The following is a 115,343-nucleotide window of genomic DNA, read 5'->3' as shown; positions in this document are numbered from 1 at the left end:
GTGTTGGTCGTCAAGTCGACCGCCGTATTGGCGCCAGTGGTCAGCGTCTTCGTGCCACCGCTGAGAGTGATGGTCCCGCCGGAGTTGCCGTGGACATAGATACCATTGTCGAAACCGCCGGTGGCGCTGAGCGCGCCGGACAGTGTGACCGAACCGCCGGTGACGCCGGAGATGTCGACGATCTTGCCGGCGGTGGTCTTGGTGACGGAGCCGCCATAGCTGACGGTCGCAGCGCCGCCATTGACCAGGAATGCGACGCCCGAAGCGCCGCTCAATGCGCCGGATCCGAGGCTGACTGTTCCGGTGACATTGGCCAGGCCAACATTGTTGGTGCCGCCGCCCGACGAGGTCGAGTCAAGCGCAATGGTGGCGGCGACGTTGGTGAGGCTGATCGACTGACCGCTGGTCGAATTTACCGTCTGGGCTGCAGCGGAAGCGGTGATGCCCATCGTGCCGCCGGTGCCCACGATGGCCGTGCCGGTCGTGGTGTCGATGGTCACACCGCCGGTGAAGCTTGTCGTGCCGCCGCTCTGCGACAGGCCGACGCCGCTCGTCGTATCGATGTTGGCGAGGCCGGTGACGTTGACCGTGCCTGATACCACATGGATGCCGTCGCCGGCCGTGGCGGTGTTGTTGACCGTCACCGCGCCGAAGGTGAACGTACCGGTGTTGGCGCCGGTGACGTCTATGCCGAAGCTGCTGGTGCCGGTGATGGTGGTGGCGCCGCTGACCGTGACGGTGGCGTCAACGCCATTGAAGGCGATGCCGTTGACGCCACCGTAGGCGGTGATGCTGTCGAACTGGATATCGCCGGATACACCGGATAGCGTCAGGCCATAACCGCCGACGCCATTGGTGCTTGTGCCGGCGACGAAGGCGCCGCCGTCGACCTGGTCGATGCCGACAGTCGCTGGAACGGCATCGAAGGTTACACCGCTCACCCCAAAGCCGCCGGTTTCGCCATTGTTGCCCAGAAGCGTGATGTCGGAGAAGGCGCTGACCTTCATCAGCCCGGCGCCGACCGTGCCGTCAACCTTGGCAATGTCGCCGCCGGTTGCCGACAGGATCAGGTTCGACAGTGCGATCTGGCTGGCAGCGGCGCCGTCGGTAAGCGACAGGGCGCCACCGGTGCCGCCGGCGATCGTGGCGCGGCGCAGGATAAGATCGGTGATGTTGGTGCCGGAGATGCCAAGGCCCGCACCGGTGTTCTGCACGATGACATTTTCGATGCCGGCCTTGCCGGAGAAATCGATGGTGTTGCCGTTCGCGGTCGTCAGCGTCGCCAGCACGCTGTCAACATTGGACGCTGCCGTGATGACGGTCGAGGCATTGATGCCGCTGAAGCTGAAGTTGCCGCCGAGGCCGCCGCCGACGGCGCCCAGCGGCGCGGTATCGATGGAATCGCCGGCCTTGAGACCGATCAGGATCTGGCCATCGGCAAGGTTGAGCGTGTTGTTGCCGCCGCCATTCTGCTGAGCCTGCATCATGTCGATGAGGTTGCTGGTGCCGTTCTGCGACGTGTCGACAAGGATGACAACCGAGGCGCCCGACGCTTCCGCGCCGGCAATCGAGCCCGGATTGGCGGCGGTGCCGTCGCCGTCGCCTTCCTGATCGACATAATAGGTGGTCGGTCCCTGGGCCTCGGAGAGGTCGCCGATGAAGCCGCCATTTGCGCCGTCGACATCCTGGAAATTATAGGTGCCGCCGACCGGGAAAACGCCGGTGGAATTGAGGATGTCGATTGCCTTGACCGTCGACAGCTTGTCGACCGCGCTTTCGCCGTCGCCATAGATCAAGTTGATCGCCGTCGTCGGGGTGAACTGGAAGCCGATGCCGGGTCCGGCGCCGGCGCCGCCGATGGTGGAGGATGCGCCGGCCGTGTTCGGATCGCCGAGCTGGATGGTGCCGGTGCCGGTGGTGTTGGACAGGTTGACGGCGGTGGTGCCGGTCGAGGAAGCACTGGTGAGCGTGAAACCGCCAGTCGTGAAGATGCTGTTGACGACGGCATCGGCGAAGGTGATGCCGGTCGAATTGTCGCCGGGCATGGCGATGGTCAGGCTGGCGAAGTTTACCGTCGAGCCGAGCGTGCCGGAAATGTCGACGCCGGTCGAGGTGATGCCTTGCAGGTTCACCGTGCCGAGATTGAGCGTGCCGCCGCTGACATTGTTGAGCGAAACGCCAGTCGCCGCTCCATTGACCGAGATGGAGCTGAAATTGATGCCGCCGGCGCCGACCGTTGCGTTGTCGAGGTTGAGCGCGGTGCCTGTCGTCGTGGTTATCGAGTTGCCCGTGCCGCTGACGCTGACCGTGCCGGCGCCGAAAGTGCTGGCGGTGAAGCCGGCGCCGCTCGAGGTGGTGATGACCAGGCCGCCATTGGTGAAGTTGAGCGTGCCCATGCCCTGGGTCGGGCTGATGCTGGGCAACTTGACGATCGCGTCGTTGGTGCCGCTGCTGGTGTTGAAGATCTTCGACGCACCGGAGAAGGTGGCCGTCCCGTTAGACGATCCGTCAAACCGCACGCCGATGCCCGTGCCGGTATGATCGATCATGCTTGAAATATTGTAGACGCCGTTGGCGTTGCCGGTGAAGACGAAGGCCGCCGTACCAATGCCAGTTGCTGCCGTAGTCGAAACGACCGAACCGCTCATGTTGAGCTCGCTCCAGTCGGCCACGGCCTGCACGACCATGCCGGTGTCGACCTTGATCGAGCCGTTGTAGTTCAGCGTGGCGTGAATGAGGTCGTTACCGCCGCTGACGGCGATAGCCGCACCGGTGGTGCTTGTCGTCGCGCCGATGCTGGCGACGCCGCCATTGCCGCCAACGTTGATGATTCCTGCCTGCAGGCCGTTCGTGACAATGCCGGCTTCCCCACCGTCGATGGTCAGGGTGGAGCCGGCGACGTTGGCGATGTTTATGGTGCCCACTTGCGGGCCGCCGATATCGAACCCTCGGTAGCTGACGTCGAGATCGGTCGTGCCGGTGAAATTCACCGCACCGGCGCCGAGCAGGGCGTTCAGCGAGGCGCCCATGTAGCCGGTATCTTTCAGGCCGCCAATGTTGACGTCGCCCGCCAGATTGGACCCTGTCAGCAAGACGCCGGCAGCGTCCGATGTCGATACGGCCGAGACGCTGTCGAAGGTGACGCCGGCGGCGCCGACGTCGGCGAGGACAATGAACAGACCATTGCCGCCGGAGGCGATCTTGTTGCCGGTGCCGGAGACGCTGACGGTGCCGCCGAAGGCGGCGCCGAAGCCTTCTCCGGTCGTTGTCGTTATATCCAGGCCGCCATTGGTGAAGTTGATCGTGCCGTCCGTGTTGTCATACGGGACGATGGCGGAGAGGGGGCCCGTGTAGCCGATCTGTACAGCTGTCGTCGCGCCAGAGCTTATCTTCTTGCTGCTTCCCGAGAAGGTGACGGTCGCCGCCGTGCCGTTGGCGATGCCACCGATGAAGATCTGGCCGCCATCGGCTGCGTTGCCGTCGGTCAGATTGCCCGACAGCGTCACCGAGCCGCCGGTCAGTTCCTGGATCGAGACGGCGGCCCCGGTGCCGTTGCTGGCGATGGTGCCAGCATAGGAGATGATTGCATTGCCGCCGCTCTGATCGGCCGCCGAGCCGACATTGAAGGCTGTACCCGAACCGGTGTTGGTCAGCGTGCCGGTGCCGAGCGCGACCGTACCGGTCAGATGCTGCAGGTCGACACCGCTGCCGGAATTGAAGCTGGCGCTTGTCGAGGCGAAATTGATGTTGGCCGCAATGCCGTCGAGCGCCACCGCTCCCGCATTGGTGGCATTGATCGTTCCGGTCGTGACGTTGACCGAGCCGCCTCCGGTTGCAGTGAACGCCGTTGCGGCGTCCGTGGTGATGTCGACATCGGCGAAGGTGATTGTGGCGCCGGTGTTGTTGGTCAGCGATACGCCGCTGCCGCCGATCGTCGCCTTGTCCGTGAAGTTGACCAAGCCGCCGGTGCGGTTGGCGATTGCGATGCCGCCACCGGTCAGCGTGCCGGGCGTCGCGCTGTTGGGCAAGTTGCCGCGGGTGACCGTAATGTTGCCGTTGCCGCCGTCGACATCGAGCAGCGTGCCGGCAACGTTGATATTGTTGTTGATAATCGACAGGTTGCCGGTGAGGCCGTCGACGTTGAACGCCGTCTGGCCGGCAGCGACATTGCTGACGGTGACGCCTTCGACAACGGTGCCGCCGGAATTGTTGAAGCCACCCACGCTCTGGTCGATGACGAACACCGAGCCGCTGCCGCCGCTGTAGTCGAAGGCGGTGTTGCGCACCTGATTGCTGCCGAGCAGATGAAGGGTGTCGCCCGTGCTCTTGACCACGCCCTCATCGCCGGTGACATTGCCGCCGGTGGCGCCGAGATTGCCCTGCACATTGACCGGCTGGAACGTACCGGAGGTGAGGATGGAATTGCCGTTGCCGAAACCGGTGATCGACTGTCCCGAATCGAGCGTGAACGGCGTCGCGCTGAGATCGACGGTGCCGACAAAGGCGTAGGTCTGCGTGCCGACCATGGCATCGGCCTGCGCGGCCGTCACGGTGGTGACATCGGCGCTCAGCCCGTTCGTGCCCGCGTGAACAGTGCCGCCTGTCTGCGAGATCATGACGACCCCGCCGACAGTTACCGCCAGTTGGGCATCGCCGGTGAAGAAGACATCGTCGAAGTCGTAGTTGCCGAGCGCCGGATCCAGCCCGATCGTATTGACAGTGTAGCCGCCGGTTGCCGCGGTGATGAAGGATTCCAGCCCATCGGCGGAATTGCCGTCGCCGAAGGTGAAGTTGGCGTTGGCCGACGTGGCCGTGGTGCCGCCTGACGACAATTCGACACCGACGCCGACATTGTCGATCCTGGAGCCCTGCAGGAAGGTGATCGTCTTGTTGCCGGTCGTCGACGACAGGTCGATGCCGCGCGAGGTCAGGTCGCCGGTGCCGGTAATGCTGGTCAGCCCGAAATCGGCTGTCGTTGACGAGCCGCTGAAGTCAATGCCCGTCTGGTTCAGCCCTTCGCCGAGCAACACCGTCGTCGTACCGAAACTGACGTCGTTGTTTGTGCCGCTGAAGTTGATGCCCGCGCTGCCATCGGCAGAACCGATGACAACGATGGTGGGGCCAGAGAATGTGACTGACCCGGTATTCCCCCCAATATCGATGCCGTTGAGGCCCGGCGCACCGATTTCCGCATAGCCGAAGCTGACGGCGCCGGTGTTGCCGTTGAGCGCGATGCCATTGCCAAGCACCTGGCTGATGAGCACGTCGCCGCTGAAGCCGACCGTTGCCGTGCTGCCGCTGATCGAGATGCCGTCGCCGGTGGTGCTGCCGATCGTCGTCGGGCCGGTAACGCTGACGCTGCCGCTGACGCCCGAAAGGCTGACGCCGGTTGTGCCGCCGACGTGGCCGATGTTGGAGAGCGTGACACCGAGCCCGATATTCGACGCTGTAAAGGCGGATGTGGTGTTGTTGTTGACGGTACCGCCGTCGATCGAAAGCGAGCCGGTGCCAGTTGACGTGGCCTGGACGCCGCTGCCGCCATTGCTGGTCGCGTTGAGCGTCTGGAAGCTGGTGATGGCATTGCTGTTGATCAGCAAGCCGTCGCCGGCATTATCCGACACCGTCGTCGTGCCGGTGAAATTGTAGGTGCCGTCGCCCTGGATCGACAGCCCAGCGCCGCCATTACCGGTCGAGCTCAGATTGCTGCCGGAAACGTCGTTGGCGCCATCGAACAGCACGCCATTGAGGGCGGCCCCCGACACGGTCATGCCGGTCAGCACGACGCCGGTAACGCCGCTGCCATGGATGCCGTTGGCAGTACCGCCGGAGATGTTGAAGTCCTGGAGCGAGGTATTGTTGGCCAGCGTGACGACGTCGCCGCTGCCCGAAGCGGTCAGCGTTGCGGCACCGGCCGCATCCGAGATGGTGCTGCCGGGATCGACGTTGTCGCCGGTCACATTGATCGGCAGGCCGCCGAGCGAGAAGGTGCGGCCGTTGCCGAAAGAGGCCAGGGTCTGCCCCGCTTCGAGCGTAAAGCCGTCGGTGTCGTCGATGACACCGCGATTGACCAGCACGAAAATCGCGGTGCCGTCGGTATTGTTGTCGGCGTCGGTGATCGAAGCCAGGTCCGAAAGCGAGGTACCGTCGCCTGTGCCGCCTGCGGCGACAAAGATCAGCTGCGTCTGGTCGAACAGTTGCGGCCCGTTGAACGTCGTCGTGCCGAATGCGTATTGGCCCGAACCGGAATTGAGGCCGCGTGCGTCGAGCGAGGCGAGGTTGCCGCCGATCGAGCCGCCACCGAAGGTGAATTGGGCGTTGGCGGTGTCGGCTGGCGAGCCGGCAATGCCGAGCCGCACGCCGGTGCCGACATTGGCGATGGTGCCGCCATTGGTGATGATGATCGTGCCGCCGTTGGTCTGGACAAGGTCGATCCCGATGGACGTCGTGCCGCCGGTGCCGTTTATGTTCAGCGACTGCGCCGTGAAATTAGTCTGGCTGCCGGAGAAGTCGAGGCCGATGCCGGAGCCGAGCCCGGAGATGATGATGTTGCCGGCGATGACGGACGCATTGACGCCGGTAAACACCATGCCGTCGGTGCCGGGATCGGTGATGTTGATGTCGCCGAAGCGGATCGCGGCCGGCGAATCCGTGATCGCGATGGCCGGTCCGGTCGTGTTCGAGATCGTCGTCGCGCCGTTGACGGTGAAGCTGCCCGAAAGATTCTCGAGCACGACGCCCGATGCGCCGCCGGTCTGGGTGATCGAATCCAGCACGATATGGGCGGTGATCGGATCGATGAAGACACCGACGCCGTCGTCGCCGAGTGCCTTGTTGCCCGACACCTGGCCACCGGTGATGGTGATCGAGCCGGCGACCCCGGTGCCCTTCACGGTAATGCCGGCATCGTTGTTGTCGAGCGAGTTGAGGGTGGCGAAAGTGTAGGTGCCGTGGCCGGTTATATCCAGGCCGTCGTCGCCATTGCCCTGCAGCAGCGTCGTGCCGGTGAAGTTATAGGTGCCGTCGCCTTCGATGTGCAGTCCGTCGAGGCCGTTGCCGGTCGCGGTGAAGTTCGAGCCATTGACGCCGGTCGATGTACCGGTGAAGTCGGCGCCGTGGCCGCCGGTGCCGGTGACCGTGACGTTGGTCAACGTGGCGCCGGTGATGTTGTTGCCGAAGATGCCGTCCTTGCCGCCTGTGATGATGATGCCGCTCAGCGTGTTGCCGTTGGCGAGCGTCAGGACGTTGTTGGCGGGGTTGGTGCCCTGGAGGGTGCCGTTGGATCCGCCGAAATTGTAGGTGCCGATGCTGCCGTCGACGAGCCGCGCCTGGACGCCCCCGCCACCGCCGATGACGGTCTGGCCGTTGGCGAGCGTCACACCGGCTGTCGTAATGTTGCCCTTGCCGCCGAGCGCGACGACGACGCCGTTCGCGCCGGCGCCGGCGACCGCATTGTCGAGCGTGGTCGGGTCGCCGATCGTGCCGAGGCCGAGCGCGTCGTTGTCACCATCGGCAAAGAAGAACTGGCCGAATGCCGTGTTGGTGGCGGCATTGATCGCCACCCGCGTCGACGTGCCGGTAACTTTGTCCTGGCTCTCGATGCGAACGCCGATGTCGCCACGCACGCGCTCGTTGACGCGTTTGCGCAGGCCGGGGCTGACCGGATAGACCGGCTCGGCGCCGTCATCGGACGAAGACGAGCCCTTGTCGAAAGCGTTGAGCGGCACCGTCAGCCGGATGCTGCCGGCGAACTGGGTGTCATCGCGGTTGTCGTTGCGCACCTCGCCGGTGAAGGTCAGCGACGTGCCTTTGCCGATGACGTCGCCGATCGAATATTCCAGGCCGGCCTTGGCGCCGGTGATGCTGCCGTCGTCGCCGTCGGGATCGCCGAAATGGTAGGCGCCGACATCGAAACGCAGTGAATGGTTCTCGGGCAGGTTGAGCGGCACCTGAACGCCGACCTCGCCCTCGATGCCCCAGGCCGCGTAATCGCGGTGGGCGATGGCCGATATCTGCTCGATCAGTTGATGCCCGACCAGCGACAGGCTCGACTCTTGCCCGGCCGTGCTGCGGTCGCCGCTGATCGGCAGATAGACGTTTACGTGCGCATCGTATTTTGAGGTGATGGCCTCGAGGCCGAGCGTCGAGGCGACGAACTGGTGACTGTCCTGGTTCTGGATGTTGAGATAGGCGTAGCCGCCGATCATCAGATCCGGATTGACGATGCGGCGAACGCCGAGGCCGACGTCCTGGCCGAAGCCGTCGTCGAAATCGTATTTCGAGCGCACATCGAGAAAGAGAACGGATTCGAGGTTCTGCTTCAGCGGCAGGAAACCCTCGATCGCCGTGTTGCCGCCATTGTTGTTGGCGCCGATGATGGCGCGGACCTGCGGCTGCCACAGTCCGGTGTCGCCGGCATGGGCGGCTATGCCGGAAAGGGCAAGTGCCAGAGTGGACAGCGCAGTCGTCTTCCAGAGATGCCTGGAAAAACCTGACCGGCGATACTTGCTATTCGCCCGGAAGCTTCTTCCGTGCGTCGCCATGTCATTGATCTGCCGAGTTTTCTCGGTCGTCTCCATCCCTTGCGAACCCCGACGAGTACACGCTCCGTCGCTAATACTATCCGAATCCCAGTGTATAGCGAGCATGATTGTTTGCTTTACACGTACAAGATTTCAAAGTTGTTTATTGTGACAATTCAGCAACAGTAATTTAGCCCGAGCTCATGTACCGTATTGGCTTCCCCGCCAGGCTCGGCTGTTGTATCAACGCGCTCGGCGAAACCCTGACACGACGAGGATCGGGTGGCTTCATTGCTGAGAACCGTTTGTGGCCGGGCCGCCTGGGTCGGCGCGCTATGGCTGGTCGTGACGGCAGGGTCGGCGCTTGCCGAAGAGCCGAAGTCAACCACATCTGCCGAGACCAAGCCTGCAGAAGGCAATCCGTGGGCGCTAAACTGCGCCAGCGGATCGGCCGGCATCGAGCTTCAATGCCAGGTCTCCCAAAACCTTACCGAGGCCAAGACGGGGCAGCGCGTTCTTACCGTTACGGTTCGCCGCGACAACGGCAATGGCAACCTCGCCATGCTGCTGGCCTTGCCGCACGGGCTGTTCCTGCCTTCCGGCGCCTCGTACCAGATCGACCAGGGGCAGAAGACGACCATCGCCATCCAGACCAGCGACCAGAACGGCGCCTATGCCGCGACCCCTTTGTCGGCGGACCTCGTCAAGGCGATGAAATCGGGAACCAACCTGAACATCGGCATGGAGTCGGTGACGCGCAAGCCGGTGACCATTCCGGTCTCGCTTGCCGGATTCACTGCCGCGATCGACAAGCTTCAAGCGTTGAAATAGCCGGCCTATCTCGGCAGATGCGTAAGCATCAGCTTACGTTATGGACTGGCCGGGCTCACACGTGCTTGCGGCCGCCTGTCTCGCGGAACCAGCTGTCGGGGTAAGGATACCACCAGTCCTGGATCGCCGGTCTGTGGTCGATGATGACCATCTTGGAGCGTCGGAAGGCGTCGAGTCCCTGGCGTCCCAGCTCGCGGCCAAGGCCTGATGCCTTCCAGCCGCCGAAGGGCAAGGCGTCATTGTCGATCAGCGGGTTGTTGACCCAGACCATGCCGGCCTCGAGCCGCTCGGCCGCCTCATGCGCCTCGGCGAGGTCGGTGGTGAACACCGAGGCGCCGAGGCCGAACGGGCTGTCATTGGCAAGCCGGATCGCCTCGTCGAAATCCTTGACGCGGCAGATCGCGGCGACCGGTCCGAAACACTCTTCGCGCACGATCGCCATATCGGGGGTGACGCCGGTCAGGATCGTTGGCTCGTAGAACCAGCCAGTGTTGTGCGCCGGCGGAATGCGCCCGCCGGCAACGGCTATAGCGCCGTTGCTGATAGCATCATCGACCAGCCGCATCACTTTCGCCCGGGCGGCTTCGCTGACCAGCGGGCCGATCTCGGTCTTGTCCATGCCATTGCCGATGCGCAGCGCCCGCGTCTTCTCGGCGAACAGCTCGACGAAGCGATCGTGAACCGAGTCGACGACAAAGAAGCGTTCGGCCGAGGTGCAGACCTGGCCGGTCAGGTGGAAGGCGGCGGTGACGCTGCCGGCTGCCGCCACGTCGAGCGGCGCGTGCTCGCTGATGATCAGCGGATCGCTGCCGCCGGCTTCGATGACGCAAGGCTTCATGCGCTCGGCGCAGGCGACTGCCACGGCTTTGCCGGCGGCGACCGAGCCGGTGAAGGCGACAGCGTGGGTGCGCTCGGAGGCGATCAGCGCCTGCGCGGTGGCGGCCGTGCCAGGCAGGCAGGCGACCAGCCCTTCCGGCAGTGAACGGAACACCGTCATGTAGTCCAGCGTCGACAGCGTCGTCGCTTCGGCCGGCTTGATGACGCAGCCGTTGCCGGCGGCAAGCGAGGCCGCGACGGTCCAGCACATCAGCAGGATCGGGAAGTTGTAAGGCATGATGTGCACGGAGACGCCATACGGCTCGTAGCGCGCATACTGGAACGACCCGGCCTGCGTCGTACCGGCGATCTTGCCGGCGTCGTCGCGCGCCATCTCGGCATAGTAGCGGAAGATCGGCGCGCAATTGGCGATCTCGCCGATCGCTTCGGGATAGGGCTTGCCCATCTCGCGCACCATCAGCTCGGCGCAGCGCGTGAAGTCCGCCGCCTCGATGGCGTTGGCGACCGCATGCAGATGCTTTGCCCGGCTCTTGGCATCGAGCTGCTTCCAGGCGGCTTGTGCCGTGGTTGCGGCACACAGCACCGCATCGACCTCACCGTCCGTTGCGGCGGTGATCGAGCCGACGGTCTCCAGCGTCGCCGGATCGATCACCGGTTTTGCCGTGCCGGTCATCGGCCGGTAGTGCGGATTGACGAAGAAAGCCGGCCGTTCAGCGGAGAATTGCATGGTCGTCCTTTCAGGTCCGCTCAGCGGATCATGTAGACCTTCTTGATGGTCTCATGGACGGTGCAGACGCCTTTCCAATTCTGAGGAAAGAACGCCGCCGTGTCCGGCTCGATCTGGATGACCTCGCCCGATTCGTGCACATAGGTGCAGCGGCCCTCGAGGAAGTGGCAGAACTCGTCGCGGGTGACATGGCAGTGCCATTTGCCGGGGGTGCAGACCCACAGGCCGCATTCCGAACGGCCCTCCGGCCCCTTGTAGAGCAGCTTGCCCGAGGTGTGGGACACGCCCTCGATCATGGTCGGGATGACGCCCCAGTCGACGAGGTCGGTGATGGCAAGCGGGGATTCCATGATGGGCGTGGTCATGGCGATTTCCTTTAAAAAAGTGCTCAGCGGCACATGAAGGCCTTGGTCAGTGTTTGCGTGATGGTGGAGGTGCCGGCCCAGCCGGCGGGAAGAACACCAGCATGCCGGCCTCGACCGGGATCTCTTCGCCATTCTCGCGGACATAGGTCCCGCGGCCCGACAGGAAATGGCAGAACTCGTCGGCGGCAAAGGTAACCTTGCGGCTGCCTGGCGTGCACGACCACAGGCCGCATTCGCTTGAGCCGTCCGGGTTCTGCGAGAGGATCCTGCCCGAGGCGCGCGGCGAGCCGGCAAGCGTGTTGCTGCCCCCGCCCCAGTCCTCCAGTTTCACGGTCGAGGCCTTTGGCCAGTGCGGTGTCGGCATATTGCGAAGCTCCGTTGCTGTTCAGGCCAGCATGTAGACGTTGCGCATGGTCTCATGCACGGTGCATTCGCCTGTCCAGCCGGCAGGGAACATGACCACGGTCCCGGCTGCGACTTCTACCACCTCCCCGGCATCCGACCGGTAGCTCGCGCGGCCGGCGACGAAATGGCACAATTCGTCGCGCGGAATCGAGAGCCGCCAGCGGCCGGGCGTGCAGACCCAGATGCCGGATTCCGGCTGGTTGTTGGGTCCTTTGTGGACAAGCCTGCCGGTCGAGTGCGACGCGCCGTCCAGCGCGTCGGACTGGGCGCCCCAGTCGACGAGGTCGGTGCGGGTGGAGGCTTGGTAGAGATGCGGGGCGGAGGAGTTCACAGCAGCGCCTCCAGCAGCCCGGCTGCCTTCTCAGGCCCGTTCTGGGCCTGCATCTGCGCCGAGGTCTTCGCCAGCCTGATCTTCATCTTGGGGTCAGTCAGGCAGGCTTCGATCCTGCTGATCAGCTGGGCGTCGCTCCAGTCGTAGCGCGGCATGCCGAAGCCATGGCCGGTTTCCTGGACGCGGGTGGCGTTGTCGTGGCCGTCCCAGACATAGGGCATGATGATGGCCGGCTTGCCGAAATAGAGGCACTCTGTGAACGAGTTGTTGCCGCCATGGTGGATTGCGGCATCGGCCTGCGGGATAACTGAAGGCTGCGGAAACCAGCTCTCGACGATGACGTTGTCCGGCACATCCGTGTACTGGTCCTTGTAGCCGCCGACATTGACCAGCGCGCGGTAACGGGTCTTGCCCAGTGTTGCGATTATGCGCTTCAACAAATCGACATCGCCGGCGCCGAGGCTGCCGAAGGAGACATAGAGCAGCGGCCCGTCATTGTTCTCGGGGAAGGTCGGCACGGTATAGGGCTTTTCCTGCCGCACGCAGCCTTCCAGATACTGGAACTTTGCCGGGTCGAGCGGATGGCGGCGCTTGAACTTTGCCGCTTCGGGATAGAGCAGCAGATTGAGATAGGGCGAGGCCTCGAAGAATTGGCCGACGGGGTAGGGCGCTTCATTGTTTGCGGTGAGGAAGGCGTTGAAGTCGTCGTGGATGGGCTTGATCACCGCATTGAAATGATCGCGATAGCGCTGGTGGCCGACATGGTCGTTCTCGCCGCAACCGGAGAGATGCGGCGGGATGTCCTCATCCTCGATCTCGTTTTCCGAGCAGGAGATGACGCGCACCCAAGGCTTGCCGAACTGTTTGATGGCCGGAAACAGGATGACATTGTCGACGCAAATGACATCAGGCTTGATGCCGGCCAGGACTCGCGGCAAATCCTTCTGCGCCCATTTGGCGCTGTCGACGATCGCGGTCCAGCAATCCTTCACGTAATTGTCGACCTGATCGTAGGGCGATTTGCGGAAGTTCGGGATGTGGCTGTTGATGAAGTCTTCCCAGAATTTCGCCATCTGCTCGGGCGGCATCGGCTCCGACAGGTTCACCGGATGCGCTTCGAAGCCGTAACCCTTGTAGACATCGACAAAGCCGGGGTCGGACAGGAACACTGCCTTATGGCCGAGCGCCTCGACGGCTTGCGCGATGCCGACCGAATTGAGCGCCGGGCCGTAGGCCGCTTCGGGAAAAAACGCGATCGTCTTCTGCGCCATAAGGCTTCTCCTATTCCTGAAAAATTCTGACATCGGCGGCGTCCCAGCCGAGTTCGACCTGATCGCCCGACGAGACCGGCCGGCGGTCGGCGGCATCGGCGGTGACGCGCACCAGAAATGGTTTTGGCGACAGAGGCGTGCGGATATGCAGTTGCAGGTCCAGCCCGTGATAGGCCAGCGCCTCGACCATGCCGGCGGTGCGGTTGGCGGTCTCGGGTGACGGGAACAGCCGGATGCGTTCGGGTCGCACCGAGGCCACGGCGGAAGCGCCGGGTGAAAGCGCGGCGGGAACCTTGCCGGCAATGCGCGCGCCGTTCGCGGCGATCACGCCATCCGCAGACACCTTGCCCGGTACGAAATTCATCACGCCGATGAAGTCGGCGACGAAACGGTCGGCGGGATGCTCGTAGATCGCATGCGGCGCGTCGCATTGCAGCAACTGGCCGTCCTTGAGCACCGCCATGCGGTCGGCCATGACGAGTGACTCTTCCTGGTCGTGGGTGACGATGACGAAGGTGATGCCGACTTCGTGCTGCAGGCGCTTCAGCTCCAGCTGCATGGCGCCGCGCAGTTTCTTGTCGAGCGCGCCGAGCGGTTCGTCGAGCAGCAGCAACCGAGGCCGTTTGACCAGCGCGCGGGCGAGCGCGACGCGCTGCTTCTGGCCACCCGACAATTGCTCAGGCTTACGGTCGGCGAAGGGGACAAGCTCGGTGGTGGCCAGAATGGCGTCGACGCGGGAACGGATTTCAGCTTTCGGCAAGCGCTCCATCTCCAGCCCGTAGGAGACATTGGCGCGCACGCTCATATGCGGGAACAGCGCGTAGGACTGGAACATCAGATTGACCGGCCGCTTGTTGGGCGGGGTCCAGGCGATGTCCTTGCCATCGAGCAGTATGCGGCCGTCGGTTGGCGTCTCGAAGCCGGCCAGCATGCGCAGCAGCGTGGTCTTGCCGCAGCCGGAGGGTCCAAGCAGCGCGAAGAACTCGTTTTCGCGGATGTCGAGCGAGATGCCGTCGACCGCGGTGACCCGGCCGAACTTCTTCGACACGTTATCAATAGCCAGCAGCGTGCGCGGTTGGCTCATTGGCCGATGATCCCACGGTTGAGCCGCTGCGACAGGGTCAGCGCGGTAATGGAGACCGCCATGACGATGGTCGCCAGCGCGTTGATCTCCGGCGTGATGCCGAAGCGGATCATGGCGTAGATCTGCATCGGCAGCGTCGTCGAGGCGCGGCCGGCACCGGCGGTGAAGAAGGCGATGATGAACTCGTCGACCGAGAGCGTGAAGGCAAGCAGAGCGCCGGCAATCACTGCCGGCGCGATGACCGGCAATGTCACACGCCGGAAGGTGGTCAGAGCCGAGGCGCCGAGGTCGGCGGAGGCCTCGACGATCGACCAGTCGAAGCTCTTCAGCCTTGCGCGCACCACCGAGCAGACGAAGGCGAGGTTGAAGACGACATGGGCGAGGATGATGGTGTGCAGGCCCATGGTCAGGTTTAGCATGGAGAAGAACGACAGCAGAGCGATCGCCAGGACGATGTCGGGGATGATCATCGGTGCGAAGATCAGCGCCTCGAGACCTTTGCCGTATTGCCGGCGCATCTCGATGCCGATGGCCAGCAGCGTGCCGAGCAGCGTGGCGATGGCCGTGGAGACCAACGCCACGATCAGCGTGTTGAGCGCAGCGGAAAGGATGGCGGAATTGCCGGCCAGCGAGGCATACCATTTCAGCGAAAAGCCCAACCATGCCGTCGGCAATCCGCCTTCGTTGAAGGACAGCGCCACCAGCACGGCGATCGGGATGTAGAGGAAGGCGAAGACGAGGGTGAGGATCGTCCGCATGCCGAGCGTACGGGTGAATGAATGGGTCATCGCCGGCCTCCGACAATTGGAAGGCAAGCGAACGACCAGAGTCCTTCTCCCTGTTCACGGGTAGAAGATACCGGCAGGCAGATGAGGGGCAGCGCTGAGCGTCGCAAAGGTTGACGCCGCCCCTCATCCGCCCCTTCGGGGCACCTTCTCCCGGTGAACGGGGAGAAGGCAAGAATTGCGCGGCGCTCAGCCATCGGCGTCACCCTTTGCCTCAGCCGCACGCCCCGCGGCGCGGTCGGCGGCGAGCGCCTGCGCCATCAGCACCAGAAGCATGATGGCGATCAGCGCCATCGCCAATGCCGCGCCAAACGGCCAGTCATTGGCGGTCAGGAACTGGTCGTAGACGAGGTTGCCGATCATCTGGAAGCGGCCGCCGCCAAGCAGCGCCGGGGTGACGAAATTGCCAATCGACAGCACGAAGACGAAGACGGCGCCCGCAGCGATGCCGGGCACGGTCAGCGGCAGGATGACACGTCGGAAGGTGGTGGCGGCCGAAGCGCCGAGATCGCGCGATGCTTCGGCCAGTTCCGGGTTGAGGCGCGACAGCGGCGCGTAGCAGGCGAGGATGACGAAGGGCAGATAGTTGTAGACGAGGCCTGCGATGACCGAGCCTTCGGTATAGAGCATCGAGGGCGGTTCGCCGGTGTAGCCGAACCAGCGCAAGAGCTGGGTGATCAGCCCTTCGCGGTTCAGCAGCACGATCCAGGCATAGGTGCGGATCAGGTAGTTGGACCAGAACGGCAGCACGGCGAAAAACAGGAACACCGGCTGCCACCGGCGTGGTGCGGCGGCAATTGCATAGGCCGCGGCATAGCCGATCACGACTGCGATGAGCGTCGCGGTACCGGCGATACGTGCTGAGTTGAGGAAGATGCCGGCATAGAGTGGGTCGAAGACCAGCCCGAAATTCCCCAGCGTGAAGGTGTAGTCGATGCCGCCATAGACGCCGCGCCGGAAGAAGGCGAGCGCCAGCACCAGCGCGCATGGCACCACCATCAGCGCGGTCAGCCAGACCAGCGCCGGGGCCATCAGCAGAAAGGAACGGGAGGTCCGCGTCACGCCGCACCCCCCTCTGCCCTGCCGGGCATCTCCCCCTCAAGGGGGGAGATTAGCAGTTCCAACCTCTCGCTTGCTTTCAAACGTCGAAGATCGGCGAAAGCGACGCCACAGCCGATCTCCCCCCTTGAGGGGGAGATGACCGGCAGGCCAGAGGGGGGCGTGAAGGAACGCAAGCTTGCTTCCAGCAATCGAAGTGGCAGGCCGCTTACTGCGCGGCCTTGATCTCGCTGACGATCTTGGAATAGTCGCGCTGGGCTTCGCCGACGTCACGCAACTGCTCGAACTTGACGAGATCGGCCACCGGCATCGCCATGTTGGGGAATTTGGCCAGGAAGTCGGCCGGCAGGCTTTGCATCGCCGGCTTGTTCGGCACCTTGTAGTCGATGTTCTGCGCCGCCCAGGCGTGGTTCTTGGCGTCGAGCATGAAGTTGATGAACTTGAAGGCGTCGTCCTTGTGCTCGGACGCCTTCATCACCACCATCGTGTCGACCCAGAGATCCGAGCCCTCTTTTGGGATGACGTATTTGATCTCGGGCTTGTCGGCGATGCCGTAATTGCACCAGCCGTCCCATGCCTGCACCATCAGGGCCTCGCCGGACACCAGCTTGGAATAGAAGGTGGTGTCGTCATAGGCGAGCAGGGTCTTCTTGGCCGAGATCAGCAGGTCCTTGACCTCGGCCATCTTGGCCGGATCGGTCTCGTTGACCGAATAGCCCTTGTCGAGCTGCCCGGCGGCCAGCAGCCAGCGGTCGGTCGCCAGCATGGTGGTCTTGCCCTTCATCTCGTCGGAAGGGGCGAGCAGGTCGCTCCAGCTCGTGGGCGCCGTCTTGACCAGGTCAGAGCGGTAGCAGAGGCCCGTCGTGCCCCAGGTGTAAGGCACGGAGAAAGCGTTGCCGACATCGTGCGGCAGCTTGGTCGCTTCGGGATAGAGGTTGGCGAGGTTGGGGATATTGGCATGATCGATCGGCTCGGTCAGGCCAAGCTTGTTTAATACTTCGGCGAAGGGCGAGGAGACGAAGACCACGTCATAGCCCTTGCCGCCGGCGGCAATCAGCTTGCCCATGATCTCTTCATTGGTGGCGTGCACCACCACTTCGCCGGCAACGCCGGTGGCGGTCTTGAAAGCGGCCATGGCGTCGGGTGCCATGTACCCATCCCAGTTCGAAATAACGAGGTCGGCTGCGGCGGCCGGCACCGAGAGCGTCAGGGCGAGACCGAGAGCGATTGAGGATGTATTGAGCGCACGGCGCCGCAGGCTGGTAGCGGTCATGGCAGTCTCCCATTCGGTTTGATCGTCGAAATCATTTGCCGGACCAGGGCCGGCGACGCGCGCGCCTGCCTCGATCCTGTTCCCTCGGTCTTTTCTCGCCGATTGTGCCGACAGTACTATTGCAGAAAAAAGTACGTCAATCCATAATCTGTCAACCGACGGACGAATTTGGCCGATTGTCCCTGTTCCGGCGATCAGCCAGACCAATGCGCCACATTCGCATTCGAGAAAAGTCATGCAAGCCGTAGCCAGACGACCTCGCACCAACCATCTCGATCTGGCGCAACGCATCCTGGATGTGGCGCGGCAGCGTGGCTTCGAGCCTGGCGCCCGCCTGCCCGAACAGCAGATCGCCTCGCTGTGCAATGTCTCGCGCACGCCCGTACGCGCGGCACTCGGCCTGCTCGCGGAACGGGGCGTGGTGCGCTGGGAGGCCGACAGCGGTTATCATCTGACGGTCGACCTCGCCGCCCAGCCCGCCATTGCCGCCGAACTACCCAGTGCGGAGGAAGACGAGCTCGCCGAAGCCATCCTGCGCGACCGCTCGGCGCGACGGTTGGACCAGACGGTGACCATCGCGGGGCTGATGCGACGCTACGACGCTGATCGCAAGACGGTACTAAAAGCACTTAACAAACTGACCGACGAGAATCTTCTGGATCGTGCGCCTGGGCAATCCTGGTTGTTTCGCCGCGCGCCGGACGATCCGGAGGCGCAAGGCGAAAGCTACGAGTTCCGCCTGGTGCTGGAGCCGGCGGCCATCCTGACGCCAGGCTTTCGGCTGGACGGGGCGCGGGCAGCAATGTTGCGGCAAGGCATGGAAGCGCTTGCAGCGCTGCCGGACGAGACATTCGACACGCGCGAGTTCCAGCGGCTGGACATGGATTTTCATGGCATGATGGCCGAGGGCTGCGCCAACCGTTTTGTGTCGGATGCATTGGCCGATCATCTCCGCCTGCGCCGGCTGCCGGGCATCTATTCCGGCGTCAACGTGTTTCGGCTGCGGCAATCGTTGCGCGAACACTCGGGCATACTCGACTATCTTGAAAGCCGGCAGTATGAGGTGGCTGCCGATCTGCTTCGCATCCACCTGCGGCTCTCCCGCAGCCAGCGACCGCAAGCAGCCAGCCGCGGAGCTCCCGCACTGTTCGGCATGATCAGCCGGCCGGATTGAAGAGGAATAATTGACGCGTAAAGCCAGCCCGACCATCGCGCTGTTTCCCGAAGCCAGTTTCGGCGCCGCGTTGAATTGCGTCGGTATCGCACAGGCATTGCGCGCACGGGGCGCTCGCCCCGTCTTCATCTGCCATGCCGGCTTCTCCGGCGTCTTTACCGACTATGGCTTCCAGGAATACCATCTGCCGACAGATGAGCCGCTGAGCGACAGCGACCGCCAGAGCTATTGGCAGGCCTTCGTGCGCCGGCACCTGCCGCATTTCCGGCTGAGCCCGATCGACCAGCTCGAGACCTATGTCGCGCCGACCTGGCAAGCGATCGTCGACACCGCCGTCAACGCCGAGGCGCCGCTGCGCCAATTGCTGGCGCGGCTGAAGCCGGACGCGGTGGTGCTCGACAACGTCATCATGTTCCCGGCGATCGCCGCCGCCGGCTGCCCGTGGGTGCGCGTCGTCTCCTGTGCCGAGACGGAACTGCCGGATGCCGAGGTGCCGCCCTATCTCTCGGGGATGGGTGCCGACGACCCGCAACGTGCGGCGTTCGAAGCGCGCTATCTCGCGGCCTCCGCACCCGCGCATGAGCGCTTCAACCGTTTTCGTGCGGATGCCGGCTTGGCGCCGTTGCCCAAGGGCCTGTTCCTCGAGACATCACCCGACCTCAATCTGCTGCTGACGCCAGCGATCGTACGGCGTGAGCGGGCCGAGCCGCTCGACCCCAAACGCTTTGTCTATCTCGAAGGCTGCGTGCGTTCGGAAGGGCCATTCGAGGTGCCGGTGTTTCCGCGCAATGGCGGCCCGCTGGTCTATGTCAGCTTCGGCAGTCTCGGCGCGATGGATGTCGGGCTGATCGAACGCATGCTCGCCGTCTTCGACCGGCTGCCGGCGCGCTTCATCGTCAATGCCGGCGGCCTGCGCGACGCCTACCGCGCGGTGCCGGACAATGTCTATCTCGACGCCTGGTTTCCGCAGCCTTCGGTGGTGGCGAAGTCGGACCTGTTTATTCATCACGGAGGAAACAACAGTTTTTGCGAGGCGCTGCGCTTCGGCGTGCCGTCGCTGATCATGCCCTATTGCTGGGACGGACATGACAATGCGCAACGCGCGGGAGAGACGGGTGTCGGCGACCATATCGGCCGCGACGCCTGGACCGAAGGGGGATTGGAGAGAGCCATTCTCGGCCTGCTGGCCGACGATGCGATGCGCGCCCGCCTCAGGGACAATGCTGCCAAGATGGCGCTGACCCCTGGAACGGATGTGGCCGCGCAAGCCATACTCTCTCTCATAGGTACGTGAACCAAAATGCAGGACAAAGATACCAACACCGCTCTCTTCACCGGCAACGATCCCAAGGTCTGGCTCGCCCAGCATGGCATCACGGAGGTCGAGTGCCTGGTGCCCGACATGAATGGCGTGCTGCGCGGCAAGGCGCTGCCGACAGCAAAATTCCTCAAGGCGCTGGAAGACCGCGCACTCTACCTGCCGAGCAGCGCTTTCCTGGTCAGCATCGATGGTCGCTACTCCGGTTCGATCGACGAAGGCTTTGCCTATCAAGACCCGGATATGCGCATGGTGCCTGATATGTCGACGCTGTGCCTGGCGCCGGGCGGTGGCGCTGGCAAAGCCTATGTCTTCGCCGACGCCTTCCACATGGAAGGCAAGCCCTGGATGGCCTCGCCACGACATGTGCTGCGCGCCGTGCTCGATCTCTACCGGAAGCGCGGTTGGCGCGCGGTGGTGGCGCCGGAAGTCGAATTCTACCTGACCGCGCCCAATCCGAATCCCGACCAGCCGCTGACGGCACCGGTTGGCGCCAATGGCCGCGCCGAGGGCTCGCAGCATCCCTACGACATGGTGGCGCTGGAAGAATTCGAGCCGGTGATAAGGCGCGTCTATGATTATGCCGCAGCCGCCGGCCTGCCGCTCGACACGCTGATCCATGAATCGGGCACCGCGCAGCTGGAGATCAATCTGCTGCACGGCGACGCGGTGCCACTCGCCGATCAGGTGCTGCTGTTCAAGCGGCTGACTCGCCAAGCGGCGCAGCAGAGCGGCATGCACGCCACCTTCATGGCCAAGCCGATCGCCGCGCAGGCCGGCAGTTCGATGCATCTGCACATGTCTGTCGTCGATGAAACGACAGGCGCCGCGCTGTTTGCCGACAGAGATGATGCAGACACCGAAATGTTCGGCCATTTCATCGGCGGCCTGCAGAGATATGTGCCCGAGATCATGCCGCTGTTCGCACCCAACGTGAACTCGTTCCGCCGCATCCGGCCGAACCACAGCGCACCGGCCAACATCGAATGGTCGCATGACAACCGCTCTTGTGGCCTGCGCGTGCCGGCAGGTGGCCGCGCCGCCCGGCGGGTAGAGAACCGCTTGCCGGGAGCGGATTGCAATCCCTATCTGGCGATCGCCGGTTCGCTGCTTGCCGGCTATCTCGGCGTCGAGCAGAAACTCGCGCGCTCGGCCGAGGCCTCAGGCAATGCCTACAAGATCAAAAGCACGCTGCCGAAAACCATGGAGGAGGCGCTTGATCGTTTCACCGCTTGCGAGCCGGTGCGGGCATTGCTCGGCGAGGATTTCTTCCAGACCTATCTGCGCGTCAAGAGCGTCGAGCTCGACCTGTTCCAGAGCGTGGTGACGAGCTGGGAACGCGATCACCTGCTGCTGAAGGTGTGATCATGGCCGCCAGTTCAACGGGTTTCAATTCCGGTCTCGATATCGGCAAATCCTATTATGTCGTCACCGCCAATCCGGCGCCGGACCATCCGGCGCTGGTGGGCGATGTGGACGCCGACCTGGTGGTGGTCGGTGGCGGCTGCACCGGCCTGTCGGCCGCCCTTCATGCCGCCGAGCGCGGCCTGAAGGTGGTGCTGCTCGAAGGCGGCAAGATCGGCTGGGGCGCGTCGGGCCGCAATGGCGGCCAGATGATCCCCGGCCTACGCAAAGGCGCCAAGGGGCTGGTCAAGCTCTACGGCCCCGAGCGGGCGAAGGCGCTGTTCGACCTAGCCTTCGAGGCGCGGGGCCTGGTGCTCGACATCATCGAGCGCCACGCCATCGACTGCGATCTGCGGCTGACCGGCCATCTCGTCGGTGCCGTTAATGGCTCCGACCTCAGGGATCTCGAAGACGAGGCCAAATGCCTCGAGAGCGTGATGAAGTTCCGCGACGTCGAGATCCTGTCTGCGGCGCGGGCACGCGGCAAGGTGGACACGCCCTATCATGGCGCGATGTATGAGCCGCTTGGCGGCCATATGCATCCGCTGAACTACACGCTCGGCCTTGCCCGTGCCGCCGTGGCGGCCGGTGTCGTCATCCATGAAACTTCCGTCGCGGTAAAGCTGGAGCGCGAGCCTTCGATCCGGGTCTCGACGGCGAAGGGGTCGGTAAGGGCCAAACATGTCGTGCTGGCCGGCGACGCGCTGCTGCATGGGCTGGAGCCGCGCGTCAACAGCCGCATCATGCCGGTCGGCAACTATATCGTCGCCACCGAGCCGCTGGAGGGCAAGCGCAATGTGATCCCGGCCAATGTGGCGGTGTCCGATACACGCTTCGTCGTCAACTACTACCGCATGTCGGCGGACGGTCGGCTGCTGTTCGGCGGCGGCGAGCGCTACACGCCATCGCCGCCGGCCGACATTGCCGGCTTCGTGCGGCCGCATATGGAGGCCACCTTCCCGCAACTGAAGGGCTGCCGCATCGATCATGCCTGGGGCGGCCTGGTGTCGGTGACCACGTCGCGGCTGCCGCATGTCGGGCACTATGGCGAGGTCTATTTCGCGCATGGCTATTCCGGCAAGGGCGTCATCCTGTCAACGCTGTCGGGCAAGCTCTTGGCCGAAGCGATTACGGGCGACGCCTCGCGGCTGGACCTGTTCTCGACGCTGACGCCGATGCCGTTCCCGGGCGGTACGGCGCTGCGGGGCCCGCTCTATGTGCTGGGGATGTTGTGGTACGCGATGCGCGACCGTATCAAGCATTGAGGTTAGTACCGGCGGGTGGATCATCGGAGGATTGCATGCGTGATTTTCAGTTCCCCGGCCGCTCGCCGGTTCGCGCGACAGAAGCTATGGCGGCGACATCGCATCCGTTGGCGACGCTGGCGGCTATCGACACGCTGCGCTCTGGCGGCAACGCCATGGATGCCGCCGTCTGTGCGGCGGCAGTGCAAGGGGTGGTCGAGCCGCAATCGACCGGCATCGGCGGCGACTGTTTTGTGCTCTACAGTCCCAAAGGCGAGGGCGAGGTGCTGGCCTTCAACGGCTCGGGGCGGTCGCCTGCTGCTGCAAATGCCGATTGGTATCTGGAGCGGGGCCATAGCGAACTGCCTGCGGCCGGACCGCATGCCGTCACCATACCAGGCGCCATCGATGCATGGTGCCGGCTACTCGAGGACCACGGAAAAAAGGGCATCGACGCCGCGCTGGCGCCAGCCATTCGCTATGCCGAACAAGGCTATGTCGTTCATGATCGCGTCGCCTTCGACTGGGCCGACGAGGTCGCCCTGCTCTCAGCCGATGAACATGCCGCGCGCATATTCCTGCCCGAGGGAAGGGCGCCGCAAACCGGCGATGTGCATCGGCAGCCGCACTTGGCGGACACCTTGCGCATCATCGCCAACCGAGGCCGTGCAGGGTTTTATGAAGGTGAAGTCGCGGACGATCTGGTGGAACGTCTTCGCGCGCTGGGCGGGCTGCATGCATTGGAGGATTTCGCCGAGACCCAAGGCGACTACGTCACGTCGGTGAATACGTCCTATCGCGGCTACGATATCCATCAGATGCCACCGAACAATCAGGGCGTGACGGCGCTGATCATGCTGAATGTGCTTTCGGGCTTCAGCCTTGGTTCGTTGGAGCCGAACAGTGCCCCGCGGCTGCATCTCGAGATCGAAGCCGGCCGGCTTGCCTACCAGGACCGCGATACTTTCATCGGCGACCAGGATTTCGTCCAGGTCCCCGTCGAACAACTGCTGTCGGCAGCCTATGCGGAGCGGCTGCGCGCCGCCATCGATCCGGCCCTCGCCATGACGCATCTGCCGCGGCTTGAGCTGCCGCGCAGCGACACCGTCTATATCTCCGTGGTCGACCGCGACCGCAATGCAGTCAGCTTCATCAACTCGACCTTCGGTTCCTTCGGCAGCGGCGTCGTCGGTCCCAAGACAGGCGTCGTGCTGCAGAATCGCGGCAGCAGTTTTCGCCTCACGGAAGGCCATCCAAATCGTATCGCGCCGCGAAAGCGACCGATGCACACCATCATGCCTGGCATGGCGACGCGAGGGGGTAAGGTGGTGATGCCGTTCGGGGTGATGGGCGGCGGCTACCAGCCGTTCGGCCATGTCCATCTGCTGACCAACATGATCGATTTCGGGATGGACCCGCAGCAGGCACTGGATGCGCCACGGGTGTTCTACAAGGACAATGCCGTGCTGGCCGAGCGCGGGATTCCGGCTGAGGCGATCGCCGGCCTGCGTCAGCGCGGCCATCAGGTTTCGATCGCCGAGGAGCCGCATGGCGGCGGCCAGCTGGTGCTGATCGATTGGGAAAAGGGCACGCTCACCGGTGCCTCCGATCCGCGCAAGGACGGTTGTGCGCTGGGCTACTGATCTGCGTTGCTGGAATGCGCATTCAGAACCAGATCAGCCAGACAAGCTGCAGGATTACCAGTGCAATGGCGTCCCAGAAGATGAGTTCGCCCATCGAGAACCAGCGCCGCGACCGGTTGAAGCTGTAGAACAGCCGCCAGACCAGAGCAGCGGCGGCCAGCGGCACCAAAGCGAGCAGCGTGCTCACGGCAGCCGCGCTCCCGAAACCGCATCGAACGTGTGCAGCGCCGCCGGCGGAAAGCGTAGATAAAGCGGCTGGCCGGGATCGAAAGCGCGATCGTCATTCACGGTCCTGACGATCAGCGCGTTGGCCTCGCTCTTGGCGAAGATCAGGACGTCCGGCTCGACCGGTTCGACGACGTCGACGGCAAACTGGATGGCATCGCTTGCGGAGGCGTCGACCAGCTGGATCTGTTCCGGGCGAATGCCGAGCACGATGGGACCATCAGGCTTTCCCGGCAGCGGGCAAGTGAAACCGCTGGCGTGGAAGACGCCGGCGCGGACATCGCCATCGAACGTGTTCATCGCTGGACGGCCGATGAATTCGGCGATGAAGCGATTGGCAGGCCGCCGATAGATCTCGCGCGGGTCGTCGTACTGGATCAGTGCGCCTTCGCGCAACACCGCGACCCTGGTCGCCAGCGTCATCGCCTCTTCCTGGTCGTGGGTGACGAAGACGAAGGTCTTTTTCAGCTCGCGATGCAGACGCTTCAGCTCGGTGCGCATGTGGAGCCGCAACAAGGCGTCGAGATTGGACAGCGGCTCGTCCATCAGACAGAGGCTCGGCTGCCAGACGAGTGCGCGGGCCACAGCCACGCGCTGCGCTTGGCCGCCCGACAATTGCGAAGGGCGGCGGTCGAGGTAACGGGTGATTTCGAGCAGCTCGGCAATGGCGCGGACGCAGCGGTCAAGCTCGGCGGCCGGCATCTTTCGGATGCGCAAGGGATAGGCGATGTTCTCGTAGACGCTCTTATGGCTGTAGAGCGCATAGTTCTGGAACACCATGCCCATGCCGCGCAGGCGCGGCGGCAGGTCGGTGACATCGAGGCCCTCGACCATGATGCGCCCGGCGGTCGGCCGCTCCAGCCCGGCGAGCAGCCGGCAGGCTGTCGTCTTGCCGGAACCGGACGGGCCGAGCAGAACCAGGAATTCGCCGGGCTCGAAAGCAAGATCGAGCGCCTGCAGCGCCACCGTCCCGTCCGGGAAGGCCTTGGTGACGCCGTCGAAAACAATTGCCATACAAGATCCCTTCAACCCTTGACCGCGCCGAAGGTGAGGCCGCGGACGAGCTGTTTCTGGACAAGGAACGTGAAAAGCACGATCGGCAGCGTTGCCACGATCGCGACTGCCGCGACCTGTCCCCAGAGCGTGCCATGCGGCGTCACCAGCCCCGGTATGCCGACGGTCAGCGGCCGCCCGTCGAAAGCGACGAGGATGAAGGCATAGAGGAACTCGTTCCACGACAGGATGAAGCAGAGCACCGCTGTGGCGCCGATGCCGGGTGCGGCCAGCGGCGCGACGACGAAGAAGAATGCGCCGAGCCGCGAGCGGCCGTCCATCATCGCGGCCTCGTCGATCTCCCTGGGGATTTCGGCGAAGAAGCCGCGCATCATCCAGACGACGAGCGACAGGTTGAAGGAGGTGTGGGCGATCACAACGGCGTAGATGGTGTCGATCAGGCCCAGCGAGGTGAAGAACAGGAACAGCGGCACGGCGATTGAGATCGGCGGCGCCATGCGCGTGGTCAGGAAGAAGAAGAACAGGTCTTCCTTGCCGGGAAAATCCGAGCGGGCAAAGCCATAGGCCGCTGGCGCGCCGATGACGATGCAGAGTATGGTCGACGACACCGAGATCAGCACCGAATTGATCGCCAGCGGCCAGTATCCCTTGTCGATGAAGACGGCGGGATAGTTGGCAAGCGTCGGCGAAAAAATCCATTTCGGCACAGAAGACAGAAGATCGACGCGGTTCTTGAACGACGCCAGCACCATCCAGACATAAGGCGTCAGCGACACCACGACGGCGACGAGCAACACCGCCCAGGCAAAGCTTTTCCAGGCGCGGTTGGTGGATTGATCGATCATCGCCGCGCCCTCAAAACGCCGCCGCCTGCTTGCGGCTCGACCAGTAGACGGCCTTGTAGAAGACCGAGCACAGGATCAGCACGACGAGATAGATCATGAAGGCGACCGCGGCGCCGTAGCCGAGGTCCCAGTTACGGAAATTGACGCGGTAGGCGTAGATCGAGACCAGCTCGGTCAGCGTTCCCGGACCGCCGCCGGTCATCAGGAAAACCTTGTCGAACTCCTTGAAGGCGTCGATGCCGCGCAGCAGCAGCACGAGCGCGATGACCGGCCGCAGCAGCGGCAGCATGACGTCTCGGAAAATCTGGAACGGTTTGGCGCCATCCATCATTGCCGCCTCGAACGGCGCGCGCGGCAGGCTCATCATGCCGGCGAGCATGATCAGGGTGACGAAAGGCGTCCACTGCCAGACATCGATGGCGACGATGGTCGGAAACACCAGGTCGGGTGCCGAAAGCACCGCCGAATTCTGCGCCAGCAGACCGACCTTGCGCATGTAGAAGGTGAGCATGCCGAAATCGCCCTGCAACAGCAGCCGCCAGATCAGCCCGACGGCGACCGGCGCGATCATCATCGGGATGAGCAGCAGTGTGGTGAGAAGCCGCTGGCTGGCGACGAAGCGGAAGATCAGGAAGGCCAGCGCAAAGCCGAGCAGGAACTCAAGGCCGACGGCGATGACGACGAATTTCAGCGTCAACAGGAACGATGCCCAGAAGAATGGGTCGTTGCGCATCAGCTTGCGGAAATTGTCGAAACCGACGAAGGCGCCGGCATGGCTGGCGTCGGCGAAGCTGAGGTCGGTCAGCGCGGTGTAGACCATGTAGTAGAACGGGCCGACCAGGAAGACGACGACGAGCAGGGTCGCCGGCAGCATCAAGAGCGGCCCCACCCCACGGTCGAGAAGCGGCATTCCGCGCGGCGATGGAGTGCGGTTCGTCACGGGCGTTTCCTGCGGACAAGAACGGCTACCCGCTTGTGCGGGTAGCCTCTGCGCGACATCTCAAGGCCTATCGTGCCGGATAGGTCATGGGTGCGCAAGAACCGAGCAGTGTCGAGATGTCAGTGGCGGCGGTGTCAAGGGCGGCCTGCGCCTCCTTTTCGCCGGCGAGGTAGGATGACAGTTCGCGCACTAGTATGTCGGTCATCTCGGCCGATTGCGGCAGCGTCGCCTTCGGCACCGCATGCTCGTTGGCCTCCATCGAAGCCTTGGCATAGGGCAGCTTCTGCACCTCCGCCGAGGCATAGACATCCGGCCGACCTGAAGCGCCGCCATTGAGATGCTGTTCGAGCTGGCGGTCATAGCCCATCATCCACTGGACGAAGAGGAAGGCGGCCTGTGGGTTCTTCGAATAGACCGGGATCAGATAGGTCCAGCCCTCGACCTGGCCGATCTTCCCGCCGTCGCCTTGCGGCACGAGATCGAAGCCAACCTTGCCGACGACGGTGGAGGCCGTGGTGTCGACCGACACGGCATAGGTTGCGTCGTTCCACATGATCAGCTCGGCGACCTTGGCTTGCTGCATCAGCGCCATGACATCATCCCAGAAATAGTTGAGGCTGTCCGGCGGCGAGAATTGCAGCAGGCTCTTGTAATATTCGAGCGAGGCGACGGCCTTGGGGCTGTTGACGATGACCGGGCCGCAGGCCGAGCCGCTCTTCACGTCGAGCACGTCGCCGCCGAAGGAATAAAGGAAATTGAGCCACTCATACCACAGTGCCTCATGGCGCTTGCCCTGCAGGGCGGTGCCGTAAAAACCCTGGTCGGGGCGATAGAACCATTCGGCGATATCGCGGTATTGCTTCCAGTCCTTGGCGGGAGCGAGGTCGTAGCCATACTTGGCCTTGAAGCCTGCCTGCTCCTTGGGATCGGCGAGCAGGTCCGAGCGATACCACATGAACATGTTGAGCACTGTGAAGGGGAAGCCGTACTCCTTGCCGTCATACCAGGAGATTTCGTGCCAGGCGGTCTGGTAGAGCTGCTTCTCCGGCTCGAAGCTCGGATCGCGCAAAGCCGGGTCGGCCATCATCTTGGCGATTTCGACCAGATGGTTGTTGGTGGCGAACTTGCCGAGTTCGCGATGCGGCTGGATGATGACGTCGTAGCGGCCGCGGTGCGAGTTGAGATCGAGCTGCACCTTGTTGACGGCTTCCGAGTGCTCGTACATCTCGACTTCGACATGGATGCCGGTCTGTTTTTCAAACTCCGGCGCCATCTTCTTCAGCGCTTCGAGCGGCGGCAGCGCCTCGCCGACCATGCGGATGGTCTGGCCGCTATAGGGTTTCGACGCCTCTTTCAGATCCCACGCGGCCGCTTGTGTCACTTGCCACGTCAGGGGCCACACAAATACGACTGCGACGAGCAGTCTGGACGCGGTACGTCTCAGCGGCTTGAGCATTCTTCCCTCTCCCTAGAAGTCGTGCCTGGCGGGCCGGCGCCCGTTTTGTCATAAAATGTGTGGTACTGCAAATCAAAATGTGGCACCTTGCAACAAATGGTTGGGAGGTGTTAACAGACCGGCAGCAAACCGGCTTTCCCGACCAGGCGAGGGACCTTTCGGATGGACTTCATCTTCATGCTGACGCGCAACGATCGCACGGTCGAGGACTGTCTCGACCTGGTCGATTTGATTGAGCCGGTCGGCCTGAAGCATGTCGGCTTCAAGGATATTGGCGTCGCGCCGGATGTGCTGCGCAAGCTCGCTGTCGCCATTGGCCGGACAGGCGCCACCACTTACATGGAAGTTGTCTCGACGACGGCTGAGGCCTGCCTTAATTCCGCGCGCATCGCCAGGGATCTCGGCATCCAGCGCCTGCTCGGTGGTACCCAGGTCGACGAGATCATGGCGTTGCTGGAGGGGAGCGGCACCGAATACTACCCTTTTCCCGGGCGGCCGGTCGGCCATCCGACCAAGCTCGGCGGTTCGGCCGAGGATGTCGAGGCCGACTGCCGCGCCTTCGCCGAGAAGGGTTGTGCGGGATGCGACATCCTCGCCTATCGCGCCACCGAGGCCGACCCGGCCGAACTGGTGCGCGCAGCCCGGCGCGGGCTTGGTCCGTCGCGGCATCTGATCGTCGCCGGCGCTGTGGCATCAGCCGATCGCATCAAGGCAATCAAGCTGGCCGGCGCCAACGCTTTTACCATTGGCACAGCGGTTTTCGATGGCTCCTATTCGCCGACGAAAGGTTCTATCCTCTCGCAACTGCGGGATGTCCTCGCGGATTGCGAGCGTGTCTAATGCCAGTCATCGGCATCGATCTCGGCACACAAAGCCTAAAGGCGATCGTTGTCGATGACGAATTGCGGCTGCGTGGCGAGGCCGCTGTGTTGTACCAGCCGGCCTTCCCGGCGCCCGGCTGGGCCGAACAGAACCCGGCGCTGTGGCTGGCGGCGCTCAAGCCGGCCATTGCCGGCGCGCTCGACAAGGCTGGGCTTGCGCCGTCCGACATCAAGGGTATTGCCATTGCCGGCCAGCTCGACGGCTGCGTCGCGGTCGATCGCAATGGTGAGGCGCTGGCTCCGTGCATCATCTGGATGGACCGGCGGGCGGCAGGAGAGATCGCCGGCATCGACCCGGACTTCATCCGTGAGCGCACCGGTCTCGTTCTGGACGCCACCCATATGGCGGCGAAAATCCGCTGGGCCGCGCGCAACCTGCCCGAAGCGCGCCGAGTGGCGCTCTGGCATCAACCGGTATCATTCGTGGTCGCAGCGTTGTGCGGTCGTGCCGTCATCGATCACGCGCTGGCCTCGACGACCATGCTCTATGGGCTGAAGGAGCACAATTATGCCGGCGATCTGCTGGCGGCCTTCGACATCGATGCAGATAAATTGCCTGGCATCGACGATGCATCTGAGATCGCCGGCGCCTTGACCCACGCCGGCGCCGAGCTCACCGGTCTTCCTGTGGGCACGCCGCTGGCGGTCGGCACCGGCGATGATTTTTCGGCCGCCCTAGGCGCCGGGGTTGTCGTGCCCGGTGTCGTCGCCTGCAATCTCGGCACGGCCGAAGTGGTCGGCGCGGTATCGGACACGCTTCGCCTCGACCCCGGCGGCCTGGTCGAGACCCATGGCTTTCTCGGCGACGGCTATTTCATCTCCAATCCCGGATGGCTCTCGGGCGGCGCGGTGACGTGGTTTCTAACAACCTTCGGCCTCGATTCGCCGGCGGCGATGTCGGAACTGGCGGCGACGGTGGTTGCCGGCAGCGACGATTTGCTGTTCTTGCCCGCGTTGTCCGGTGCCATGGCGCCGCGCTGGATCGCCGAAGCGCGTGCCGCTTTCTACGGCCTGACATCCTTCCACGGCAAAGCCGCTTGTGCCCGTGCCGTGCTGGAGGGCTGTGCCTTTGCCATGCGCGACGTGGTCGACCGGCTGGACGATCTCGATATCGCGACGGATCGCATCCGGCTCTCAGGCGGTGGCGCGCGCAGCCGGGTATGGGCGCAAATCCGTGCCGATGTCAGCGGCAGGCCGGTCGAGATCGCGGGTGCGGCCGATGCCTCGCCGATCGGTGCGGCAATCCTTGCCGCCGCAGCCATCGGCCTTACCTCCTCAGTGCAGCAGGCGGCTGAAAGGCTGGCCGGCCACATCGAGACGATCGACCCTGATCCTTCCGCCAAGGCCGCCTACGACAGAAGTTACCGCCGGTATCGCACCTTGTTCGATGCCCTGACCCCGCTTCATGCTGACTGACCGGACTGCATCCTATGTCCAGACAAATGCTCGATCGCCTTATTGCCGGCACGCTGCCTGACCCGGATAGCCAGGGAATGCTGTCGGTGCCGCTGAAGACCATCGTCATAGGGCGCGGTCTCGGCGATGAAGCCGATGCGCTGGTCAAGCCGCTGCCGCTCGGCCGCAGGCTCGCCGTTGTCATGGATCCCGACACAAGGCTGGCGCTCGGCGAGAGAGTGTCGATCGCACTGCGCGGCTCCAGCGATGTCGACAAGATCATCCTGCCGCGCCATCCGCATCCCGACATGGACACCGTGCGATCGGTGATCGCCCGCACGAAAGACGCCAGCGGTCTGGTCGCGGTCGGATCGGGCTCGATCAATGACATCACCAAATATGCCGCCCATCTGACCCAAAAGCCCTATGCGGTGTTCGGCACCGCGCCGTCGATGAACGGCTACACCTCGGTGTCTGCGGCAATCACAGAGGACGGCCTGAAGAAATCGCTGACGGCGAGCCTGCCGGTCGGTGTCTTCCTCGATCTCGATGTCATGGCGCGAGCGCCGCACCGGCTGATCGCTGCCGGCTTCGGCGATTCGATGGCGCGGCCGACCGCGCAGACCGATTGGCTGATGGCGCACCTGTTGCTCGGCACGCCCTACCGGGAGGCGCCGTTCATGCTTCTGGCCGAGGACGAGGAGGCGCTTATCGCCAAAGCCGGCGAACTCGGGACCGGCGACCTTGAGGCGACGGAAGTGCTGGTGCGCACGCTGGTCATGTCGGGCCTTGGCATGACTTTGTGCGGCGGCTCCTATCCGGCCAGTCAGGGCGAACATCTCATCGCCCACTATATCGACATGCGGGGCCAGGGATTGCCCGAGGCGCATCACGGCGAGCACATAGCGGTGACGACGTTGACGATGGCGCGGCTACAGGAACGCGTGCTGGCGCTGCGGGAGCTGCAGCTCGCGCCCTCCGCCGATACGCCAGACCGCTTCATCGAAATCTTCGGCGAAACGCTCGGACGTTCCTGCTGGGCGGCATTCAAGCCCAAGCTGCTGGACCGCGAACGGGCGGACGCTGTCAACACCATGCTGGCCAGGCAGTGGCGCTCGCATCGCGAAAGGCTGCTGCGGGTGGCACGCCCGGCGCGCGAGATCGCGGCAGCACTGCGTGCCGCCGGCGCCCCGACCACGCCGCAAGAGGTCGCCATACCGGCTGGCTTCTACGACGAGGCGGTCGCCAATGCGCGGCTGATCCGCGACAGGTTCACCATGCTCGACGTCGCTGCTGCCTCGCTCGAAACGGTTGCGGCGGGAGCCTGAGCGGGTGCTGCGTCCGCTCACCGACTTCACCGCGCCGGACCGGCGCAACATCGCTGTCGTGCTGACCGACATAGACGACACCTTGACCGACAAGGGGCGGTTGCCGGCAAAAGCCTATGCGGCGCTCGAGCGGCTGAAGCAGGCCGGCTTCATTGTCGCGCCGGTTACCGGCCGCCCTGCCGGCTGGTGCGACCTGATCGCCCGGCAATGGCCGGTGGACGGCGTGATCGGCGAGAACGGCGCCTTCTATTTCCGCTACGACGACGCCAAAAAGCGGATTGTTCGCCACTACGCCAAGAGCGCTGCCGAACGGCAGGCCGATGCCGCACGCCTCAAGGAGATCGAGCAAACCGTTCTGAGCGAAGTTCCGGGTGCGGCGGTCGCGGCCGACCAGGCCTATCGCGAGGCCGATCTGGCGATCGATTTTTGCGAGGACGTGGCGCCGCTGCCCAAAACCGAGGTTCTGAAGATCGTCGGCATCTTCCAGCGCTATGGCGCGACGGCGAAAATCTCGTCCATCCACGTCAATGGCTGGTTCGGCAAATACGACAAACTGTCGACAAGCCGGCTATTCTTGCGGGACTGTTTCGGTGTAGATATCGACCACGACAAGGACAGCATTGTCTTCGTCGGCGATAGTCCAAACGATGCACCAATGTTCGGCTTCTTCCCCAACAGCGTCGGCGTCGCTAATGTGCTGGACTTCGCCGGCGAGCTTCCGGCGTCTCCCGCCTTCGTCACACGCGGGCGCGGCGCGCAAGGATTTGCCGAGCTTGGCGACGCGCTGATTGCTGCAAAGGGAATGGAATAGTCATGGACCAAGGCCGACTGACGAAGAAGGAGCGGCACGCGCTTATCCTTTCGGAAGTGCGCCGGTCGGCGTCGATACGCATCTCCAAGCTCGCACGGCGCATCGGCGTCGCCGGCGAGACCATCCGCCGCGATCTCATCGAACTCGGCGATGCCGGACTGATCAACCGCACCTATGGCGGTGCGACGATCTCGCTGGTGACATCAGAACCGGTGATTTCCGAGCGTGGCCTGACCCTGATCGAGGAGCGCGCCCGCATCGGCCGCGGCGCGGCAAGCCTTGTCGAGAAGGGCCAGATCGTGATGATCGATGGCGGTTCGACCACCTATGAAGTGGCGCGCAACCTTTCGCAGCTGAAGCGCGACCTGACCATCATCACCAATTCCACCGGAGTGGCCTCTGTGGCCGGCGCCAATCCGACCTTTCGGGTGCTGCTCTGCCCCGGGACCTATGATAGCCGGGAAGGCAGCGTGTTGGGCGAAGACACCGTCGAGTTCCTGCGCCGCTACAATGCCGACGTCGCCATTATCGGGGCATCGGGGATAAGCGCCGATGGTCCGAGCGACATGATCTCGGGCGCCGCAGCCGTTAAACGCGCGATGATATCGCGTTCATTGTCGACGGTGCTGGTGGTGACCCACGACAAGTTTGGCCGCAGCAGTCTCGAACGCATCTGCGGGCTCAATGACATTGCCGATATCGTCACCGACAGCGAACCGAAGGCCGACCTGCGCACTGCTGCCGAACAGGCGGGCACGGAGCTGCATGTGTTTGCCGCCGGCTGATCAGCAACTGCCTATTCGGCGGCATCCCGGTTGGTCAGCGCGATGTGGCAGCAGCCGGAGCCGTGGCCCGGCGTCCAGGTGACATTGTCGAAGCGCACGCCCGTTGCCTCGAACAGACCACGGTCGAAAGCGCCGGCGATGCGGCAGAGCGTGGCGAGTTTTTCATCACCGACACCGGCCTCGACCCAGGCGTCCTTCAGCGGACAACGCTTCACCTTGAAGGCGATGTGGTCCGGCCCGCGCTCGACATCGGTCGGATACATCAGGCCGCCATCCGGGCTGACGGCCAAAAATGCCTCGCCGATGGCCGGCGCGTCGTTAGGTCCGAAACGGACGAAGGCGGCCGCCGCCACCTCCTTGCCGCGCTGCTCGATGGTGCGGATCATGATCGCCTCGGCCTTTTCCGCGCCGAGTTCGCCGGTCAGCTCGTCGAGAAACAGACGGTAGAGATCGGCGCGGTTACGGAAGGCGGAATCGAGTTCGCGCGAGAGTTTTTCGGCTCTGGCTTCTGGTTCGGTCATGGTACTTGCCTGCTGCTTCTGTCCAATCTTGGCGCCGCCGCAGCCAGCGCCTTGCCGATTGCCGACTGCGGCGCGTCGATAACGTTGCGGGCGTCGCCGCTCTCGGCGATCCGCCCGGCGTCGAGAAGAACGACGCGGTGGGCGATGGCCCGTACGACGCCGAGATCATGCGAAATGAAGAGATAGGCGATCCGTTCCCTGGCTTGCAGGTCGAGCAGCAACTCAAGGATCTGTCCGCGGACCGAAACGTCGAGCGCCGACACCGCCTCGTCGAGCACGATCAGCGACGGTTTGGTCGCGATGGCTCGGGCGATGGCGACGCGCTGGCGCTGGCCGCCAGAGATTTCGTGAATGGCGCGCGGGGCGAGATCGGCTGCCAGCCCGACGCGATCCAGCAAGGCAGCAATGCGGGCCGGCCTCTCGGCGCGGGAAGCGATGGCATGGATGCGCAAGGGATCGTCAAGCACGCGAGCCACCGTGGCGCGCGGGTTGAACGCGGCGAGCGGATCCTGGAACACCATTTGCAGGCGCGCGCGCTTGGTGCGCAGGGCCGCACCCTTCAAGAGCAGAAAGTCATCGCCTTCGAACTGGACGGTGCCGGCGTCGGGCTCGATCAACCTAAGCACCAGCCGCGCGATCGTCGACTTGCCGCTGCCGGAGGGCCCGGCCAGCGCCAGCGTCTCGCCGGGTTCGATGGCGAAGGAGACACCGTCGACGGCCGCGATGGCCTTGCCGCCACGACGGTATCGCTTGGTAAGACCGGAGACGGTGAGCAAGTTCATGCCGGCGCCCGTCGTAGCAGCGGATCGGCGTCGAGGCCGAGATGGGCGTCGAGCAGCGTTCGCGTATAGGCATGGCGCGGGGCGTTTATGATTTGCTCGGTCGGGCCGAGTTCGATCAGTTCGGCGTTCCGGAATACAGCGATACGCTCTGCGAGTTCGGCGGCCAGCGCGATGTCGTGGCTGATGAACAGCAGCGTCATGCCGTCCTCCGCCACCAGTTGCCGAATGAGGCTGACGATTTCGGCTTGCACAATGGTGTCCAGCGCGCTGGTCGCCTCATCGGCGATCAGCAGTTTCGGACCGGCTGCAATGGCCGCGGCAATTGCAACGCGCTGCTTCTGGCCGCCGGAGAGCTGGTGCGGGAAAGCACGCATGGCGGTTTGTGGGTCGGGCAGGCGGACGCGTTCGAGCAGGGTCTTTGCCTTGGCGTAGGCTTGCGGCCAGTCGAGTCCGAGATGGGCGCGGGCGACTTCGGCGATCTGTTTGCCGACGTTCATGACGGGGTCGAGGCTGGCGGAGGGGTCCTGGAAGACGAAACCAATGTCGCGGCCGGGAAGGGGGAGCGTGCTGGGCTCGGTTAATTTGAGAGGTCGGCGTTCCGTCACACCCCCCTCTGTCCTGCCGGACATCTCCCCCGCAAGGGGGGAGATTGCTCTCTCATCTTCGCCTTCGCCAACCACGAACGTTGCAGAAGGGAAGCCGTCGGCAAAGCTGCTGATCTCCCCCCTTGCGGGGGAGATGTCCGGCAGGACAGAGGGGGGTGGGAAGGATCGCGGCGCCTGAAATTGCCACTTGACATGCCCTTCAATCTTGGCGCTCGCCGGCAGCAGTCCAGCCACCGCCAGCGCCAGCGTGCTCTTCCCCGACCCGCTTTCGCCGATAATCGCCAGCCGCTCGCCGGCAATAACATCCAGGCTGACCCCCTTCAGTGCCGTCACTTCGCCCCCGTCCCGCCGATAGCGCACCGACAGGTCGCGTACCTCAGCCAGTGCGGTCATGACAGGCTCCTCCGCACCGCCGTCGTTTCGACCACGCCTTCGCCGGCGAGATAGACGCCGAGCACGGTCAGCACCAGGGCAATGCCCGGAGCGATCGACAGAAAGGGCGCGGTTCGCAGCACAGTGCGGCCCTCGGCAATCATGCCGCCCCAGGTAACGCGATTGGGGTCGCCGAGACCAAGGAAGGACAGCGCCGCCTCGGTGAGGATCGCGGCCGCCACGATCACCGAGGACAAGGCCAGCACCGGCGGCAACGCGTTGGGCAACACCTCGCGAAAAGCGATCTCAAGCGGGTGCATGCCGATGACGCGGGCGCCGGCGACGTAATCGCGCTCGCGGATCGACAGCACTTCGGCGCGCGCTACACGCGCCGGTCCAGTCCAGGCGCCAAGCGCTATTGCCGTGACGACGACGCCGAGCGACGGCCCGACGACGCTGACGAAGGCCAGCGCCAGGAGAAAACTCGGCACGGTCTGGAAGGCATCGGTGATGCGCATCAGCCCCTCGTCGACAAGGCCGCCGGCAAAGCCGGCCAGCGTGCCGACGACCGCGCCGATGAAGAGTGCCGCCGCTGCCGCCGCCAGGCCGACCGCCAGCGAGGTGCGGGCGCCGTGGAACAGTTCGGCCAGCACGTCACGGCCGAGCCGGTCGGTGCCGAGCGGCAGCGACCAGTCCTGGAACGGCGGCAGCAGTGCTGGTCCGGCAATGGCCTGCGGGTCGCCGGGGAAGAGCAGCGACGCAAACAGCGCCATGGCGAACAGAAGCGCCAGGATGATCGCGCCGGCGACCGCTTCCGGCCGGCGCAGGAACCGCGGCAGCGCGCTCACGCGCTGGCCTCGCTGGCACCGACGCGCGGATCGAGGAAGGCGTAGGCGATGTCGACTGCAAGGTTGATGGCAATGACGAGGACGGCGCTGGTGAGGATGATGCCGAGCAGCAGCGGCGTGTCGCGCGAGGCGACCGCTTCCTGCGCCAGCCGGCCGAGGCCGGGCACGGCAAAGACGCTTTCGATGACGACGCTGCCGCCCAGCATCTGCGCCGATTGCAGGCCGAGCATGGTGACCAGCGGCAAGAGCGCGTTGCGGGCGACATGGGCGAGCACGATGCGGCGGCGCGACAACCCCCTGGCGCGGGCGGCGAGCACAAAATCCTGCCGCCACGCCTCGGCCATGCCGGCGCGCATCATGCGCAGATAGAGCGCGAGATAGATGAAGCCGAGCGCGGAAACCGGCAGGACGAGGTGGACGGCGATGTCGGTGGCGCGGTCAAAACCGGTCTTGTCCGAGGCCAGGCTCTCGATGCCGCCGATCGGCAGCCAGCGCAGGTCGACGGCAAAGACGACGATCAGCACCAGGCCAAGCCAGAAACCCGGCACGGCATAAAGCGCCAGCGAGCCGATCGACAGGAAGCGGTCGCGAAAGCTGCCGGGTCTGGCGCCGGCGTAGATGCCGAGCGCCGAGCCGAGCCCGAAGGAGAGCGCGGTGGCGGTGACCATCAGGAGCAGTGTCGTCGGCAGGCGTTCCAGGATGACATCGCGAATTGGCCGCGAGAAGGTAACGGACTGGCCAAGGTCGAAATGCAGCAGCGCCCAGAGGTAGTTGGCGAGCCGGGTCAACTCGGACTGGTCGAGGCCCCAGCGATGGCGCAGCAATTCGATCATGCCGGCATCGCCACCGGTCGAGACGATGTAGGCGTCGACCGCATCACCGGGGGCGGCTTCCAGGAGGAGGAATGTGCCGATGATGACGATCAGCAGCACGAAGATGCTGCCGACGAGGCGACGGCGCATGAGGGTGAGGGCGCGGGTCATGGGAAAGGCATAACGCTGCGCCAGTCGGGAGAGGTGCGGTGTCTAGGCACCCCCCTCTGTCCTGCCGGACATCTCCCCCTCAAGGGGGGAGATTGGCTGTCATCGCAGGCTTCGCCAATCTCCAACGTTGCAGAATTGGCGGGACAGACAAGCTGCTGATCTCCCCCCTTGAGGGGGAGATGTCCGGCAGGACAGAGGGGGGTGTGACGAAACGCGGCCCTACGCCATGCCTTCACACCAATTTCTTTGCGAACTTTCATCCGCGCAAATGTGTCACGATTCCAGATACGTGTCCGCCCAGTTCGAAACCGCCCAGCGCGGGTTGTTGGCGATGTTCCCCACCGTCTCGCGCGCGACGCTGATGAAGCTCCATTCGGCGACGTTGATCAGCGGCAGGTCCGCCGCGACCTGTTTCTGGAATTCCTTGTAGAGGTCGGTGCGCGCTGACGTATCCAGCGTCTCCGAAGCCTTGGCGATCAGCGCGTCGAGCGCGGCGTTCTTGTAGCCGCCCTGGTTGGAGAACGGCACGCCGTCGGGAATGCCGCTCTGCACCAGGATGGTGGTCGAGATCGCCGGGTCGCCGCGGAACACCGGCGGGCCGACGGCGAGGTCGAAGGCGTGGTCGGTGTAGACGGCCTTGATGTGCGCGGCCGAGTCGTTGTTGACGATCACGGCGTCGATGCCGATTGCCGCCAGCGCCTGGCGCAGATAGTCGCCGAACTGCTTGGTCTCGTTGAAATAGGGTGCCGGCAGGAGTTTCAGCGCAAAACGCTTGCCGTCATCGGCGCGCTTGTACCCCGCGTCGTCGAGCAAGGCGTTGGCCTTGGCGACGTCGAATGGATAGATCGGCACGTCGGCAGTGTAGAATTGCGGATCGTTCTTCGGCACCGGGCCGGTGGCGGCAGCGGCATAGCCGAGGAACACCGTCTTGACGACGAAGTCCTTGTCGATGGCATGCGCGATCGCCTGGCGGACCTTCACGTCGGCCAGTTCCTTGCGGCGATGGTTGATCTCGACGACGAGCTGATAGGTCAGCCCCTCATAGCCCTTGGAGATCACCTTCAGGCCCGGCACCTTGGAGATGCGGTCGAGGTCGGCCAGGGGCACGGCGGAGAAGGCGGCGAGCTGGATCTCTTCCGCCTCGAGCGCCGCTGCAGCCGACGTGCGGTCGGGTAGCACCTGGTAGATGATCTCGTCGAGATACGGCTCGTCCTTGGCCCAGTAATCCGCATTCCTGGTCAGCTTATAATACTGGCCGGCCTTGTATTCGCCGAACTTGAACGGCCCGGTGCCGATGGGTGCATTGTTGGCCGGGTTGTCCTCGATCTTGCCGACCTCGTAGATGTGCTTCGGCACCACGCTTGACAGCGCCGGCAGCGCGTTGCGGATCAGCTGGAACGGCGTTGGCTTGGCGAATTTGAAGACGGCGGTCAGATCGTCAGGGGTGTCGACGCTGGCCAGATCCTTGAACACGGTGCGGCCGAGATTTTGCAGCGGCTTCCAGATCTGCAGCGCGGAGAAGGCGACGTCGGCCGAGGTGAACGGCTCGCCGTCATGCCACTTGACGCCGTCGCGCAGTTTGAAGGTCACCGACAGCCCATCGGCAGCACCTTCCCAGGAGAGCGCAAGGCGGGGTTCCAGTCCGTCCTTGCCTTCGAACGAGGCTTCGGCCAGCGTTTCGACGATCTTGCTGGAGATGAAGAAGACGCCGTTGGAGGCGACGATGGCCGGATTGAGGTTGCGCGGCTCGGAATCGGCGGCAAGCACGAGGCGGCCGCCCTTCTTCGGCGTCTGCGCCCAGCTGAATGTGGGCATGGCGGTGGAGGCCAGCAGTAAAACTGAGCCGCCAAGCAGCGTGCGTCTGGAAATATCCGACATGATCAACCTCCGTCCTCTCCGCGACCAGATGGGCGCACCCCTCGAAGCTGGCGGCACCCGCCAGCATCCTCGCGGCGATTATGGCCCTTGCCAAGGGTTTCGCCAGAGACGGAATTGGCGCATCTTTGCTTGGCTTTGAATTTTCGTCCTCTGGACCAGTTTTAGAGGTGGCCCTTTCATTCTGGTATTCTGGTAGGACCAGATTGCCTTAGTGTGCAGCAATGACGAGTGGTGACAGCCTGCCGAAGCAATCTAACCTGTTTCTGGCTGGACCAGAGTTAACGAAATGGTGCAGATTTGATCGAAGCCAAGGGATTGGACGCAGTACGGCCGACGATCCCACTGATATCAGGGAGAGAAAGATGAACATCGCCCCGGGCAAGAGCGCCGTCAGCAATATCCCGTTCGATCAGGTGAGGGTCGACCGGCTGATGGAAGAGGCCGGCATCGATGTTCTGCTCGCGACCTCCAAGCACAACACGCAGTATCTGCTTGGCGGCTACAAGTTCATCTTCTTTGCCGCCATGGATGCGATCGGCCATAGCCGTTACCTGCCTATCGTCCTCTATGAAAAGGGCGGGCCCGGTCATGCCGCCTATATCGGCAACCGCATGGAAGGCGCCGAGCACCAGAACAGCCCGTTCTGGACGCCGACGCTGCATGCCGCCTGCTGGGGCACGCTCGATGCTGCCAATCTTGCGGTCGAGCACATCAGCAAGATCGGCAAGGCCGGCGCCCGCCTCGGCATCGAGCCGGCCTTCCTGCCGTCGGACGCCTATGCGCTGATCCGCAAGGCGTTGCCGGATGCCAGGCTGATCGACGCGACCGGCATGCTGGAGAGCATGCGCGCCATCAAGACGGACGCCGAGCTGGAAAAGCTGCGTATCGCCTCCGAGCTGATCACCGATTCCATGTTGGCGACCATCCGGTGGGCGCATGAAGGCACGACCAAGGCGGAGATCATCGAGCAGCTGCGGCGTGAGGAAACCAATCGCGGCGCGCATTTCGAATATTGCCTGCTGACGTTGGGCGCCAGCCACAACCGCGCGGCGTCACCGCAGGCGTGGAAAAAGGGCGACGTGCTGTCGATCGATTCCGGCGGCAATTATCACGGCTATATTGGCGATCTCTGCCGCATGGGCATTCTGGGCGAACCGGATGCCGAGCTTGAGGATCTGTTGGCCGAGGTCGAGACGGTACAGCAGGCGGCGTTCTCGAAGGTGAGGGCGGGCACCATCGGCGGCGACATGATTTCGCATGCCGAGGGCGTGCTGAAGGCCTCCGAGGTCGCGCCCTACACGGATTTCTTCGCCCACGGCATGGGGCTGATCACGCATGAGGCTCCGTTCCTGATGACCAACCACCCGGTCACCTATGAAGGCACCTATGCCGCCAAGCCGCTGGAGACAAACATGGTGCTGTCGGTGGAGACGACCATGCTTCACCCGACGCGGGGGTTCATCAAGTTGGAGGACACGTTGGCGGTGACAGATACGGGATATGTGATGTTTGGGGATCGGGCGCGGGGGTGGAATAGAGGTGGGATAGCCTAGCTCGGCGCTACGCCCTCACCCGGATTGCCATCCGAATTGCGAAGGGCAATTCGGGGCTATCCGACCTCTCCCCGAGGGGAGAGGAGTTTGCGCCGGCGCTGGCTTCTGCCTCTTCTCCCCTCGGGGAGAAGGTGGCCGCGAAGCGGCCGGATGAAGGGGGCCTTTCGCGATTACTTCCCCGCCGGGATCAGCCTGAAATCCGGCAGCTCCCGCACCACCAGTTCGGGTCCGGCCGGCGAATAGACCACGAAGAGCTGCATCGGCCCATCGCCCGTGTTCAGTGTCGAATGGAAACGGCTTTCCGGCACATAGATGGTGCAGCCGGGGCCGACCTTGGCGACGACCGGATTGCCGTTCTCGTCCTCGACCATTTGTTCGCCATTGCCTGAGATGACGAAGATGATTTCTTCCGCGCCGGGGTGGTTGTGGCGGGTGTGGCCCTTGCCTGAGGGCAGGTCGACGACGCCGCCGGAAAAGCGCTCAGCGCCATTCACTTCAGGCGCGACCGTCAGCGACAGCTTGCCCCAGTCAAAGCCGAAGGCGCTCACGTCCTTCGGGTATACGAATACCTTGCTCTTGTCGGTCATGATCTCATCCCTTCTTTTTCTTCTGGTCGTGCAGCGTGACGGCCTTGAAATCCGCCGTCTGCCTGGCGATCGCGGCTTCAGCCGGCAGCCGTTCCATCGAACTCGCGCCATAAAAGCCATGCAGGCCCTTGCAGCGGTCGAGAATGTATCTCGCGTCGTCCGGCATCGAGATCGGCCCGCCATGGCAAAGCAGGATGACATCCTTGCGCACCGAGCGCGCCGCGTTGGCGATGACGTCGATCTCGACCACGCAGTCGTCGAGCGACTTGGCCGACGTGGCTCCGATCGAGCCGCCGGTCGTCACCCCCATATGGGCAACGACGATGTCGGCGCCGGCTTTTGTCATGGCGCGCGCCTCGTCGGGGTTGAAGACATAGGGCGTGGTCAGAAGATCGAGCTTGTGCGCCTCGGCGATCATGTCGACCTCCAGCCCGAAGCCCATGCCGGTTTCCTCAAAACTCTGGCGCATGCTGCCATCGAACAGGCCGATGGTCGGGAAATTCTGCACGCCGGAAAAGCCCATCGTCTTCAGCTCGGCAAGCAGCAACGGCATGATGACGAAGGGATCGGTGCCGTTGACACCGGCCAGCACCGGCGTCTTCTTGACCACCGGCAGTACCTCGTAGGCCATTTCCTTGACGATCTCGTTGGCGTTGCCATAGGCGAGCAGGCCCGCAGCCGAGCCGCGCCCGGCCATGCGATAGCGGCCGGAATTGTAGATGATGATGAGGTCGATGCCGCCGGCTTCCTCGGCCTTGGCCGACAGGCCAGTGCCGGCGCCGCCCCCAACGATGGGCACGCCGTCGGCGATCATCGCCTTGAACTTCTTCAATATGTCCTTGCGCGGTATTGCGGGCATTTGTTGGCTCTCACTATCTGGCGATGTCGAGGAAGGCCGCGGTTGCGGCTTTGGCAAATTCCGGATCGTTGATGTGCAACGGCAGGCGTGAGACCCGGCGTGTGGCGCTCGGCCTGATGGTGCGCTCGACGGCACCGAACAGCACGGCGTCGGCTTCGGGGTCGAAGAAGGCGCCGCCCTCGATATCGAGTGCCGAGACACCTTTTTCGGGGATCAGGAAATGCACAGGGCCCTCGCAGCGAGCGAGCCTGGTGCCGATCCACTCGCCTATACCGCGGCATTCGTCCACCGTGGTGCGCATCAGTGTGACGTTGGGATTGTGCTCGTAGAACAGCCGGCCCCTAAACTTCTCGGGAATGGTCGGCGGCGCCCAGAAATTGACCATGTCCAGCGCGCCGACCGAGCCTACATAGGGCAGCTTGGTGCGGGCGATGGCGCCGAAGCGGTCTTCCGTCGCCGGCAGCACGCCGCCGAACAACAGGTCGCAGACTTCCGTCGTGGTGATGTCGATGACGCCGGCGAGCAGGCCCGAGTCTGCGAGCTTCTCCATCGAGCGGCCGCCGGTGCCGGTGGCGTGGAAAACCATGCAGTCATAGTTGGCGCGCAACTGATCCGCGATGGCGGTCACGCAAGGCGTGGTGACGCCGAACATGGTGAGCCCGAGTGCCGGCTTGCCGGTGGCAGTCGGCGCCGGCTTTGCGGCCATGCCGGCGATTGCCTGCGCCGCATTGTGCAGCACGACGCGTGACAGCCGGTTCAGTCCCGCCATATCGGTGACCGATGGCATCATGATGATGTCGGAGACGTCGACATAGGCCGCGGTGTCGCCGGAGGCGAGCGTCGAGACCATGATCTTGGGCAGCCCAAGCGGCAGCGCGCGCATGCCGGCAGTGATGATCGACGTGCCGCCGCCGCCGCCAATGCCGATCACGCCTGATATGTCGTCGCGCGACGGAATGAAATTTGTGAAGGCGGCGCTCATGCCGGCCACCGCCGTGCCGCGATCATCGATGCCGAGCACGCTACTGGCTCCATCCGGATGATGCGCCGCGACCTCGCTGGCCGGGATATCGACCGGCACGGTGGCGCCGCGCGTTCCGATGTCGACACGGGCAACCGAACTGCCGGTGGCGGCAATAGCATCGGCCAGGAAGGCAAGTTCCTCGCCCTTGGTGTCGGCTGTGCCCACCACGTAGATGCGCTTCATCGCGTTTCTCCCGTCACCGGCCGACCGGCGCCGGGCCGCCTGTCGCCCTTTGCCGGCCTTTCGGTGGGCAAAGGTCATTGCAATTTTTTGAGACGCGCGTATCGTATTGACATGGAAGTCTCACGTCAACAAGCCGCTGGGAACGACGACGCCAACGAGGCTGCAGAACGCGGCCCACGGGCCCGCACAAAACGGCTGATGCTGAAGACGGCGACGCGGCTGATGCAGGCGGGCGTCACCCCGTCGGTCAGCGAAGTCGCGGAGGCGGCGCAAGTGTCGCGCGCCACCGCCTATCGCTATTTCCCCAGCCAGGCAGCCCTGGTGCAGGCGGTGGTCGACGAGGGGCTTGGGCCGATCCTGACCTGGCAATCGACGTCCACCGATGCCGGGCGCCGCGTTGCCGAATTGTTCGATACCGCCATGCCGCGCATCGAAGCTTTCGAGGCAACTTTCAAGGCAGCGCTGAAACTGTCGCTCGACCAGTGGGCGCAGCGGCAGGCGGGCACGCTGGGCGGCGAGCCGCAATTCACGCGCGGACATCGCGTCCAGCTGCTGAAGGATGCCATCGCACCGCTCAAGGGCCGGCTGCCGCCGCGCGAGTTCAAGCGCCTGGCGCAGGCGCTGTCGATGATGTTCGGCGTCGAAGTGCTGATCGTGCTGAAGGATATATGGGGGCTCGATAGCCGCGGCATGCGGTCGGTCGCGCAATGGGCGGCGGGCGCCCTTGTGCGCGCCGCGGTGGCGGAATCAACGGCTGAAATCGATGCGGCCCCGACAGCGGCATTTGCGAAATAGCGCCAATCTGGTTCGACCAGATTTGGATGCCCACTATTGATGTTAACCGGGATGGCAGTGCCGAAACAAGGCTCTCCTATATCAACGAGTAGGAAAATTCAGGGAAAACAGTCGGATACATGAAGAATCCGGTTATACAAGGTCCGGTGGTGGTCCAAGAAAGAGCTTGACGGCTATCTAAAATTGGTAATACCAGATCAGGACAGAAAAGCGGATCGAAAGTGAGAGCTGCGATCCAGTTTCCGGCAAAGCGAGGAGGCTTGGAACCGGAAAGGTGCGATCTCGGGAGGAACTACCAGGCCGGCTTCACCGCCGGCTAGCATGACAAGGTAGAATGCGCACAAGGGAGGAAATCATTATGCGCAAGACAATGACCAGCCTGCTTGCTGGTATCGGCTTAGTACTTGCCTGCGGAACGTCCGTCTACGCGCAGGACAAGGAGCTCACCATCTTCTGGGCGGAATGGGATCCGGCCAACTACCTGCAGGAACTCGGCAACGAGTACGAGAAGGAAACCGGCGTCAAGATCACGGTGGAAACCACGCCCTGGTCCGACTTCCAGACCAAGGCTTTCACCGAGTTCAACGCCCATGGCGACGCCTATGATATGGTCGTCGGCGACTCGCAATGGCTCGGCGCCGGCTCGACCGGCGGCCACTATGTCGACCTGACCGACTTCTTCAACAAGCACAAGCTTGGCGAAGTGATGGCGCCGGCAACGGTGAAATATTACGCCGAATATCCGGGCGGCAGCAGCAAGTACTGGGCGATCCCGCTCGAGGGCGACGCTGTCGGCTGGTCCTATCGCAAGGACTGGTTCGAGGACCCGAAGGAAAAGGAAGCCTTCAAGGCCAAATACGGCTACGATCTCGACGTGCCGAAGGATTTCAAGGCGCTGCGCGACATCGCGGAGTTCTTCTATCGGCCGGATCAGAAGCGATACGGCATCGCCATCTACACCGACAATTCCTATGACGCGATGGCGATGGGCTTCGAAAACGCGCTGTTCTCCTTCGGCGGCGAACTGGGTGACTACAAGACCTACAAGGTCGACGGTTTCATCAACTCCGACAAGGCAATCGCCGCACTCGACGCCTACAAGGAACTCTACACGTTCACGCCTCCGGGCTGGGCCAAGTCGTTCTTCGTCGAGGACAATCAGGCGATCACCGAAAACCTGGCCGCGATGAGCATGAACTACTTCGCGTTCTTCCCCTCGCTGATCAACGAGGCGTCGAACCCGAACGCCAAGAACACCGGCTTCTTCGCCAATCCTCCAGGCCCGAACGGCGATCAGTTCGCCGCACTCGGCGGTCAGGGCATCTCCATCGTTTCCTACTCCAAGAAGCAGGAAGAGGCGACGAAGTTCCTTGAATGGTTCATCAAGGACGAGACCCAGAAGAAGTGGGCGGCGCTCGGCGGCTACACCTGCAGTGCCGCCGTGCTCAAGTCGGAGGAGTTCCAGAACGCCACGCCGTACAACAAGGCCTTCTACGAGACCATGTTCAAGGTGAAGGACTTCTGGGCGGTGCCGGAATATGCCGAGCTGCTGCAGCAGCTCAACCAGCGCGTCTATCCCTACATGATCGGCGGCGAAGGCACCGCCAAGGAAACGCTGGACGCGCTCGCAGGCGACTGGAACGCGACGTTCAAGAAATACGGCCGCGGCCAATAAGCAGCTTTTCTCGCGGAGGAGGCATCCGTGCCTCCTCCGTTCTTTTTTCCGAAACGGGAGCAGGGTCTTGGCGACCACGATGATCACCATGCTGGACACTTCCTCGCGAGCCGCTGCACGCGGCTTGAGCGACATGTCGATCCGCAACCTCTTCATAATCCCGACGATCCTGTTCCTGATCGTCTTCAACATTTTCCCGCTGATCTATTCGCTGGGCTATTCCTTCACCGATTTCCGCGCGTCGACCAACGCGCCGGCGAATTTCGTCGGGCTGCAGAATTATCGCGACCTGCTCAACGACCCCTATGTCTGGTCCAACTTCGCCATCACCGCCAAGTACGTCATCATCTCGGTCGCGGGTCAGCTGCTCGTCGGCTTCGGCGTGGCCATGCTGCTCAACAGGGATATTCCCCTCAAGGGTCTCATCACAACGCTGCTGCTGCTGCCGATGATGCTGTCGATGGCCGTCGTCGGTCTGTTCTGGAAACTGCTCTATGATCCGTCATGGGGGGTCATCAACTATGCGCTTGGCCTCGGCAATTTCGAGTGGCTGGCCGACCCCAAGATGGCGCTCTATGCGGTTGCGCTGACCGACATCTGGATGTGGTCGCCCTTCGTCATGCTGTTGTCGCTGGCCGGCCTTTCAGCGGTGCCGAAGCATCTCTACGAAGCAGCGGCGATCGACCGCGCCGGACCGTTCTACACCTTCTTCCGCATCACGCTGCCGCTGGTCGCGCCGATCCTGATGATCGCGGTCATCTTCCGCACCATGGAAGCGTTCAAGACCTTCGACCTCGCCTATATCCTGACCAGCCAGCCGACGGCCGAGCTGATCTCTATCCGGCTGTACAAGATGGCGTTCCAGGAATGGCAGACCGGGCGCTCCTGCGCGCTCGCCTACATCGTGCTGATCATGGTGCTGGCCATCACCAACATCTACGTCAAGTACCTCAACAAGGTGAAGGAGCGCTGAGATGGCCGCCGTACGCACTTCTTCCGAAATCGGCTTCAATCGCGTCGCCATCGTCGCCGTCCTTTTGGTGACGATCATCTTCCTCGCGCCGATCTACTGGATCGCCTCGACGGCGTTCAAGCCGCGCAACCTTGCCACGACCATCCCGCCCACGGTGGTGTTCCAGCCGGAGATTTCGCCGTTCGTCAAGCTGTTCACCAAGCGCTCGCAAATGCGCAACCCGCCGTCGCCGGAAGAGTATGCGGCGGCACCCTGGTGGGAACGTGTCGTCTTCGATGGCGGTGAAAAGATCGTGCGCGACGGCAAGGGCCAGGTGCAATGGTCGGGCTATCCGAGCCGCTTCATGAACTCGCTGATCATTGCCATCACCTCGACGGTGCTGGCTGTCGGCATGGGTACCTTCACCGCCTACGGCTTCTCGCGCTTCAAGGTGAAGGGGGAGGCGGATCTGCTCTTCTTCATCCTGTCGACGCGCATGCTGCCGCCGGTGGTGGTCGCGATCCCGATGTTCCTGATGTACCGGGCCGTCGGCCTCAACGATTCCCATATCGGGCTGATCATCCTTTATACCGCCTTCAACCTGTCCTTTTCGGTGTGGCTGATGAAGGGGTTCATGGACGAGATCCCGAAGGAGTATGAAGAGGCAGCGCTGGTCGACGGCTACACCCGCATGGAAGCCTTCTTCAAGATCGTGCTGCCGGAGGCCGCCACCGGCATCGCCGCGACCGCGGTTTTCTGCTTCATCACGGCGTGGAACGAGTATGCTTTCGCGCTGATCATGACCAACCGTCGCGCCCAGACGGCGCCGCCCTTCATCCCCAGCCAGGTCGGCGCCGGCCTGCCCGACTGGACGGTGATCGCCGCCGGAACCTTCCTGTTCCTGCTGCCGGTCGCAATCTTCACCTTCCTGCTCCGCAACCATTTGCTGCGCGGCATGTCCTTCGGAGCGATCCGCAAATGAGCTTTCGAGCCATCAACCAGAAATATCTCGAACCGGGGTCTCAGGTGCTGATGGTCCTCGGCATCATCGCGCTTTGCCAGCCGTGGAACCTGCTGCTGCACAGCTATGGCGTGACCATCATCCTGATCGGCCTGATCGGCTTCAACATCACCTCGAAGATCGCGCCGGCGGAGAAGGCCGGTACCGGCCAGGTGCGCAATCCGGGAGCAGAGCATTGACCCAGATTGAGCTTCGCGGCGTCCAGAAATTCTTCGGTGCGGTCCAGGTCATCAAGGACCTCAACCTCAAGATCGACGACAACGAGTTCATCGTGCTGCTCGGTCAGTCGGGTTGCGGCAAGACGACGACATTGAGGGCGGTTGCCGGGCTGGAGACGATCGACGGCGGTGACATCCTCATCGACGGCAAGCCGGTGCAACACCTCAAGGCCGCCGACCGCGACATCGCCATGGTGTTCCAGTCGTTCTCGCTCTACCCGCATATGAGCGTCTATGAGAACATTGCTTTTCCCTTGCGCGCGACGCGCAAGAGCAAGGCCGAGATCGATAGCGAGGTGCGCTCGGTCGCCAAGACGCTGCAGATCACGGAACTGCTGGCCAAGAAGCCGTCGGCGCTGTCGGGCGGCGACATGCAGCGTGTGGCCATCGGCCGGGCTCTGGTGCGGCGGCCGAAGGCGATGCTGATGGACGAGCCGATCGGCGCCCTCGACGCCAAGCTGCGCGAAGAGATGCGGGCCGAGATCAAGCGGCTGCACATCAAACAGGGCTCGACCACCATCTATGTCACGCACGACCAGATCGAGGCGATGAGCCTCGCCGACCGCATCGTGATCATGCATGAGGGCGTGCTGCAGCAGGTCGGTTCGCCTGACGAGGTCTATTCGCATCCGGCCAATCTGTTCGTGGCGCAGTTCGTCGGCAGCCCGGTGATGAACGTCGCCGATGCGGCGATCGCCGAGACCGCATCGGCGGCCTCGGTCACCGTCGGTGGCGCTGCCGCCGGCTTCGAATTTCCGCGCACGCTTTTGTCCAAGCTCAACGGCCATGCCGGCGGCCAGCTGGCGCTCGGCATCCGGCCCGAAGGCGTGCTGGTGCGCCATGAAGCAGCGGAGGGTTTCTTGCCGGTCGAGACACAGATCGTCGAGCCGCTCGGCTCGTTCGACATTGTCGATCTCAAGGTCGGCTCCAAGATGCTGCGCGCGCGCACCAAGAGCGGCTTCGTCGGCGGCCCGGGCGAAAAGGTCTTCGCCAGGATCGATCCGACGCAAGCACATTTCTTCGACACGGCAAGCGGCAAGTCGCTTGAGGTGAGGCTCTGATGGCTCATATCCAGCTCAAGAATATTTCCAAGAGCTTCGGCAACCACACCGCACTGACCGGGCTCGATCTCGAGATCGCCGATGGCGAGTTCTTCGTGCTGCTCGGCGAGACCGGCGCCGGCAAGACGACGACGCTGCGCATGATCGCGGGTCTGGAAAAGCCGACCGAGGGTCAGGTGTTCATCAACGGCGTCGACGTCGCCGACTGCGGTGCGGCCGAGCGCGACGTGGCGCTGGTGCTTCAGCAATATTCGCTCTATCCGCGCTATACGGTCCGCGAAAATCTCGAATTCCCGCTGAAGCCGAAGATCCGTCGGCTGCCGGATGCCGAGATCAAGGACCGTGTTGCACGAGCGGCCAAGACACTGCGGATCGAACATCTGCTCGACCGCAAGACCGACCGCCTTTCAGGCGGCGAAATGCAGCGCGTCTCTATCGGGCGCGCCATCGTGCGCAAGCCGCGCGTGTTCCTGATGGACGAACCGCTGTCGGCGCTCGACGCCAAGCTGCGCGAGGCGCTGCGCACGGAACTGAAGAACCTGCAGATCCAGCTCGGCGCCACCTTTCTGTTCGTCACTCACGACCAGATCGAGGCGATGTCGATGGGCGACAAGGTGGGCGTGCTCAACCATGGCCGCATCATCCAGACCGGCACGCCGCACGAGATCTACAACAATCCGCGCGATACCTATGTGGCCAGCTTCGTCGGCTCGCCGCCGATGAACCTGATCGATGGCAAGCTGGTCAACGGCCGCGCGGTGATGGCGCCGCTGAATTTCGAACTGCCTTTCTCTGGGGGTGCCAAGGCGGGCGGTGCGACCGACGGTCGCCCGCTCGTCTTCGGTATTCGACCTGAGGATGTGTATCTTGAAAGCGGTGCGCCGGTCGAGGCACGCGTCCACGATGTCGAGAACCATGGCGTGGAAAAGATCCTGACTCTGCGGGTCGGCGACACGACGCTGCGCGCCACGGTGCCGGCCAGAACCGATGTCCAGATCGAGCAGCCGGTGCGCTTTGCCTGGAATCAGGACAAGGTGGTGCTGTTCGACAAGGGCAGCGGCGTGAGCTTGCGGCACGCCAGCTAGTTGCGGTCGAACGACGGCGCCGCCTGACTATTTCTGGAAGTAGGTCTCGTAAGGCGTATCGTTGATCAGCAGGATCACGCACTCCGTCTCTGAGAGGCAGGCGTCGTCGTGCATCTCGTTGGCCTTCTGGGTCCAGTAGGATCCCGGCGGCAATTCGACCTTCGTCGCTTCGCCGCCGTCCATTTGCCAATGCGCCCACAGTCCCTTGATGACCACCGCGCGATAGTCGGCGGTGTGCGCATGAACCGGCGCGCGCCAGTTGCGGGGAACTTTCAGCAAGGTGCCCGCCGGGCCTTTGGCCCGGTCACCCCACAACGGGCCAAGGCGATGCGGCTGGTCTGGCACTTCGGCGACATAGGGGATCTTGTCGGCCGGGAGATAGCTGTCCTCGAGGGCAAAGGCGCGAGCGGGAAAGACGCAAGAAACGGCGAGCGCCAGAAACGCGCCGTCTTCGGCGGCCTGGTGGTCGACAATGCCGGTGTGGCCGGCGCCTTCGCCTATTGTGGCGCTGCGACCTTGCTGGCGGCGATCGTTGTGTTCGCGCGCGGCCCTAAGCGCGTCGAATAGCCGATAGCCATCCTTGGCTGAAGCAGCGGGCCCGAGAACTATCAAGGTTTTCGGGGCGTTGCTTTTGTGGTGAGAGGCCACCGTAGGGTCAGACCGCGCGGCCGTCGAAGTCGAAGACCGGCAGGCCGGTGGGATCGAAATCGGCGACGCAGTTGAGGTTGATGTAGGCGCTGCGTTCGCTGCCCTGACTGACATCCTCGGCAAAGGGATGGATGCCGCAGGTGCGGCAGAAGCGATGCGCCATTGCATGATTGCCGAATGTGTAGGTGCCGAGATCGTCGCCCCACGCCAGCACCGTCAGGCTGTCATGCGGGATGGCGGCCAACAGCGCGCCCTTGCGCGAGCAGATCGAACAATTGCACCGCACGGCGCCGGTCAGCTGCGCCTTGAATTCAAACGCAACCTTGCCGCAGTGGCAGCTGCCTTTGTACAGCATCAGTCCCTTCCTATCGCTGGCAGGTGCAAAGGCACGCTGTCCGGGTTATTCCTTCCGCTGACTTAGCGGCCCATATGCCTTAAAGACGCTCCACCTTGACGGAATCCGACATCGACATGCAATCAATCCGCGATCGTCTCGAGATCATCCTGTCACGTCTTGCCAGTTGCGCGGCAGGCGAGAAGGTGTTCACCAAACTCTATGCCGAGGCGGCGCGCGCAGCGGCCGAGGCCACCGATGCGCGCAAGAAGGCCGGCGTATCGCTCGGGCCGCTCGACGGCGCCATCATCTCGATCAAGGATCTGTTCGATGTCGCCGGTGAATCGACCACGGCCGGTTCGCTGATGTTGAGGGACACCGCGCCCCGTCGGCACGACGCTGCGGTCGTCAACCGTCTGCGCCAGGCCGGCGCCGTCATTATCGGCAAGACCAACATGACCGAATTCGCCTTCACCGCCATCGGCGACAACATGCACTACGGCACACCGGGCAATGCCGCCGACACCAGCCGCATTCCGGGCGGTTCGTCGTCGGGCGCCGCCGTGTCCGTTGGCGAGGGGACGAGCGACATTTCCATCGGCTCCGACACCGGCGGTTCGGTGCGCATCCCGGCATCGCTGAACGGCGTCGTCGGTTTCAAGCCGACGGCGCGGCGCGTGCCGCTGACTGGTGCCTATCCCCTTTCTGCGACGCTGGATTCGATCGGGCCGCTGGCGCTGAGTGTTGCTGCGTGTGCCCTGGCTGACGCCGCGATGACGGGCGAGCAGATGCCGCAACTGCACCTGCCGTTAGCGCTTGCCGGGCTTCGTGTCGGCATTCCGCGCGGCCTGCTTTTCGAAGACACGGAAACGGAGATTGCCGCCGCGTTCGATCGCAGCCTTGCCGGGATCGAGCAGGCAGGCGCGTGGCTCACGGACATTTCGATCGACGACCTCATTGCCGATCTGCGCCTGGCCACCAAACGCGGCTCGATCGCGGCCATGGAAGGTGCTGAAATCCATGCCGACTGGCTGGCGACGGGCGCATCGATGCCGGTCGATCCCCATGTCAGCGGGCCGCTGTCGCGGGCGGCGGCCATACCGACGCCGGTTTATATCAGGGCAATGCGTCGTCGCGCGGCACTGTGCATAGCCATGGACGAGCGGTTGGGTTCGGTCGATGTGCTGGCTCTGCCGACCACGCCGGTGACAGCGCCGACTATCGTTTCGATGGCCGAGGATACGGCTCTGCGTGAACGCACTGAAGGTCTGCTGCTGCGCAACACCCAGGTCGCCAACCAGTTCGACCTCTGCGCGATCTCGCTACCGATGCCCGGCATGACGCTGCCGGCCGGGCTGATGCTGGTGGCGCGCAATGGCCATGACCACCATCTGCTGCGCATCGCGGCTGAAATCGAGCGGCTGCTCCGATAGGCAGCGAGCCGTAGGTCGGCAGTCAACGTGCCGCGCAGCGCTTGCGCTCGCTTTTCTTGGAGGAGCGTTCGATTTTGGTCACGACCAGCATCGGCGGATCGTTCGGCTGGCCGCGATGCTGGATCGATCCTCGGACGACGAGTTTTCCAGCATAAAGCTTGTCGGAGAGGTCAGGTGCCGATCTGTCCAGCGGCGGCAATTCCGTAGTGTTGAGCTCCACGCCTTTAACGACATTGCCGGTGGTCAGATCCAGCGCATTGCCTGACGGGCAGGGCGCCATCATGCAGACGATCCCATTGCTGCAATAGACATAATCGCTGCTTTGTGCCGCCGCGAGCGAAGGTAAGGCCACGATCGACGACACTGCGAGAACCAGAGATGCGAAGCGAAAACCGGACATGGTTCACGCGTCCGCCGGGAACCGTCTGCGGTAATGCTCGACCACGTCGGGATTGCGCAGATTGACAGGCAGCCGGTTGGCCAGCACCAGCAAGGTCTCGCCGGCCGCGCCCACGCCCATGCGCATCATCGATTGCTCGGTAATCCCCGCCATATGCGGGGTGACGATAACATTGTCGAAACCGAAATAGGGATGGTTTGCCGGCAGCGGCTGCGTGGCAAAGACGTCGAGTGCGGCGCCGCCGATGCGGTCTTGGCGCAAGGCCTCGATCAGCGCCTGGTCGTCGATCACCGGTCCGCGCGAAATGTTGATCAAAAGCGCGTCCGGCTTCATGCGGGCAATGCGTTCGCGGCTGATCAGGCCGCGCGTTTCCGGCGTCAGCGGGCAGCAGAGCACGATGATGTCGCTCTGTTCGATCAGCGCATCGATCGACAGGAAGCCGATCCTGTCGGGTGCCGGCTGCATGCTGCGGGTCGTCGCCACGACGTCGAGGCCAAAGCCGTGCGCGGCGATATGGGCGACTGCCTGACCGATGGCGCCGAAGCCGATGATGCCGATGGTCTTGCCGGCAAGCTCGCTGGCATGGCTGGCGTGGTCGCGGCCGGCATTCCAGCCCTTGGCGCGCAAGTCGCGGTCGACCGAACGGAAGCGCCGAAGCAGGGCAAGGGCCGCGAACATCACATATTCAGCGACCGAACGCGCATTGACCGCCGGCACGTTGGCGACCAGCACGCCGGCCGCGGCCGCGGCCTCCATCGGCACCATGTCGAGCCCGGCGCCGTGGCGGACCGCGGCTCTGAGTTTCGTGGCGTTTTCGAACAGCGACGGCGGCAGCGGTGCGCGAACGATGATGACGTCGGCATGCTTCGCCTCGGCGGTCAGCGTTGCCGCATCGAGCGCTGAGGCGACGACGAGTTCACCGGCGCCCGCCAGCATTGCGGAGGCACGCGGATGCAGCGTGTGCGTCGACAGGATTCTGGGCATGGGGCTCTCGTGTTTGTCGCAATTCCCAAGGGAAAGCGCTGCGCGCTTTCCCGGGAAAACCGTTTCACACTTTTCCTGGAATTGCTCTAGGCTTTCTCAAATGCCAGGCTTTGCGCTTGCGCCTCGCGGCCCTCGATGATCCCCTTCCAGTAGCTTTCCGCGCCTTGCAGGTGGGCGCTCATCAGCGCCTGGGCGAGATTGCCGTCGCGACGCAGCAGCGCCTCGTAGATCTGGATATGCTCGGCATGCGAGCGCACTGAGCGCTCGGGATCGTTGAAGTAGATCGGCAGCCGCTGCTCGCCCATCAGGTAATAGACGCTGCAGATATTGTGGAACACGCCGTTCTTGGTCGCCCGCACGATTTCGAGGTGGAATTCGCGGTCTTCCTTGGCGAGGCCTTCGCCGGCGGCGATGCACTCCTCCGAGGCTTTCAGGATCTCCCGCAGGCGTTCGAAATTCTCTTCGGTGGCACGCGAACAGGCAAGTTCGGCGGCCTTGATCTCGTGGATCTTGCGCAGTTCCACGGTCTCGTAGATCTGCACCGGATCGAGCGGCAGGCCCGCGCGGGCGAAAAGAGCCAAGGCTTCTACACTGGCCTGCCTGGTGTCGACATAGATGCCGGATTTGGCGCGGCGCTCGACGATGCGCATGGCCTCCAGAATGGCCAGCGCCTCGCGGATCTGGCCGCGGCTGACACCGAAATGCTCCGCCAGCTCGCGCTCCGAGGGCGTGCGGCCGCTCTCCTTGTCCGAATGGGCGAACAGATAGGCGGCGAGTTCGGCGAGAAGGTTCTTTTCTTTCATCGTCAACCGCGTTGCGCGTGCGCCTCCAGGAACCGCTCCGAAATGGTGAATCCCAGACCCGGCTTTTCAGGGATCGCTATCATACCGTCCCTTGCTTCGACAGTCTCTTCGATAAGATCGTGGATCATGGGGTTGGCGCCGAGCGAATATTCGACGGTAAAACTGGCAGGCGAGGCCGCACAAACATGCAGGCCGGCGAAAAAGCATGGCGCGCCGGCCCACAGATGCGGGGCAAAGCGCAGATTGAAGGCACTGGCGATGGTGCCGATCTTCATCGCCTCGCTGATACCGCCGCAAAAGGCCGGATCCGGCTGGAAGATGTCGGCGGATTTCAGCACCGCGAGATCGCGGAAGGCGTAGCGCGTCGCTTCGCTTTCGCCGGTGGCGATCGGGATCGAGCCCGAGGCGCGCACCTCGGCCATACCAGCCTTGTCGTCGGCGATAACAGGCTCCTCGAACCAGGCGAGGTCGAGATCGCTGGCCAGGCTGATGAAGCGCTTGGCCTCGGCCACCGTATAGGTGCCGTGCGCGTCGACCATCAACTCGACGTCAGGACCGAGCGCCTGCCGTGCGGCGCGGACGCGGGCGGCGGAAATGTGCGGGGCGCCGTCCATGGCGCCGACGCGCATCTTCAGCGCCCTGAAGCCGCCTTTGGCGATGTAGGATTTGAGCTGCTCGCCGATAGCCTCGGCGGCAGCCCAGCCGCCGGAGGCGTAGGCCGGCATGCGGTCGAGCTTGCGGCCGCCGATGAGCCGCCACACCGGCTGTCCCAACGACTTGCCCAGAATATCCCAGAGCGCGATATCGACGGCGCTGATTGCCGCAATGCTCATGCCGCGCCGCGCCAGTTGCGGCATGGCATGGCCGGCGCGCGCGGCACTGTCATGGCGCACGCCGTTGTAGAGCATCTCCCAGATCATGCCGATGTCGGCGGGGTCGCGGCCGATCAGCTGCGGCCCGACCTCGTGATTCAGCATGTAGACCAGCGCACCATAGCTGCCGGCGCTGCCGGCGGCGTTCTTGCCCTCGCCCCAGCCGATCAGCCCGTCGTCAGTCTCAATGCGCAGGATGGCGGCGTCGAACGTCGTCACCTGGCCAAAGTCGCTGCGATGCTGCTTCGCGGCCTCAATCGGCACGCGGACCCACCACGCCTGGACCGTTTTGATGCGCATCCCGATCGGCTACTTGATGAGCGGCAGCAGCGTTTCGGCCGTGATGCGCATCTGGTCGGTGTAGAATTTCTCCGTCAGCACGCTGGAGCCGTGATCCTGGATGAACTTCAGCTGTTCGGGAGAAATGTCGACCGGATTCCGGTCGACCATGTCGGCATAGGGCGCGGCGGGTGTGCGGTCGACGGGCGCGACGAATTCGTTGGTCAGCGCGCCGTCATAGCCGACTTCCTTCAGCGTCTGCACGATCCGTGGCCAATCGATCTGGCCAAGGCCGGCGGCAAAGCGGTTGTTGTCGGCGACGTGGAAGTCGAACAGCCGTTTGCCGACCTGACGGATCGCGTCATGGACGTTAAATTCTTCCATATGGATGTGATAGGCGTCGAGGCAGACGCCGCATTCGGGGCTCACCGCATCGGCCAGGGCCAACGCCTGCGCGCCGCGGTTGAACAGATAGGTCTCGAAGCGGTTGAGCGGCTCGACCGCGATCTTGACGCCGACCTTCTTGGCATGGGTGAAGCATTCGCGGGTGGCGTCGACCACCCACTTCCATTCCTCTTCCTCGGTGCCGTCCGGTACCACTTTGCCGACGGTCGCGGGCACCAGCGTTATGATCTCGCCATCAAGTTCGCTGACCATGGTCAGCACGTCCTTGACGTACTGCACCGAGCGTTCGCGCTGGCCCTGGTCCCTGGCGGCAAGGTTGCGTTCGCCCAGCATCAGCGTCACCGACCCCCAGCAGCGGATGCCGTATTCTTTCAGCAGCGCGCGGGTCTCCTTGGTCTTGTATTGCTCGGGCTCGCCGGAAATCTCGATCGACTCGTAGCCGAATTTCTTGATGCGCTTCAGCGTCACCTCCAACGGTTCCGCGCGCATCCAGTTGTGCGTCGAAAGATGCATGGTCTATCCTTCCCAGAATTCGTCTGTGCCAGTTCGCCTGCGATGCGCCCCACAAGGCGCGTCGCGTGTTTCCTCCCCAAGGCGCTCCAGCGTTTTTGCGCAACTGGTTCGACCAATTGGGCCCTAATGGAGGTCTACAGCAATTTTTGTCGCGCGGCAAGAACCGCCGCGATGCGATATCGGCATCTGTGTACCGTATTGATTATGCTGGTATATATCGCCAAAAATGGAATGCCCCGGCAGCTTTGCGCGTGAGTCAAATGGCTTGACCCATTTCCGGTATTTGGTAATACCAGAATGCCGATACGAGAATGCACATCACAAGAGACCAAAGAGGCTGGCCCTGCTTTCATCAGGCGCTATGCTTGGTCCTTGGAAAAATGAATTGGGAGGATGCCGATGCCGTCGACAATGAAGGGTCCGGGGCTGTTTCTGGCGCAGTTCGCGGGGGATACCGCGCCGTTCAATTCGCTGGCCTCGATCACCAAATGGGCGGCCGGTCTCGGTTACAAGGGCGTGCAGATCCCGACCTGGGATGCACGCCTGTTCGACCTCAAGAAGGCGGCGTCTTCCAAGACCTATTGCGACGAGGTGAAAGGCGTCTGCACTGATGCCGGCGTCGAGATCACCGAGCTGTCGACGCATCTTCAAGGGCAGCTGGTGGCGGTGCACCCGGCCTATGATGCCCAGTTCGACGGCTTTGCACCGCCTGCGGTGCACAACAACCCCAAGGCCAGGCAGAAATGGGCGGTCGAACAGATGGAGTTCGGCGCCAAGGCCTCGAAGAATCTTGGCCTGAAAACCTCGGTGACGTTTTCCGGCGCTCTGGCCTTCCCGTATCTCTATCCCTGGCCACAGCGGCCGGCCGGGCTGATCGAGGAGGCCTTTGCCGAACTCGGCAAGCGCTGGAAGCCGATCCTCGACGTCTATGACGAGAACGGCGTCGGCGTCGGCTATGAGATCCATCCCGGCGAGGACATCTTCGACGGCGCCACCTTCGAAATGTTCCTCGATGCGGTTGGCGGCCACAAGCGCTGCAACATCAACTACGACCCGTCGCATTTCCTTTTGCAGCAGCTCGACTATCTTGAATTCATCGACATCTATCACGAGCGGATCAAGGCCTTCCATGCCAAGGATGCCGAGTTCAATCCGACGGGGCGGCAAGGCGTCTATTCCGGCTATCAGAGCTGGACCAATCGCGCGGGGCGATTCCGCTCGCTTGGCGACGGGCAGGTCGATTTCGGCGGCATCTTCTCCAAGCTTACCCAGTATGGCTACGATTCCTGGGCGGTGCTCGAGTGGGAGTGTTGCCTCAAGCATCCGGAGGACGGCGCGGCCGAAGGCGCGCCCTTCATCCAGCACCACATTATCCGGGTGACGGAAAAGGCCTTTGATGATTTCGCCGGCGGCACCACCGACAAGAAGATGCTGCGCGCCATGATGGGTATTTGAGACAAGCAGGAGAAAGACATGGTCGGCGCATCGAAGTCGGAAGCGGGAGGCGGCCCGATCCGCTATGGCATGGTCGGCGGCGGCCAAGGCGCCTTCATCGGCGCGGTGCACCGGATCGCGGCGCGCATGGACAATGACTTCGTGCTGGTGGCCGGCGCCCTGTCGGCCAATCCCGAGCGCGCCAAGGCTTCCGCCGCCGAACTCGGTCTCGACCCGGCGCGCAGCTACGCCTCCTATGCCGAGATGGCCAAGGCCGAGGCCAAGCGCCCGGACGGCATCGAGGCGGTGGCGATCGTCACCCCCAACAATGTGCACGTGCCGGCGGCCAAGGTCTTCCTCGAGGCGGGCATCCACGTCATCTGCGACAAGCCGCTGGCGACGACTTTGGCCGAGGCCAAGAAGCTCGCGGCCGTGGTTGAAAAGACCGGCAAGGTGTTCGTGCTGACGCACAATTACACTGCCTATCCGATGATCCGGCAGGCGCGCGAGATGGTGGCCAAGGGGCAGCTTGGCGACATCCGCATCGTTCAGTCCGAGTACCCGCAGGACTGGCTGACCGAGGATCTTGCCGCCACCGGCCAGAAGCAGGCGGCGTGGCGCTCCGACCCCAAGCAGGCGGGCGCGGGCGGCGCGCTCGGCGACATCGGCACGCATGCCTACAATCTGGCGCGCTTCGTCTCGGGTCTGGAGCTCGATTCCCTGTCGGCCGATCTCGACGCTTTCGTGCCGGGGCGACTGCTCGACGACAATGTCAATGTCATGCTGCGCTTCAAGCCGGTCGGCAAGGTGCATCCGGCCAAGGGCATGATCTGGGCAAGCCAGGTGGCGCCCGGCCACGAGAACGGGCTGAAGCTGCGCATCTATGGCTCGAAAGGCGGGCTGGAATGGGTTCAGGCCGATCCGAACTATCTCTGGTACACGCCGTTCGGCCAGCCCAAGCAGCTGCTCACCCGCAACGGCGCCGGCGCGCTGCCAGTTGCGGGACGCGTCAGCCGCGTTCCGTCTGGCCATCCGGAAGGCTATCTCGAAGGCTTCGCCAACATCTACCAGGAGGCGGCGCGGGCGATCCGCGCGGCACGCAAGAAGGGCGGCAGACCGGGCAAGGACGTGGTGTTCCCGACCATCCAGGACGGCGTCGAAGGTATGGCGTTCATCGAGGCCTGCGTGAAGTCATCGAAGAAGAACGGGGCGTGGACGAAACTTTAGGGAACGCCGGCGCCAAGTCTCTTCTCCCTTCGGGGAGAAGGTGGCCGCGAAGCGGCCGAATGAGGGCGCATGGTGCGAGGTGCGAAAGAAACCAGCGCGCGCCGTCAAATGGGGAGGGGCTGTCGATGAAAATCGGCATGTGCATGTTTTTGTGGACGACTTCCGTGTCTAAGAAACACGAGCCGTTGCTGCGCGACATCAAGGCGACCGGCTTCGACGGCGTCGAGATACCGATCTTCTCAGGCACGCCAGAGGACTACAAGAAGCTTGGCGATTTGCTCGACCGCATCGGGTTGGAGCGCACGGCTGTTACGGCGATGGGCGACCCGGCGATGAATCTGATTTCGCCGGATGCCGCGACCCGCAAGGCCGGCATCGGCTACATGAAATGGGCGATCGATTGCGCCCAGGCGCTCGGCGCGAGTACGCTGAGCGGGCCGCTGCATTCGACGCTCGGCGCCTTCTCCGGCAGCGGGCCGACCGCTGCCGAGAAGAAGCGCTCGATCGCCTCGCAGCGCGCCATTGGCGATCATGCCGGCAAGCGGAACGTTACCATCGGGTTGGAGGCGCTCAACCGTTTCGAGTGCTATCTGCTGAACACGATGGCCGATCTGTCCGAGCACGTCGATGCCATCGACCGGCCGCACATCAAGGCGATGTACGACACCTTCCACGCCAATATCGAGGAAGCCGACCCGATCGGCGCCTATACGAAGCACCGCAGGAATGTCGTGCACATCCACATTTCGGAGAACGATCGCGGCGTGCCGGGACGCGGGAACATTCCGTGGAAAGAGACTTTCGCGGCCATCCGCAAGAGCGGCTATGACGACTGGCTGACGATCGAGGCGTTTGGCAGGTCGCTGAAGGATCTGGCGGCGGCGACCAAGGTGTGGCGGGATTTTTCCGAGACGCCGGAGGCAGTTTATCGCGAGGGATACAGGCATATCAGGGATGGGTGGAAGCGGGCGGCTTAGCCGCTCACTTCCCTCATCCACGGGCGCAGCGGACGCGGAGACTCGAGGACCCATGCCGCGACTGTCGCGCGCCGCAGCGGTGCAGGTAGGAGATGCGAATGGACGCCTCTTTTTGCACCGCTGGATTCTAGCGCAGACGTCACCGAATGAATCCTCGAGTCTGCGCCGCGTCGCTTCGCTCCTTGCTCCGCCCATGGATGAGGAAGCGACTGTCCTTTTCGCAAATCGCCGCGGTATGCGATCTGCCTTAACTCGGCACTTTCGCTCCACCAGATTTTTTCGGATGTCTTACCCCACCTCGATCACAGCCTTGATCAACCCCGATTTCTCATGCGCCCAGCGGGCGAGATCGTCCGGCGTGCCGGCCAGCGTGGTGCGGTGGGTGACGAGTTTTGCCAGAGGCACGGCGCCGTTGCGTATCGAGGCGGCGACGTGGTCGAAATCGACTTTCAGCGCGTTGCGGCTGCCGATCAATGTCATTTCGCGCTTGTGGAATTCCGGATCGGAAAAGACGATGTCATCCTTGACGACGCTGACCAGCACGAGCGTGCCGCCATGCGCGACATGGGCGAAGGCCGACTGCACCGAGGCGGTGTTGCCGGTGGCGTCGAAGACGACGTCGAACCCTTCGCCGCCGGTTGCCTCGCGCACCAGTTCGGCTGCCGCTTTTTGTGAACCGTCGAGCGTGGCCAAGCCGAGTTCGCCTTTTGCAAAATCCAGCCGCTCCGTGCTCATGTCGAGCAGGCTGACATCGAGCCCGGCGATGCGGGCAAACAGCGCTGCGCCAAGGCCGATCGGCCCGGCGCCGATGACCAACGTGCGGGCGCCTGGTTCGGCGCGGGCACGCCGCACGGCATGCGCGCCGATGGCGAGGAATTCCACGGCCGCCGCATCGGCCAGCGATAAGCCGTTTGCCGGATAAAGATTCCGTGCCGGCACCAGGATCTGCTCGGCCATGGCGCCGTCGCGATGTACGCCAAGCACTTCGATCCTGACGCAGCAATTCGGCTTGCCGTGCAGGCAGGCGATGCATTTTCCGCAAGCGAGATAGGGATTGATGATGACGGGCTCGCCCACGGCAAGGTCGACATCTTCGCCGATCTCGACGACGGTGCCCGACACTTCATGGCCCATGATGCGGGGATAGGCAAGGAACGGGTGCTTGCCTTCGAAGATGTGGTAGTCGGTGCCGCAGATGCCGACATGGCTGACGGCGACCAGCGCCCAGCCGGCAGGCGGCGCTCCTGGCGCCGGCCGGTCTTCCAGGACAAGCTCGCCGGGCGAGCGGCAGACAACAGCTTTCATTCGGCAATTCCAGTGTTCAAAAAGGCGCCGGTCCGTTGTTGAGCGGACCGACACGGAAGGTCAGGGAGGATTACTTGCCGCGACGGCGCAGCCCGTCGAAATAGACGATGATGATGATCAACGCGCCGGTGATGATGCGCTGCCAGAACGAGTTGACGTTGAGCAGATTGGCACCGTTGTTGATGGTGGCCAGGATGAAGGCGCCGAGCAGCGGGCCATGCACCGAGCCGACGGCGCCGAATAGCGAAGTGCCGCCGATCACCGATGAGGCGATCGCCTGCAACTCCCAACCTTCGGCCTGGGTCGGGTTGCCGATGCCGATGCGCGCCGCCAGCAGCACGCCGACGAAGGCCGCGCATAGGCCCGACAGCGTGTAGGCCATGTAGATGGTGCGCTGGACATTGACGCCCGAGAGGCGCGAGGCCTCGGCATTGGATCCCACAGAGAAGAGATAGCGGCCCCAGCGGCTGTGGTGCAGGAAGATGTAGGCCGGGATACCGACCAGGATCACCATCCAGAACAGATTGGGGATGCCGACAAAGGAACTGCGCGAGAACGCGGTGAAGCTGTCGCTGTTGATGTTGATCGAGTTGCCGTTGGTCATCAACAGGCCGATGCCGCGCAACGAGGTCAGCGTCGCCAGCGTGATGATGAAGGGCGGCAGGCCCATCTTGACGATGCCGAAGCCATGGAACAGGCCGATGGCAACGCCGACCAGCAGCGTCACCAGAATGGCGACCCAGATCGGGAAGCCGGCATTGATCATCATGGCGACAATGACGGTGGCGAAGCCGACCACGGCGCCGACCGAGAGGTCGATGCCGCCGGTGATGATGACGAAGGTCTGGCCGACCGCCATGATGGCGATCATCGAGCCCTGCCGCAAAAGATTGGCGATGTTGTTGGAGGAGGCGAAGCTCGGCGTCGCCACCGACAGCACGATCCAGAGCAGAACCAGCAACGCCAGAAGCGTCAGCCCAAACAGGACGTTGTAGTTCCGTTTCGGTTTTTCGATCGCGATGGTTTCGATGCTCATGGTTCCTCCCGTTTCTTGTTTTGTCAGCCGATCGCCTGTGTCAGCACGTCTTCGTGGCTGGCGGCGCGAAAGCCATGGCTGGCGACCAGTTTGCCGCGCCGGAACACGTGCAGCGTATCGGCGAGTTCATAAACCTCGGGCAGATAGGACGAGATCAGGATGATGCCGGCGCCCTTGGACAACAGTTCCCCGAACAGGCGGTAAATCTCGGCCTTGGTGCCGACATCGACGCCGACGGTCGGCTCATCGAAGATGAACAGCTTGGCGCCGTGCGCCAGCCATTTGCCGATGACGATCTTCTGCTGGTTGCCGCCGGACAGGCTGGAGGCCAGTGCGCCGCGTGTCGGCGTCTTGATGCGGAGGCCGGCGATCTGGCGATCGGCTTCAGCCTTTTCCTTCGTGTTCGAAATCAGCAGGTTGTTGGAGATGCGCTTGTAGATCGGCAGGTTGAGGTTGAGGCCGACCGGCAGGTTCAGGCACAGGCCCTGGTCGCGGCGGCTTTCCGGCGCCAGCGCCATGCCGAGCTTGATCGCGTCGTGCTCGGAATTGATGTGGACCGGCTTGCCTTGCCAAAGGACCTGTCCGGCCGACTTCTTGTGGCGGCCATAGAGCGTGGTGACGAACTCGCTCCGCCCGGCGCCGATCAGGCCATAGAGCCCGACGATCTCGCCGGCGCGCACCGTCATCGAGACGTCTTCGAAACCCTTGCCCGACAGGTTTTTCGCTTCAACGATCACGGCACCGGGGGTGAAATGCTCCTTATGGTAGACTTGCTCGATCGAGCGGTTGATCATCATCTTGACCAGCTCGGCGTCATTGGTCTCGGCAATGTTGCGGGTGCCGACCAGCGTGCCGTCGCGCAGCACCGAGACGCGATCGGCGAGTTCGAACACCTCTTCCATGCGATGGCTGATGTAGATGATGGTGACGCCTTCGCCCTTGAGCCTGCGGATCAGCGTGAACAGCTGGTCGGCTTCCTTGCGGGTGAGATAGGCGGTCGGCTCGTCGAAGATCAGGAATTTGGTGCCGCGCACGGTGGCGCGGGCGGCGGCGATCAGCTGCTGCTGGCCGATGGTGAGGTCACCCAGCATGACATGCGCCGGCAGGTCGAAGCCGAGACCGTCGATGATCTTCTGCGCTTCCTTGACCATGGCGCGCTGCTGCAGGATGCCGAAGCGCGAATTCTCCTCGCCGAGGAACATGTTGGCGGCGACGGTGAGATGGCGACAGAGCACGACCTCCTGATGCACGGCGTTGATGCCCAGCGCCATTGCCTCGTGCGGGGTTGCCAGCGCTGCCGGCTTGCCCTCCCAGATGACATCGCCGGAGGTGCGCGGCATGACGCCGGTCAGAAGCTTGATCAAGGTGGATTTGCCGGCGCCGTTCTCGCCGACGATGGCGTGGATCTCACCTGCCTTGAAGGCAAGGTGAACGGGCTTCAGCGCATGCGTGCCGGGATAGCGCTTTTCCAGCCCGTGCAGTTCGAGGATCGTCCTGCCGGGCGCTAGCGTTGGGGCCGGGTGCAGTTCCTGCGCCATGGGCGTCATGACAATCCTCCCAGATTGGCCTTACGATTGGCACGTCGCGATGCAGTCAAGCCGCATTGTCGAGGTGATTCAAGCCGGTGGATATTCAAGCTTGTATCCGGTGTTTCCGGGGCGCGAGGCCCCGGAAAGGATTTTTGGTCGACGGGCTCAGAGCTTCGGGTTGAGCAGGGCGTCGATCTTGGGGTCTTTCATGTTTGCCTTGGTCACCAGGTTGGCGCCTGTGTCGACATTGGCCTCGACCTTCTCGCCCTTCGAGGCGGCGAGCGCGGTCTTGATGCCGTCATAGCCCATCCGGTACGGATCCTGGACGACGAGCGCGGAAATGACGCCGTCATTGAGGAACTTGATCAGCTTCTCGTCGCTGTCGAAGCCGACCAGCGCCAGCTTGCCGCCAAGGTTGTTCTCGGCGACTGCCTGACCGACGCCCTGCGCCATGATCAGGTTGGACGCGAAGATGCCCTTGAGGTTCGGGTTGGCGGTGATCAGGTCGGTGGCGATGTTGAGACCGGTCGTTGCCTGGCCGTCGGCATATTTGTCGGCCACGAGCTTCAGCCCCGGATATTTCGCGGCCAGCTGCTCGGTGAAGCCCTGCTTGCGCTGCTCCAGCGAACCGGCGCCCGGCGCGTTGGTGATCAGGGCGACGTCGCCCTCGATCTTGCCGCCATTGGCTTCGCCGATGGCTGCTGCAAGACCGTCAGCGGCTACGCGTCCGCCCTGCACATTGTCGGTGGTCAGGAACGAGGTGAACGCCTTGGAGTCGGCGCCGGAGTCGATGCCGATGACCTTGACCTTGCTGGCCGCTTCATCGATCGGCTTGCCGAGCGCCTTGAATTCGGTCGGCGCGATGACGATCGCGGCCGGGTTGCCGGCGACGGCATTCTCGAGGATCGAAACCTGGCCGTTGACGTCGGTTTCAGCCTGGGCGCCGAGTTCGGGTACGTTGACGCCGAGATCCTTGCCGGCCTTGCGGGCACCGGCCAGGACGATCTGCCAGTAGAAGGATGTGGTGTCCTTGACGATGATCGGAATGGTCACGTCCGCCGCCGAAGCGGGCGCCGTGTGCAGCGTGCCTGCAAGCATCGAGGCGGCAGCAAGTGCCACCAGTGAACGGCGGTTGAGAATGCTGGTCACGAATTTCATTAGGAATCCTCCCTAGATCGCCCGGTGAAGGTTGCGGAAGCTCCATTTGGATAGGCGCGGCCCAAACAGACCTTTATCAATAAAAAACAGTTGCCGCTTTTTGATAGTGCATCGGTCCGGCCGACGCAAGCGGTGTTTCATATCGGCCTGCGCATGGCTTGGCTGAGAAGCCTCCCTGCCGATCCTCAGTGCCACGTCCAGACGCTCCCGATCCTCCTTGATCATCATGGAATATTAATTCCACCGTCGAGTCAATATGGAATATTCATTCCTTCTTGAGAACCGTGATTGTGGCGTTTCGTCAGCCGAGCTCCTGCACGATGGTGTAGGGAGTGTAGCGGGCGAATTCCGCTTGCGGCACCTGGACGTCGAACAGGTCGAGGTTGCGCGTCAGGTTGGCAGGCTTGGCCGTTCCGGTCAGCACGCTGGCCACGACAGGCTCCTGCAGCGGAAACTGCAATGCAGCCGCCGCCAGCGGATATCCGCCCTCATCAGCGATTTTCTCCATCGCGCCGACACGCTCGAGTATGTCTTGCGTCGCCGGCAGATAGTCGAAATGCGCACCGTGCACCGGTCCGGTCGCCAGGATGCCGGAGTTGAAGACGCCGCCGATGATCAGCGAAGTCTGTCGCTCACGGCATAACGGCAGCAACTCGGCTTCAGCAGAGCGGTCGAGCAGCGAATAGCGGCTGGCCAGCAGGATGCAGTCGAGCGGTGCTTCGCGCAATACGTCGAGGCAGATCTGCACCTCGTTGACGCCGAGCCCATAGGCGGAAATCACACCGGACGTTTTAAGCTCTTCCAGCGCCTTCAACCCGCCGTCCACCAGCTGGCGAAAGTGCAGCTTCGTCTTCTCGACGCCATGTGTGTAGGTGCCGATGTCGTGCACAAACAGGATGTCTATCCGGTTCAGCCCGAGCCGCGCATAGGAGAACTCGACCGAGCGCATGATGCCGTCATACGAGTAGTCGTAGTCGAGCGCGAAGGGCAGCGGGTCGACATAGGAATGATCGGGAACCTGGTCTTCCGGCACCGGGCGGAACAGCCGTCCGACCTTGGTCGACAGCACATAGGAATCCCGCGGCTTGTAGCGCAGGAAATCGCCGGTCCGCCGTTCCGACAGGCCGAAGCCATAGAAGGGCGCGGTGTCGAAATAGCGCAGGCCGGCATCCCAGGCTGTCTGCAGCGTCTCCCTCGCCGCTTCGCGCGGACAGGCACGGTAGAGCCCGCCGATTGCCGCCCCGCCGAAGCTTATCTCGGTGACCTCGAGCGCAGTCGTGCCGATGCGGCGTTTGTCCATCCACAGCCTCCCCTTGTGAGCCGTCTTTGCAGCCCGCTTTTTTCGTCGGTGGTTACAGCGTCGCGCCGAGGTGCCACGGCACGAACTCGTTGTCGCCGTAGCCGAACGCCTCGCTCTTGGTCTTGCGGCCCGATGCCGTCTCGACGATGAGCTCGAAGAGCTCCCGGCCCATGCCGGCGATGGTCTTTTCACCCGAAGCGATGACGCCGCAATTGACGTCCATGTCCTCTTCCATCTGGTGGTACATGGTCGAGTTGGTGGCGACCTTGATCGACGGCGTGGGCCGGCAGCCGAAGCAGGAGCCGCGGCCGGTGGTGAAGACGATGATGTTGGCGCCGCCCGCCACCTGACCGGTCGCCGAGACCGGGTCGTAACCGGGCGTGTCCATGAACACCAGGCCACTGCCGGTGACCTTTTCGGCATAACCGAAGACGCCGTTGAGCGGAGTCTGGCCGCCTTTGGCCACGGCGCCCAGCGACTTTTCCAGGATGGTGGTCAGGCCACCGCGCTTGTTGCCGGGCGAGGGGTTGTTGTCGATCGAGGCGCCGTGCTTGGCGACATGGTCCTCCCACCATTTGACGAAACCGTCGAGCTTCTTGGCGATCTCCGGCGTTGCCGCGCGATAGGCGAGCAGATGTTCGGCGCCATAGATCTCCGTCGTCTCCGACAGGATACCGATGCCGCCGACGCCGGCCAGGATGTCGACCGCCGCTCCCAGCGCGGGATTGGCGGTGATGCCCGACATGCCGTCGGAACCGCCGCATTGCAGGCCGACGACGATCTCCGAGACCGGGATCGGCTCGCGCTGATACTGGCCGACTTCCTCGGCGATTTCGGCGAGCACGCCCATCGCCTTTGCGACCGATTTGCGCGAACCGCCGGCGTCCTGGATGTTGAAATGGCGTTTTCCCGCCGCCGCACCCTTCTGGCCGTAAAGGGTGAGCTGGTTGACCTCGCAGCCGAGGCCGACCATCAACGCGCCGCCGAAATTCGGATGGCGGGTGTAACCGGCGAGCGTGCGGTGCAGCACCATCATGCCGTCGCCGGTGCCGCTCATGCCGCAGCCCTGGCCATGGACGATCGGGACGAAGCCGTCGATCCCCGGATATTTCGGCAACAGCACGCGGTTGGCCTCGTCGGCAATGGCGTGGCAGACGGTGGCCGAGCAATTGACGCTGGCGATGATGCCGATGAAGTTGCGCGTGCCGGCACGGCCATCGGCGCGACGATAGCCCATGAATGTCCGGGCGCGGTCAGCTTCGGTGGCATGCTCCGCTTCGCTCGGCGGCACGACCGGCAGACGGCCGGACTCGAAGACCAGATTGTGCGAATGGACGTGGTCGCCGGGCGCGATGTCCTGGGTGGCGCGGCCGATGGCCTGGGCATACTTGACCACCGCCTCGCCGGCGGCGATAGGCTTGATCGCCACCTTGTGGCCGGGCTCGATCAAGGCCGTGGCGACGGCGCCGCCGGGCAGAGGGGTGCCGATCTCGATGCGGCCATTGGCGACCGCGACATTGTCGGCGGGGGACAGAAGAATGCTGTTCGAGGCGTTCACGGGCAGTTTCCTGGGTCTGTTCCTGGGGATGCGCGGATTGACACGCGTCTGTTTACATATAATGTCTTTTATCGTGAAAAAACATTTGTGCGTCAATTGTTTTTTCAGGAGGAGACCATGCGTCCGATGGACGCTTGGCTTGTGGGGAGCGGCGTCTGACACGCAGAGCGTTTTGCTTTGCCGGGTGAGCGCCAGGACATATGTGATATCGCGCTTCAAGCCAGCCACAGCAAGCGCCGGCGCGCAACGGGGCAGGGATGTCGAAGAGCAACAACGTCTACAAGGACGCTTACAACAGGGGTCTGCGGCTGCTCGATGAAACGCAGAGCCTGCCGTCGGAGCCGGAACTGGGCACTTTGCTCGGCGTCAGCCGGACCACCGTGCGCACCATTCTGGCGCGCATGGAAGAGACCGGGCTGATCGCGTGGAACAAACGCAGCAAGACAGTGCTCAGGGCGCCGAAGCCGGATGATTTCTTCCCCGAGGAGGAGACAGACACACTGGCCCAGATCATCGAGCGGTCGTTTATGCGCAGATTGCTGGCTGGCGGCGCCGAGGCCGGCATGCAGATCAACGAGCTCGAACTGGCGCGCGAGATCGGCGTCGGCACCACCAGCGTGCGCGAGTTCCTCATCCGCTTCTCCCGCTTCGGCCTGATCGAGAAGCGGCGCAACAGCCACTGGGTGCTGAAGGGGTTTACGCGAGCCTTCGCGCTCGAACTCACTGAAATCCGCGAGATGTTCGAGATACGCTCGGCGGCGGCCTTTGCCGCCTTGCCTGGGGATAGTCCGGTCTGGGCGGATCTCGACCGGCTGGAAGACGAGCACCGGCTTCTGGCCAGCGAAATCGCCATCCGCTTCAACGAATTCTCGGAGCTAGACGAGCGCTTCCACCGGCTGATCCACCGGGCGTCGCACAACCGCTTCATCGTCGATTTCTACGACGTCATCGCCATGATCTTTCACTACCACTACCAGTGGAACAAGGCGCAGGAGCGCGAGCGCAACGAAGTCGCGGTGAGCGAGCATCTCGCCTACATCGCGGCGCTGAAATCGCGCGATCTCGGCAAGGTCGACGCCGCCTGCCGCAAGCATCTGAAGTCGGCACGCCACACGCTGTTGACGTCGATCCCGGAAATCGGCGGCCGCCCGGCTTCCTGAGCGCGACGTCCGAAGGGACGTTATGCGCACAAGATCTCTGCCTCATGCCGTTATCCCAAACCGCTGCGCACTTTTGTGCGACATGGATCGAACGCGCCGCGTTGCCGCAGCGATGATTTGGCGATTTTCCGCCGACATGCCGCGTGCTAGATATCCACGCGTTGCTGCGTGAAGAGGCAGGTCTTTGGACTTCCGGCGTAAGAGATGGAGCATGACGGCCGCCTTTGTCGCGGCCTGTGTGCTGCTGCTCCAGTCGACGCTCGGCGTGCTTGCTTTCGGCATTGCGCCGGATGCCTCGCAACTCGACGCTTTCGGCAACGTCATCTGCAGCCATGATGGGGCGGTCCAGCTTCCCGGCGGCGATCCGCACCAGCAGCATATGCCCGCGTGCTGCATGCTCGGCTGCAGCATGGCCTCCGTCGCCTATGCGCCGCCAGCAGGCGTCGGCGTGGCGCCGGTGAGCCTGTCTTTTGAAACAGTCGCGTTTCTCCCGCCGGCAGTCAGGCATCCCGACGTCACGCGTGAGCGCTCTCCGGCCAATCCGCGCGCGCCGCCGCTTGCGGGCTGAAAAACCGCCGCTCGCTTCGCGTAACCTGCGCAGGCGATAATCATCCAATGATAAACACGTTCGCAGCCGGACAAAGGCGCGACCTCATATTCATGGAGCCTACCCATGTTCCTTTTTCTTCGTGCCGGCGCGTTGCGCCGCAGTGCCCCTTTCTCCATCACTATCGAGCAGCGTCTCGGCAGCGCCCTCTTCGCCTTTGCACTGTTGTTCGCCGGCCCCCATTCCGTCCTTGCGCATGAGTTCAAGGCCGGTGACATCGAGATCGAGCATCCCTGGTCGCGCGCCACGCCGGCCGGCGCCAAGGTTGCCGGCGGCTATTTCACCATCGTCAACAAGGGCAGCGCAGCGGACCGGCTGCTGTCGATTTCCTCCGACATTTCGGGCAAGGCCGAACTTCATGAAATGGGGGTGAAGGATGGCGTCATGACCATGCGCCCGGTCAGTGGCGGCCTGGACATTCCGGCGGGCGGCAAGATCACGCTGGGTCCCGGCGCCTACCACGTGATGTTCATGGATTTGAAGCAGCCCCCTAAAGAAGGCCAGATGTTTGCCGCTAAGCTGACTTTCGAGAGGGCCGGAACCGTGACCGTCGAGTTTGCCGTGCAAGCCATAGGCAGCGCGCCACCCCTGGAAGACAACGACTGACCAATTATTGCCAATCAATTTTTTCGAGAGGGACCCATCATGAACAAGCATCATTTGCCGGCCGCTGCATTCCTCGTCCTGGGGACAAGTGCCGCCTTCGCCCATATCACGCTCGAAACACAGGAGGTTGCGGTCGGTTCGACCTACAAGGCCGTGCTGCGCGTGCCGCATGGCTGCGACGGCAAGGCGACGATTGCCGTGCGCGTGCAGATCCCGGAAGGGGTGATCGGGGTGAAGCCGATGCCCAAGCCCGGCTGGACGCTGCAGGTCAAGAAAGGCAAGTACGAGAAATCCTACCAGCTCTATGGCGAGGCGGTGACCTCGGGCGTCAAGGAAGTCGACTGGAGCGGCGGCAGCCTGCCGGATGAATTTTATGACGAGTTCGTCTTCCGCGGCACGTTGGCCGCCGATCTGCCGGCCGGGCAAAAACTCTATTTTCCGGTGGTGCAGGAATGCGATGGGGCCACCACGCGTTGGATAGAGATTCCGGCGGCTGGTCAGGATGAGGATGCGCTGGAAGATCCGGCGCCCGGCCTCAACCTGCTGCCGAAGAAATGATGCATTGGCGGCGCGCTGCTTCGAAGCGGCGCGCCACTGTTTTGGTGGATGGCATGAACGTGGCCTGTTTTCAGCGGATAGAACGGACAGCCGGCAGGTGCTTCGGCCTGCTGGCCGCGATCCTGCTGCTTGCCGTCCTTGCCACGCCAAACCAGGCCTTTGCCCATGCGGCGCTGATCAAGGCCGAGCCTGCCGACGGCGCGGTTCTGGAGCGAGCGCCGACGCAATTTTCGCTGACCTTCAGCGAGCCTGTGTCGCCGCTGGTGCTGACCTTGGTGCGGCCCGACGGTACGCCTGTCGCTTTGACCTCGTTTCGGTTGAGCGACCAAACGGTTGAGATCGACAATCCACAAAAGCTCGGGCCGGGCACCCATGTCTTGAGCTGGCGGGTGATTTCCGCCGATGGCCATCCGGTCGGCGGCTCGGTGCTGTTTTCCGTTGGCGCGCCAAGTGCGGCGCCGGCGGTGGGGGAAGCTGTCGATATAGATTTGCGGTCAGCGATCTGGACCGGCAAGGTTCTTCTCTACATCGGGCTTTTCCTCGGCATTGGCGGCGCCTTCGCGCTGACATGGCTGGCGCAAGGCCAGCGCTCAGGCCAGCGCTTCGTCATTGCCGCCATCCTGTGCGGGCTGGTCGCAGCACCCCTGTCGCTCGGGTTCCAGGGGCTGGACGCGCTGGGCGCGCCACTCGCCCGGCTGGCGCAACCGGTGGTCTGGCGGACGGCGCTTGGCACCAGCTTCGGCTGGACGGTGCTGATTTCGCTGGCGGCGCTCGGGCTTGGCCTGCTGTCGTTGGTCGGATCGCGTGCTGGCGCCAGGCCGTTGGCGCTCGCCGGGCTGGCCGGTGTGGGTGCAGCCCTTGCCGCCAGCGGCCATGCCAGTGCAGCCGAACCGCAATGGCTGACGCGGCCTATGGTGTTCCTGCATGGCGCCGGCATCGCTTTCTGGGCTGGAGCATTGCTGCCGCTCGGCCTGGCGTTGAGCAGCCAATCGGTGGAAACCGGGGCGTTCCTGCGGCGGTTTTCGCGCGCGATCATGCCCGTGGTGGTAGTGCTTGCCGCCGCCGGTGTGGTGCTCGCCATCATCCAGGTGCAGACACCGGCGGCACTGGTCAACACCGCCTATGGCCGGCTGCTGCTGATCAAGCTGGCGCTGCTGGTGTTTCTGTTCACGCTGGCGGCGGTCAATCGATGGCGGCTCACCGCCTTGGCCGAGGCCGGAGCGACGGAAGTGCGGCGACGGCTTAGCCGCTCGATCTCAGTCGAAATGCTGATCGTGCTCCTGATCTTCGGCGTTGCCGCCGGCTGGCGCTTCACGCCGCCGCCACGGGCCCTGGCAATCGCCGCGGCACAACCGACGTCGACCCATATCCACACTATGAAGGCGATGGCCGACATCGACATCACGCCCGGCCATACCGGGGAGGTCACCGCCTCCATCGTCATCATGGATGGCGATTTCGGCCCGCTCGACGCCAAGGAAGTGACGCTGGTGCTGTCCAAGCCCGATTCGGGGATCGAGCCGATCAAGCGTCCGGCGACCAAGCCAGGCGACGGCACCTGGCGGGTCGATAATCTCGTCATTCCGATTCCAGGCCGCTGGACGGCGCGGCTCGATATTCTGGTTTCGGATTTCGAAGTGATAAAGATCGAAGCGCCGATCGATATCCGCGCCGAGTGATATTCAGCCCGCCCGCGAAGGACGCTCAGCCGAGTTCCTGGGCTAACCCGATGAGATGCCCTTCCGGCCCGCGGATGTAGCAGAGCCGATACACGTCCTCGTAACGGACGACTTCACCGACCAGCTGCGCGCCACGCTTGCGGAGCCTTTCAAGCGTGTCGTCGATGTCGTCCACGGTAAACATGACGCGCAGGTAGCCCAAGGCATTGACCGGGGCGTTGCGGTGATCGGCAACGACAGGCGGCGTGAGGAAGCGGGAGAGCTCGAGCCGGCTATGACCGTCCGGTGTGCGCATCATGGCAATCTCGACGTGCTGATCGCCGAGCCCGGTGACACGTCCGGCCCACTCGCCTTCGATCGTCGCCCGCCCTTCCAGTTCGAGGCCGAGCTCGCGAAAGAAAGCAACTGTCTCGTCGAGGTCCTCGACGACGATTCCGACATTGTCCATCCGTTTGACTGCCATATGTCCAACCTATCGCCATATGTTCGATCGGCAAGGCGTCGCCTGGTCACCAACTGACCCTTCCTGACTCGGTCTGACACAACGCAGACGCAACACAATTCGGCGAGGCGGTTGACGTGGCGCGAAAGGCCCGTCAATCATCTCGCCGAAAAGTGGGCATCCCGAAAAACGCGGCCTCAACAAAATCCGAAAGCAGGGAAGAAACGATGGAAAAAGCCGAAATAGGCCTGATCGGCCTTGGCACAATGGGCTCCAACCTCGCGCTCAACATTGCCGAGCACGGGCACCGCATCGCCGTCTTCAACCGCACCAAGGCGCGCACCGATGCCTTCCTCGAAGGCGCCGGTTCGCTCAGGGACATGGTGGTGCCCTGCTACAGCCTGGAGGAACTGGCAGCTGCGATCAAGCCGCCACGCCCGGTCATCATCATGGTGCTGGCCGGCAAGCCGGTCGACGAACAGATCGAAGCGCTGCGCGGCGTGTTGTCTGACAACGATATCGTCATCGATGCCGGCAACGCCAATTTCCGCGATACGATGCGGCGCTTTTCGGAACTGTCGGGCTCAGGTCTCACCTTCATCGGCATGGGCGTATCCGGCGGCGAGGAAGGCGCGCGCCATGGACCGTCGATCATGGTCGGCGGCACCGAAGACTCCTGGAAGCGCGTCGAACGCGTGCTGACCGCGATCTCGGCCAAGTTCAAGGATGAACCGTGCGCTGCCTGGCTTGGCACAGACGGCGCCGGGCATTTCGTGAAAACCATCCACAACGGCATCGAATATGCCGACATGCAGATGATCGCCGAGATCTACGGCATCCTGCGTGACGGTCTCGGCATGGGGCCGAAGGAGATCGGCAAGGTCTTCGAGGACTGGAACAAGGGCCGGCTCGATTCGTATCTGATCGAGATCACCGCCAAGGTGCTGGCCGCCGACGATGCAAAGACCGGCAAGCCGGTGGTCGACATCATCCTCGACCGTGCCGGCCAGAAGGGCACCGGCAAATGGTCTGTCATCGAGGCGCAGCAGCTCGGCATTCCGGCGACGGCCATCGAGGCGGCGGTGGCGGCCCGCGTGCTGTCCTCGATCAAGGATGAGCGGCAGGCGGCCGAAAAAGCCTATGGCAATATCGGCGTCACCAAGATCTCCGGCGACAAGGCGGCACTTCTGAAAGACCTGGAGCTGGCGCTGCTCGCCGGCAAGATCGCCGCCTATGCACAAGGTTTCGCGGTGATGAGCGCCGCCTCGAAGGAGTTCAACTGGAACTTGCCGATGCCGACCATCGCCAAGATCTGGCGTGCCGGCTGTATCATCCGCTCGCAGATGCTCGACACCATGGCGGAAGCCTTCGGCTCGGGCGGCGCGTCCACCAACCTTTTGATGGCGCCGGCTTTCACCACCATGATGCAGGAGGCGCATCCGTCGCTCCGGCGCATCGTCGCAAGAGCGTCGGAGGCCGGTTCGCCCGTGCCGGCGCTGGCGTCGGCGCTTGCCTATTTCGACAGCTACCGCCAGGGCCGCGGCACCTCGAACCTGATCCAGGCGCAGCGCGATTTCTTCGGCGCGCATGGTTTCGAGCGCATCGGCGAGCAGGGGGCTTTCCATGGCCCATGGGGCAGCGGCGCTGCCGCCTAGGGTCAGGTGAGGCGGCCTCTCAGGTCGTGCCAGTCAGCCCTGATACGCGACGACGTCGCCTGGCTTGACCACAGTCTGCAAAGAGCCAGGTGCCGCGCCGCCTATCCAGCCCAGCACGGCGCGGGCAAGCTCGGTGCCGGCGAGGCGGAAGTCTTCGTTGACGATCAGCAACTCCCGGCGGAACAGATGCAGCAGTTCCGACGATTGCTTGGACACGACATCGACGTCGCGGCCGAGTTTCAGGCCGGCATCCTCGATGCCGGCGACGATGGCCAGCGTTGCTGCGGCGGCGCTGCTGACGAAACCGTCCGGCCTGACGTCGCGGCGCATCAACTGCGCGGTCCGCGTCCTGATCTGATCGATCGACTGGTCGATCGAAACAGCGTTGAACGGCACTTCGCTGGCGTCGACCTCGCTCAGTGCGTCGGCAAAGCCATTGACCGTGTGGTCGTAATAGGTGAGCCCGACCGGCGGCGCTACCAGCGCCAGCCGGCGCCGGCCGACGCTGGCCAGATGGCGCACCGCTTCGGCGGCGAAGGCGTAATTGTCGAAGTCGTGATAGGGGTGGACAAGCCCCATATCGGTGCGGCCATGCGTGGCAAAGGGTATGCCGCGCTCCAGCATGTAGCGGGCGCGCGGATCGTTGGGCTGCGTGCGTGAGATGATGACGCCATCGGCCGAGCCGGACTCGACCAGATACTTTACCGGGTCCAGCGGATCCTGCGAGCGCGAGTAGGGCGTGACGATCAGGTGATAGGGTGTGTCGGCAATGACCTCCGAGACGCCGTAGATGATGTCCGAGACAAAGCTCATGATCTCGCGCTCGGTATTGAGCACGAGGCTGATAACATTGGTCTTGCCGGTCCGCAGGCGCACGCCGGCGCGGTTCGGCCGGTAGCCGATCTGCCTGGCGACGAGTTGAACCCGCCGCCTGGTCTCGGCGCCGATCTCGGGTGCATCCTTGAGCGCGCGCGAGACGGTGGTGACGCCGAGCCCGGTCATGAAGGCAAGCGTTTTCAGCGTCGGCCGCTCATGCGCCGACGCCTCGTCGTCCTTCTCCGTCTGGTCCCTGTCCATTCGTCCCGCCCCGTCAGGCGCATAGCAGCCGCCGGACCAGCCGACAATCGCTTCGATGACGATGTGGCACGGTTCTTCGCCGTCAGGCCTCAATATACTGAAACGTTACAGATTTCCAACATCGCAGCGCGTGGGTCTCTCAAGCCATGGTTTTGGCAGGGTTTTGGCGGCCAGAAACGTTGCGCGACAATCAGGTTCGAGACGGTTTTCTTGCGCTGCAGCATGATTTTGCAGCGCAGCACCCGGTTTTGCGCGGAGTTTGCCGGTTTGCACGCAACGAATTTGTTCGCGCCTCGAAAAAACATTCGAGCGCGTTTATCTCAGGGGTTGCACGCACCGCATAATTGCCGTATCGAAAATCTGTAACGTTTCAGATTCTGGGAGGAACCGAAATGCGCTATAGACTTTTGACCGCTGCCCTTGCCGCGACGGCCGCGCTTCAGCTTGCCGACCCGGCGGCCGCCACCGACCTGGAAGTGACCCATTGGTGGACGTCGGGCGGCGAGGCGGCGGCGGTTGCGGAATTCGCCAAGGCCTTCGACGCGACCGGCAATCACTGGGTCGACGGCGCCATTGCCGGATCCGGCGGCACGGCACGGCCGATCATGATCAGCCGCATCACCGGCGGCGATCCGATGGGCGCCACCCAGTTCAATCACGGCCGGCAGGCCGAAGAACTGGTGCAGGCCGGCCTGATGCGCGACCTCACCGATGTCGCCACCAAGGGCAAGTGGACGGAAATCGTGCGGCCGAAGAGCCTGCTCGACAGTTGCACCATAGACGGCAAGATCTACTGCGTGCCGGTCAATATCCACTCCTGGCAGTGGTTGTGGCTGTCGAACGAAGCCTTCGAGAAGGCCGGCGTGCCGCTGCCGAAGGACTGGAATGAATTCGTGGCGGCAGCACCCGCCCTGGAAAAGGCGGGCATCATCCCGCTCGCTGTCGGCGGACAGGCCTGGCAATCTTCCGGCGCCTTCGATGTGCTGCTGGCGGCGGTCGGCGGCACCGATGCATTCCTCAAGGTCTACAAGGACAAGGACGCCAAGTTCGCCGCTGGGCCCGAGATCGCCAAGGTCTTCAAGGCCGCCGACGATGCCCGCAAGATGGCGAAGAACACCAATGTGCAGGACTGGAACCAGGCGACCAATCTGGTCATCACCGGCAAGGCCGGCGGCCAGATCATGGGTGACTGGGCGCAAGGCGAGTTCCAGGTTGCCGGCAAGGTCGCCGGCAAGGACTATGCCTGCCTGCCGGGCCTCGGTCTGAACGAAGTTATCGCCACCGGCGGCGACGCCTTCTATTTCCCGCTGCTCAAGGATGCCGACAAGTCCAAGGCGCAGGAGGTGTTGGCAGAGACGCTGCTCGACCCTAAGACTCAGGTCGCCTTCAATCTCAAGAAGGGCTCGCTGCCGGTGCGCGGTGACGTCGATCTCAATGCGGCGAACGACTGCATGAAGAAGGGTCTGGCCATCCTCGCCAAGGGCGCCGTCATCCCGTGGACGGACCAACTGCTTTCGCAGGATACCCAGAAGCAGAAGGAAGATCTCTTCGCCGAATTCTTCGCCAAGCCGGACCTGACCATCGAAGACGCGCAGAAGCGCTTCGCCGACCTCATCGCTTCGGCAGACTGACGTTGGAGGCAATACACCCCGCTCCCGGTCTTGCGAAAGCAGGGCCGGGATCGCACCGCCCTTACCCAGCCGGCTGACGAGATGAGCAAGAGCGAACGCCCCAACCCGCTGTTCCGCAACATCAATGCGAAGGTCGCCTCGATCCCGATGATCCTCACCGCGTCGGTGGTTTTCGTCGGCGGCACCGTCTGGACGGTGTTCTATTCCTTTACCAATTCGAAGCTGCTGCCACGGCTGAATTTCGCCGGGCTCGACCAGTATTACCGGCTGTGGGCGACGCCGCGCTGGCTGATCTCGATCGAGAACCTTTTGATCTACGGCGCGATCTCGCTGGTGTTCTCACTGGTCATCGGCTTCCTGCTTGCAGCGCTTCTCGACCAGAAGATCCGTTTCGAGGACACGTTCCGCACCATCTTCCTCTATCCGTTCGCGCTTTCCTTCATCGTCACCGGCCTGGTCTGGCAGTGGCTGCTCAATCCGGATTTCGGCATCCAGCATGTGGTGCGGGACCTCGGCTGGACGAGCTTCAACTTCGACCCGCTCTACAATTCCAGCATCGTCATCTACGGCATTTCTATTGCGGCGCTGTGGCAAGGCACCGGGCTCATCATGTGCCTGATGCTGGCCGGCCTGCGCGGCATCGACGAGGACATCTGGAAGGCGGCGCGGGTAGACGGGATCCCGATGTGGAAGACCTATCTGTTCATCGTCATCCCGATGATGCGGCCGGTTTTCATCACCACGCTGGTCATCATCGCGTCGGGCATCGTCAAGGTCTACGACCTCGTCGTCGCCCAGACCAGCGGCGGCCCCGGAATCGCCTCCGAAGTTCCGGCCAAATATGTCTATGACTACATGTTCTTCGCACAGAATCTTGGCCAGGGCTTTGCCGCCTCGACCATGATGCTGCTCTCGGTGGTGATCGTCGTCGTGCCGTGGGCCTACCTTGAATTTGGAGGCAGGAAGCGTGGCTGACCCGGCCGTCCCTTTGCCCGCCAGCGCGGGTGCCGCCGAGCGCGAAGCCTCCGGGCCGCGCGGGCCGAAGCCGCGGCATGTCTTCTCGCGCCGCAATATCTTCCTCTATGGCACGCTGATCGTGGTGGCGGTCTACTATCTGCTGCCGCTCTACGTGATGGTCGTAACCTCGCTCAAGGGCATGCCCGAGATACGGATGGGCAATATCTTCTCGCCGCCGCTCGAAATCACGTTCGAACCGTGGGTGAAGGCGTGGGCGACCGCCTGCACCGGCCTCAATTGCGATGGGCTTTCGCGCGGCTTCTGGAATTCGGTGCGCATCACCGTGCCGTCGGTGCTGCTGTCGATCGCGATCGCCTCGGTGAACGGCTATGCGCTCGCCAACTGGCGCTTCAAGGGCGCCGACACATTCTTCGTCATCCTGATCGTCGGCGCCTTCATCCCCTATCAGGTGATGATCTATCCGATCGTCATCATCCTGCGCGAGATCGGCCTCTACGGCAGCCTCAGCGGCCTGGTGATCGTCCATTCCATCTTCGGCATGCCGATCCTCACGCTTTTGTTCCGCAACTATTTTGCCTCGATGCCGGAAGAGCTGTTCAGGGCGGCACGGGTCGACGGCGCCGGCTTCTGGGGCATCTTCCTGCGGATCATGGCGCCGATGTCGCTGCCGATCTTCGTCGTCGCCATCATCCTGCAGGTGACCGGCATCTGGAACGACTTCCTGTTCGGCGTCGTCTACACCCGCCCCGACACCTATCCGATGACGGTGCAGCTCAACAACATCGTCAATTCGGTGCAAGGCGTGAAGGAGTACAACGTCAACATGGCCGCCACCATCCTGACCGGCCTTGTGCCACTCATCGTCTACTTCATTTCCGGCAAGCTTTTCGTGCGCGGCATCGCCGCCGGTGCGGTGAAAGGGTGATGGCGATGACGGCAGCCAACGGCACCAGCGTTTCGATCCAGGACCTGTCCCTGAACTTCGGCTCTGTATCGGTGCTGCAGACCCTCAATCTCGAGGTCGCAGAGGGCGAGTTCATCGTGCTGCTCGGTCCCTCGGGCTGCGGCAAGTCGACCTTGCTCAACTGCATCGCCGGGCTGCTCGATATTTCCGAAGGCCGCATCTTCATCAAGGGCAAGAACGTCACCTGGGAAGAGCCCAAGGATCGCGGCATCGGCATGGTGTTCCAGTCCTATGCGCTTTATCCGCAAATGACGGTGGAGAAGAACCTGTCGTTCGGCCTGCGCGTTGCCGGCGTGCCCAGGGACGAGATCGCCAAGCGCATCGCCCGCGCCGCCGAGATCCTGCAGATCGAGCCGCTTTTGCAGCGCAAGCCCGCGGCCTTGTCCGGCGGCCAACGCCAGCGCGTGGCGATCGGGCGGGCGCTGGTGCGCGACGTCGACGTCTTCCTGTTCGACGAGCCGCTGTCCAATCTCGACGCCAAGCTGCGCTCGGAACTGCGCGTCGAAATCAAGCTCCTGCATCGCAAGCTGCAGAACACCATGATCTACGTCACCCACGACCAGATCGAGGCGATGACACTGGCCGATCGTATCGCGGTCATGCGCGGCGGCGTCATCCAGCAGCTCGACGCGCCGCAGACGATCTACAACCGGCCGGTCAACCGTTTTGTCGCGGGCTTCCTCGGCTCGCCGGCGATGAATTTCCTCGAAGGGGAGCTGGAAGCCGGTGCTGCTCCGGCGTTCAGGACCGACGGTGTTTCGGTGCCGCTCGACCGCTATACCTTTGACGGCACGGAGCGCCCGGCCGGCGCTTGCGTGCTGGGCATCCGGCCTGAACATATCGCTTTCGGTGACGCTGCAAAGTCGATGCCGTTTTCCGCCGGCGGTTCGGTCGAGATCGTGGAGCCGATGGGTTCCGACACGCTGGTGTGGACCAAGCTTGCCAGCCGCAACTTCTCCTTCCGCGTCGAAGCGGAACGGACGCTGCGCAGCGGCGATCCGATCCAGTTCGGTTTCGATCCGGCGCGCGCCTCGCTGTTCGACGCTGCGACCGGCAATCGCCTGTGACCCTCTAGAATCATCCGCAAACCATCCTCCCAAGAACGATCCCCCTAAAACGATCTCGCGAAAACGATCCCCCGAAACATCCCCAAGCCTTAACCACCCAAGAAACGGACAGAGACGATGAACTGGTCATTCCAACTCTACAGCGCCCGCAATTTCCAGCCGTGGGACGGCATCCTGAAAATGCTTGGTAAGCTCGGCTACAAGGAAGTCGAAGGTTTCGGCGGCGTCTATGACGACCCCAAGGCGTTCCGCGCCGAACTCGACAAGAACGGGCTTGCGATGCCGACCGGACATTTCTCGATCGATGCGCTGGAGAATGATTTCGACGGCGTACGCAAAACAGCCGACGCACTCGGCATCACGCTCGTCATCTGTCCCTATCTGCTGGCCGAGCAGCGGCCGGCCGACGCTGCCGGCTGGCGCGGCTTTGGCGAGCGTCTGGCCAAGGTCGGCGAGACCGCAAAAAAAGCCGGCTACGGCTTTGCCTGGCACAACCATGATTTCGAGTTCAAGACACTCGCCGACGGCTCGGTGCCGCAGGATCACATCCTGTCGGCTGCGCCCGACATCGGCTGGGAGATGGACGTCGCCTGGGTAGTCCGCGGCGGCGTTGATCCGCTGCCGTGGATCGAAAAGCACGGCAAGCGCATCAGCGCCGTCCATGTCAAGGACATGGCCAAGTCAGGCGAAGGCCTTGACGAGGACGGCTGGGCGGATGTCGGCCACGGCACCATCGACTGGGCCGGCCTGATCAAGACACTTCGGGCGAAGAGCGCGGCCAAATATTACGTCATGGAACAGGACAACCCCAACGACATCGAGCGCTTCGCCAGCCGCTCGCTCGCATCCGTCAAGGCTTACTAGGAACAATCATCATGGCAAAGAAACTGGGTATCGGCGTCATCGGCTGCGGCAACATCTCGAAAGCGTATTTCTCGCTGGCGCCGCTGTTTCGCGGCATCGAGATGCGCGCCTGCGCCGACATCAACATGGACGCGGCCAAGGCACGGGCGAAGGAGTTCAAGCTGCGCGCCGAGACCGTCGAAGAACTGCTCAAGGATGACGAGATCGACATCATCGTCAACCTCACCATCCCGGCGGCGCACTACGGGGTGTCGAAGCAGATCCTCGATGCCGGCAAGCACGTCTATTCGGAAAAGCCGTTCGTGCTGTCGGTCAAGGAAGGGCTCGACCTCAAGAGCCGGGCCGAGAAGAAAGGGCTGCGCATCGGTTCGGCTCCGGACACGTTCCTGGGCGGGGCGCACCAGCTGGTGCGCAACCTCATCGACACCGGCGCGCTCGGCAAGATCACCAGCGGCACCTGTCATGTGATGGGCCACGGCATGGAGCACTGGCACCCCAATCCCGATTTCTTCTTCCAGCCGGGCGCCGGGCCGGTGCTCGACATCGGGCCTTACTACATCACCAACCTGATCCAGCTGATCGGGCCGGTGAAGCAGGTGGCGGCCTTCGCGACGACGCCTGCCAAGGAACGCACGATCTCGTCGAAACCGCGCGCGGGCGAAAAAATCCCGGTCAACACGCCGACGACGATCCACGGCCTGCTGGAGTTCGAGAACGGCGCCGTGATCACGCTCAACACCAGCTGGGACGTCTGGGCGCATGGTCACGCGCCGATGGAACTCTATGGCGAGACGGGCACGGTGTTCGTGCCGGATCCGAATTTCTTCGGTGGCGACGTGCGCATAACCAAGGCGGCAAAACCGGTGAAGAAACTGCCGAAATGGCAGCATCCGTTCGGCGTGCCCAACGAAATGCACGGCCAGGGCATGATGGCCAACTACCGCACCGCAGGCCTTGCCGACATGGCGCTGGCGATCGCCGAGGGCCGGCCGCATCGTTGCTCGATGGAACTGGCGCTGCATGCCGTCGACGTCATGACCGGCCTGTTGCGGTCGGGCGAGACCGGCAAGTTCGTCGCCATGCAGACCAGCTGCGAGCGGCCGGCTGCACTCGGCGTCAAGGACGCAAAAGAACTGTTGGCGAAGCAGAAATGAGGTAGAAGGGTGGCGGCGCGCTCGCGCCGACACCCATACAATCCAGGATCTGTACCCATGCGCTGGCAGCCGGCTGAACACCGCTATGAGAAAATGCTCTACAACAGATGTGGGCGATCCGGCCTGAAACTGCCGGCGATCTCGCTCGGCCTGTGGCACAATTTCGGCAACGACACGCCGCACAAGACCAAGCAGGCGATCGCGCGCAAGGCCTTCGATCTCGGCATCACCCATTTCGATCTCGCCAACAATTACGGTCCGCCGCCGGGCTCGGCCGAGATCGCCTTCGGCGAGATATTGCGCACCGACTTCGCCAGCTATCGCGACGAGCTGATCATCTCGACCAAGGCCGGCTATGAGATGTGGGCAGGGCCTTACGGCGAATGGGGCAGCCGCAAATATGTGCTGGCGAGCCTCGACCAGAGCCTGAAGCGGATGGGGCTCGACTATGTCGACATCTTCTATTCGCACCGCTTCGATCCGGATACGCCGCTTGAGGAAACGATGGGCGCGCTCGACCATGCGGTGCGTTCCGGCAAGGCGCTCTATGCCGGCATCTCGTCCTACAATTCGCAGCGCACGCGCGAGGCGGCCGACATATTGAAGCAGCTCGGTACGCCCTGCATCATCCATCAGCCGAGCTATTCGATGCTCAACCGCTGGGTCGAAGAGGACGGACTGCTCGATACGCTGGAAGGGCTCGGTGTCGGATCGATCGTGTTCTCGCCGCTGGCGCAAGGCATGCTGACCGACAAATATCTCGGCGGCATCCCCGAGGGTAGCCGCGCCAGCCAAGGCAAGTCGCTGCGGCCCGCCTTCATCAACGAAAAGACCATCGCCAACATCCAGGCGCTGAACGCGATCGCCGGCAAGCGTGGCCAGACGCTGGCGCAGATGGCGCTAGCCTGGGTGCTGCGCAAGGGCCGGGTGACCTCGGCGCTGATCGGCGCCAGCCGGCCCGAACAGGTCGAGGACTGCGTCGGCGCGCTCAAGGTGCTCGAGTTCAGCGATGCCGAGCTCGCCGAAATCGACACTTACGCACGCGAGTCCGACATCAATCTGTGGGCGGCGTCGGCCGAGCGCAAGGGACCGCCACGGAAGTAAGCGGAACAGCCGGCACCGGACATGAATCAAAACGGCGGGAAAGATCCCGCCGTTTTGCGTTAATCAAGCTTCGGGCTCGTTCAGGGCTTCTTGGCCGTGCCGAGACCGGCCTTGGGGGCCGCCGCGGCTGCCGGAGCCGGGGTCTTCATCTTGGCTTCGATCCAACCGGTATAGTTGGCCAATCGCGTGTAGATGCCATAGGCATTCTTGTGGCCGCAAGCGGCGGTGCCGTCGGACGGACCTTCGCCCCAGGAGACGACGCCGACCTGGACCGGACCGCTGGCGCCGGTCATGAACAGCGGACCGCCGCTGTCGCCGTTGCAGGCGTCGCGTTCGCCGCTGTCGGTGCCGGCGCAGATCATGTTCTTGGTCAGCGGATCCGACATATCGGCGGCGATCGCATTGGCGGCGGCATCGATGCCCTTTTCCGAATAACGCATCCGGTGGGAGAGATCTCCAAGTGCCGCCTTCAGGTCATGCGCATAGATCGACTTGATGCCGCTGTTGCAGGCAGCGCTCGGCTCGAGATCGAGATCGGCCACCATCAGCGCGGTCGGGAAGGTGCCGTCCTGCATCTTGCCCCAGCCGATGACCGTGGTCTTGCCGCTGTCTGGCGTCGGCTCATTGGTGATCTTGATGACCGGCGCGTCGGCGGGCTCCGCCAGCCGGAGCAGGCCGAGATCATTGTCCAGCGTCTGTTCGCTGTAGCCCTCGTTGACGATAACCTCGACCACCTTGTAGCGCTTGCCTTCGGTAAGATCGGTGGCGCCGGTCAGCACGGTCACCGTATCGGGCGAAATCGGTCGGCCCTTGTCGTTGAGGCAGTGCGCCGCCGTCAGCACCCATTGCGGCGCGATCAGGCTGCCGCCGCAGAATTGCGCGTTTGGCTGCGAGGCCGGGCTGGGATCCAGCCGGGCGCTGGTCAGCAGCGCCACCTGGAACGGATAGGCCCCTTTGTCGGCTTCCTTGCCGCCATAGACGCGGTCGGCGCCGTCGGGGTTCTCGGCCTTGGCCTTGTCCCGGGCTTCGGCAACGCGCTGCATCGGCGAGACCGCCGCTTCCGGCCTGACGGCGTCGTCGGCTGCATAGAGCGCGTTGACGGCGGGGAAAGCGGCCGCGATGCCGAGCAGCGATGCAGCGGCAAGCGGCCTGAACCGATGGATAATGTTCACCTTGAAACCCTCCTGAGATGAAAATTGCCGAGCCATGCCGCCATGACGCATAACCAACAGAAGCGGTAGCGGTACCTCGATCGCCTTCTGCCAGAACGAACGACATCCGCGCGGTCATAAAACCGAAATACCACTTTTGCTAATCGTGCCCCATCGGGCAGAGCCCACCCAAACCCTATAGCCCCCCACGGGCTACGTGGAAGCGATTTGTCATTGCCAATGTTGGATTATTTTAGGCAGTATATCGACGCGGGTGCGTTTGGCGGAGGGCTTTAACGAGGCCGCCCGGACCGATGATCCGATACGGGCGGGTAACCAAACTAATTTTTTAACTCCACCACGATCTCGACAATATTTCTGTATTTTGCTCCACTCCTTGCTGACTTTTGGGAGAGTCTCACCATGACGAAACTGACAAGCACTATCATTGCGTCCGCACTGCTATCCACCGCACTGTGGACGATGCCTGCCTTCGCCGCCGATCCCGGCTCAGCGAATGCCGGCAATGGCGAAAGCATGCGCGATCTCGGAACGGGCGACTACCAGCCCGGCCGTGCAAAGCCGATCGCTCCGCCGAAACTGACCGAAGATGAAGCCAGCCGGGCAGCGCCGCTGACCGACGAGGGCACGGCGGTCAAATCCTATGGCATCGTCGGACGTTCCGCCGATGGCAAGGACATCAAGATCGATGCAGGCGAGACGCTGAAGGACCTTGTCATCAAGGAATTGAACGCGCCCGCTAACGCACCAGCCGCCAACAAGACCGGATTGACGGGCGGCGACGAAGCCGGCCGCCAGGTGTTCGGGGCCGACGATCGCGAGCAGATCAAGAACACCAAGACCTACCCGTTCACCGCGATCGGCTATATCGAAGGCAAAGCCAAGAGCGGTTATGGCAGCTGCTCGGGAACCCTGATCGGTCCGCGCACGGTGCTCACCGCCGCGCATTGCCTCTACAGCAATGAAGACAAGGCTTGGCTCGACGACGTCATCTTCGTGCCGTCGCTCAACGGCAACACCGCCGACGATGCACCGTTTGGCGCTTTCAGCTACGAGAGCGTCTATATCCTGCAGGGCTTCATCGACAATTATCAGGGTTACTACGGCTCGGTCATTCCGTGGGACCTCGGCATCATCACGCTGAAGCAGGATGTCGGCACCAATCTCGGCTGGCTGGGTTATGCCAACTATGAGAACCTCGGCGATTTCACCGCCAACATCGTTGGCTACCCCGGCGACAAGCCGATGGGTACGATGTGGAAGGCGACCTGCGAAGTGAAAGCCGAAAACATCGGCGCGGAGTATTTCCAGTACGACTGCGACACCTATCCGGGGTCGAGCGGCAGCTCGGTCTACGCCTATGACAATGGCGCCAAGCAGCGCGTCGTCACCGGCGTGAACGTGGCCGAAAGCCCCAACGCCAACACAGCGGTGCGCCTGAACGCTGCCAACGTGGCGTGGATCAACAGCCTGTACAAATAAGGCCCGATCTTTCGCCGGCAAACAGCGGCGAGAACCAGCATTAGCAAACCGGCGGCGGGACGTTCCTGCCGCCGGTTTTTTGTATCGAAACACCTCCCTTGCACTGTGTTGCAGCGGTGCTTACGCTAGGCGATCCAAGGGGTTGGGTAAGATGGCGCGGGCAAGAATGATCTTCGGGGTCAAAGCGATGGCGGCTGCATCCATGCTGGCCGCACTGACATGCTTTTCCGCTATGGCCGATCAAGGCGGTGCCACACCCGATGGCGCCTGGGCCGAGCGGGTGCAAATCCTCTATAAAAGCGAAACACGTTCGGTGCTGCGCAAGAATGTACGGGTCTGGGATTCCCACCCGGAATTGGGTCTTGATTTCACCTGGGAGCCGGCAGCCGGCGTGTCGCCGGACCGCACCGTCGCAGCCGACGGCACCGTCAACGGCAAGGGCAGGCTGGTCTGGCGCGTACGCGGCTCGGCGAGCTACGACCCCAAGACGATCTATTCCAGCTATTTCGGCGAGATCAGGAATGGCCGCCCCGATGGACAAGGCCGGCTGGAGCTGCGTTCAGGCGAGATTCTCGACGGCCGTTGGGTCGCCGGCCAGCTCGACGGCCATGCGATCCATGTCGATGCCGACGGCAATCGCTATGAAGGGCAATTCAGGGCCGGTGTGCCGAATGGCGAGGGCAGGCTGGAGACGAAGACAGGCAAGATATTCGTCGGCTCTTTTGCCGATGGGCTGAAGGACGGCAAGGGCCGCACCCGGTTGGCCGGCGGCACCGTCTACTGGTCGCAATGGGCGATGGGCAAGGAGATCGGCGGTGCGCGCCCCGATGTGCTGGCCGATGCCAGAGTGGGCGGGTTGCTCAAGGCGCAGACCGGCGGCGGTTCCGCCGACAAGGTCGAGATCGGCATTGCCGTCGACCAGCGCATGACGCAGCAGGCCGACATGCAGTACCAGCATCTCGTGCGCGACGAAGACATCGCGATCTATCCGGTGTCGGACCAGTACAACGATGCCTGGAACGGCACCGGAGAGATTCGTACCGGCAATGTCTATGAAGGCATGGACTGGGAGACGGCGCCGGCCTTCGCCGAAGTCGACCTCAAGACCACCGACCGGTCGAGGGTCAAGATCGACAGCCTGGAAATGAAGGTGGCCGCGAGCGAGGCCTACCGCAAGCCGATGCTGTCGATCAGCGAGCATTATGGCTGCGTCGGCTTCCGCCCCGACTTCTCGATCGTCAACAATGGCTGGGGCGACGTGAAAGACATGAAGATGTCGATCCAGTTCACCAGGACCGACGAGGAGGACAACGCGACCGGCGAGCCGAGCCGCATGTTCACGAAGGACATCGGCACTTTCGGCGATGGCGTCGACGTCTCGATCAAGGACGTGCTGATTGAAGCCGGCGTCGACACAACCACGCTCGAGACCGAGCGCTTCACCTGCCCGTCAAGGGACAGCCTGGATGTCTGCCGCGCCCAGGTGGCCAACAAGGTCAAGTTCGGCGACGTTGCCGATTACATCAGCGGCAGCGTCGAGAAAATGAGCGTGACCGGGATTGGCAAGCTCGATTATTCCTGGGCGGACGATCAGGGCGCTGTCTACCAGCAGAGCGAGCCGTTTCGCGTCATCGTCTCGCTGGTCAGCATCGAGGTCCCAGAATCGCTCGCCGAATGCGGCGATGGCGGCGGCGCGTCGCCCGAAGCGCTGCGCTACCAGAACATCGAATTTCCGATCGGCAAGACCGATTACAGCATCCCCATGCCGGTGCGCGGCAACAAGAATCTCAGCGCCTACACGGCACGGCTGAAAATGTGGTCGTCAATGTCGTCGATCCATCGCTTCAGCATCGCCGCCCATTTCGCCGATGGCAGCACACGCGAAAGCAAGCCGGCCACGTTCTTCTATTTCAGGCCGAAGCAGTCGCTGTTCGAAACCAGCACCAAGCCGGCGGTCTGCTATCTGCCGGAAGATCTGCAAGGCTGTTGAGGTCCTGTCACGTCCTTTCGGGAATCGCGTCATTTCGAGCCCATCTCGAAAAAATTGGGCAGCGGGATCAGCCGGGCAAAGATCGTGCCCTGGCTGAACACCCTGAGTTCCAGCATCGACCCGGACGATCGTTCGGCTTTCTGGTCGAACAGGAAATTGCCGAGCGAATAGATCTCCGCAACATCGCCGCCGCCGAGCGGCAGGATCGCCTCGCTCGATACATGTGGATGACCGCCGACGATTGCCGTGACACCGCGCAGCCGCATCTGGTCGGCAAGCATCTCCTCGCGCCGCGACGGCTCCGTCTTGTACTCGCGGCCCCAATGGACGAAGGCAATCACCGGCCGCTCGGCATTGTCGTGCAGCAGCCGGTCGAGCAAAGCAGGCGTCAGAAGGTCGGTGTTCCTGGAGCCGTTGGTATCGATGTCGGTCAGCCCGACCAGGTCGAGATCGGCAAGCGCCAGCGTCTCGCCCTGCCCGAAATGGGCGATGCCGGCCGCATCGAGTGCGGCCAGCGTCTCGGCATAGCCTGACGGGCCGAGGTCGTAGGCGTGATTGTTGGCGAGGCTGACAGCGGCGACATGCAATTTCTTGAGCATGTCGATGGCGAGGTCTGCGGGCATGGCCAGCGTCATGTCGTCGATCGCCTCAGGGACGTTGGGCAGGATCACGCCTTCGAGATTGACGATCAGCGGCCGCGAGCGGGTCAGGGCCAGCACGCTTTCGACGATCTTCTCGGCAACACCGTCGCGGACCAGGATCTTCTTCATGGCGCGGCCGAAATTCACGTCGCCCGCGAAATAGTAGAGCTTGTCGTCGGGACGGGCAGGATTGTTGAAGCCGGGGCCGAAGGCGCCGAACAGCGCCACGACATAGCTGGTGGTGCGCTCGACATAGTCGCTTGAATGCGCCTGCGAGTTCTCGTTGGCGACGACCAGCGGCGCAGCACCGAACAGTTCGCGCTGCAGCCTGGTCTGGATATAGAGCGCACCGACCGAATCGGCGTGATCCGGCTGGCGCAGCGCCGCGATGCCGTCGAGCGAACCGGCGGCGAGCATGTTCAGCGTCTGCTGGTCGAAACGCCTGGCTTCGTGCTGCGGCAGATAGTGGGAGAAATCGGTGGATTCGACGATCAGCGTGTCCTTGTCGACGATCGCTTTCAGCGCCTGCGCCAGCCGGTCCCAGTCGGCTCGCTTGGCTTTGACCGACATCGCCACCGGCACGATTTCAGCTTCGGGGAAATAGTGATGCAGGAAAGGCAGCATCGCCTGCACGCCATGCTCCCTGGCGAATAGGCAGGAGTCTTCGACCATGTCGCTGTTCGCTTCCAGAAGGTGCACGGCTTCCGTGTCGGCCTGGACTGGACCGAGCACTGTTTCAAAACCGCGCGGCGTCGTGGCGAAGAGTTTCTGCGTCTCGTGGAAATGGTCCGGCGACAGGATGACGATGCGCTTGTAGCGGAAGCCGGACGCGGCGTGGAAACCGAGTGCGACGAGATCTGCGACGAGCAGGTGGTGGGGGACTGTGATGCCGGTGAGCCGTTGGTTGGACGGCTCGATTCTGGCGACGGCGGCGATGGCGTCGGTGAAGAGTGTGGGGTCGGAGTAGAAGGACGGGAAGTTTGTGTCGCCGGGCGGGCAGGTGATGGGGGCGGCAGACGCTTGAAGCACTGAGAGGATAAGCAAGGCGGTGGCAAAGACCAGAATGCTGGTCCGTGCCCAGGCACCCCCCGCTGTCCTGCCGGACATCTCCCCCGCAAGGGGGGAGATTGGATGTCGCCTCGACTTTCGCCAATCATCAACCTTGAAAATAGATCTCCAGCAATGAAGAGACTGATCTCCCCCCTTGCGGGGGAGATGGCCGGCAGGCCAGAGGTGGGTGCCTGGGTGCCGACCTCTCACGGCTCAGCCAGCACAATGTTCTCCACGCCGCCGACATAGTAGAACGGCTTCTGCTTGGACGCGGTCAGCCGCAGCACTTCGCGCGAAATATAGTCGGCGAGGCCGAACAGCGTCACGCCGCCGTCGGAGGTCTTGGCCCGGCCGCGCAGGCCTTCGAGGATCGAATAGGTGAAGACGCCATGGCCGAGCTCGGGCAGTTCGGCGGCGGTGTTGTTGGCAGCGGTGGCCGAGAAGACGACGATGCGTGCGTCCTGCGCGTCTTTTTCCAGGCGCGGGTTGAAGGCGTTGGCGGCGTGGCAGGTGTCGAGCAGCATGAAGCGCATGCCCTTGGCCCGCTCAACCGATTTCTGGATGTCGCCCCAGTCGACCAGCGAGGAGCGCTTCCAGCGGTCGGCATCCTGTTTGCGGCCGTCCGTGGGGATGAAATAATAATCTTCGTCGATGTTGATGCCGTGACCGGCGACGAAAATGATGGTGGTGTCGTTCTCGCCGGGTCTGTCGAGAAAGTCGGCGAGCTGGTCGTCGATCGTGTCGGAATCCGGTTCCAGGATGGTGTCGGCGCTGGCGACCTTGAACACGTCCTTGCCGGAATCGGGCGCCTCATCCAGCGCTTCGCGGTTGACCAGAACCAGCGTCTCCATCGCCGAAAACAAGGGCGCGGATTTCTGCGAGATCACCTTGAGGAATTCGGTGGCGTCATCGACGGGATAGCGCAGATCGCAGGCGTGGCCGGCGCATGCATCGGTGAGGAAAGGATATTTGTCGACGCCGATCACGGCGACGTAGAGCTTGCCCTTGTTGGCGGGCTTTTCGGTTTTCCTGCCAAGTGCTGTGACAGTGCGCTCGGTCAGATAGCCGAACTCGTTGGTGCCGGTGATGCGAATGGTATTTTCGCCATTCTCGACCGGCACTTCGACGATGGTGCTCTTGCCGCCATCGGCCGAGCGCGCCGTGACATTGCCGACATTGCGGCTGTTCGACAGGATCGAAAATCCGGCGACATCGGCGCCGGCTTCCTGCGCGCCCGAAATCTCGACGGCGACATAGCCCTCGCGGACGTTGCTCTGGTCGGCGGCAAGCTTGATGCCGAATTCCGGCGGTTTGCGCTCGAGCAGCTTTTCCAGCTGGCGGTCGACGCCGGGGCGCATTTCCTGGACCGCCTGTTCGGCGCTGCGCAGGATGATGGCCCGGCGCACCATTTCCGGGCTCCAGAGATATTTCTTCAGCTGGCCGGCGCTGATGAAACGCCCTTCGTGGTCCCGGCCCTGATTGACGTGCCAGCCGATCAACTTGTCGCCATCGGCGGAGGAATAATAGTAGCCCTGCGGCATCCAGGCGATCCATTCGGAGCCGGCGAAGAACATCGACACGATCAGTTTGTGTGTCTTCAAATTCCACAGCCGCACGGTCTGGTCGGCGCTGCCGGTGACCAACACCCCTTCCTTCTCGGCGGCAACCATGGCGTTGATCTCGCCGGTGTGGCCGGTGAATTCACCCGATACCTCGGCGGTCGCGGTTTTGTATTCCAACAGCGTGCCGTCGCTGCCGCCGGTGATCAGGCCAAGCCCATTGCCGATCAGCGTGTAAGCCGAATGGACGAAGCCATTGGTGGCGGAATTCTCGATGCTGTGCATCACCTTTCCGCCGCTCGCGATTTCGAGCACGGCATTCTCCAGGCCGTCCTTGCCGCCGGGGGCAGCACGGAGCGACCACTCACCCTCTGCGAGTGCCGCGCGGGCATAGGCGCCCTGTTCCGCAAACGCCACCGGGTCCTCGAAGAACCGCTCGGCCGTCGGTAGCGCCAGCACCTTGTCCAGCGTGCCCTGCAGCTCGGGACAGGACACGCGTTCAGGGCAGGGGTTGGTGTTGCCCCAAGCGATGGAGCTGCTCGCCGCATCGATCCCGATCGCCGTCACCGGTTCGCCGACCCCTTGCAGCAGCGCCTTGCGCTCGCCGGTCATGGGGTTCCAGACCTGGATGGCGTTGCGGGTGCCGCCGGCTGTCGCCACCAGCGAGCCGTCGGCATTGCCGGCGCCAGCAAAGACCGTGCCGTCATGGCCGTTATAGTCGAGCAGTTGCTCGCCGCTGTCGGTATTCCAGACCGCCGAGCGATGCTTGTCGGCGCAGCGATAGCTGCATGACGCCACAAGCCGCGAACCCGTGGCGAAGCTCAGAGCGCCGATCTGGAAATCCTGCTTCGGCATGGCGCGGACGAATTTGCCGTCGCTGGCCCGCCAGAGCTGGACGTCACCGTCCTTGCTGCCAGTGGCAAACAGGCTGCCATCCAATGACACGGCGAGTGCGGCGACGCCGACATCGCGCAGCGGTTCGGCCTCGGCCGGCAAGGCGATTTCCTCAGCCTTGGCCACATCCCAGAGCCTTATGCCGTTGTCGGTGGTCGTCGCCACCAGCCGGGTTCCCGCAGCGGCGAAGGCGAGCTTTTCCACACGCCAGGAATCGGCATCGAGTTTTTCCGCCAGCGTCCAGCCCGACGCGGATTTGTCGTCCGCCCGCCAGAGGTAGACGAAACCATCGCCACCGCCGGCGGCGAGCGTGTTTCCGTCGGGTGAAAAGGCGACATCATAGATGGCATAGTCGGCGGCCTTGAGCACGGTTTTGATCTTGCCGGTGGTGAAATCGAACAGCCTGACATCGCCATAAGGGGGCTCGTCGCCGATGCCGGCGCCGAAATAACCGCCGGCGGCGATCGTCTTGCCATCCGGCGACACGGCAATCGCAAAGACCTTGCCGTCATTGCCATTGCCAAGATAGCCGCGAATGGTGCGGAGCGTCACCCCGCTCTGCCAGTCCCAGATGCGGATGGTCTTGTCATCGGACGCCGAGACCAGTCCCTCGCCGTCCGGCGTGAAGGCAAGATCGGTGACCCTGGCGCTGTGGCCGCCGGTGTTGAGATCGAGATGGAAATCGAGGTCCTCGGCACCGGCGGTTGACGTTAACGCCAGAAGACCGACCAGGATTAGCCACCGGATAGCACGCAAGGGATGGGAGCTGCCCGGCACCTTGTTGCGCCGCTATTTGGAGTCGGCGGGCGGCGGCGACCCGTGACGCACATAATTCTCGATCGACTGGGCATAATTGGCGGAACCGGCCTTGCGTTCTTTTTCGATGTAGCCGGCAAAATAGCTCCAGAACGACACCGCGTAGTCGCGGAAATAGGCATCGGCGACATCGCGCGAACAGAGCTTGCCCTCGACGCAGATGGAGAGACGATTGAGGAAATAGACGATGCGATCAAAATTGTCGTTGAAATCGGCGATCGGCATGGTGCCGCCGCCGGCAGTCATCGCCTCAATGCCAATGCGTTGCCGGAAGACCTGTTCCTCGGTCGGCGACGGCGTGGCGCTGAGCAGATTGTCGTATTTGGCGTTGAGCGACGAGAGGCGCTCCTTGAGCGCGCGCTGCGCCTGCTGAAAATCCTTGCTTTCCCAAAGCTCGACCAGCGACATCGTCTGCTCGACGCGCTTCTGTTCCTGGTTTGCGAGAAACTGGAAGACCGAGAAGGCCAGGGTGAAGATGATCGCCAGGCGCACGGCGAGACCCGACCAGGCATAGATCAGCATGCGCCAGTCGCGGTCGGTGAAGGGGTTGGCTTCCTTCTTGATCTCGTGACTGCTCGGCCACGGAAAGCCTTCGGTGGTTTCGGGCAAGGTCGCCGGCTTCTTGGCCGGCGGAGGCGCCGATGCGGCCGGCGATTTCTGCGTTGCAGTGCCCCCCGGCTTTTTCATCCGCAGCTGTCCAGTTGGATGGTGGCGGTGGGATCGAGCACGATGCCGGGTGTCTCTAGCTTCTTTTTCAGGCAATCGAGCTGCGTGCGCGAAATCATGAACTGCACGTCCGGTTCGGCAGCCGCCTTGCTGGGTGACGGCAAGGGCTCGACCACGCCGCGCGAGGCGCAGCTGGAGAGATCGACGACAACGGCCGTGTTGCCGGTCTTGGCGATCTGGTCGTACTGGTCGAGAAAGCAGGTGGCGAGCTCGGAATTGGTGACGATCTGCTTGGCGCACAGGCCGCAATTCTCGTCCGCCGAGGCGCTGGCAACCAGCAACAGGCTGCCGGCAAGGCCGACCGTCGCTGCACGCCAGGAGAGCACGGGGATAGTCACTGATGTCCTCATCTGTTGCATCCAGCCGCGGCGCATAGAAGTGTCGCGAGCCGGGAATGTTCATATATCACGCCGGCAAGAGCCGGCGAAGCGATGTCAGGTCAGGCGCGGGGCACCGTCTCCATCGGGAAGATCATCACCGCGCCTTTGGGACCGCTCTTGTCGGCAAGCCGCATCACGGAGCGCGTTGCCGGCGCCATGCCGATGTCGGCCAGCATGTCGGAAAAACCAGGCGTTCCCGATGCGGCACGCGTCACGGCGCGCACGCCTTCCTGGGCAAGAAAGCTCAGATCCTCTTTCTCGCTTTGCGGCGGCGCCTCGGTCAGCACGGCAATCATGCGCTCCATGCCGAAGCTGGTGTCGGTGAAGGCGAGCAGCCCTTCCTTCAGACCCTGATCGGCCTGCTGATTGATCGGGGCCAGCCGCTCGGCGACGATGTGGGTGATCGAATAGTCGCTGCCGATATACAGCACGTTGATGTCGACGAACTCGTCGGACTCGTTCTTGGCCGCAATGTGTACCTGATCGCCCGGCGAAACGCGCGGCACCTTTGACGATTCGATCGACTCCAGCGCATCGCTGCCCTGGCGCTTGATCAGGAACTGGACGCTGACCTCGTCCGGCCGGTAGTCGGACGCCGCGGCGAGCCGCGACAGGCCGGTGGCGCGGAAGATCGTGGTCAGGGTCTTGGCTGTGTTTTCCGCAAGCTCGTCGCGGCCATCCTGATGGATGACGATGCGTGGCGGCTTGCTGCCGTCGTTCAGGCTGATGTCGCCGGACGCCGGCAGGAACCACAGCGCCGGTTCGTCGCTGGCGTTGGCGGCAGCGCCGTCCATGGATTTTTCGCGCAGCACCGCAAGCCGCAGATCGGCGCTCTTGCCGGGCTCGACCAGCGCGATGTGGAAGCCGGACTTCGGCTTCGCCACCAATTCGTCCAGAACCGAATTGACCAGCTCGGTTTCCTTTTCGAGCCCTGCGGTCGGCGCCGGCTTTGCCACCAGCAGCTTGTAGTCGACCGCGAGTTCGGCAACGCGCGCATAGGCGCCGGCGGGCACCGCCGTCGGCGCAAGCGCCGGCTTGCCGTCGAATTCGACCGGTGCGAGCTGGCATTCGAGGTTTTTTGCCGATTTCACTTCGAGATAGCCGACGGCGTCGGAGAGCTTCGACAGCGCCGAAGGCAAAATGGCGAGCTTGCTGCCGGGGGTCAGACCCTGCAGCAGCCCGGCGCCGATCGCGACATCGCCGTCCTTGACGGCAATCGGCCATTGCATGACGGCGTCGGTCTTGTCGGTGCCGAACACGCGGGCGTCCAGTTCGCCCTCGAACAGGGGCGTCGGCCTTGTGCGGCCGTCGGCCGAATATTGCTGCAGCACGGCCTGGCCGAGCTGGCGATAGGTGACGTTGGGGTTCTCGGCCAATTTCGACAGGATGGTGAAGGTGAACAGGCCGAAGCGCGGCGCGTCGGGCGTGCCCTTGGGCAGCGGCATTTCCGGCGTCGTCTCGACCGTCTGCGCGGCATAGAAGGCGACCAGCTTGCCCCTGGCGATCGGCTCTGCGCCGGTCGGCGTCAGGTTGAAGGCCGGCTTGCGGCCGCCATTCTCGTCGAAACCGCGCGATGCGCTTGCCGAGATGTCGTCATAGGCCTTCACCGCGGCTGCTCTCGCCGCGTCGTCGCCGCCGACGAGGTCGGCGAACTCGACCTTGCGCTCCAGTTCGTCATCGACTTCCGCGGCGCGCGTCGCGGTGCCGGAATGGCAGCAGTCGAACACCACCCAGACAAAGGCGCCCTTGTCGCGGATGGCGTCGAGTGCGGCGCCGACCTCGTTGTCGACCAGCGCGTTCGGCACGCCCTCTTCGCGGTTGATCCATTTGTCGATATCGGACGGCAGGAAAATCTCGTCGAGGCCGTCGGTCTCGTCACCGGCCTTGGCTTGCGGCTGCTGGGCGCCGTGGCCCGACAGATGCAGATAGACGAAATCGTCGCGTTGCACCTTGCCGGCGAGGTCGGCAAGGGCGGCCTTGATCGCCGCATGCGTCGGCGGGCCGTTGGCGCCTTCGACGTCCTTGGCGAGCAGGATCACATTCTCGGCCGAGAACTTCACCGGATCGGGCGTGTTCTTCAGGAGATAGTCGCGCACCAGGCCGGCATCGTTCTTCGGCCCGATCAGCCAGTTCTTCTGCGGCAGGTTCGGATAGTCGGTGCAGGCAACCAGCAGCGCGTGATAGGTGCGCGAGGCGGCGAGAGCGCGGAACGAAACCGTACCGGCAGCCACAAGCGCCGACGTGCCGACGAGCAGCGTCCGTCGTGTCAGTTTGATCATAATTGCTTCCCCAAGCCCGATCGAATTTGCAAGTGCGGCACCTTTCGTCGCGAATTTTGTCAGTATTTTGAATGTGGTCGGTGCCGTCAATCGGCGGTGGTGGTCATGGTGTCGATGGCGATAACGGAAACAGTGGCAAAAAGCCTGCTTCGTCGCTATCTCAAGGGAATTGAGACCGTCGCATGGCAGAAATGATTTGCGAGCGGCGCTGGATCAAACAGATAGAACATGATGTCGTCCGAGAACCGCTCCACACTTTTCGGCATTATGCTCTAAACGATCGGAAAACGGGATCATGGCGGCAAGGGATGTGCTGACGAAGAATCAGCTGAGCGTGCTCGAAAAGCTCGAGGCCGCCAGCGGACCGCTCAGCGCCTATACGCTTCTCGACCAGCTGCGCGAGCGCGGTTTCCGCGCGCCGCTACAGGTTTACCGGGCGCTCGACAGCCTGGTGAAGTCAGGCTTCGTGCACCGGTTGGAAAGCCTCAACTCCTTCGTCGCCTGCGCCGAACCGCACGACCATACGCATTCGATGACAGCCTTCGCTATCTGCGACACATGCGGGCAGGTGATGGAGATGTCCGACCATGACGTCGACCATCGGCTGGACGAATGGGTGCGCTCGACCGGGTTTGCTGCGAAGAAGGCGGTGATCGAGTTTCGAGGGACGTGTGCCAAGTGCCTGGCTGAGGCTGCCTAACGTTTCGACGCTGGCGGGACAGCACCCCCCTCTGTCCTGCCGGACATCTCCCCCGCAAGGGGGGAGATTGGCAGTTCAAGCGCTGCGCCCATTGCAGCAACGTCGGAGATTGGCGAAACCGGAAGTGGCGGCTGATCTCCCCCCTTGCGGGGGAGATGCCCGGCAGGGCAGAGGGGGGTGTGAAGGATCGCGGCGTATCCGGCGCTAATGCGCCTCGTCCCAGTTGTTCGCCGCCCGCGCATCGACATGCAGCGGCACCGACATCGAGATGGCCGGCATCGGCGCGTTCTCCATCACCCTGCGCACCACGGGGATCGTCGCCTCGACTTCCGCTTCAACCGTCTCGAAGATCAATTCGTCATGCACCTGCAAGAGCATGCGGGCGGACAGGCCGGCCTTTTCCAGCGCCTCGTCCATATGCACCATGGCGCGGCGGATGATATCGGCAGCGGTGCCTTGCAGCCTGGCGTTGATCGAGGCGCGCTCGTTGAAGGCACGGATCGACGGGTTTGACGACCGGATCTCAGGATAGTGGATGCGGCGGCCGAAGATGGTTTCGACGAAGCCATGCTCGCGGGCATAGGCTTTTGTTGCCTCGATATAGTCGCGGATGCCGGGGAAACGCTCGAAGTATTTCTTGATGTAGGCGCCGGCCTCCTCGCGCGGGATCGACAGCTGGTTAGCCAGCCCAAAGGCCGAGATGCCGTAGATGATGCCGAAATTGATTGCCTTGGCGCGGCGGCGCACTTCGGAAGGCATGCCTTCGACCGGCACGTTGAACATTTCCGAGGCGGTGATGGCGTGGATGTCGGCGCCATCGGCGAAGGCCTGCTTCAACTGCGGGATCTCGGCGACGTGGGCAAGCACGCGCAGTTCGATCTGGCTGTAGTCGGCCGAGACCAGTTTCTGGCCCTTGTCGGCGATGAAGGCCGTCCTGATCTTGCGTCCCTCCGCGGTGCGCACCGGGATGTTCTGCAGATTGGGATCGGAGGAGGACAGCCGGCCCGTCGTCGTTGCGGCCAGCGCATACGATGTGTGCACGCGCCTGGTGTCGGGATGGATGAAGCCGGGCAGCGCGTCGGTGTAGGTCGATTTCAGCTTGGTCAGCTGACGCCAGTCGACGATCTTGCGCGGCAGTTCGTGGCCTTCGGCGGCGAGGTCTTCCAGAAGCTGCGCGGAGGTCGACCATTGCCCGGTCTTGGTCTTGGAGCCGCCGGGCAGGCCCATGCGGCCGAACAGGATGTCGCCGAGTTGCTTTGGCGACCCGATGTTGATGCGCTCGCCGACAAGGCCGTAGATCTCCTCCTCCAGCCGTGCAGCGCCTTGTGCCAGCTCGCCGGAGAGCCGCGACAGGATCTGGCGGTCGACCGAGATGCCACGCTGTTCCATCCGGGCCAACACCGGCACCAGCGGCCGCTCCAGCCGCTCATAGACCGAGACGAGGCCCTTGGCGGCAAGCCGCGGCTTCAGCACCTGCCACAGCCGCAGCGCCACGTCGGCATGGCCGGCGGCGTAGGTGGTCGCCCGGTCGATGTCGACCTGGTCGAAGCCGACCGAGCTTCTGCCGGAACCGGCGAGATCCTTGAGCGGCGTCGTGGCATGGCCGAGCCATTTGTCGGCAAGCGAGGACAAAGTGTGGTGGCCGGTGCCGGCGTCGAGCACATAGGAAATCAACATCGTGTCGTCGAAGGGTGCGATATCGATGCCGTGGCGGCTCATGACGACGATGTCGTATTTGGCGTCCTGGGCGATCTTGAGCACCGATTTGTCTTCGAGCAAGGGCTTCAGCAGCGCCAGCGCCTCCCGGACCGGAATCTGGTTCTCCAGCGTGCCCCCGCCGAGCAGGTCGCCGGCGCCGCTCTTGTGGGCGAGCGGCACATAGGCGGCGCGGCTGGGGCCGATCGCCAGAGAGAAACCGATGAGGTCGGCCAGCATCGGATCGGAAGACGTGGTTTCGGTGTCGAAGGCGACGATGCCGGTCTCCTTGGCCTGGGCCAGCCAGGTCTTGAGCGTCGCCGTGTCGCGGATGGCGACATAGGCGGCGGGATCGATTTTGGCCGCAGCGGCCGTTTCCAGGCGAAGTGCGGCAAGCAGCGAAGGGGCGTCGCCGGCCCTGGCGGTTTCGGTTTTGGCTTCATCCTGTGTTGCCGCAGGCGCCGGTGTGCCGGAGCCGACATCGGGGCCATGCGCATTGTCGGCGCGCTCGACGGTGACGGCGACAGCCTGCACATCGCCGGCTTCGGTGCTGGTCGCCTCGGCCACACGGCGGGTCAGCGAGGTGAATTCCATGGTTTTGAGAAAGCCGATCAGCTTCGGCCCATCCGGCGCATGCAGCACGAAATCGTCGAGCCCGTCGGTCACCGGCACGTCGTTCTTCAGCGTCACCAGTTGGCGCGATATGCGCGCCTTGTCGGCATTGGCGATGATGGATTCGCGCCTCTTGTCCTGCTTGATCTCGCTGGCCCGGGCGAGCAACCCGTCAAGGTCGCCGAACTGTTCCAGAAGCTGCGCCGCCGTTTTCGGCCCGATGCCGGGTACGCCCGGCACATTGTCGACGGAGTCGCCGGTCAGCGCCTGCAGGTCGATCATCTTTTCCGGCGGCACGCCCCATTTCTCGATGACTTCGGGGATGCCGATCTGGCGGTCCTTCATCGGGTCGTACATGCCGACCGTGGGTCCGACCAGCTGCATCAGATCCTTGTCGGAGGAGATGATGGTGGTGTCGCCGCCGGCCTCGCACGCCAGCCTGGCATAAGTGGCGATGAGGTCGTCGGCCTCGTAGCCTTCGATCTCGATGCAAGGCAGGTTGAAGGCCACGGTTGCCTGGCGGATCAGACCGAATTGCGGGATCAGGTCTTCTTGCGGTGCGTTGCGGTTGGCCTTGTATTCCGGGTAGAGATCATTGCGGAAGGTTTTCGACGAATAATCGAAAATGACCGCTAAATGCGTCGGTACAATTCCTACATCGGTGTTGCGGGCATCCTGCATCAGCTTCCACAGCATGTTGCAGAAGCCGGACACGGCGCCCACCGGCAGCCCGTCGGATTTGCGGGTCAGCGGCGGCAGCGCATGATAGGCGCGAAAGATGTAGCCGGAGCCGTCGATAAGGAAGAGATGGTCGCCTTTTTTCATGCCGGCAGGGATAGCGCGGCAGGACGGCGCGGTCCATGGCAAAGGCGGGCTTCCAACAGGTGTTGCGGCGACATGCTGACAGAGCCTGCCTGCCAATAGGCCCTGCTGCTGTTTGCCTCGGCGCTCACGGCTATGTTACAAAAGTGTAATTTTTGTGCCCTTGAAACGCCACGATCCGAGACACAAATAAAGGTCATCGGCAGTTTTCGCCGAGTCCGGAGCAAGGCCCGTCCCCCGCCTATCCCGGACAATTGCGGCAGCCTATCCCCCCTCTCCGGGCTGCCGCATCGTTTCGAGTAAAAGACCGCCGTGGTTCCCCTCCACCACGGCGGTTCTTTTTTGCCTTCTGACAAGTGTTTACGGTCCGTGGTCCAACGATCGCGGGCTTTTCGTTTTGATGCGCTGCCTTTACGGTCCCGGCACCGAAAAGAAAGGCCCGCAGTAATGTCCACCATTTCCTCCGTCCTAGACCGTCTCGACAAAAATCTCGACCATAGCCTGGAGCGCCTGTTCGGCCTGCTCCGCATTAAGTCGATCTCGACCGATTCAGACTATGCCGCCGACTGCCGCCAGGCCGCCGAATGGCTGGTGGCGGACCTCAAGCTGATCGGCTTCGACGCTTCCGTGCGCGACACGCCGGGACACCCGATGGTGGTTGCGCACCATGAAGGCCCCGCCGGCTCGCCGCATGTGCTGTTTTACGGCCATTACGACGTGCAGCCGGTCGATCCGATCGAGCTTTGGGAGAACGACCCGTTTGCGCCGGCGGTCAAGGAGATCGAGCCCGGTCACAAGGTAATCACCGGCCGTGGCTCGGCCGACGACAAGGGGCAGCTGATGACCTTCGTCGAGGCCTGCCGCGCCTGGAAGCAGGTGCATGGCAATCTGCCCTGCCGCATCACCATCCTGTTCGAGGGCGAGGAGGAGTCCGGTTCGCCGTCGCTGAAGCCGTTCCTCGAGGCCAATGCCGATGAGCTGAAGGCCGATTTCGCGCTGGTCTGCGACACCGGCATGTGGGACCGCGAGACGCCGTCGATCTGCGTTTCGCTGCGCGGAATGGTCGGCGAGGAGGTCACCGTCAAGGCCGCCGATCGCGACCTGCATTCGGGCCTCTATGGCGGCGCCGCCGCCAACCCGATCCGCATCCTGGCGAAAATCCTCGCCGACATCCATGACGAGAACGGCCACATCACCATTCCCGGCTTCTATGACGGGGTCGAGGAAACGCCGTCGCAGATCCTGAAATCATGGGAAACTCTCGGCGAGACCGCCGAAACCTTCCTCGGACCGATCGGCCTCTCGATCCCGTCGGGCGAAAAAGGCCGCTCGGTGATGGAACTGACCTGGGCGCGGCCGACGGCCGAGTTCAACGGCATCATCGGCGGCTACACCGGCAAGGGGTTCAAGACGGTGATCGCGGCGGAAGCGTCGTCGAAAATCTCCTTCCGCCTCGTCCACAAGCAGGACCCCGAGAAGATCCGCGCCGCGTTCCGGAAATTCGTCAAGGCGCGCATTCCCGGGGACTGTTCGGTCGAATTCCACCCGCATGGCGGCGGGCCGGCAATTCAGCTTTCCTACGACTCGCCATTCCTGGCCAAGGCCAAGACTGCGCTGTCGGATGAATGGCCGAAGCCAGCGGTGACGACGGGCAGCGGCGGCTCGATACCGGTGGTCGGCGACTTCCAGACCTATCTCGGCATGGAATCGCTGCTGGTCGGGTTCGGCCTCGACGACGACCGCATCCACTCGCCCAACGAGAAATACGAGCTGACCTCCTTCCACAAGGGCCAGCGCTCCTGGGCGCGCATTCTCGATGCGCTGACGCGCTGAGGAGGCTGGGAAGTTTTCTTGTTGATTTTTCAGCGGATCGCGGCGAGGACGAGTTACGCCGCGATCCGGAGACAACTATGCCCGACATCCGCTTCCACAAGAACGATCTGCCCGACCTCGCCCACTACAATGTCGACGCGGTGGCCATCGATACCGAGACGCTGGGCTTGAACCCGCACCGCGACCGGCTGTGCGTGGTGCAGATCTCTCCGGGCGATGGCTCCGCCGACGTGATCCAGATCGCGCCCGGCCAGAAGAAAGCGCCGAACCTCGTCAGCCTGCTCCGCAACCGCGGCATATCGAAACTGTTCCACTACGGCCGTTTCGACCTCGCCGTGCTCTACAACGCCTTCGGCGTCATGCCGGAGCCGGTGTTCTGCACCAAGATCGCCTCGCGGCTGACCCGCACTTATACCGACCGGCACGGCTTGAAGGACATCTGCTTCGAACTGCTTGGCGTCGGCCTGTCGAAGGCGCAGCAATCGTCGGACTGGGCGGCCGAGACCCTGTCGCCCGAACAGCTCGAATATGCCGCTTCCGACGTTCTCTATCTGCACCGTCTGCGCGAGGTGCTGGCTGGACGCCTGGCGCGGGACGGGCGCACCAAGGAAGCCGACGCCTGCTTCCGCTTCCTGCCGACGCGTGCCAAGCTCGATTTGATGGGTTGGGACGAAGAGGATATTTTTGCCCACAGCTGATGGCCTTCGGATAACTCTTCCGGCAGCCTTGCAACCAGACACGCGTCGTGGCGTTCTGTCGACTCAATGAGGGGGATGACGTGGCAGACCGCAAACCGATAGCGACCGCCCCGACGGATGGATCCAAGGTCACTGTCCTGTGGAAGGACGGCGCCGGCGTCGTCAGCGAATCCGTCGGGCAATATCGCGACGGCGCCTGGTGGGTCTACACCGACAGCGATACCCAGAAAAAGGTCGACCCGACCAGCTGGCGGCCAGTCTCCAGCGACGATGACGACGACCAATGAGCGTCGCTGGCGGGTGCAACTGCTTTCGCATAGCCTGAAGTCGTTGATATCGAGGCCGATTCGGGGCCTTCCGCTCCGTAGCCTCTCTTCCTGGAGGAACGCGTCATGGGCATCGAAAGCCTTCTCATCTTCATCATCATCGGCGCCATTGCCGGCTGGCTCGCCGGCCTCATCGTCTCGGGCTTCGGCTTCGGCCTCATCGGCAACATCATCGTCGGCATTATCGGCGCCCTGATCGCCGGCTGGCTATTTCCAAGGCTCGGCTTCGCTATCGGCGGCGGCATTCTGGCTGCCATCATCAACGCCACGATCGGCGCCGTCATCCTGCTGGTGCTGGTGAAGGTTCTGAAGCGAGCTTGACGCTCTAAGTTTTCATTCAACGCAATTCCTCAGGAGAAAGCCTGTGCTTTCCTGGAATTGCTGCCAAAGGAGCGCGCCGTGAAACAGAACACTCTCTATCTCCTTGTCGGCGCGCTCGTTGTCGTGGTCATCGCGCTCGGTGCATATGTCTATCACGAACAGACCAAGCCCAAGGGCGTCGAACTGAAGATCGACGACAAGGGCATTTCGATCCAGCAGAATTGAAATATTCGGGGTAGCCAGGGCCTCTGCCTTTTGCGGCAGACAGGCCGCGAGGATGCGCCTTTCGGACCCAGTTGGCGGCAGCGGATTTTAGAAATTCTTAAGGAATTTCAGAAGGGTGCATAAACCCTGCTTTAACGCGCCCTTAAACCGCCGCATCTACCCTCCAACCCGAGCGCCATTGACACCGGGAAGACAGCGCAACGCATGGCGAACCGCAGAGACAGTCGCATCGAACCCAGCTTCGAGGGATCGCCAAAGGCGAAATCCGCGGCCGGTTTTTCGGTGAACGAGGAGGATCGGGTCGTGCCGGCCAATCGCAAATCATCTTCGGCGCGCAAAACCTCCAAGGCAAAATCATCGTCACGCGGCAAGCGCGGCAAACCCCGGCGCGGGCTGTTCGGCGTGATGGCGCGCATGTTCTACTGGTGCTTCGTGCTCTGCATCTGGGGCGGCATCGCGGTGGCCGGCATTGTCGTCTATTACGGCGCCAAGATGCCGGCGGCCACCACCTGGTCGATCCCCGACCGCGCGCCCAACATCAAGATCGTCTCGGTCGACGGGCAACTGCTTGCCAACCGCGGCATGAGCGGCGGCGAGGCGGTCGGCCTGCACGAAATGTCGCCCTACATTCCGGAAGCCGTCATCGCCATCGAGGACCGCCGCTTCTATTCGCATTTCGGCATCGACCCGATCGGCCTGTCGCGCGCCATGGTGACCAATGTTCTGGGCCGGCGTTTCTCGCAGGGCGGCTCGACGCTGACCCAGCAACTGGCCAAGAACCTGTTCCTGAAGCCCGACCGCACGCTGGAGCGCAAGGTGCAGGAAGTGCTGCTGGCGCTGTGGCTGGAGCACAAGCATACCAAGGACCAGATCCTCGAAATGTACCTCAACCGGGTCTATTTCGGCTCCGGCGCCTATGGCGTCGAGGCGGCCTCGCGCCGCTATTTCGGCAAGAGCGCGCGCGATGTCACTCTGTCGGAGGCGGCCCTTCTCGCCGGCCTCTTGAAGGCGCCGTCGCGACTGTCGCCGGCGCGGGATCCGAAGGCGGCGGAGGAGCGTTCGCAGCTGGTGCTCGCCGCCATGCGCGACGAAGGCAAGATCAGCGCCAAGGAACTGGCCTCGGCGATGAGCGCGCCGGCAACGCGCGCGCCATCCTACTGGACCGGTTCGGAAAACTACGTCGCCGACACCATCATGGAAGAGCTGCCCGATTTGATCGGCGACGTGCGCAGCGACATCGTCGTCGACACCACCGTCGACCTCAACCTGCAGAAGCTCGCCGAAGAGTCGATCCGCCGGCTGATCGACGAGAGCGGCAAGAAGCTCAATGTCAGCCAAGGCGCGCTGGTCTCGATCGACAATTCCGGCGCCGTGCGCGCCATGGTCGGCGGCTACGACTATTCGACGAGCCAGTTCGACCGCGCCTCCGAAGCACGCCGTCAACCGGGCTCGGCGTTCAAGCCGTTCGTCTATATGGCCGCGCTGGAAGCTGGTCGCACGCCCGACAGCGTGCGCAACGACGCACCGATCAAGATCGGCAAGTGGACACCGGACAATTACGGCGGCAAATATTTCGGCAAGGTGACGCTGGCGACCGCGCTGGCGAAATCGCTGAATTCTGTCGCGGCACAGCTGACCATGGAGGTCGGCCCCGACGCGGTGGTCGAGGCGGCGCACCGCATGGGCATCCAATCCGATTTGATCGCCAACACCTCGATCGCGCTCGGCACTTCGGAAGTGACGCCGCTGGAGCTGACATCGGCCTATGTGCCGTTCGCCAATGGTGGCTACAAGCCCGACATCCATTTCATCCGCCGCATCACCACGACCGAAGGCAAGGTGCTCTATGACGACAATGGCGGCAGCGCGCCGCGCGTCGTCAAGCAGAACATTGTCGGCATGATGAACTCGATGATGACCGGCACGGTCGAGATCGGCACGGCGAAGAAGGCGGCCTTCGCCTGGCCGTCTGCTGGCAAGACCGGAACCAGCCAGAATTCGCGCGACGCCTGGTTCGTCGGCTACACCGCAAACCTCACCACCGGCGTGTGGTTCGGCAACGATGACGGCACGCCGATGAAGAAGGTCACCGGTGGCGCGCTGCCGGCACAGGCCTGGCACGAGTTCATGGTGGCCGCGCATGAAGGTGTGCCGGTCCGGCCGCTGCCCGGGACCTGGAAGTCGACGCCGCCCGACACCATCGTGCCCGACGATATTCCGTCAGTCGATAACAATCAGGCGGCGCCGTTGCCTGCCGTGGCCGTCAGCCGTTCGGAGCCTGCTGCCGCGCCGGCACCTGCTGCTGTACCCGCACAAGCGCCGGTCCGCCGTCCGGCCGAAACCGTCGATGCCGACGGCTTCGACATGCCGGGCGACGGCGGCACCACGGCCTCGATCAAGCACCCGGTACCGCCGGGCAGCGTCGGCGGCCCGGCCAAGAAGCGGAAAACCTCAATCCTGGATATTCTCGGCGGCGGCTGAGCGGCTCGTCATTCTGGCTTCAAACCAATGGCGAGCTGGCAATCCGTTCCTCATATGAGAGCTGCGGTGACAATTCGGCCTCTCGCCACCTCCGCCGCATTCGGCTACATCTCCGGCCGGAGTGACAGACATGGCTGAGACCGACACCAGAAAAACCATCGTGCTGACCGGAGCCAGCCGCGGCATCGGCCATGCCACGGTCAAGCGCTTTTCGCGTGAGGGCTGGCGGGTCATCACCTGTTCGCGCCAGGCTTTTGCCGAGGATTGCCCGTGGCCGGCCGGCCCAGAGGACCACATCAAGGTCGATCTCGCCGACCAGGAGGATGTCGGCATCGCCGTCTCGGAGATCCGTCACCGGCTGGAAGCGCATGGCGGGCAATTGCACGCGCTGGTCAACAATGCCGGCATTTCGCCGAAGCTCAAGGACGGCAACAGCCGCATGGATTCGATCGACACGCCGATGCATGTCTGGCGCGATGTGTTCCAGGTGAATTTCTTCGCGCCGATCATGCTCGCGCGGGGCCTCTTCAAGGAGCTTGCTGCAGCGAAAGGTTCGATCGTCAACGTCACCTCGATCGCCGGCACGCGCGTGCATCCTTTCGCCGGCACCGCCTATGCGACCTCGAAGGCGGCGCTCGGCTCGCTGACGCGCGAGATGGCGCATGATTTCGGCCCGCACGGCATCCGCGTCAATGCGATTGCGCCGGGCGAGATCGACACCGCGATCCTGTCGCCTGGCACCGACAAGATCGTCGAGACGATCCCACTCAGGCGCCTTGGCGCCACCTCGGAAGTCGCCGACATCATCTTCTTCCTGTGCTCGCAGCAGGCGTCCTATGTGACGGGCTCGGAAATCCACATCAATGGCGGCCAGCACGTCTGAGCACTGACAGACTGCTCATTCGGCGATGGTGAGAACAGCCTTGCCGCTGAAGCTGCGCTGTCGCAGGGCGTCCAGAGCCTGGGCGATGTCTGTCCACGGCACGGTCATGGACACACGGGTTTCCAGCCGGCCAGCCGCGACCAGAGCGAGCAGCGAGGCGATGTCCGCGCCAATTGCTGGACCGGATGTGTAGTAGGCGAAAGTCTGAAGCCTCGCTCCCTCATGGCCCGGAACGAACTGTCTGAAGCCAACCGGCGTGAGTTCGCCGCTGCTCGAACCGAACATGACGATGGTGCCGCCGGGGGCGACGCGTTCGATGGCATGGGCGAGGCTTTGGCCGCCGACCGACTCGGTGATCAGAGAGAATGGCCCTTCGGCCAGTTCGATCGACTCGGCGACTTCGTGAGCACCAAGACCGCGGAGATCCTCGGCGTGCCGGGCGGCGGCGATTGCAGTCACCGCGGCGCCTTGCTCGCGGGCGATCTGGATCTGGAAACGGCCGACCGCGCCGCTGGCGCCGGTGATCAACACCTGCTGTCCCGCGAGGTCGCCGCCATGGCGCAAGACCCTGAGCGCCGTCGTGCCCGCGACCGGAAGCGTGGCGGCGGACCCGAAGCTGACCTCGTCCGGGATGACGGCGAGACGGTCGGTCGGAACGGCCGCCCGTTCGGCCCAGCCGGCCTCGTCGACCAAAGCCACAACCCGGGCGCCGACGGCAGGCCCGGAGCCATCGGCTGCCGCCCGCTTGATCACTCCAACCACGTCCTGGCCAGGTATCCAGCCTTCCGGGCGTATGGTGAGCAGGCGCAGTTCACCGCGGTTCAACGAGGTAGCGTGGACTGAGACAAGCGCTTCGTTGGGGAGGGGCCGAGGGTCCTCGACCTCGGCGAGCGTCAGTCTGGTGGGGTTGTCGGGAGACATGACGAGCGCGCGCATGGGAAGCCCTCCTGATACTTTGTGACATGCCAGCCACGAACCGGAGCCTATCGACTTCCCGGATCAAAGAATTTAGCTATCATGGCGAATAGTCGCTAAAAGCCGTCAATCATGAGACAGCCTCTCCGCTACCCCTGGGTCAATTTCGACGTCGATGATGTGATCGCTCCTGCAATTGCGGTTCGCGTCGATGTCACCGAAACCAAAGCGGAAGTGGCGACCCATTGGCATCGGAAGGGCCAGCTCGTCTTCGCGCTCGGCGGTGGCGTCACCTGCCGCGTGCCCAGCGGTCTGTGGATGGTGCCGCCGCATTGCGGGGTGTGGATTCCCGGTGGCATGGAACACAGCAATATCGCGACGGCCAATGCGCGGATTTTCTTCGTCTATATCGAGCCGGGAGCCGCCGATCTGCCGGACCGGTGCTGCACGCTGTCGATCTCGCCGCTGCTGCGCGAACTGATCGTTGAGCTGGCCGATCGCGTGGAGGAGGATGAGGCGAGGGACGTGCTGCTGACCACGATCCTGCTCTCCGAACTGCCGCGCATGCCGGTCCAGCAGCTGCATCTGCCGATCTCCGCCGAGCCGCACTTGCGGCGGATCGCCGAAGCGTTGGCGCAAGACCCTGCCGATCGCAGCACGCTTGCCGAGTGGGCCAACCGCGTCGCGCTCTCAGAAAGCAGTCTCGCCCGTCTTGTGGTGAAGGAGACCGGACTGAGCTTCGGCCGCTGGCGCCAGCAATTGCACCTGATCGTCGCCATAAGGGAGCTGGCCTCCGGTGCGAGTGTCCAGCAGGTTTCGGGCGATCTCGGCTACGCCTCCGTCACCGCCTTCATCACCATGTTCAAGAAAGCGCTCGGCAAGCCGCCGGCAAAGTATCTCGCCAGCGTCGCGCACAATGGCGGCTCCGCCTTCGTTGGATGATCGATGCGCCTGTGGCAAGCCTCAGGCCGGGGAGGGCTCAATGGCTTCGGGGCGCGGCATCCGCTTTTTCTCCAGCACTTCTTGCACGATGCCGCGGGCGATCTCGCGTTCGCCCATGATGACGGTGTCGGCGCCGAGGCCTTTGAGATGCTCGACCTCGGCATCGGAATGGGCCCTCGCTATGACGTTGATGCCGGGATTCGCGGCGCGTGCCCTGAGCACGATCTGCCCGGCCTCGAACGCGTTGGGGATGGCAAGGATCAAGCGTTTGGCCCCCTGCGGATTGGCGGCGGCAAACACGCCCCCATTGGCCGCATTGCCGGAGACGATTTCGACGCCGTCGTCTCTGAGCCTCGCCAGCGTCTTGTCGGCGTCCTCGATGACCAGGAACGGTAGCGATGCTTGTTTCAGCGCGGCACCGACCAGGCTGCCGACGCGGCCGTAGCCGATCAGGATGGTGTGGCCCGAAAGCGTTGTGCGTGGCGGTGGGCCATTCTCTTTTGCCGCGGCGGCCACCGAGGCCACTTGTCCGGGCTGCGTCGCCGGGCCGACCGGCTTGGCCTCTTCCGGTGGTGCTGCCTTGGCGGCGCGCGCGTCCAGCCACGGCTTCATCCAGTCGAGGGCAAGGAACATCAGCGGATTGACCAGGATCGACAGGATGGCGCCGGCAAGAATCAGGTCGCGTCCCTGTTGCGGCAACAGTTTCAGCCCGACGCCGAGCTCGGCCAGGATGAAGGAAAACTCCCCGATCTGCGCGAGGCTGGCCGAGATCATCAAGGCGGTTCCCAGCGGATAGCGGAAGGCGATGACGATGACGAAGGCGGCCAGCGACTTGCCGATGACGATGATGGCCAGCGTCGCCAGGATCGGCCAGCCATTGCTCATCAGGCTGAACGGATCGAACAGCATGCCGACCGAGACGAAGAACAGCACCGAGAAGGCGTCGCGCAGCGGCAGTGATTCCTCCGCCGCGCGGTGGCTGAGCTCGGATTCGCTCATGATCATGCCGGCGAAGAAGGCACCGAGCGCCAGCGAGACGCCGAACAGTTTGGCGGCGCCGAAGGCGACGCCGAGCGCGATCGCCAGCACCGCCAGCCGGAACAGTTCGCGCGAGCCGGTATGGGCGACGTAATGCAGGATCCACGGAATGACGCGGCGGCCAACCACCAGCATGACGATGACGAAGGCGACGACCTTGGCCAGCGTGAGGCCGACGACGCCCCAGATGCCGAAGCTGGCCGGCAGCGACAAAAGGCTCGCATGGTCATCGACCTGCGGCTGGCCGCCGAGCACGCCGGCCAACGCCGGCAAAAGCACCAGCGCCAGCACCATGGCGAGGTCCTCGACGATCAGCCAGCCGACGGCGATGCGGCCGCGCTCGGTCTCGATCAGCCGTCGCTCCTGCAACGCGCGCAACAGCACCACTGTGGACGCGACGGAAAGCGCCAGGCCGAAGACGAGGCCTGCGCCCATCGACCAGCCGAGCATCCAGGCAAGGCCGGCGCCCAGCGCGGTGGCAAAGCCGATCTGGACGATGGCGCCGGGTACGGCGATGGCGCGGACGGAGAGAAGATCCTTCAGCGAGAAATGCAGGCCGACGCCGAACATAAGCAGGATGACGCCGATTTCGGCCAGCTCATTGGCAAGACCGGCATCGGCGACGAAACCCGGCGTGTTCGGTCCAACCAGCACGCCGGCGACGAGATAGCCGACCAGCGGCGGGATGCGAAAACGGTTGGCGAGCGCCCCGAAGATGAATGCCAGCCCCAGACCGGCGACGATGGTGGCGATAAGGGGCGTGTCATGCGGCATTGTCTATGGAGCGCCTTTCGGGAAATGTCGGGTGTGCGCCGCCCGCAGCCGCCGCCTTTGCAATATGGTGGAGGGGGTGCGGGCGACGCAACCCGCGAGACGTAAATTGGTGGCCAGAGGCGCCGAAAAACGAAAGGCGCGCGCAGCGAAAACGCTGCGCGCGCGAATGATCTATGAGATAGCGTCAGGCTGCCTGCTGCAGCATGGCCTCGATGTCGATCAGCGGGCGGTTGGTCAGTGTCTTTGGGATCTCCGCCTGCACCTTGTCGGTGACTTCCTTGTGCAATTTCTTGCGCATGGTGCCGAGCACCAGCGGCGGCGCGACCAGCACGATGTCGTCGAAGATGCCGTGATGGGCGAGCTTGTAGAGCCGGTCCGCGATCTCTTCGGCAAAGCGTTCCTTGCCCTGCCGGTGCCAGTCGGTTTCCTCAACCGCGCTGCGATGCACGGAGGGGCCGTCATTGTAGCGGCCGGGACTGTCGCTGCCTTGTTCGCGCGTTGCCGGATTGTCCTGTTTCATCTCCTGGAAGAGCTGCAGGTTCGGATAGAGATTGTCGCCCTCGTTCTTCAGGAACAGCGCTTTCTCGCCATCGGCCACCATGACCAGAAGGCCATGTTTCAGGTTGATCTTGCTCATTTGCGGGCTCCTGTTTGAAGGTTCAAATCCAGCCGACGATTGTCTGTTACGGCAGGGGCAGAACGCGTGGCGAAGCGGGAACGTTCCACTTCGTTCGCCGAGATCGCACGCAGCCATATCGAGCCCGATCTATCGTCTATCGGAGCAATGTCCGAGGTGACGGCTTTAATCTACTAGATTGGTAGAATTTAGAAAAAATAATTTTGCAGCTTGGCCGGCTCCCGGATAAAAGAGCCGCAGAACAAAGCCTGCGGCAGCAGCTTGAATCCGCCTGATATGCGGATGTGGAATATTTTTCTCTTGGCCGTTTGGCTTGCGGAAAACCGATTGCCTCCCGTCAGGGGATGCGCGAGTGGGTTCCTTCAGCTTTTTCGCGTCCGCGCCTAAAACTGCCGAATTGTTCCGGAATCTGTTCGTCATGCCGCACGCCAATCCCAAGCTCACCGCGTTCCCGGTCTTCATGCGGGTCGAAGGCGAAGCCGTGGCCATCGTCGGCGGCGGAGGCGAAGCGTTGGCCAAGGCGCGGCTGCTTGATCAGTCAAGCGCTGTGCTTCGCATCATTGCCGATGTTGCCGACGCCGAATTGCTGAGCTTCATCGCCGCGACCGGCGCCATCCGTATCGACGCCCCCTACGACGCCGCGCATCTCGAAGGCGCGGTCCTGGTGTTTGCCGCCAGCGGCGACGAGACGCTCGACCGCCGCGTCGCCCACGATGCGCGCCGCCTTGGCATTCCGGTCAATGCCGTCGACCGGCCGGAGCTATGCGATTTCTTCACCCCGGCGCTGGTCAACCGCGCCCCGGTCGCCATCGCCATCGGCACGGAAGGCGCGGGTCCGGTGCTGGCGCAGATGCTGCGCAGCCGCATCGACCGCATGCTGTCGCCGTCGCTCGGGCCGCTGGCAGCGCTTGCCGCCTCGTTCCGGGGTGCCGCCGAAAAGCTGCTGCCGAAAGGCAACGCCCGCCGCCAGTTCTGGAGCAGTTTTTTCCAGGGTGCACCGGCGCGCGCCGTCGAAGCCGGCGAGCTTTCGCAGGCGCATGACGCCGCCGCCGATCTGTTGCTGTCGAAGGCTCCGGCTTCGGGCCATATCGCGTTGGTTGGCGCCGGGCCAGGTGCTGAGGATCTTCTGACGCTGCGCGCGCATCGGCTTTTGATGGAAGCCGACGTCATCGTCTATGACGCGCTGGTGCCGGAGGCGATCGTCGCCATGGGCCGCCGCGACGCCGAGCGGCTGCCGGTCGGAAAACGCAAGGGATGCCACACCAAGAGCCAGGCCGAGATCAATGCGCTGCTGGTCGATCTCGGCAGGCAGGGCAAGCGCGTCGTGCGGCTGAAGTCGGGCGACCCGCTGGTGTTCGGCCGCGCCGGCGAGGAGATGGCCGCACTGCGCGATGCCGGCATCGCCTATGATGTAGTTCCCGGGGTCACCGCCGCCTTTGCCGCCGCCGCCGATTTCGAGCTGCCGCTGACGCTGCGCGGCGTCTCCTCGTCGATGGTGTTCACCACCGGCCATGATCTGAAGGGCAATTCGCTGCCGGATTGGGCCAAGCTCGCCATTTCCGGCGCCACCGTCGCCGTCTATATGGGCCGCTCGGTCGCCGCCGAAGTCGCCGGACGGCTGATCGAGGCCGGCCTGTCGCCGGACACGGCGGTTGCCGTGGTCGAGAATGCCAGCTTGCAGAACCGCCGCCGTTTCCACGGCACGCTGGCCGATTTGCCGTCGCTGGAAGAGCGCGCCGACCTGGCCGGTCCTGTGATGACCATCATCGGCGACGCGGTTGCCGGCGCCAACTTTGAACGTTCCGAGCCGCTTGCGGCACATAACTATGAGGGCGCCGCCAACGCGGCCGACGCAGAGGTCGGGCCATGAAGATACTGACCGCAAACCGCCTCTCCGACGGCATCGCCGTCTGGTACGCCGATGGCGGTTGGGCCGAGACGGTCGACCATGCCGACCTTGCCCATGACCAAGCGGCAGAGGACAGGCTGGAAGCAATCGGCGCCAAGGCCAACGCCAACAATCAGGTTGTCGACGTCAATCTGATCGACGCTGAAGTCGTCAATGGCATCGTCGTGCCGGTACGCTTGCGCGAAAAGATCCGCGCCGCCGGCCCGACCATCCGGGAAGATCTGGGCAAGCAGGCTGCGCGGGCAGCTTAACAAAATACGGGCGGACGCGCCCTGAAAGACGAAACATGTACCGCTACGATGAGTTCGACCACGATTTTGTCCAGGCCCGCGTCGCCGAGTTCAGCGACCAGGTCGAACGCCGGCTGTCCGGCGAGATCACCGAGGATCAGTTCCGGCCGCTGCGGCTGATGAACGGCGTCTACCTGCAGCTGCACGCCTACATGCTGCGCATCGCGGTGCCCTATGGCACGCTGAACAGCGCCCAGTTGCGCATGCTCGGCCACATCGCGCGCAAATACGACAAGGGCTACGGCCATTTCACCACGCGCCAGAACATCCAGTTCAACTGGCCGGCGCTGTCCGACATTCCGGCGATCCTGGCCGATCTCGCCAGCGTCGAGATGCATGCCATCCAGACCAGCGGCAATTGCATCCGCAACGTCACCGCCGATCATTTTGCCGGCGCCGCCGCCGACGAGGTCGCTGATCCGCGCCCCTATGCCGAGATCCTGCGGCAATGGTCGTCTGTGCATCCGGAATTCTCGTTCCTGCCGCGCAAGTTCAAGATCGCGGTGACCGGGGCCGAGCGCGACCGCGCCGCCATCCAGACGCATGATATCGGTCTGCAT

Annotated in this window: 101 protein-coding genes (2 of these 101 only partly in view); 50 read left to right on the top strand and 51 right to left on the bottom strand. The window is 63.5% G+C overall.

Features of this window, described 5'->3' with window-relative positions:
* A protein-coding gene (locus NKI10_RS13240) for an inverse autotransporter beta domain-containing protein (RefSeq protein ID WP_352860310.1) crosses the window boundary here: on the bottom strand, positions 1-8,540 show its 5' portion. 4,396 nt of this gene lie to the left of the window's left edge; 8,540 of the gene's 12,936 nt are visible here — the first part of the coding sequence; its start codon is at positions 8,538-8,540; its stop codon lies beyond the left edge, outside the window.
* 270 nt (positions 8,541-8,810) lie between these two features.
* Between NKI10_RS13240 and NKI10_RS13235 the strand changes: the two genes are divergently transcribed.
* A complete protein-coding gene (locus NKI10_RS13235) occupies positions 8,811-9,350 on the top strand; it encodes an invasion associated locus B family protein (RefSeq protein ID WP_023672953.1) in 540 nt (179 codons plus the stop codon).
* Between the two features lie 55 nt (positions 9,351-9,405).
* On the opposite strand, the gene NKI10_RS13230 is transcribed toward NKI10_RS13235, so the two are convergent.
* The 9 genes from NKI10_RS13230 to NKI10_RS13190 all read right to left on the bottom strand — a co-directional run bounded on the left by NKI10_RS13230 (position 9,406) and on the right by NKI10_RS13190 (position 17,487).
* Positions 9,406-10,914, bottom strand: a complete 1,509-nt coding sequence (locus NKI10_RS13230) for an aldehyde dehydrogenase family protein (protein ID WP_352860308.1) — start codon at positions 10,912-10,914, stop codon at positions 9,406-9,408.
* 20 nt (positions 10,915-10,934) lie between these two features.
* Positions 10,935-11,279 carry a cupin domain-containing protein gene (locus NKI10_RS13225; RefSeq protein WP_352666193.1) on the bottom strand — a complete coding sequence of 115 codons (345 nt, stop codon included), beginning with the start codon at positions 11,277-11,279 and terminating at the stop codon, positions 10,935-10,937.
* 46 nt (positions 11,280-11,325) lie between these two features.
* The gene (locus NKI10_RS13220; protein ID WP_352860305.1) at positions 11,326-11,643 is read right to left on the bottom strand and encodes a cupin domain-containing protein; all 318 of its coding nucleotides are present in this window, start codon (positions 11,641-11,643) and stop codon (positions 11,326-11,328) included.
* Between the two features lie 21 nt (positions 11,644-11,664).
* Positions 11,665-12,015: a cupin domain-containing protein gene (locus NKI10_RS13215; protein WP_023819646.1), complete on the bottom strand. Its 351-nt coding sequence runs from the start codon at positions 12,013-12,015 to the stop codon at positions 11,665-11,667.
* On the bottom strand, positions 12,012-13,286 hold the full coding sequence (locus NKI10_RS13210) for a nucleotide disphospho-sugar-binding domain-containing protein (RefSeq protein ID WP_023819647.1): 1,275 nt from the start codon (positions 13,284-13,286) through the stop codon (positions 12,012-12,014). The genes NKI10_RS13215 and NKI10_RS13210 overlap by 4 nt, the downstream gene beginning before the upstream one ends.
* Positions 13,287-13,296: 10 nt before the next feature.
* Positions 13,297-14,370, bottom strand: a complete 1,074-nt coding sequence (locus NKI10_RS13205; protein ID WP_352860302.1) for an ABC transporter ATP-binding protein — start codon at positions 14,368-14,370, stop codon at positions 13,297-13,299.
* Complete coding sequence (locus NKI10_RS13200) at positions 14,367-15,158, bottom strand: ABC transporter permease (protein WP_352860300.1); 792 nt, start codon at positions 15,156-15,158, stop codon at positions 14,367-14,369. Before NKI10_RS13200 ends, NKI10_RS13205 begins: the two co-directional genes overlap by 4 nt.
* Positions 15,159-15,344: 186 nt before the next feature.
* Positions 15,345-16,187, bottom strand: coding sequence for an ABC transporter permease (locus NKI10_RS13195; RefSeq protein WP_352459794.1), 843 nt, complete (start codon positions 16,185-16,187; stop codon positions 15,345-15,347).
* Positions 16,188-16,422: 235 nt separating this feature from the next.
* Positions 16,423-17,487: a polyamine ABC transporter substrate-binding protein gene (locus NKI10_RS13190; protein ID WP_352860298.1), complete on the bottom strand. Its 1,065-nt coding sequence runs from the start codon at positions 17,485-17,487 to the stop codon at positions 16,423-16,425.
* 235 nt (positions 17,488-17,722) lie between these two features.
* Between NKI10_RS13190 and NKI10_RS13185 the strand changes: the two genes are divergently transcribed.
* The 5 genes from NKI10_RS13185 to ggt are packed head-to-tail and all read left to right on the top strand — an operon-like array spanning position 17,723 to position 24,270.
* Positions 17,723-18,661 (top strand): GntR family transcriptional regulator, encoded by a 939-nt coding sequence (locus NKI10_RS13185; protein ID WP_352860297.1) that lies wholly within the window; start codon positions 17,723-17,725, stop codon positions 18,659-18,661.
* 10 nt (positions 18,662-18,671) lie between these two features.
* Positions 18,672-19,955, top strand: coding sequence for a glycosyltransferase (locus tag NKI10_RS13180; protein ID WP_023698837.1), 1,284 nt, complete (start codon positions 18,672-18,674; stop codon positions 19,953-19,955).
* A 6-nt stretch (positions 19,956-19,961) separates the two neighbouring features.
* On the top strand, positions 19,962-21,344 hold the full coding sequence (locus tag NKI10_RS13175; protein WP_352746947.1) for a glutamine synthetase family protein: 1,383 nt from the start codon (positions 19,962-19,964) through the stop codon (positions 21,342-21,344).
* A gap of 2 nt (positions 21,345-21,346) precedes the next feature.
* Positions 21,347-22,648, top strand: a complete 1,302-nt coding sequence (locus tag NKI10_RS13170; RefSeq protein ID WP_352860295.1) for an NAD(P)/FAD-dependent oxidoreductase — start codon at positions 21,347-21,349, stop codon at positions 22,646-22,648.
* Between the two features lie 35 nt (positions 22,649-22,683).
* Positions 22,684-24,270 carry a gamma-glutamyltransferase gene (gene ggt, locus NKI10_RS13165; RefSeq protein WP_352860293.1) on the top strand — a complete coding sequence of 529 codons (1,587 nt, stop codon included), beginning with the start codon at positions 22,684-22,686 and terminating at the stop codon, positions 24,268-24,270.
* Positions 24,271-24,292: 22 nt separating this feature from the next.
* Here ggt and NKI10_RS13160 read toward each other — a convergent pair whose 3' ends face one another.
* The 5 genes from NKI10_RS13160 to NKI10_RS13140 all read right to left on the bottom strand — a co-directional run bounded on the left by NKI10_RS13160 (position 24,293) and on the right by NKI10_RS13140 (position 28,675).
* Positions 24,293-24,457, bottom strand: coding sequence for a hypothetical protein (locus NKI10_RS13160; RefSeq protein ID WP_023672938.1), 165 nt, complete (start codon positions 24,455-24,457; stop codon positions 24,293-24,295).
* Positions 24,454-25,509, bottom strand: coding sequence for an ABC transporter ATP-binding protein (locus tag NKI10_RS13155; RefSeq protein WP_352860291.1), 1,056 nt, complete (start codon positions 25,507-25,509; stop codon positions 24,454-24,456). Before NKI10_RS13155 ends, NKI10_RS13160 begins: the two co-directional genes overlap by 4 nt.
* Positions 25,510-25,520: 11 nt before the next feature.
* Entirely contained in the window at positions 25,521-26,354 is an 834-nt protein-coding gene (locus tag NKI10_RS13150; protein ID WP_023737493.1) for a carbohydrate ABC transporter permease, read from the bottom strand.
* Positions 26,355-26,364: 10 nt separating this feature from the next.
* The gene (locus NKI10_RS13145) at positions 26,365-27,294 is read right to left on the bottom strand and encodes a carbohydrate ABC transporter permease (protein WP_156932370.1); all 930 of its coding nucleotides are present in this window, start codon (positions 27,292-27,294) and stop codon (positions 26,365-26,367) included.
* Between the two features lie 67 nt (positions 27,295-27,361).
* Positions 27,362-28,675, bottom strand: a complete 1,314-nt coding sequence (locus tag NKI10_RS13140; protein ID WP_352657668.1) for an ABC transporter substrate-binding protein — start codon at positions 28,673-28,675, stop codon at positions 27,362-27,364.
* Positions 28,676-28,912: 237 nt separating this feature from the next.
* On the opposite strand from NKI10_RS13140, the gene NKI10_RS13135 reads away from it, so the two are divergent.
* Genes NKI10_RS13135 through NKI10_RS13115 form a run of 5 tightly spaced genes read left to right on the top strand, consistent with a single transcriptional unit; the run spans position 28,913 to position 33,950 of the window.
* A complete protein-coding gene (locus tag NKI10_RS13135; RefSeq protein ID WP_023672934.1) occupies positions 28,913-29,590 on the top strand; it encodes a beta/alpha barrel domain-containing protein in 678 nt (225 codons plus the stop codon).
* Positions 29,590-31,047 carry a xylulokinase gene (locus NKI10_RS13130; protein ID WP_352657665.1) on the top strand — a complete coding sequence of 486 codons (1,458 nt, stop codon included), beginning with the start codon at positions 29,590-29,592 and terminating at the stop codon, positions 31,045-31,047. Before NKI10_RS13135 ends, NKI10_RS13130 begins: the two co-directional genes overlap by 1 nt.
* 14 nt (positions 31,048-31,061) lie before the next feature.
* Positions 31,062-32,354, top strand: a complete 1,293-nt coding sequence (locus tag NKI10_RS13125) for an iron-containing alcohol dehydrogenase (protein WP_084567111.1) — start codon at positions 31,062-31,064, stop codon at positions 32,352-32,354.
* A gap of 7 nt (positions 32,355-32,361) precedes the next feature.
* Positions 32,362-33,165, top strand: a complete 804-nt coding sequence (locus NKI10_RS13120) for an HAD-IIB family hydrolase (protein WP_352657712.1) — start codon at positions 32,362-32,364, stop codon at positions 33,163-33,165.
* 2 nt (positions 33,166-33,167) lie between these two features.
* The gene (locus tag NKI10_RS13115; protein WP_352510242.1) at positions 33,168-33,950 is read left to right on the top strand and encodes a DeoR/GlpR family DNA-binding transcription regulator; all 783 of its coding nucleotides are present in this window, start codon (positions 33,168-33,170) and stop codon (positions 33,948-33,950) included.
* An 11-nt stretch (positions 33,951-33,961) separates the two neighbouring features.
* Here NKI10_RS13115 and NKI10_RS13110 read toward each other — a convergent pair whose 3' ends face one another.
* The 6 genes from NKI10_RS13110 to NKI10_RS13085 all read right to left on the bottom strand — a co-directional run bounded on the left by NKI10_RS13110 (position 33,962) and on the right by NKI10_RS13085 (position 39,939).
* Entirely contained in the window at positions 33,962-34,471 is a 510-nt protein-coding gene (locus NKI10_RS13110; protein WP_023701464.1) for an L-2-amino-thiazoline-4-carboxylic acid hydrolase, read from the bottom strand.
* Positions 34,468-35,253: an ATP-binding cassette domain-containing protein gene (locus tag NKI10_RS13105; protein ID WP_352860286.1), complete on the bottom strand. Its 786-nt coding sequence runs from the start codon at positions 35,251-35,253 to the stop codon at positions 34,468-34,470. The genes NKI10_RS13110 and NKI10_RS13105 overlap by 4 nt, the downstream gene beginning before the upstream one ends.
* Positions 35,250-36,251 (bottom strand): ABC transporter ATP-binding protein, encoded by a 1,002-nt coding sequence (locus tag NKI10_RS13100; protein ID WP_352860284.1) that lies wholly within the window; start codon positions 36,249-36,251, stop codon positions 35,250-35,252. The genes NKI10_RS13105 and NKI10_RS13100 overlap by 4 nt, the downstream gene beginning before the upstream one ends.
* Positions 36,248-37,078: an ABC transporter permease gene (locus NKI10_RS13095; protein WP_023835044.1), complete on the bottom strand. Its 831-nt coding sequence runs from the start codon at positions 37,076-37,078 to the stop codon at positions 36,248-36,250. Before NKI10_RS13095 ends, NKI10_RS13100 begins: the two co-directional genes overlap by 4 nt.
* Positions 37,075-38,061: an ABC transporter permease gene (locus NKI10_RS13090; protein ID WP_352860282.1), complete on the bottom strand. Its 987-nt coding sequence runs from the start codon at positions 38,059-38,061 to the stop codon at positions 37,075-37,077. The genes NKI10_RS13095 and NKI10_RS13090 overlap by 4 nt, the downstream gene beginning before the upstream one ends.
* Before the next feature lie 273 nt (positions 38,062-38,334).
* Positions 38,335-39,939 (bottom strand): ABC transporter substrate-binding protein, encoded by a 1,605-nt coding sequence (locus NKI10_RS13085; protein WP_352860280.1) that lies wholly within the window; start codon positions 39,937-39,939, stop codon positions 38,335-38,337.
* A gap of 362 nt (positions 39,940-40,301) precedes the next feature.
* On the opposite strand from NKI10_RS13085, the gene NKI10_RS13080 reads away from it, so the two are divergent.
* Positions 40,302-41,492: a M24 family metallopeptidase gene (locus tag NKI10_RS13080; protein ID WP_352860278.1), complete on the top strand. Its 1,191-nt coding sequence runs from the start codon at positions 40,302-40,304 to the stop codon at positions 41,490-41,492.
* A 170-nt stretch (positions 41,493-41,662) separates the two neighbouring features.
* Here the strand turns inward: NKI10_RS13080 and NKI10_RS13075 are convergent, their stop codons facing one another.
* The 3 genes from NKI10_RS13075 to NKI10_RS13065 are packed head-to-tail and all read right to left on the bottom strand — an operon-like array spanning position 41,663 to position 44,145.
* Complete coding sequence (locus NKI10_RS13075) at positions 41,663-42,079, bottom strand: cupin domain-containing protein (protein WP_352860276.1); 417 nt, start codon at positions 42,077-42,079, stop codon at positions 41,663-41,665.
* Positions 42,080-42,083: 4 nt separating this feature from the next.
* Positions 42,084-42,938 (bottom strand): phosphoenolpyruvate hydrolase family protein, encoded by an 855-nt coding sequence (locus NKI10_RS13070; RefSeq protein WP_023747007.1) that lies wholly within the window; start codon positions 42,936-42,938, stop codon positions 42,084-42,086.
* 13 nt (positions 42,939-42,951) lie between these two features.
* Positions 42,952-44,145 (bottom strand): Tm-1-like ATP-binding domain-containing protein, encoded by a 1,194-nt coding sequence (locus NKI10_RS13065; RefSeq protein ID WP_352860275.1) that lies wholly within the window; start codon positions 44,143-44,145, stop codon positions 42,952-42,954.
* A 111-nt stretch (positions 44,146-44,256) separates the two neighbouring features.
* On the opposite strand from NKI10_RS13065, the gene NKI10_RS13060 reads away from it, so the two are divergent.
* The 7 genes from NKI10_RS13060 to NKI10_RS13030 all read left to right on the top strand — a co-directional run bounded on the left by NKI10_RS13060 (position 44,257) and on the right by NKI10_RS13030 (position 50,952).
* Entirely contained in the window at positions 44,257-44,940 is a 684-nt protein-coding gene (locus tag NKI10_RS13060) for a TetR/AcrR family transcriptional regulator (protein ID WP_352860273.1), read from the top strand.
* A 358-nt stretch (positions 44,941-45,298) separates the two neighbouring features.
* Complete coding sequence (locus tag NKI10_RS13055) at positions 45,299-46,615, top strand: ABC transporter substrate-binding protein (RefSeq protein WP_023669849.1); 1,317 nt, start codon at positions 45,299-45,301, stop codon at positions 46,613-46,615.
* A 67-nt stretch (positions 46,616-46,682) separates the two neighbouring features.
* A complete protein-coding gene (locus NKI10_RS13050; RefSeq protein ID WP_352860271.1) occupies positions 46,683-47,588 on the top strand; it encodes a carbohydrate ABC transporter permease in 906 nt (301 codons plus the stop codon).
* Between the two features lies 1 nt (position 47,589).
* Positions 47,590-48,549 carry a carbohydrate ABC transporter permease gene (locus NKI10_RS13045; RefSeq protein WP_023682998.1) on the top strand — a complete coding sequence of 320 codons (960 nt, stop codon included), beginning with the start codon at positions 47,590-47,592 and terminating at the stop codon, positions 48,547-48,549.
* Complete coding sequence (locus NKI10_RS13040) at positions 48,546-48,767, top strand: hypothetical protein (RefSeq protein WP_023669846.1); 222 nt, start codon at positions 48,546-48,548, stop codon at positions 48,765-48,767. The genes NKI10_RS13045 and NKI10_RS13040 overlap by 4 nt, the downstream gene beginning before the upstream one ends.
* Positions 48,764-49,867 (top strand): ABC transporter ATP-binding protein, encoded by a 1,104-nt coding sequence (locus tag NKI10_RS13035; RefSeq protein ID WP_023683000.1) that lies wholly within the window; start codon positions 48,764-48,766, stop codon positions 49,865-49,867. The genes NKI10_RS13040 and NKI10_RS13035 overlap by 4 nt, the downstream gene beginning before the upstream one ends.
* Entirely contained in the window at positions 49,867-50,952 is a 1,086-nt protein-coding gene (locus NKI10_RS13030; RefSeq protein ID WP_352860268.1) for an ABC transporter ATP-binding protein, read from the top strand. Before NKI10_RS13035 ends, NKI10_RS13030 begins: the two co-directional genes overlap by 1 nt.
* Positions 50,953-50,979: 27 nt before the next feature.
* Here NKI10_RS13030 and NKI10_RS13025 read toward each other — a convergent pair whose 3' ends face one another.
* Both NKI10_RS13025 and NKI10_RS13020 read right to left on the bottom strand, forming a co-directional pair.
* Positions 50,980-51,390, bottom strand: coding sequence for a DUF4437 domain-containing protein (locus tag NKI10_RS13025; RefSeq protein ID WP_352860331.1), 411 nt, complete (start codon positions 51,388-51,390; stop codon positions 50,980-50,982).
* A gap of 217 nt (positions 51,391-51,607) precedes the next feature.
* Positions 51,608-51,955: a GFA family protein gene (locus NKI10_RS13020; protein WP_023669842.1), complete on the bottom strand. Its 348-nt coding sequence runs from the start codon at positions 51,953-51,955 to the stop codon at positions 51,608-51,610.
* A gap of 116 nt (positions 51,956-52,071) precedes the next feature.
* Here NKI10_RS13020 and NKI10_RS13015 point away from each other — a divergent pair, with 116 nt between their 5' ends.
* Positions 52,072-53,367, top strand: a complete 1,296-nt coding sequence (locus tag NKI10_RS13015) for an amidase (protein ID WP_352860329.1) — start codon at positions 52,072-52,074, stop codon at positions 53,365-53,367.
* Positions 53,368-53,389: 22 nt separating this feature from the next.
* Here the strand turns inward: NKI10_RS13015 and NKI10_RS13010 are convergent, their stop codons facing one another.
* The 5 genes from NKI10_RS13010 to NKI10_RS12990 form a co-directional block, all read right to left on the bottom strand.
* Positions 53,390-53,767, bottom strand: a complete 378-nt coding sequence (locus NKI10_RS13010; RefSeq protein WP_023692018.1) for a hypothetical protein — start codon at positions 53,765-53,767, stop codon at positions 53,390-53,392.
* Between the two features lie 3 nt (positions 53,768-53,770).
* Positions 53,771-54,751 carry an NAD(P)-dependent oxidoreductase gene (locus NKI10_RS13005; RefSeq protein ID WP_352860265.1) on the bottom strand — a complete coding sequence of 327 codons (981 nt, stop codon included), beginning with the start codon at positions 54,749-54,751 and terminating at the stop codon, positions 53,771-53,773.
* An 86-nt stretch (positions 54,752-54,837) separates the two neighbouring features.
* On the bottom strand, positions 54,838-55,554 hold the full coding sequence (locus tag NKI10_RS13000) for a FadR/GntR family transcriptional regulator (protein WP_023683008.1): 717 nt from the start codon (positions 55,552-55,554) through the stop codon (positions 54,838-54,840).
* A gap of 2 nt (positions 55,555-55,556) precedes the next feature.
* Positions 55,557-56,726: a mandelate racemase/muconate lactonizing enzyme family protein gene (locus NKI10_RS12995; protein ID WP_023700157.1), complete on the bottom strand. Its 1,170-nt coding sequence runs from the start codon at positions 56,724-56,726 to the stop codon at positions 55,557-55,559.
* A gap of 9 nt (positions 56,727-56,735) precedes the next feature.
* Positions 56,736-57,623, bottom strand: a complete 888-nt coding sequence (locus NKI10_RS12990) for a sugar phosphate isomerase/epimerase family protein (RefSeq protein WP_352860263.1) — start codon at positions 57,621-57,623, stop codon at positions 56,736-56,738.
* 399 nt (positions 57,624-58,022) lie between these two features.
* On the opposite strand from NKI10_RS12990, the gene NKI10_RS12985 reads away from it, so the two are divergent.
* The 3 genes from NKI10_RS12985 (at position 58,023) to NKI10_RS12975 (ending at position 61,261) form a co-directional block, all read left to right on the top strand.
* Complete coding sequence (locus tag NKI10_RS12985) at positions 58,023-59,078, top strand: sugar phosphate isomerase/epimerase family protein (RefSeq protein WP_352860261.1); 1,056 nt, start codon at positions 58,023-58,025, stop codon at positions 59,076-59,078.
* Positions 59,079-59,096: 18 nt separating this feature from the next.
* Positions 59,097-60,284, top strand: a complete 1,188-nt coding sequence (locus tag NKI10_RS12980) for a Gfo/Idh/MocA family protein (RefSeq protein ID WP_352759186.1) — start codon at positions 59,097-59,099, stop codon at positions 60,282-60,284.
* A 125-nt stretch (positions 60,285-60,409) separates the two neighbouring features.
* Entirely contained in the window at positions 60,410-61,261 is an 852-nt protein-coding gene (locus tag NKI10_RS12975) for a sugar phosphate isomerase/epimerase family protein (RefSeq protein ID WP_023737513.1), read from the top strand.
* Positions 61,262-61,549: 288 nt separating this feature from the next.
* Here the strand turns inward: NKI10_RS12975 and NKI10_RS12970 are convergent, their stop codons facing one another.
* The 7 genes from NKI10_RS12970 to NKI10_RS12940 form a co-directional block, all read right to left on the bottom strand.
* The gene (locus NKI10_RS12970) at positions 61,550-62,566 is read right to left on the bottom strand and encodes a zinc-binding alcohol dehydrogenase family protein (protein WP_352860259.1); all 1,017 of its coding nucleotides are present in this window, start codon (positions 62,564-62,566) and stop codon (positions 61,550-61,552) included.
* 70 nt (positions 62,567-62,636) lie between these two features.
* Complete coding sequence (locus NKI10_RS12965) at positions 62,637-63,602, bottom strand: ABC transporter permease (RefSeq protein ID WP_023692012.1); 966 nt, start codon at positions 63,600-63,602, stop codon at positions 62,637-62,639.
* A 23-nt stretch (positions 63,603-63,625) separates the two neighbouring features.
* Entirely contained in the window at positions 63,626-65,149 is a 1,524-nt protein-coding gene (locus NKI10_RS12960) for a sugar ABC transporter ATP-binding protein (RefSeq protein WP_023700145.1), read from the bottom strand.
* A gap of 147 nt (positions 65,150-65,296) precedes the next feature.
* The gene (locus NKI10_RS12955) at positions 65,297-66,289 is read right to left on the bottom strand and encodes an ABC transporter substrate-binding protein (protein WP_023728566.1); all 993 of its coding nucleotides are present in this window, start codon (positions 66,287-66,289) and stop codon (positions 65,297-65,299) included.
* A gap of 12 nt (positions 66,290-66,301) precedes the next feature.
* Positions 66,302-66,517 (bottom strand): hypothetical protein, encoded by a 216-nt coding sequence (locus tag NKI10_RS12950; RefSeq protein ID WP_023728565.1) that lies wholly within the window; start codon positions 66,515-66,517, stop codon positions 66,302-66,304.
* A 73-nt stretch (positions 66,518-66,590) separates the two neighbouring features.
* Positions 66,591-67,589, bottom strand: a complete 999-nt coding sequence (locus tag NKI10_RS12945; RefSeq protein WP_352860257.1) for an aldo/keto reductase — start codon at positions 67,587-67,589, stop codon at positions 66,591-66,593.
* Between the two features lie 52 nt (positions 67,590-67,641).
* A complete protein-coding gene (locus tag NKI10_RS12940; protein WP_023728563.1) occupies positions 67,642-69,147 on the bottom strand; it encodes a UxaA family hydrolase in 1,506 nt (501 codons plus the stop codon).
* A gap of 257 nt (positions 69,148-69,404) precedes the next feature.
* Between NKI10_RS12940 and NKI10_RS12935 the strand changes: the two genes are divergently transcribed.
* From NKI10_RS12935 to NKI10_RS12915, 5 genes are all read left to right on the top strand, one after another.
* A complete protein-coding gene (locus NKI10_RS12935) occupies positions 69,405-70,307 on the top strand; it encodes a GntR family transcriptional regulator (protein ID WP_023815733.1) in 903 nt (300 codons plus the stop codon).
* 211 nt (positions 70,308-70,518) lie between these two features.
* A complete protein-coding gene (locus tag NKI10_RS12930; protein WP_023686614.1) occupies positions 70,519-70,875 on the top strand; it encodes a DUF2946 family protein in 357 nt (118 codons plus the stop codon).
* A 105-nt stretch (positions 70,876-70,980) separates the two neighbouring features.
* Positions 70,981-71,520 (top strand): copper chaperone PCu(A)C, encoded by a 540-nt coding sequence (locus NKI10_RS12925; RefSeq protein WP_023815734.1) that lies wholly within the window; start codon positions 70,981-70,983, stop codon positions 71,518-71,520.
* 39 nt (positions 71,521-71,559) lie between these two features.
* Complete coding sequence (locus tag NKI10_RS12920; protein WP_023686612.1) at positions 71,560-72,078, top strand: YcnI family copper-binding membrane protein; 519 nt, start codon at positions 71,560-71,562, stop codon at positions 72,076-72,078.
* A 53-nt stretch (positions 72,079-72,131) separates the two neighbouring features.
* On the top strand, positions 72,132-73,757 hold the full coding sequence (locus tag NKI10_RS12915; protein WP_023815735.1) for a copper resistance CopC/CopD family protein: 1,626 nt from the start codon (positions 72,132-72,134) through the stop codon (positions 73,755-73,757).
* A gap of 25 nt (positions 73,758-73,782) precedes the next feature.
* Here the strand turns inward: NKI10_RS12915 and NKI10_RS12910 are convergent, their stop codons facing one another.
* Entirely contained in the window at positions 73,783-74,220 is a 438-nt protein-coding gene (locus NKI10_RS12910; RefSeq protein ID WP_023733615.1) for a VOC family protein, read from the bottom strand.
* Between the two features lie 206 nt (positions 74,221-74,426).
* Here NKI10_RS12910 and gnd point away from each other — a divergent pair, with 206 nt between their 5' ends.
* A complete protein-coding gene (gene gnd / locus NKI10_RS12905) occupies positions 74,427-75,854 on the top strand; it encodes an NADP-dependent phosphogluconate dehydrogenase (RefSeq protein ID WP_023733614.1) in 1,428 nt (475 codons plus the stop codon).
* A 33-nt stretch (positions 75,855-75,887) separates the two neighbouring features.
* Here gnd and NKI10_RS12900 read toward each other — a convergent pair whose 3' ends face one another.
* Positions 75,888-76,931 carry a LacI family transcriptional regulator gene (locus NKI10_RS12900; RefSeq protein ID WP_023683027.1) on the bottom strand — a complete coding sequence of 348 codons (1,044 nt, stop codon included), beginning with the start codon at positions 76,929-76,931 and terminating at the stop codon, positions 75,888-75,890.
* 392 nt (positions 76,932-77,323) lie between these two features.
* On the opposite strand from NKI10_RS12900, the gene NKI10_RS12895 reads away from it, so the two are divergent.
* The 7 genes from NKI10_RS12895 (at position 77,324) to mgrA (ending at position 84,693) form a co-directional block, all read left to right on the top strand.
* Positions 77,324-78,562 (top strand): ABC transporter substrate-binding protein, encoded by a 1,239-nt coding sequence (locus NKI10_RS12895; protein ID WP_023804596.1) that lies wholly within the window; start codon positions 77,324-77,326, stop codon positions 78,560-78,562.
* An 81-nt stretch (positions 78,563-78,643) separates the two neighbouring features.
* Positions 78,644-79,537 (top strand): carbohydrate ABC transporter permease, encoded by an 894-nt coding sequence (locus NKI10_RS12890; RefSeq protein WP_023683029.1) that lies wholly within the window; start codon positions 78,644-78,646, stop codon positions 79,535-79,537.
* Complete coding sequence (locus NKI10_RS12885; protein WP_023669802.1) at positions 79,530-80,465, top strand: carbohydrate ABC transporter permease; 936 nt, start codon at positions 79,530-79,532, stop codon at positions 80,463-80,465. Before NKI10_RS12890 ends, NKI10_RS12885 begins: the two co-directional genes overlap by 8 nt.
* A gap of 5 nt (positions 80,466-80,470) precedes the next feature.
* The gene (locus tag NKI10_RS12880) at positions 80,471-81,571 is read left to right on the top strand and encodes an ABC transporter ATP-binding protein (protein ID WP_352860254.1); all 1,101 of its coding nucleotides are present in this window, start codon (positions 80,471-80,473) and stop codon (positions 81,569-81,571) included.
* A 117-nt stretch (positions 81,572-81,688) separates the two neighbouring features.
* Positions 81,689-82,435, top strand: a complete 747-nt coding sequence (locus tag NKI10_RS12875) for a sugar phosphate isomerase/epimerase family protein (RefSeq protein WP_023714133.1) — start codon at positions 81,689-81,691, stop codon at positions 82,433-82,435.
* An 11-nt stretch (positions 82,436-82,446) separates the two neighbouring features.
* Positions 82,447-83,589: a Gfo/Idh/MocA family protein gene (locus NKI10_RS12870; RefSeq protein ID WP_352860252.1), complete on the top strand. Its 1,143-nt coding sequence runs from the start codon at positions 82,447-82,449 to the stop codon at positions 83,587-83,589.
* 57 nt (positions 83,590-83,646) lie between these two features.
* The gene (gene mgrA, locus NKI10_RS12865) at positions 83,647-84,693 is read left to right on the top strand and encodes an L-glyceraldehyde 3-phosphate reductase (protein ID WP_023683033.1); all 1,047 of its coding nucleotides are present in this window, start codon (positions 83,647-83,649) and stop codon (positions 84,691-84,693) included.
* A gap of 80 nt (positions 84,694-84,773) precedes the next feature.
* Here mgrA and NKI10_RS12860 read toward each other — a convergent pair whose 3' ends face one another.
* Positions 84,774-85,865 carry a S1 family serine peptidase gene (locus tag NKI10_RS12860; protein WP_023714131.1) on the bottom strand — a complete coding sequence of 364 codons (1,092 nt, stop codon included), beginning with the start codon at positions 85,863-85,865 and terminating at the stop codon, positions 84,774-84,776.
* Positions 85,866-86,267: 402 nt separating this feature from the next.
* On the opposite strand from NKI10_RS12860, the gene NKI10_RS12855 reads away from it, so the two are divergent.
* Both NKI10_RS12855 and NKI10_RS12850 read left to right on the top strand, forming a co-directional pair.
* A complete protein-coding gene (locus NKI10_RS12855) occupies positions 86,268-87,347 on the top strand; it encodes a trypsin-like serine peptidase (RefSeq protein WP_023714130.1) in 1,080 nt (359 codons plus the stop codon).
* Positions 87,348-87,498: 151 nt separating this feature from the next.
* Complete coding sequence (locus NKI10_RS12850) at positions 87,499-89,337, top strand: MORN repeat-containing protein (protein ID WP_023714129.1); 1,839 nt, start codon at positions 87,499-87,501, stop codon at positions 89,335-89,337.
* Positions 89,338-89,366: 29 nt separating this feature from the next.
* Here NKI10_RS12850 and amrB read toward each other — a convergent pair whose 3' ends face one another.
* The 5 genes from amrB to NKI10_RS12825 form a co-directional block, all read right to left on the bottom strand.
* A complete protein-coding gene (amrB, locus tag NKI10_RS12845; protein ID WP_352860249.1) occupies positions 89,367-91,085 on the bottom strand; it encodes an AmmeMemoRadiSam system protein B in 1,719 nt (572 codons plus the stop codon).
* A gap of 149 nt (positions 91,086-91,234) precedes the next feature.
* The gene (locus NKI10_RS12840; protein ID WP_031245289.1) at positions 91,235-94,258 is read right to left on the bottom strand and encodes a caspase family protein; all 3,024 of its coding nucleotides are present in this window, start codon (positions 94,256-94,258) and stop codon (positions 91,235-91,237) included.
* Positions 94,259-94,270: 12 nt separating this feature from the next.
* Positions 94,271-94,984: a DUF4760 domain-containing protein gene (locus NKI10_RS12835; protein ID WP_352860246.1), complete on the bottom strand. Its 714-nt coding sequence runs from the start codon at positions 94,982-94,984 to the stop codon at positions 94,271-94,273.
* Positions 94,981-95,373: a hypothetical protein gene (locus tag NKI10_RS12830; RefSeq protein ID WP_031202409.1), complete on the bottom strand. Its 393-nt coding sequence runs from the start codon at positions 95,371-95,373 to the stop codon at positions 94,981-94,983. Before NKI10_RS12830 ends, NKI10_RS12835 begins: the two co-directional genes overlap by 4 nt.
* Positions 95,374-95,462: 89 nt before the next feature.
* Positions 95,463-97,682, bottom strand: coding sequence for a caspase family protein (locus NKI10_RS12825; RefSeq protein WP_352860244.1), 2,220 nt, complete (start codon positions 97,680-97,682; stop codon positions 95,463-95,465).
* 295 nt (positions 97,683-97,977) lie between these two features.
* Between NKI10_RS12825 and NKI10_RS12820 the strand changes: the two genes are divergently transcribed.
* Entirely contained in the window at positions 97,978-98,382 is a 405-nt protein-coding gene (locus tag NKI10_RS12820; protein ID WP_023669789.1) for a Fur family transcriptional regulator, read from the top strand.
* Between the two features lie 204 nt (positions 98,383-98,586).
* On the opposite strand, the gene polA is transcribed toward NKI10_RS12820, so the two are convergent.
* The gene (gene polA, locus NKI10_RS12815; protein WP_352860327.1) at positions 98,587-101,514 is read right to left on the bottom strand and encodes a DNA polymerase I; all 2,928 of its coding nucleotides are present in this window, start codon (positions 101,512-101,514) and stop codon (positions 98,587-98,589) included.
* 444 nt (positions 101,515-101,958) lie between these two features.
* Between polA and NKI10_RS12810 the strand changes: the two genes are divergently transcribed.
* From NKI10_RS12810 to NKI10_RS12780, 7 genes are all read left to right on the top strand, one after another.
* Positions 101,959-103,344, top strand: coding sequence for a M20/M25/M40 family metallo-hydrolase (locus NKI10_RS12810; protein ID WP_352860242.1), 1,386 nt, complete (start codon positions 101,959-101,961; stop codon positions 103,342-103,344).
* 77 nt (positions 103,345-103,421) lie between these two features.
* On the top strand, positions 103,422-104,042 hold the full coding sequence (locus NKI10_RS12805; protein WP_023698188.1) for a ribonuclease D: 621 nt from the start codon (positions 103,422-103,424) through the stop codon (positions 104,040-104,042).
* 80 nt (positions 104,043-104,122) lie between these two features.
* Entirely contained in the window at positions 104,123-104,329 is a 207-nt protein-coding gene (locus NKI10_RS12800; protein WP_023683046.1) for a hypothetical protein, read from the top strand.
* 105 nt (positions 104,330-104,434) lie between these two features.
* Positions 104,435-104,689: a GlsB/YeaQ/YmgE family stress response membrane protein gene (locus NKI10_RS12795; RefSeq protein WP_023704219.1), complete on the top strand. Its 255-nt coding sequence runs from the start codon at positions 104,435-104,437 to the stop codon at positions 104,687-104,689.
* Positions 104,690-104,767: 78 nt separating this feature from the next.
* Positions 104,768-104,914, top strand: a complete 147-nt coding sequence (locus tag NKI10_RS12790) for a hypothetical protein (RefSeq protein WP_023686592.1) — start codon at positions 104,768-104,770, stop codon at positions 104,912-104,914.
* 204 nt (positions 104,915-105,118) lie between these two features.
* A complete protein-coding gene (locus NKI10_RS12785; RefSeq protein WP_352860240.1) occupies positions 105,119-107,395 on the top strand; it encodes a transglycosylase domain-containing protein in 2,277 nt (758 codons plus the stop codon).
* A 130-nt stretch (positions 107,396-107,525) separates the two neighbouring features.
* Positions 107,526-108,278, top strand: coding sequence for an SDR family NAD(P)-dependent oxidoreductase (locus NKI10_RS12780; protein ID WP_023669777.1), 753 nt, complete (start codon positions 107,526-107,528; stop codon positions 108,276-108,278).
* A gap of 15 nt (positions 108,279-108,293) precedes the next feature.
* On the opposite strand, the gene NKI10_RS12775 is transcribed toward NKI10_RS12780, so the two are convergent.
* On the bottom strand, positions 108,294-109,214 hold the full coding sequence (locus NKI10_RS12775) for a zinc-binding dehydrogenase (protein ID WP_352860238.1): 921 nt from the start codon (positions 109,212-109,214) through the stop codon (positions 108,294-108,296).
* Between the two features lie 111 nt (positions 109,215-109,325).
* Here NKI10_RS12775 and NKI10_RS12770 point away from each other — a divergent pair, with 111 nt between their 5' ends.
* Positions 109,326-110,135, top strand: coding sequence for an AraC family transcriptional regulator (locus tag NKI10_RS12770; RefSeq protein ID WP_352860236.1), 810 nt, complete (start codon positions 109,326-109,328; stop codon positions 110,133-110,135).
* 21 nt (positions 110,136-110,156) lie between these two features.
* Here the strand turns inward: NKI10_RS12770 and NKI10_RS12765 are convergent, their stop codons facing one another.
* The 3 genes from NKI10_RS12765 to NKI10_RS12755 form a co-directional block, all read right to left on the bottom strand.
* Positions 110,157-111,947, bottom strand: a complete 1,791-nt coding sequence (locus tag NKI10_RS12765) for a cation:proton antiporter domain-containing protein (RefSeq protein WP_023700118.1) — start codon at positions 111,945-111,947, stop codon at positions 110,157-110,159.
* Positions 111,948-112,131: 184 nt separating this feature from the next.
* Entirely contained in the window at positions 112,132-112,584 is a 453-nt protein-coding gene (locus NKI10_RS12760; RefSeq protein ID WP_023700117.1) for a baeRF12 domain-containing protein, read from the bottom strand.
* Between the two features lie 165 nt (positions 112,585-112,749).
* Complete coding sequence (locus NKI10_RS12755; RefSeq protein WP_155929519.1) at positions 112,750-113,004, bottom strand: hypothetical protein; 255 nt, start codon at positions 113,002-113,004, stop codon at positions 112,750-112,752.
* On the opposite strand from NKI10_RS12755, the gene cysG reads away from it, so the two are divergent.
* The 3 genes in view from cysG to NKI10_RS12740 are tightly spaced (at most 35 nt apart) and all read left to right on the top strand, a layout consistent with a single transcriptional unit that may run on beyond the window.
* Positions 113,003-114,454 carry a siroheme synthase CysG gene (gene cysG / locus NKI10_RS12750; protein WP_352860233.1) on the top strand — a complete coding sequence of 484 codons (1,452 nt, stop codon included), beginning with the start codon at positions 113,003-113,005 and terminating at the stop codon, positions 114,452-114,454. The genes NKI10_RS12755 and cysG overlap by 2 nt on opposite strands.
* The gene (locus tag NKI10_RS12745; RefSeq protein WP_023691980.1) at positions 114,451-114,744 is read left to right on the top strand and encodes a DUF2849 domain-containing protein; all 294 of its coding nucleotides are present in this window, start codon (positions 114,451-114,453) and stop codon (positions 114,742-114,744) included. The genes cysG and NKI10_RS12745 overlap by 4 nt, the downstream gene beginning before the upstream one ends.
* 35 nt (positions 114,745-114,779) lie before the next feature.
* Positions 114,780-115,343, top strand: partial view of a nitrite/sulfite reductase gene (locus tag NKI10_RS12740; protein ID WP_023704212.1) — the 5' portion only. The gene runs 1,107 nt beyond the window's last position; the window shows 564 of its 1,671 coding nt (coding positions 1-564); it begins with the start codon at positions 114,780-114,782; its stop codon lies beyond the right edge, outside the window.

This window comes from Mesorhizobium sp. M0802 (genome assembly GCF_040320115.1).
Classification (GTDB): Bacteria; Pseudomonadota; Alphaproteobacteria; order Rhizobiales; family Rhizobiaceae; genus Mesorhizobium.
Note: the sequence above shows the minus strand (reverse complement) of the source record. Positions and strands in the feature narration are given on the sequence as shown.

Bases quoted from the DNA above. Each gene is read 5' to 3' on its own strand.
- NKI10_RS13065 (WP_352860275.1), bottom strand. From the start codon at position 44,145: ATGAAGCGCATCTACGTGGTGGGCACAGCCGACACCAAGGGCGAGGAA.
- NKI10_RS13040 (WP_023669846.1), top strand. From the start codon at position 48,546: ATGAGCTTTCGAGCCATCAACCAGAAATATCTCGAACCGGGGTCTCAG.
- NKI10_RS12765 (WP_023700118.1), bottom strand. From the start codon at position 111,947: ATGCCGCATGACACGCCCCTTATCGCCACCATCGTCGCCGGTCTGGGG.
- NKI10_RS13020 (WP_023669842.1), bottom strand. From the start codon at position 51,955: ATGCTGTACAAAGGCAGCTGCCACTGCGGCAAGGTTGCGTTTGAATTC.
- NKI10_RS13045 (WP_023682998.1), top strand. From the start codon at position 47,590: ATGGCCGCCGTACGCACTTCTTCCGAAATCGGCTTCAATCGCGTCGCC.
- NKI10_RS12880 (WP_352860254.1), top strand. From the start codon at position 80,471: ATGACGGCAGCCAACGGCACCAGCGTTTCGATCCAGGACCTGTCCCTG.
- NKI10_RS13150 (WP_023737493.1), bottom strand. From the start codon at position 26,354: ATGATCGATCAATCCACCAACCGCGCCTGGAAAAGCTTTGCCTGGGCG.
- NKI10_RS12950 (WP_023728565.1), bottom strand. From the start codon at position 66,517: ATGATGATCAAGGAGGATCGGGAGCGTCTGGACGTGGCACTGAGGATC.
- mgrA (WP_023683033.1), top strand. From the start codon at position 83,647: ATGCGCTGGCAGCCGGCTGAACACCGCTATGAGAAAATGCTCTACAAC.
- NKI10_RS12785 (WP_352860240.1), top strand. From the start codon at position 105,119: ATGGCGAACCGCAGAGACAGTCGCATCGAACCCAGCTTCGAGGGATCG.
- NKI10_RS13010 (WP_023692018.1), bottom strand. From the start codon at position 53,767: ATGTCCGGTTTTCGCTTCGCATCTCTGGTTCTCGCAGTGTCGTCGATC.
- NKI10_RS12990 (WP_352860263.1), bottom strand. From the start codon at position 57,623: ATGCATCTTTCGACGCACAACTGGATGCGCGCGGAACCGTTGGAGGTG.
- NKI10_RS12960 (WP_023700145.1), bottom strand. From the start codon at position 65,149: ATGACGCCCATGGCGCAGGAACTGCACCCGGCCCCAACGCTAGCGCCC.
- NKI10_RS12795 (WP_023704219.1), top strand. From the start codon at position 104,435: ATGGGCATCGAAAGCCTTCTCATCTTCATCATCATCGGCGCCATTGCC.
- NKI10_RS13070 (WP_023747007.1), bottom strand. From the start codon at position 42,938: ATGCCCGCAATACCGCGCAAGGACATATTGAAGAAGTTCAAGGCGATG.
- NKI10_RS12835 (WP_352860246.1), bottom strand. From the start codon at position 94,984: ATGAAAAAGCCGGGGGGCACTGCAACGCAGAAATCGCCGGCCGCATCG.
- NKI10_RS13195 (WP_352459794.1), bottom strand. From the start codon at position 16,187: ATGGCCCCGGCGCTGGTCTGGCTGACCGCGCTGATGGTGGTGCCATGC.
- NKI10_RS13110 (WP_023701464.1), bottom strand. From the start codon at position 34,471: ATGACCGAACCAGAAGCCAGAGCCGAAAAACTCTCGCGCGAACTCGAT.
- NKI10_RS13060 (WP_352860273.1), top strand. From the start codon at position 44,257: ATGGAAGTCTCACGTCAACAAGCCGCTGGGAACGACGACGCCAACGAG.
- NKI10_RS13200 (WP_352860300.1), bottom strand. From the start codon at position 15,158: ATGACCCATTCATTCACCCGTACGCTCGGCATGCGGACGATCCTCACC.
- NKI10_RS12980 (WP_352759186.1), top strand. From the start codon at position 59,097: ATGGTCGGCGCATCGAAGTCGGAAGCGGGAGGCGGCCCGATCCGCTAT.
- NKI10_RS12875 (WP_023714133.1), top strand. From the start codon at position 81,689: ATGAACTGGTCATTCCAACTCTACAGCGCCCGCAATTTCCAGCCGTGG.
- NKI10_RS12805 (WP_023698188.1), top strand. From the start codon at position 103,422: ATGCCCGACATCCGCTTCCACAAGAACGATCTGCCCGACCTCGCCCAC.
- NKI10_RS13085 (WP_352860280.1), bottom strand. From the start codon at position 39,939: ATGTCGGATATTTCCAGACGCACGCTGCTTGGCGGCTCAGTTTTACTG.
- NKI10_RS12895 (WP_023804596.1), top strand. From the start codon at position 77,324: ATGCGCTATAGACTTTTGACCGCTGCCCTTGCCGCGACGGCCGCGCTT.
- NKI10_RS12890 (WP_023683029.1), top strand. From the start codon at position 78,644: ATGAGCAAGAGCGAACGCCCCAACCCGCTGTTCCGCAACATCAATGCG.
- NKI10_RS13030 (WP_352860268.1), top strand. From the start codon at position 49,867: ATGGCTCATATCCAGCTCAAGAATATTTCCAAGAGCTTCGGCAACCAC.
- NKI10_RS13155 (WP_352860291.1), bottom strand. From the start codon at position 25,509: ATGGCAATTGTTTTCGACGGCGTCACCAAGGCCTTCCCGGACGGGACG.
- NKI10_RS13230 (WP_352860308.1), bottom strand. From the start codon at position 10,914: ATGCAATTCTCCGCTGAACGGCCGGCTTTCTTCGTCAATCCGCACTAC.
- NKI10_RS12930 (WP_023686614.1), top strand. From the start codon at position 70,519: ATGACGGCCGCCTTTGTCGCGGCCTGTGTGCTGCTGCTCCAGTCGACG.
- NKI10_RS12775 (WP_352860238.1), bottom strand. From the start codon at position 109,214: ATGCGCGCGCTCGTCATGTCTCCCGACAACCCCACCAGACTGACGCTC.
- NKI10_RS12770 (WP_352860236.1), top strand. From the start codon at position 109,326: ATGAGACAGCCTCTCCGCTACCCCTGGGTCAATTTCGACGTCGATGAT.
- NKI10_RS13055 (WP_023669849.1), top strand. From the start codon at position 45,299: ATGCGCAAGACAATGACCAGCCTGCTTGCTGGTATCGGCTTAGTACTT.
- NKI10_RS12755 (WP_155929519.1), bottom strand. From the start codon at position 113,004: ATGACGAACAGATTCCGGAACAATTCGGCAGTTTTAGGCGCGGACGCG.
- NKI10_RS12945 (WP_352860257.1), bottom strand. From the start codon at position 67,589: ATGGACAAACGCCGCATCGGCACGACTGCGCTCGAGGTCACCGAGATA.
- polA (WP_352860327.1), bottom strand. From the start codon at position 101,514: ATGAAAAAAGGCGACCATCTCTTCCTTATCGACGGCTCCGGCTACATC.
- NKI10_RS12985 (WP_352860261.1), top strand. From the start codon at position 58,023: ATGCCGTCGACAATGAAGGGTCCGGGGCTGTTTCTGGCGCAGTTCGCG.
- NKI10_RS13170 (WP_352860295.1), top strand. From the start codon at position 21,347: ATGGCCGCCAGTTCAACGGGTTTCAATTCCGGTCTCGATATCGGCAAA.
- NKI10_RS13115 (WP_352510242.1), top strand. From the start codon at position 33,168: ATGGACCAAGGCCGACTGACGAAGAAGGAGCGGCACGCGCTTATCCTT.
- NKI10_RS12820 (WP_023669789.1), top strand. From the start codon at position 97,978: ATGGCGGCAAGGGATGTGCTGACGAAGAATCAGCTGAGCGTGCTCGAA.
- NKI10_RS12995 (WP_023700157.1), bottom strand. From the start codon at position 56,726: ATGCGCATCAAAACGGTCCAGGCGTGGTGGGTCCGCGTGCCGATTGAG.
- NKI10_RS12825 (WP_352860244.1), bottom strand. From the start codon at position 97,682: ATGATCAAACTGACACGACGGACGCTGCTCGTCGGCACGTCGGCGCTT.
- NKI10_RS13205 (WP_352860302.1), bottom strand. From the start codon at position 14,370: ATGAGCCAACCGCGCACGCTGCTGGCTATTGATAACGTGTCGAAGAAG.
- NKI10_RS12810 (WP_352860242.1), top strand. From the start codon at position 101,959: ATGTCCACCATTTCCTCCGTCCTAGACCGTCTCGACAAAAATCTCGAC.
- NKI10_RS13130 (WP_352657665.1), top strand. From the start codon at position 29,590: ATGCCAGTCATCGGCATCGATCTCGGCACACAAAGCCTAAAGGCGATC.
- NKI10_RS12745 (WP_023691980.1), top strand. From the start codon at position 114,451: ATGAAGATACTGACCGCAAACCGCCTCTCCGACGGCATCGCCGTCTGG.
- NKI10_RS12910 (WP_023733615.1), bottom strand. From the start codon at position 74,220: ATGGCAGTCAAACGGATGGACAATGTCGGAATCGTCGTCGAGGACCTC.
- NKI10_RS13005 (WP_352860265.1), bottom strand. From the start codon at position 54,751: ATGCCCAGAATCCTGTCGACGCACACGCTGCATCCGCGTGCCTCCGCA.
- NKI10_RS13015 (WP_352860329.1), top strand. From the start codon at position 52,072: ATGCAATCAATCCGCGATCGTCTCGAGATCATCCTGTCACGTCTTGCC.
- NKI10_RS12900 (WP_023683027.1), bottom strand. From the start codon at position 76,931: ATGGACAGGGACCAGACGGAGAAGGACGACGAGGCGTCGGCGCATGAG.
- NKI10_RS12965 (WP_023692012.1), bottom strand. From the start codon at position 63,602: ATGAGCATCGAAACCATCGCGATCGAAAAACCGAAACGGAACTACAAC.
- NKI10_RS13000 (WP_023683008.1), bottom strand. From the start codon at position 55,554: ATGAAAGAAAAGAACCTTCTCGCCGAACTCGCCGCCTATCTGTTCGCC.
- NKI10_RS13190 (WP_352860298.1), bottom strand. From the start codon at position 17,487: ATGACCGCTACCAGCCTGCGGCGCCGTGCGCTCAATACATCCTCAATC.
- NKI10_RS13175 (WP_352746947.1), top strand. From the start codon at position 19,962: ATGCAGGACAAAGATACCAACACCGCTCTCTTCACCGGCAACGATCCC.
- NKI10_RS12855 (WP_023714130.1), top strand. From the start codon at position 86,268: ATGACGAAACTGACAAGCACTATCATTGCGTCCGCACTGCTATCCACC.
- gnd (WP_023733614.1), top strand. From the start codon at position 74,427: ATGGAAAAAGCCGAAATAGGCCTGATCGGCCTTGGCACAATGGGCTCC.
- NKI10_RS13105 (WP_352860286.1), bottom strand. From the start codon at position 35,253: ATGAACTTGCTCACCGTCTCCGGTCTTACCAAGCGATACCGTCGTGGC.
- NKI10_RS13135 (WP_023672934.1), top strand. From the start codon at position 28,913: ATGGACTTCATCTTCATGCTGACGCGCAACGATCGCACGGTCGAGGAC.
- NKI10_RS13185 (WP_352860297.1), top strand. From the start codon at position 17,723: ATGCAAGCCGTAGCCAGACGACCTCGCACCAACCATCTCGATCTGGCG.
- NKI10_RS12935 (WP_023815733.1), top strand. From the start codon at position 69,405: ATGTCGAAGAGCAACAACGTCTACAAGGACGCTTACAACAGGGGTCTG.
- NKI10_RS12975 (WP_023737513.1), top strand. From the start codon at position 60,410: ATGAAAATCGGCATGTGCATGTTTTTGTGGACGACTTCCGTGTCTAAG.
- NKI10_RS12925 (WP_023815734.1), top strand. From the start codon at position 70,981: ATGTTCCTTTTTCTTCGTGCCGGCGCGTTGCGCCGCAGTGCCCCTTTC.
- ggt (WP_352860293.1), top strand. From the start codon at position 22,684: ATGCGTGATTTTCAGTTCCCCGGCCGCTCGCCGGTTCGCGCGACAGAA.
- NKI10_RS13080 (WP_352860278.1), top strand. From the start codon at position 40,302: ATGAACATCGCCCCGGGCAAGAGCGCCGTCAGCAATATCCCGTTCGAT.
- NKI10_RS12920 (WP_023686612.1), top strand. From the start codon at position 71,560: ATGAACAAGCATCATTTGCCGGCCGCTGCATTCCTCGTCCTGGGGACA.
- NKI10_RS12830 (WP_031202409.1), bottom strand. From the start codon at position 95,373: ATGAGGACATCAGTGACTATCCCCGTGCTCTCCTGGCGTGCAGCGACG.
- NKI10_RS13100 (WP_352860284.1), bottom strand. From the start codon at position 36,251: ATGACCGCACTGGCTGAGGTACGCGACCTGTCGGTGCGCTATCGGCGG.
- NKI10_RS12780 (WP_023669777.1), top strand. From the start codon at position 107,526: ATGGCTGAGACCGACACCAGAAAAACCATCGTGCTGACCGGAGCCAGC.
- NKI10_RS12970 (WP_352860259.1), bottom strand. From the start codon at position 62,566: ATGAAAGCTGTTGTCTGCCGCTCGCCCGGCGAGCTTGTCCTGGAAGAC.
- cysG (WP_352860233.1), top strand. From the start codon at position 113,003: ATGCCGCACGCCAATCCCAAGCTCACCGCGTTCCCGGTCTTCATGCGG.
- NKI10_RS12955 (WP_023728566.1), bottom strand. From the start codon at position 66,289: ATGAAATTCGTGACCAGCATTCTCAACCGCCGTTCACTGGTGGCACTT.
- NKI10_RS13125 (WP_084567111.1), top strand. From the start codon at position 31,062: ATGTCCAGACAAATGCTCGATCGCCTTATTGCCGGCACGCTGCCTGAC.
- amrB (WP_352860249.1), bottom strand. From the start codon at position 91,085: ATGTCCGGCAGGACAGCGGGGGGTGCCTGGGCACGGACCAGCATTCTG.
- NKI10_RS13220 (WP_352860305.1), bottom strand. From the start codon at position 11,643: ATGCCGACACCGCACTGGCCAAAGGCCTCGACCGTGAAACTGGAGGAC.
- NKI10_RS13090 (WP_352860282.1), bottom strand. From the start codon at position 38,061: ATGACCCGCGCCCTCACCCTCATGCGCCGTCGCCTCGTCGGCAGCATC.
- NKI10_RS13210 (WP_023819647.1), bottom strand. From the start codon at position 13,286: ATGGCGCAGAAGACGATCGCGTTTTTTCCCGAAGCGGCCTACGGCCCG.
- NKI10_RS13225 (WP_352666193.1), bottom strand. From the start codon at position 11,279: ATGACCACGCCCATCATGGAATCCCCGCTTGCCATCACCGACCTCGTC.
- NKI10_RS13075 (WP_352860276.1), bottom strand. From the start codon at position 42,079: ATGACCGACAAGAGCAAGGTATTCGTATACCCGAAGGACGTGAGCGCC.
- NKI10_RS12850 (WP_023714129.1), top strand. From the start codon at position 87,499: ATGGCGCGGGCAAGAATGATCTTCGGGGTCAAAGCGATGGCGGCTGCA.
- NKI10_RS12870 (WP_352860252.1), top strand. From the start codon at position 82,447: ATGGCAAAGAAACTGGGTATCGGCGTCATCGGCTGCGGCAACATCTCG.
- NKI10_RS12760 (WP_023700117.1), bottom strand. From the start codon at position 112,584: ATGAGCAAGATCAACCTGAAACATGGCCTTCTGGTCATGGTGGCCGAT.
- NKI10_RS12915 (WP_023815735.1), top strand. From the start codon at position 72,132: ATGAACGTGGCCTGTTTTCAGCGGATAGAACGGACAGCCGGCAGGTGC.